This is a genomic window from Xylanibacter ruminicola, assembly GCF_900142525.1.
Taxonomy (GTDB): domain Bacteria; phylum Bacteroidota; class Bacteroidia; order Bacteroidales; family Bacteroidaceae; genus Prevotella; species Prevotella ruminicola_A.
Genome location: NZ_FRBD01000015.1, coordinates 1 through 115343, shown reverse-complemented (window position 1 = coordinate 115343; position 115343 = coordinate 1). Strand labels below are relative to the sequence as shown.

Sequence of the window (115343 nt, the reverse complement as noted above, 5' to 3'; positions counted from 1 at the left end):
GGAAACTTTTAATAAGAGCAATGTAGATAGTGTGAGCATAGCCACCAATGAGGACTTTGTGAAATCGCTGCTACTGCTATTTAAAAAGCGTAACTAATGAAAAGAATATTTCTTCTTATATCGCTCATAACCAGCACTTTGATCTCTTCGGCACAAGTATCTGTCGAGGCTGAGATTGATTCGATTCAGATCTTTGTCGGCCAGCAGACACATCTCCGATTGACTACTACTGTGAAGCCTTCGGCTAAGGTCGAGCTTCCCCAGTTTCAGCCCACTCAGATGATGACGCCTGGTGTTGAGGTGTTAGCTTGTCAGGAGGAGAAAAAGGAGGCTGCCGATGGCTTTGAAGCTCGTTCGATGGTCTACACGCTGACCTCGTTCGATGATACGCTCTACTATCTCCCTCCTATGACGGTAAAGGTTGATGGCAAGCAGTATAAGAGTAAGAGTCTGGCACTCAAGGTGCTCACTATCGATGTTGATACTACCAAGATCGATCAGTTCTTCGGTCCTAAGGATGTGCAGGACAATCCGTTCCTCTGGAGTGAGTGGAGTTTGCCTTTCTGGCTCAGCGTGCTGATGCTGGTACTCGTGGCTTTGTGCTATTACCTCTACTTGCGCCTGCGCGACAACAAGCCCATCATCACTCATATCCGTATTGTTAAGCGCCTGTTGCCTCATCAGAAGGCTATGCAGGAGATTGAGCAGATTAAGGCCGATAAGATGGTATCGTCCGAGAACTCGAAGGAGTACTACACCAAGCTTACAGATACCTTGCGTAAGTATATCGAGGAGCGCTACGGATTCAGCGCTATGGAGATGACCAGTAGCGAGATTATTGAGCGACTCACCGCCTCACAGGATCAGAAGGCTCTCGACGAGTTGCGCGAGCTGTTTATGACAGCCGATCTGGTTAAGTTTGCTAAGTACTCTACGCTGATTAACGAGAACGATAAGAACTTGGTAAGTGCTATCGACTTTATCAATCAGACCAAGCTGGAGAACCAGCCTGTTGAAGAAACGGTTAAACCGCAACTCTCTGAAGAGGATCAGCGTACACAGAAGTCACGTCGATTGCTCAAGTCGTTCATCACCATTATCTCTGTGGTATGTGCAGGTCTGTTCGGCTATGTGGTCTACACCCTTTATCAGTTATTGAATTAAATAAGAACAAATGGAATTTGCCAATAAAGAATATCTGCTGTTGCTTCTGCTCATCATACCTTATTTAATATGGTATGTGATGTACAGAAAGAAAACCGAGCCCACGCTGCGGATGAGCGATACCTTCGCCTTCCGTTATGCGCCTCGAAGCTGGAAGGTAGCGCTCATGCCGCTTTCCATGCTACTCCGACTGCTGGTATTTGTCATGATTGTGTTGGTGCTGGCGCGCCCTCAGACCCAGAACTCTTGGGATAGCAAGACCGTCGAGGGTATTGATATCATGCTGGCTATGGACGTATCAACCAGTATGCTGGCCGAAGATCTCAAGCCTAACCGTATCGAGGCTGCCAAGCAGGTTGCCGCTGAGTTTGTAGCTGGTCGCCCCAATGATAATATCGGACTGGTGATTTTTGCCGGCGAATCGTTCACCCAGTGCCCAATGACTACCGATCATGGCTCGTTGCTTAATCTCTTGCAGAATGTGCGTACCGATATCGCAGCCCGCGGACTCATTGAGGATGGTACTGCTATCGGTATGGGTCTTGCCAATGCCGTGAGCCGTCTCAAGGATTCCAAGGCTAAGAGCAAGGTGGTCATCCTGCTTACCGATGGTAGTAACAACCGTGGCGACATCTCGCCATCTACTGCTGCCGAGATTGCCAAGAGTTTGGGCATCCGTGTCTACACCATTGGTGTTGGTACCAATAAGATTGCACCTTACCCCATGCCTGTGGCAGGCGGTGTGCAGTACGTCAACATTCCTGTTGAGATTGACACCAAGACGTTGAGCGAGATTGCCAGCGCTACCGAGGGCGATTTCTATCGCGCCACTAATACCAAGGAACTTCGTAACATCTATAAGGAAATCGACCAGTTGGAAAAGAGCAAACTCAATGTCAAGACCTTCTCTAAGCGCTACGAGGCCTATCAGCCTTTTGCACTTATTGCCGTTCTGGCGTTGCTGCTCGAAATTCTGCTGCGTGTAACTATATTTAGGAGGATACCGTAATTATGTTCAGATTTGCAGACCCTATATATCTCTATCTCTTGGCGCTGATACCTGTATTGGCGCTCATCCGTTTCCTGACGTATCGCAATCAGAAGAAGCGTCTGCGCAAGTTTGGCGACCCCAAGCTGCTGCGCCAGCTGATGCCCGATGTGTCGCGTTTCCGCCCATCGGTCAAGTTCTGGATTCTTCAGGGTGCTTTGGCGTTGTTGATTGTCATGTTGGCTCGTCCACAGTTCGGCACAAAGATCAATAACGAGAAGCGTGTGGGTATTGAGACCATTATTGCTATGGATATCAGTAACTCTATGCTGGCCGAAGATATTACGCCAAGTCGTCTGGATCGCAGTAAGATGATGGTTGAGAATCTGGTCGACCATTTTACCAACGATAAGATAGGTCTTATTGTGTTTGCCGGCGATGCCTTTGTGCAGTTGCCTATCACCAGCGATTACGTGTCGGCTAAGATGTTCCTCTCTAGTATCGATCCCTCGATGATGGCAACCCAGGGCACTGATATAGCTCGTGCCATCGATATGGCAACACATAGTTTTACCCAGGAGGAAGGCATAGGCAAGGCTATCATCGTGATTACCGATGGTGAGGACCACGAGGGTGGGGCACTCGAGGCTGCCAAGGCAGCTAAGGATGCTGGTATGCGTGTCTATGTGCTTGGTGTAGGTTCGCCTAATGGTGCGCCAATCCCCATTCCTGGCACAGGCGATTATATGAAGGATAATACTGGCAATACTGTTATGTCGGCACTCAATGAGGATATGTGTCGTCAGGTGGCTCAGGCCGGTGGTGGTGCCTATATCCATGTCGAGAACAACAGCGCAGCTCAGGATCAACTTGATAACGAACTCGATAAGTTAGCAAAGAAAGAGACTACCAGCACCGTCTATAGCGAGTTCGACGAGCAGTTCCAGGCAGTAGCCATCCTGGCTCTGTTGATGCTGATACTCGAGATATGTATCTTTGATCGCCGCAACCCTCTGCTCAAGCGCCTCTCGCTGTTTGGCTCCAAGAAGAAGGCTGCTGCTACTGTAGCGCTGCTGTTGGTAGCGCTGACAGCCAGCGCTCAGACCGATCGTCAGTATATCCGCGAGGGTAACAAGCAGTTCCGTGTGGGCGATTTTGCCAAAGCCGAGGTATCCTATCGCAAGGCTGTCGAGAAGAACCCCAAGAACCCTCAGGCATCATTCAATCTGGGTAATGCGCTGATGGCTCAGAAGAAGGATTCGGCTGCCGTCCAGCAGTTTGAGCAGTCGGCACGTATGGAGACCAATCCTCTGCGCAAGTCGGCAGCTTATCATAACATGGGTGTCATCTGTCAGACACATAAGATGTACGATGAGGCTATCGAGGCCTATAAGAATTCGCTTCGACTTAATCCTAACGACGATGAGACTCGTTATAATCTGGTACTCTGCAAACACCTGAAGAAGAAGCAGGACGACAAGAACAAGCAGAACCAGCAGAATAAGGACGACAAGCAGAACAAGGACGATAAGAAAGATCAGAATAAGGATCAGAATAAAGATAAAGACAAGAAAGACGACAAGCAGCAGGAGCAGCAGAAACCTCAGATGAGTAAGGATAATGCTGAGCAGCTGTTGAATGCAGCCATCCAGAATGAGAAGATGACGCAGGACAAGATGAAGAAACAGCCGCAACAGCCGCAACGTCGTAATGTATTAAAGAATTGGTAATGAAACGAATAGCGATACTAATAACAATGGTCATGACCACGGCTTTTGCTGTGGCTCAAACGCTTACAACATCTGCACCATCGCATGTTGCTGTGGGCGAGCAGTTTCGACTATCATATACCGTGAACACGCAGAATGTAACCGACTTCCGTGCAGGCAATATCCCATCTGAGCTTGAAGTGCTGATAGGTCCAAACCGTTCTATGCAGTCAAGCTATCAGATGATTAACGGCCACACCAGTCAGTCGTCGTCTATTACCTATACTTATATAGTAGCGGCAACCAAGGGAGGCACGTTTACTATTCCTGCCGCCCACGTCGTTGTCGATGGCAAGAAGATTGCCTCTAACTCGCTCACTATCAAGGTGTCGGGCTCTGCCGGCTCTGGTTCCCGCTCAAGCGGTGGTGGCGAGGCCGAGGAGATGCGCGAGATGGGTAGTCGCATATCTGGTAGCGACCTCTTTATCAAGGTGAGTGCCAACAAGAAGCGTGTTTACGAGCAGGAGCCTATTCTTCTTACCTATAAGGTTTACACGCTGGTTCAGCTGTCGCAGCTTCGTGGCGATATGCCCGATCTGAAGAGCTTCTACACACAGGAGGTCGATTTGCCGCAGCAGAAGTCGTTCTCTATCGAAACGGTTAACGGACGTCCATACCGCACTTGTACATGGAGTCAGTATGTCATGTTCCCGCAGACTACAGGTAAACTGCAGATTCCTGCCATTACCTTTGAAGGAATCGTCATCCAGCAAAATCGTAGCGTCGATCCTTTCGAGGCATTCTTTAATGGTGGATCCGGTTATGTTGAGGTCAAGAAGAAGATCGAGGCTCCAGGCATTGAGATTCAGGTCGATCCGCTGCCACAGCGCCCAGCCTCATTCTCGGGTGGAGTAGGTAAGTTCAATATCTCAGGTCAGATTGACAAGACCGAGACAAAGGCCAACGATCCCATTACCCTGCGTATCATCGTGAGTGGTACTGGCAACCTGAAACTCATCAAGCAGCCTGTGGTTACGCTGCCTAAGGACTTTGATAAGTACGAGCCTAAGGTAACCGATCAAACCAAGCTGACTACTGCTGGCATCGAGGGCTCTAAGATTTACGATATGCTGATTGTGCCCCGTCATCAGGGTCAGTACGATATTCCTCCTGTAGAGTTCACCTATTTTGATACCACCACCAAGCGCTATGAGACGGTGAAGACCGAGGCCTTCCATCTTGATGTTGCTAAGGGCTCAGGTGCTTCGTCGGTTAGTGATTTCTCAAACCAGGAGGAGTTGGAGGAACTGAATAAGGATATCCGATACATCAAGACAGGCGATGTCGATCAGCATCTCACGGGCGATTTCTTCTTCGCTTCGTCGGCATACTGGATTACCATTGCAGCTCTGGTACTGGTGTTCATCACGCTGTTTGTTATCTTCCGTCAGCGTGCCATCGACAATGCCAACGTTACCGCCATGCGTGGTAAGAAGGCCAATAAGGTCGCTACCAAGCGCCTTAAGAAGGCTGCTCGTCTGATGACAGAGAACAAGCCTGGTGAGTTCTACGATGAGGTGTTGCGTGCCCTGTGGGGTTATGTGGGCGATAAGCTCAACATCCCTGTAGCTCAGCTGTCGCACGATAACATCAGCTCTAAGCTGGCCGAACGTGGCGTGCATCAGTCTATCATCGATAAGTTCATTGGCGCACTCGATGAGTGCGAGTTCGAGCGCTACGCACCAGGCGATCCAAAGGGAAATATGAATAAGGTTTACGATAAGGCCATGCTGGCCATCGAGAAGATTGAAGAGGCGATGAAGAAATCTAGTCGCGCCAGCAAGGCTGGCAATGCTAGATATGCTAGCTTACTCTTGCTCTTCCTGCTGCCTTTGGCAGCTCATGCCGCCACTAAGGCTGCTGCAGATAGCGCCTATGTTAACGGCAACTATCAGGAGGCTATCAAGGGCTATGAGGCTCTGCTCAAGCAGGGTGTTTCAGCCGAGATCTATTATAATCTGGGTAACGCTTACTACCGCACGGAGAATATCACTCGTGCCGTACTCAATTACGAACGTGCCTTGCTGCTCTCACCTGGTGATGGCGATATCCGCTTCAACCTGCAGATAGCCCGCAGTAAGACTATTGATAAGATTGTGCCCGAAAGCGAGATGTTCTTCGTTACCTGGTATCGCTCTTTGGTTAACATCAAGAGTGTCGACGGGTGGGGACGTACTGCTCTCATTTCGCTGGCGCTGGTCATTGTGCTGTTCCTAGTCTACCTCTTCTCAGCCCGTGTATGGATGCAGAAGGTGGGCTTCTTTGGTGGTGCCGCTTTGTTGCTGCTCTTTGTGCTCAGCAATTTCTTTGCCTGGCAACAGCGCCAGCAGCTGCTCTATCGCCAGGGGGCTATTGTGGTGGCTCCATCTGTAACCGTTAAGAGTACGCCTGCCCAGAACGGCACCGACCTCTTTATTCTTCACGAGGGAACCAAGGTGGTCATCACCGATGGCTCGATGAAGAATTGGCGCGAGATCCGACTGGCCGATGGCAAGAAAGGATGGATTGAAAGTAAGAAGATAGAGTTGATATGATATTAGAGGTATTACAGGATGTTGATCGCCAGCTGTTGTTGGCTGTTAATGGCAGCGATTCGCTGTTCCTCGACCGTCTGGCCAGCTCGCTCACCCATGGTGCCACATGGATTCCGCTCTATCTGGCCCTGTTCTATATGGTTATGAAGAACAACGATAACTTCCGCCGCCTGCTCTATGTGCTGTGTGGAGTAGCCCTGTGTTATCTGCTGGCCGGGGCTGTCGACGATGGTATCATCAAACCTTTGGTGGCTCGTTGGCGTCCTACTCATGATCCTGAGATTGGCACACTGGTCGACATTGTTGATGGTTATCGCGGTGGCAAATATGGTTTCTTCTCAGCCCATGCCAGCAACACCATGAGCATTGCCACCTTCTTCTGTTGGCTGGCACGCAGTCGGCGACTTTCTGTTATGCTGGTTTGTTGGTCACTAGTCAATTGTTGGACCCGATTGTATCTTGGTGTCCACTTCCCTGGCGACATCCTTGTAGGCCTTATCTGGGGTTTCACCGTTGCCACGGGTGTCTATTTCCTTTATCGCCGATTAACCCGCGGCATGTATACGCCTCGTAATCTAAACCCCGCACAGTACACCAGTACATGCTACCGCCGTCAGGATTGTAACTGGCCTGTAGCTATTTTTGTATTCACATTAACATTTGTTTTTATTAAAGTTTGTATTTTATGATTTCCGATCCACGACATATCCGTATCAGCGATTATAACTATCCGCTGCCTGATGAGCGTATTGCTAAGTTTCCTATCGCCCAGCGCGATCATTCTAAGCTCCTTGTCTATCGCAAGGGGCAGGTAAGCCATGATGTGTTCTATAATCTGCCTGAGTACCTGCCCAAGGAGGCTCTCATGGTGTTTAACAACACCAAGGTCATTCAGGCTCGTATGCATTTCCGCAAGGATACAGGTGCCCTCATCGAGGTGTTCCTGCTGGAGCCAGCTATTCCTTCCGATTATGAACTGATGTTCCAGACCTCTGAGAAGTGCTCGTGGTACTGTCTGGTGGGTAATCTGAAGAAGTGGAAGGAAGGCACCTTGCGTCGCGAAATCGAGATTAAGGGCCAGCAGGTAGTTGTTTCGGCTACTCGCGGACCTATCCACGGCACCAGCCATCAGATTGATTTCGAGTGGACTGGTGGTTTCTCTTTTGCCGAGATTATCGATGCTATGGGCGAGCTGCCCATCCCGCCATACCTGAACCGCGAAACTCAGGAGAGCGATAAAACCACCTATCAAACTGTTTACAGTAAGATCAAGGGTAGTGTAGCCGCTCCTACGGCAGGTCTGCATTTCACACCTGAGGTTCTTGCTGCTGTCGATGCTCATGGCATTGAGCGCGAAGAGCTTACCCTGCATGTAGGTGCCGGTACTTTTAAACCTGTTAAGAGTGAGGAGATTCAGGGCCACGAGATGCATACTGAGTATATTTCCGTTCGCCGCGATACTATCCGCAAGCTCATTTCTCACGATGGTTGCGCTATTGCTGTAGGTACCACTAGCGTTCGCACTCTTGAGAGTCTTTACTATATGGGCTTAAAGGTGATGAATAACCCCGATGCTTCCGAAGACGAACTTCATGTAAACCAGTGGGAGCCGTATTCAGAGGTGAGAGATGAGAGGGGAGAGGTGAGAGATATCTCTACTGTTGAATCATTAACAGCACTGGGTAACTGGATGGATAAACATGGAATAGAGGTGCTGCACTCAAGCACCCAGATTATCATTGCGCCGGGCTATCAGTATCACATTGTAAAAATGCTGGTAACCAACTTCCACCAGCCACAGTCCACGTTGCTGCTTCTGGTAAGCGCCTTTGTCAAAGGCGACTGGCACAAAATCTATGATTACGCCCTTGCCAACGATTTCCGCTTCTTGAGCTATGGCGATTCTTCACTACTTATTCCATAGCAGTCGACAGAATCTTACCAACCATAGCTAGCCCAATCTACAGCCTGATACCACTGTAGATTGTGGATGCGTTGGTTGTAGCGATAGCGGCTATAGTTGTTGTATCTGGCTTGTGGGAAGAACATGCTTGAGCAGCCCCATTGGTCTTCATCTTTGGGGAAATAGCTGAATCCATTATAAATCGCATTGTAGCCAGTCATCCATTGTTTGGATACTATCTGGAAGGGCACTGCAGCATTATAGGTTTGCAGCCATTCACGATAATCGGCTTCTGCAGCGTACTGGCTGAATACGCTTTTGACATCATACATCACAGGGGTGTCAAAAGCAAAGTAGAATGGATGGCCATTCAGGTTTAGCTCTTCTGGATATTGTGGCATAAACGTTGCCATCAGCTTTTTAGTAGCTGCTGCCAGGTTATCCATCTTACTGAGGTCGAACACTGCCATTGGTACACTATAGCCTTTAAGATAGGGCCATTCTGAGTAATCGGGCTGTTGGTAGGCCTCTATCAGATAGTCATAGTAGCATTGCGCTATTTCCTTATAGTAATTGCTGCTGGTAGAGAATAGCTTGGGCACTATCAGTTGATAGGGTGCTCCCTCACCTGGAATCTCTGCAGGTGATGCTATATAATAGTCGGCCGAATTGCGCAACTCGTAGGCGCACTCCACGCACCCCATGCAGCAGCAGTCGGCAAAGATAAATTTAAACTTGTTGGGCAGTTGTTCGAGTGCGCTAGCCATTTGGGTGATGTTCATCCACTTCTCTACATTTTTATCGTCTCCTGTCAAATCCCAACCTCTATCCTGTCCGTAGGCACGTGTAGCTTGGCGGGTTTTAGCCGTAGCTGCCACGGTATCGGCTTCTACTGCCCATCCTGTGGCGTGCCCCCATAGCACTAAACCATATTCTTTGGCTGGATACTTGTTCATGACCCACGTTATAACCTCTTTCATACGGTCGGGATCGCTAGCGTAAAACTCGGTATCGTATCGATATACCACCTCGGTCTTGCCGTTGGATATCTCAACAATATGTGGGTAGTTGGTAGTACCCACACTGTCGATAAAGCATATCAGGTGCTGTTTGCTGTTTAGCTGATTCGAGCCCTCAAGTATCTCATCAAGATCGTCTTCCAGATATGAACCTGCATCGCTAGAGTCGTAAGTAAGGTTGTTCTCGCCCGACATATACACCAAAACGGTACGCTCCGCTATGGTTACAGGTGGTTCTGGATCGTCTTTCTCGTGACATGCTACAAGTAGTAGTAGTGATATGGATAATATAATGAATCTGTACATATTAGTCGAAATTTGCGGCAAAGGTAAGAAATAAATCATAATTCGTGGTTCTTTTTCTAAAAAAAAGCGGCAAGCCAAGCGCATAATTCATATTTTTTTGTAATTTTGCACCCTATAATTAAGGAAAATAAATGAAACGACTATATTTCTTGCTGGCATTAGTGATGATTTTTGCTGGTGCAACAGATATAAATGCACAACGTAGAAAGTATAACAAATCGCACTCGAAACACCGTGTTGAAAGGACTAGAAAGGGAGTGAAAGGTAAGTCGAAGGGGCGTAAAGGGAAGAAGATCAGTACCTACAAACCTACGATACACGACTTTGCCTACAAACTGTCTGACCCGCGATTCCTTAACGATCCTACGTACGACCCCTTCCTTCAGTGTGAAGATACCTGCGACCATGTGCACGGTATCGACCTGAGTCACTATCAGGGCGAGGTGTTCTGGGAAACAGTAGGCGAGAATACGAAGATGGCCTATGTGTATCTGAAGGCTACTGAGGGTGGTGATCGTATCGATGCCCAGTACGAGCGAAACATTGAGATGGCACATCGTCATGGACTAAAGGTTGGCTCATATCATTATTTTCGCCCCAAAACACCTGCAATCACCCAACTGGAGAACTTTATGATGCAGTGCCGACCAGGCGAGCAGGACTTGATACCAATGATTGATGTAGAGACCACTGGCGGCTTGTCTAATGAGGAATTCTGTGACTCACTCAAGTCTTTTCTCGACTTGGTTGAAGAGGCATATCATCAGCGCCCGCTCATCTACACCTTCCGCAATTTCTATAACCGCCACCTGATAGGGCAGATAGACGACTATAAACTCATGATTGCTATGTACACCGACGAAGAGCCTGAGCTGGCTGATGGACGCGACATCACCATGTGGCAGTACACCAGTCATGGACGCATTACTGGAGTGCGTGGCAATGTAGACAAGAGCCGGTTTATGAACAATCACGGGTTACGGGATATCAGGTTCAATCACGTACGCCGATTGGAGAAACAGGTGTCATTCTTCGATGTGCGTAAGCGAATGGGCAAATGAAGCAAAGAAATTAGTGAATGCTTCGCTCGGAATAAAGCGCATGTAGCGTGCTGATCGGCGTATGTGGCTGATAAGTGCGCTGCCTCCACTGGCATGTACAAAGATACTGTCGGGCGATTGCGAGAAGTAGAAGTCCTGATGTTGGCTGGTATATTCGGCTAGCTCTCGAGCCACTATGTTTGCCTTCTTGTCGGTATCGGTACCTGCAAATGGAATATCTTCAAACTTAAAACCAAACAACTCTACCAGCAAGGCACCCTCTAACTGCGCCATCTGGGTGAATCTAAGGCGTTCTAACCAATTGATAAGAACGTCGTAGTTTACTTTCTCCGTATTGTCGCGCAGATTTACGCCAAGATCTATCAGCAGGCGTAAGGGGAGTCCCCAGTTCAGTATGTGGCGGGCTATGCGGATAATCTGGATGAGCATACGACGCGTATTGATGTCGCTCTGTTCATCGTCGAGTATAGCCTGTAGCTGTCGATTGATAATAGGATTGGTTAGCTTATAGGGGCGCAATAGTTCTTCGTCGTCGGCATCCTGTTGCTGCAGGAAGTGGGCCTGTTCCCATTGCTTCCATTGTTGTGGCAGCAGGTGGAGGTTGAACTGCTCACGGCATTTCAACAATCCCTGATAAACAAAGGGATTCACGTTGTGCAGTTGGCCCATCTGGTACAGCTTGTTCCACTTGTGTACACTCATGGGCTCAAGTTCCTCGGCAGTGCCATACACGCCGCATTTTATGAGTTTAAAGAAGTTGCGCTGTATAATGTTCATTGTCTGTCTTTAAGAGTAGCGTTTGGGGTAACGGAATAGAATGGCCAGCAGAGCCGCCAATCCCAGTGCATACGCATAATATATGTATGGTAGCATTGATACGGGGCTGATAGCTGCCAATCCTGCTGCAATCAGTAACTGTGCACCGTAGGGGATGATGCCCTGAACAAAGCATGAGAAGGTGTCGAGAATAGACGCACACTTCTTATTATCAACGCCGTATCGGTCGCCTATCTGTTTTGATATGTCGCCTACGGTAAGTATAGCCACCGTGTTATTGGCGGTACACATATCTACCAGCGATACCAGGGCGGCTATGCTGAGTTCGGCACCACGCTTGCTGCTGACACGGCGTGTTAGCTGACGAATAATGAAGTCGATGCCGCCTTGTTGCTTGATGAGTTCTAGCATGCCGCCAGCCATCATTGTCACAATGATTAGCTCACCCATACTCATGATACCGTCGCCCATAGCACCAAACCACTGATACACATCCTGGAAACTGCCTGTGCTAAGTCCGATAATACCGCAGAGTATGATGCCCAGCGTGAGCACTGCCATCACGTTCATGCCACAGATGGCTGTAACAAGTACGGTGATATAGGGCACTACCTTAATCCATTCTACAGGGCCTATCTGCTGAGGAGCATGTGTGCCCTGACCAAGGAATACGTAAACCACTAGGATTACGATGGCAGCAGGGAATACTAAAAAGCTGTTCACCCTGAATTTATCACTTAGTCGGCATCCTTGAGTCTGAGTTGCCATAATGGTGGTATCGGATATAAACGATAGGTTATCGCCAAACAGTGATCCTCCTACGATGATAGCTGTCATCATGGCCAAGTCGGTACCGGTTTCTTGAGCCAATCCCACTGCTATAGGTGTAAGCGCAGCAATAGTACCCACGCTGGTACCTATGCTCAGTGAGATGAAACATGCTGCAAGAAACATACCTGCAAAAATCATCTGTGCAGGCAGAAAACTGAGTGCTAGATTAACGGTGGCGTCGATGCTGCCCATGCTCTTTGCTGAGTGAGCAAAAGCGCCTGCAAGCACAAATATCCATATCATCAGCATCATCTGTTCGGTAGCCGCACCACGGCTGTAGCTGTTGATACGCTGCATCAAGGGCCTGTCTCTGAATATGATAATGGCGTAGATGCTTGATACCATAAAAGCCACCGTGATGGGGATTTTATAAAAGTCACCGGCGATAATGCTGGTGACTAAATAGAATAGTACAAAGACTATGATGGGTGATAATGCTGTGATACCTTTCTTCATTTATAGCGTTACTCCGTTTTTGAATATTGATATTTCGCGATAGTCGTTAACCTCGTTCTTGGCGGGTTCGCCGCTAGCTACAGCCAATACCTTGTCGATGAATTCTGGAACCAGCTCCTGCATGGTGCGACCCTCGATGAGTTGACCTGCCGAGAAATCAATCCAGTTTGACTTGCGACGTGCCAAATCGGGATTCGTAGCAATCTTCATGGTTGGAACGAATGTGCCGAAAGGTGTACCACGTCCTGTGGTGAACAGCACCAGATGGCATCCGCAAGAGGCTAGGGCAGTAGAAGCCACAAGATCATTGCCAGGAGCCGAAAGCAGATTCAAGCCTGAATTCTGCAGGCGGTCGCCATATTCCATTACGCCGCTAACAGGAGCCTTACCGCACTTCTGGGTGCAGCCCAGCGCCTTATCCTCAAGTGTAGAGATTCCACCGGCCTTGTTACCTGGACTTGGGTTCTCGCCCACGGGCTCGCCGTGACTCAGGAAATAGTTCTTGAAGTTGTTTACCATCGAAACAGTCTGGTTAAACAGCTCTTCGCTGGTACAACGGTTCATCAGAATGGTCTCTGCACCAAACATCTCAGGAACCTCTGTTAGTACCGATGTGCCGCCCTGAGCCACCAGCCAGTCGCTGAATTCGCCCACAAGCGGATTAGCGGTGATACCACTAAATCCATCGCTACCGCCGCACTTCAATCCCACACGCAGCTTGCTAACGGGCACTTCGGTGCGTTCGTCTTTCGATGCTATATCGTATAGCTGGCGCAGCATCTGCATGCCTGCCTCCATCTCGTCGTCTACACGCTGGGTAACAAGCAGTTTAATACGGTCCTTGTCATAGTCGCCCAGCATAGCCATAAAGTCCTCTGGCTGGTTGTTCTCGCATCCCAGACTGAGTACCAGTACGGCACCAGCATTGGGGTGCAGACAGATGTCGCGAAGCACCTTACGGGTGTTCTCGTGATCCTCACTGAGCTGTGAGCATCCGTAATTGTGATGCCAGGCGTAGATGTTGTCTACTCCTTCGCAATTGGTTTCTTTTTGCAGTTGCTTAACCAGGCGCTCGGCGATGCCGTTCACACAGCCCACGGTAGGCACAATCCAAACCTCGTTGCGAATGCCTACGTCGCCATTCTTACGAATATATCCCTTAAAGGTACGGTTCTCTTTACCTATCTTAAGTGGCTCAGACACAGGATTATATGTGTACTCGAGTGTGCCCGACAGATTGGTCTTCAGATTATTCTCGTTTACCCAATCACCGGCTTTGAGAGCTGTCATAGCATGTCCGATAGGGTAGCCGTATTTAATAATGTTCTCACCCTCGGCCACGTCCTTAATAAGTACCTTGTGGCCTGCTGGAGTATCCTGATTCACTGTGATGGTTTTGCCATCAATTTCAATAACATCGCCCTTCTTCTTGGGCTCAAGGCAGACTACAACCGAGTCAGCCGGATTAATCTTTAAAAAAGTAGCTTGCATTTTTCCTTTTATATTATTTAATGTTTAATCTAAAATCTAAATCGCTGTTCTGCGATAGAAATCTACGTTCTCCTTTGTCAGTATCTCGATAGGCATGTAGTTAACGGGGTTAACGGCACGCTTCATCACGATGGCGTTAAACAGCGCGTCAACACTGGCATAACCCTGTTGGTAAGCATGCTGCGCAATAAGGAACGATATGCTGCCATTACGCACGCAAGCCTCGTTCTTAGCCACCATATCGTAACCCATGATCTGCACGTTACGACGATTGCTGCGGAACAGGAAATCGCCTACAATGTGAGCTTTTGAATTGAATGTGATGCAATGATGCACCTGAGGATGACTTGTGAAGAATTTCTCCAGAATACCGTCGTAATCCTTGTGATCCTCGTCCAGAGGCAGGTCTACCTCGGTAATCTTGATTTGTGGAAAGTGGTCTACCATATAATGACGGAAACCTGTTTCACGGTTAGCCTGCTGCTTTGATCCCACGATACCGTCGCGCGTCTGCTTCATCAGGGCAATCTCTTTTTCTTTGTTAGCAATCAGCATGAGCATCTTTGCTGCAAAATAGCCGCTGGCAAAAGAGTCCTGTCCGAAGAACGATAGTGGTTTCAGGTCAGGCATATACGAGTCGAGTAATACGTATGGGATATTACGTTCTGTCAGTTTCGCTGTGAAAAGCTGTGTCTGTTCCAGTGTCGATGGCACCATGATCACACCATCTATCTTGGCCGAGAACAGTTCACGCGCCATCTTGGTGAATGCGGGAGGATTAAATCGCTCATAATAAATGAATTTGAGCTTGATGCCGAAATCACGACGGAACTCCGTACAAGCCAAAGCACCCTCTTCAATCTCGTCCCAGTATGCCTCCTGCTCGTGCTTGGGCAGTACCAGATAGAACTGATATTCTTTATTATACGCTAGCGCGCTCGCGTACATGTTAGGGCGATAATCCATTTCCTCGAGGGCCTTGTTAACCTTCTCGAGAGCAGCTTTCGACACATTAGGGCGGTTATGCAGAACACGGTCTACAGTACCAGTCGACACTCCAGCACGTGCCGCAATATCCTTAATAGTAATATTCTCCTTGGCCATAATTCTAACAAATTTTTGGCAAAGGTACACTTTTTTTTTGATTCACCAAACATCTTATGTAAATAATTGCTTCGAAATCGTTTCCGTAAGATTTATCTGAGAAAATTGCGTAAAAATTTGCTCGGCTCGAAAAATCTACGTATCTTTGCCACACAAACGAACAAAAGGAAAAAGAAATAATTCAAAAAAATCAAACAAAGCAATGGCAAAAATTGTAACTTTGGGCGAGATTATGCTTCGCCTGTCGCCTCAGGGCAACGACCGTTTCATTCAGAGTGAATCTTTCCGCATCATCCCTGGTGGTGGTGAGGCTAATGTAGCAATCAGCGTGGCTAACTACGGACATCAGGCTTACTTTGTTTCAAAGCTGCCTAAGCACGAAATCGGACAGATTGCTGTTAACGCTCTGCGCCGTTATGGTGTTAACACAGAGTTTGTGGCTCGTGGTGGCGATCGTGTAGGTCTGTACTATGCTGAGACAGGCGCTTCAATGCGTCCTTCAAAGGTTATCTACGACCGTGCACACTCATCAATTGCCGAGGCTAATCCTGAGGATTTCGACTTCGATAAGATTATGGAAGGTGCTGCCTGGTTCCACTGGAGTGGCATTACACCAGCTATCAGCGACAAGGCTGCCGAGCTCACCAAGTTGGCTTGCGAGGCTGCTAAGCGTCATGGTGTAACCGTATCTGTCGACCTGAACTTCCGCAAGAAGCTTTGGACCAGCGAGAAGGCTATCAGCATTATGCGCCCATTGATGAAATACGTTGACGTTTGTATCGGAAATGAGGAGGATGCAGAACTCTGTCTTGGTTTCAAACCCGATGCTGATGTAGAGGGTGGACAGACTGATGCTGCCGGTTACGAGGGTATTTTCAAGCAGATGATGCAGGAGTTTGGCTTCAAGTATGTGGTTTCTACACTGCGTGAGAGCTACAGCGCTACCTTCAACGGCTGGAAGGCTCTTATCTACGATGGTAAGGAGTTCTACCAGAGCAAGCGCTACGAGATTAATCCTATCATCGACCGTGTTGGTGGTGGCGACTCATTCTCAGGTGGTTTGATTCACGGTCTGCTCACAAAGGCTACTCAGGGCGAGGCTCTGGAGTTTGCTGTTGCAGCTTCTGCACTCAAGCACACTATCAATGGCGACTTCAACCTGGTATCTGTCGAAGAGGTTGAGGCTCTTGCCGGTGGTAATGCTAATGGTCGCGTTCAGCGCTAATAAATAAGGATTATGGCAAAATTTGATAAATTAGCAGTTATGAAGAAGATCGGTGATACCGGTATGGTGCCCGTCTTCTATAATAAGGATCTTGAGACATGTAAGAATGTGGTAAAGGCTTGCTACGAGGGTGGTGTGCGCGCATTCGAGTTCACTAACCGTGGCGACTTTGCTCAGGAGGTATTTGGTGAGTTGGTAAAGTGGGCCGATAAGGAGTGCCCCGAGCTGGCTCTTGGTATCGGATCAGTAGTCGATGCTCCTACAGCAGCTATGTATCTGCAGTTGGGTGCCTGCTTTGTGGTTGGTCCTCTGTTCAACCCTGAGATTGCTCCTGTATGCAACCGCCGATTGGTTCCATACTGCCCAGGTTGTATGACTGTTAGCGAGATTGGTAAGGCTCAGGAGTTGGGCTGCGACCTCACTAAGGTGTTCCCTGGCGATGTAGTTGGTCCAAACATGGTGAAGGGCCTGAAGGCTCCAATGCCTTGGTCAAAGATCATGGTTACTGGCGGTGTAGCTCCCGAGGAGGAGAACCTCACTAAGTGGTTCAAGGCTGGTGTTTACTGCGTAGGTATGGGCTCTAAGCTCTTCCCTGGCGATAAGGTAAAGGCTGGCGACTGGCAGTACGTTACCGATAAGTGCAAAGAAGCACTCGGTTATATAGCTACCGCCAGAAGTTAAAGGGATTTTAAAGGAAGTGAAAGGGAAGTGAAAGGGAAGTGAAAGGGAAGTGAAAGGGACATTACCCCAACCCTTGATGAAGTCGCAGAACATACGTCCCTTTAACTTCCTTTTTATTCCCTTTTATTCCTTTCCATTCCTTTACATTACTCAATTTATGAAATATCAACTACTCATCCTCATAACCATACTTTTCTCAGCCTGTTCGCACCCTGATAGGCAAACGGTGGACAAGCTGAACTCTCAATCCTATGCCTATCACTATCGCAACATCGATTCTACCGAAAACATTGCCAAACGGGCTTACCAGTTGGCCGAGAATTATCCGGCAGGTAAGGCTGAGGCACTCAACAATATGGCCTTCGTCAACATCGTCAGGATGCGCTATATCGACGCTGAGAAACAGTTGAACGAAGCCGTAGAAACCACTGATAATCAGATACAACAGCTGATAAGCTATGTACAGCAGATGCGCTTGTGCCAGCGACGTTCAAGGAATCGCGAATTCCACGAATATCGTGAGATGGCCAATCGCACATTGAGCAGAATAAACGAAGAGCGAGAGCAGCTAAACGAGCGCGATTTGCGCCAGTTGCTCTACGCCGAAACAGAATATGCCATCGTCAACTCCACCTATTACTATTATGTGGGTCTTGAGCAGCAATCCATCAAGGCGCTTTCAGCCATCAACGAGAGCGAGGTTCAGAAGGATAGCGCACAATATCTTAACTACCTGTATAACATAGGTGCTGGCGGCATCATTACCCATGGCTCCCAGCAGGAGATAAACCAGCAGGAGTTCGACAAGTTGATGCGCTGTTTCCTCACGGCCCGTAAAGGCGGATACGCCTTCTTTGCCGGTCAGGCCCTTGAGGCCCTGTCAGAGCATCTGATGGATCCTGAATACCGTCAGCAATTGGTTGACGATAATCTGCCTGCCATGAAGTTCATCAATCCCGTGGGGGTAGACGAGGAGATGCTGCCTGGATTCCTGGCCGAGAACGCTTTGGAGATATTTGAGCGTTATGGCGATGTGTATCAGATAGCTGGTGCCTACCGTACGTTGGCGTCGTGCTATCGTCAGATAGGCGATTACCAGTCGGCACTCTATAATCTGGAGCAGGCTTTGTCTGATAGCATCATCAATCAGGCCCCCGATCTGGTGGCATCCATCCGCGAGCAGCTCAGCGTGGCCTATGCCGCTATGGATAATAAGGTGCAGAGCGATCAGAACCGCAATATGTATCTCGACCTGCAGGAGACAACCCGTCAGGACCGTCAGCTTGAGGCGCGTGCCTATCAGTACGAGAAGCAGCTTAATCAGCTCAACCTCATGCTTATAGCCGTGGTTCTGGCCATTGTACTGCTGCTGTTCTCGCTGTGGCTGTTCAACCACCTGAACAAGAAACAGTCGAAAACCGAGGAACCCGACAACCTCTATGAGCAGAAGAGCGAGCAACTGGCTGTCAAGCTGCTGCAGGTAGAGAATAATGAGCGCAAGAATCTGGAGCAGCGAGCCAAAGTCTCGCTCGTGTGCAACATCACGCCATTCATCGACCGTATGATTCACGAGGTCGACCGACTTGACGATCATAACCGTGAGGAGCGAATGACTTATATCCGTGAGCTCATCGACCAGATCAACGAGTATAACGATGTGCTTACCTACTGGATTCAGCTGCGTCAGGGCGAGCTCAGTCTGCATATCGAGAGCTTCCAGCTGCAGCCTCTGTTCGATGTGCTGGCCAAAGGCAAGAAGTCGTTCCAGATGAAGGGCGTTGAGCTGCATGTAGAGCCTACCGATGCCGTAGTGAAAGCCGACAAGGTGCTGACGCTGTTTATGCTCAATACGCTGGCCGATAACGCACGTAAGTTTACCGAAAAAGACGGTAGGGTAGATGTATCGGCTCAGGTATGCAAAGACTATGTAGAGATTTCTGTCGAGGATACCGGACGTGGCATGACCAGCAATCAGTTAGAGCATCTGTTCGACCACAAGATAGAAGGCGGTCATGGCTTCGGCCTGCTTAACTGCAAAGGCATTATCGAGAAGTATCGCAAAATCAGTCAGATATTCGGTGTTTGCCATATCGGTGCCACCAGCACCCTGAACAAGGGCTCTAAGCTGTTTTTCAGGCTGCCTAAAGGCATCGCCCGCACCATCGTCCTGTTATTCACTATTCACTGTTCACTATTCACTGCCTCGGCTCAGCCCGATAAGATCGACGCTCTTGGCATGGCCAGCATCTACTCCGATAGCGCCTACTTCTGCAATATCAATGGCGAGTACGAGAAGACGCTGCAGTTTGCCGATTTGTGCCGTTATTACCTGAATAAGCACTATCTGGAGCAAGAGCCACATGGCCGATATCTGATGCGTCAGCTGGGCAATCCATCGCTGATGCCACCCGAAATCAAGTGGTTCCACGATAGTATCAAGACCAATTATCACATCGTTCTCGACATTCGTAACGAGAGTGCTGTAGCCGCTCTGGCCTTGCACCAGTGGCAGCTATATAGCTACAACAACAAGATATACACGCAGCTCTTTAAGGAGATGTCGGCCGATAATACACTGGGCGAATACTGCGCCACCATGCAGCAGTCGCAAACCAACACCACGATAGCCATTATTCTCTGCGTACTGCTGTTTATCTCCATCATTCCGGCCTATTACCTGCTGTATTATCGCCACCGCCTGTACGAGCGGTTTATGCGCGAACAGCAACGAATCACCGACTTGGAACTGCTCGACGACGACTTGCGCCGTGCCGAACTCGACGATAGCAACCTGCATGTGTCGAATGCCGTGCTCGACAACTGTCTGTCGGCACTCAAGCACGAGACGATGTATTACCCCTCGCGCATCCAGCAGCTGCTTGATAGCGGCGATATGGAGTCGCTTAGCGAGGTAACCACCTACTATCGCGAACTCTATGGCGTGCTGAGCGAGCAGGCTCTGAAGCAGACAGAGCGCACCCGCCTGCATCTCAAGCCGCTGCACCATGATATCCTGGGCGATGAAACGCTGGTGCGCTATCTGTTCGACATACTCCGAAAGATGGCCGGTCAGAAGCTGCAGCCCGAATATACCAAGCGCGATGGCGGATATATCGAGGTACGCGTGCCTATGCCTGAGCTGAAACTTACAGATACGCAGGCTGCCGAGCTGTTCACCCCGTCGAAGGATCATCTGCCTTACCTGCTCTGTCGCCAGATAGTACGCGACCTGGGCGAGGCTACCAACCGTCGCGGATGCGGCATATATGCCACGATTCAAGATAACACAACATTTATGATTATAACACTACCAAGCGTATGGAAAATTTCAAAGTAATAATAGTAGAAGATGTGCCCCTGGAGCTTAAAGGCACACTGGGCATTGTAAAGAATGATATCCCCGAGGCTGAGGTCATCGGTACTGCCGAGAACGAGCAAGCCTACTGGAAACTGATTAAGCAGCAGATACCCGATCTGGTGCTGCTCGATTTGGGTCTGGGCGGCTCTACCACCGTGGGTGTAGAGATTTGTCGCCACACCAAGGAGCTGCATCCCGACGTGAAAGTGCTGATTTTTACAGGCGAGATCCTGAACGAGAAGTTGTGGGTCGACGTGCTCGATGCAGGTGCCGACGGTATCATCCTGAAGACCGGTGAGTTGCTCACACGCCGCGATGTGTCGGCTGTGATGGACGGCAAGCAGCTGGTGTTCAACGAGCCTATCCTCGAGAAGATTGTTGAGCGCTTCAAACGTGCCGTGAGTGGCGAACTGGTGAAACAGGAGGCCGTGGTTAACTACGAGATCGACGAGTACGACGAGCGTTTCCTGCGCCATCTGGCTCTTGGCTATACCAAGGAGCAGATTACAGGTCTGCGCGGCATGCCGTTCGGCGTAAAAAGTCTGGAGAAGCGCCAGAACGAGCTCATCCAGAAGCTCTTCCCCGAGGGCACCAGCGGTGTCAATGCCACTCGTCTGGTGGTTCGCGCCTTAGAGCTCAGAGTATTGGATATCGATAATTTGGAAGCCGATGAAGAGTAGCCGGTTGTGCGTGGGACTTCTGGTGGCTCAGAGTGTGCTGGTCATCGTGTCGTGGCTGTTGTCGGCCATGCGCCTTGATGGTGTGCGCTCTATGCTGTCGTCCGAGGGAATCCGCTGGTTTGTAGGCGGGTTCTCCAACATCGTAGCAAGTCCCTTGCTGGCATGGCTGTTGCTGTTGCTCATAGCTGGTGGAAGCTTGCAGCAGAGTGGGGTAGTGAGCCTGTTCAGAAGCCGAGGCGACACCTCTTATCGCAACCGTTTGGCATTACGTGTGGCTGGCTTTTTCCTGGTTCTGTATGCCATCGTTATCTGTCTGCTCACACTCACGCCTCACGCCATACTGCTGTCTGTTAAGGGCAGTCTGTTCCCGTCAGCCTTCAGTCGTAGTATCCTGCCAATCGTATGCTTTGGCGTTACCCTGTTCTCGGTAGTCTACGGCATGATGTCTGGTCATAAAAAAACAGGAGAGGATATCCTTAGTATCCTCTCCTACGGCATCCGCCAGGGCGCCTCGCTCATCGTGGTCTACATCCTGGCCATCCAGTTCTACGCCTCCCTCCGTTTTGTGTTTATGTTCTAACCTTAAAAAAAGGCCTGTCATTACGACAGACCTTGATTTGTGTTCGCAGAGTTCTTGGACGAGCCAAGCGGCTTTCAGCCGAGTTGTACTCCGCAGGCAGTTGCTCCTGCCGCGCCTAACAAGGCCGAGAGCACCGCCACTACGATCTTAACGATCGTCCTCCAGTTCTTCATCATCTTCTTTTCCTCCTTTCTTTAATTAATTTACTTGTTTTTAATTACTTAATCCCCGGGGTTAGGGGTGTAGCCTCCAGTTGGGCCGTCGTCCTCAGCATCCTCAGCGGGCTTCGTGGTGTCCACGTTGTTCTTAGGTGCCTCCTGAACGGTACAACCGCTGATGAAGGCCTTTCGACGCTGACCGGTAGAGTCGGTCTTCACCTCGGGCTGAAACAGCACGTGCAAGCCTTTGATGTTCTTGCTGGCGCTGAACTCGGCTGCCGTCTGTGCACCGCCTTTAGCGTTTTCGATGCCGATCTTAAAGGCTCCGAATCCGTTCAGTTTCACTCGTTTTGAGTTCTGCAGCTGATCCTGCATCGTTTCGATCAGTTCGCTGATAACCGCCAGAATATCGCTCTTCTTCACGGTACAGTTTCGCTGCATGATCTCAGCCAGAGCGTCGGTGTCCACGGTGCCAGTCATTGCTGCCTGTGCGAACCACTTGCCATGAGCCGATGAGTCCTTCATCTTGTTCTGAGATAATCGGTACAATACTGCCATAATCTCCTCCTTTCTTTTACTCGGGATTTGCATCCCTACTGCGTTAATAACTACTTAGGGCAGGCGTTTCCTGCTTGCAGCATCATTTCTCAAATGCACTGCAAAGGTACAAAAAAATAAGGCGGATTCCAAGAAAATCCGCCTCTAGCAGTTAGCCAAATTACTTCTTCAGCACTTTCTGCCCGTTGACAATGTAAATACCATTAGGCAGGCCATCGAGTGAGGTTACTTGATGACGAACCTTGCGGCCACTCAGATCATAGACGTCAAACGGCTCTGGGGTATCAGACTGCGTATCCATATCCTCTAAGCCTGTCATCTCGTCTTCATCTCCAAACATTGAGCGCGTAGCGGCTACGCGGGCTGTTACGGTCAATGTACAAGTGGCACTCAGACCTGTAGCATTAGAAGTACAAGTGATGATGGCAGTGCCTGCACCGACGGCAGTCACCTTGCCCTTACTTGTCACCGTGGCAACCTTCTTATTCGAGCTCTTCCAGGTTACGCTCTTGTCTTCCAATGTCTCAGGATAGACCGTAGCCTTCAAAGTACCGGACTTACCTACCGAAACAGTAGCTTTCGTCTTGCTGAGGACTACCTTTCCGACGGTCAATGTGCAGGTGGCACTCAGACCTGTAGCCTTAGAAGTACAAGTGATGATGGCAGTACCTACACCAACGGCCTTCACTTTGCCCTTACTTGTCACCGTGGCAACCTCTGTATCAGAACTCTTCCAGGTCACGCTCTTGTCTGCCAATGTCTCGGGATAGACAGTAGCCTTCAAAGTACCAGACTTGCCTACCGCAACTGTTGCTTCCGTCTTGCTGAGGTCAACCTTTCCTACCGTCAATGTGCAAGTGGCACTCAGGCCTGTAGCATTAGAAGTACAAGTGATGATGGCCGTGCCTACACCAACGGCCTTCACCTTGCCTTTACTTGTCACCGTTGCAACTTCTGTATCGGAACTCTTCCAGATCACGCTCTTGTCTTCCAATGTTGTAGGATAAACCGTAGCCTTCAAGGTGCCAGACTTGCCTACTGGAACTGTTGCTTCTGACTTGCTGAGGTCAACCTTTCCGACAGTCACCTTACAGGTAGCCTTTGCACCCGTCGCCACAGAGGTACAGGTGATCTTGGCTGTGCCAACACCGACGGCAGTCACCTTGCCCGTACTTGTCACCGTAGCAACCTTCTTATTCGAACTCTTCCAAGTCACGCTCTTATCTTCCAATGTCGTAGGATAGACCGTAGCCCTCAAAGTTCCTGTCTTACCTACCGGCATAATAGCTTTCGTCCTGCTAAGTTTAACCTTGCTTGCTTCTTTCTCTATTATCTTAAACTCATTCCAATATTCAGCAGCCTCGTATGCAGCCTTGCAGCCAGAAGGGACGTAGAGCGTCACCTTACTGGGGTCGTCAACAAGGTAGCTACCCTGAAGGTCGTAAGGTGTTACGTCATTTACCGTGATGGTAGTCAAATTGGTACAGCCACCGAAGATAGCTCCATTTGCCCATAGTTGCACATTCTTTGGAAGTTCAATAGACGTAAGAGCCGTACAATTCTGGAATGTGCCATTATTCAGTATAACACCTTCAGGCAACGTTACCGAAGCCAGATTCTGACAATCCTTGAAAGCATATACCTCGATATCCCATACAGTAGCAGGGATGGTGACAGATGTCAGTTTTGCGTTCGTAAAGGCAGAGGGAGCAATGGCCTGAATAGGGAATCCTTCCGCTGTCGCGGGTATCGTGACAACTCCAGCATAATTGGCATCAATACAACAGGGAGGATTTGTATATGTCTCTGGCCTATTAGCCGCAGCATAGCCTACAGAGCATCCTGTCTCACTTGTCTTACTCATGGACTTACCTGATTCATCAACTACGAAGAACATCTCTACGTCCTCCGATGTCTTGGTCACAAAGAGGTCACCAACCTCAAGAGCCGTTCCAACCGTCTTGCCATTGATGGACATAAGGCGACATTCCTCATTTACAGTTTCTGGCGTATTACCCTCATAATTGATGAGTTTGCCACAGAGCACTACTTCGTCGCCAAGATTTGGCACACGACCGCCATTATAATTCTGCTTATCGAAGTACAAGGTATGATATACGTAGAACTCGCCGTTCTTTGTCCCGTCATCCGAAATATAGAACGTGGCATTGCCGCACTGATAGCCGAAGTTATCTTGCATCCTGCTTACCTTACCTTTGACGTAGAACTCTGTTTCCGTCGGAGTGTCTGCCGTCAGGCCAGCAACAAAAGCATTAGCCTCAGCACAGGTGAAGGGTCTTTTCTCTGTTCCTGGATCCGGAAGAATCATCGCTGCACAATTATCTGCGACATCCTTAGGAATACTATTAGTGCTATCCCATGTTCCACGAGGAGTTGTGCCATCATAAGTCTGGTTTCCTACAATAAGTACGACATCATGAGAATAGAAATTATTCGAGCATGTACTTGATCCGATATACGGGCCAATAACACCTGCTCTATTATCTGAACCCGAATCTCTTGTACCTTTTATGGTGCAACCAGAAACCATGTTGTCACATATCATCGTAGACGACATGTATGAAACAGAGCCGAAAATACCGCCTACGTCGTATCGACCTGTGACATCGCCCTGATTCTGACAATTCTTAACAGAGCATGGCTGTCCTGTTATCAGTCCTACAATGCCTCCTATCCAGAAACCGTCAGAAACAACGTTACCATAGTTTTCACAATTCAGTATTTTACCAGCATCAAGATCACCAGCAATACCACCTGCCATACCATTCTCAGAATTGCAAGTAATTGCACCATAATTCTTGCAATTACTAATAGTACCCATGTTATCACCACAAATACCTGCAACATGATAACTCGTAGATGAAACAGGAGTCTTATTGATACAATTATCAATAGTTCCCTTATTTGAACCAGCAATACCTGCAACATTACTCGTGTTACCATTAATCTTGCAACTCTCATCAATAATAATATTAGCAACTATACCATTCTTGCCAATATAGCCAAACAGAGCCTTGTTTGTCGACAAATTCATGATAGTAACGCCATTACCGTCAAAATTGCCAGAGAAGGCTATGGGCGCCTCATTACCATATGAGTCGTATCCTGCCTTTCCTATGGCCGTATAAGAAACGCCACTGAAGTCTATTTCTTTCTTGGCAACCTTAAAGAAATTGCCACCATACGAGGTTCCTGCATTAACGTCAGTAGCCAGGTTTTTGAAATCAGAAGGATCAAACAGCAGATACGGACTTTCCTCTGTGCCAGCACCCTCTTTGAACATCATCACGGCAATATTGCTAAAGTTATTCCAAACGCTTGCATTGCCATAAACATCCTTACAGTTGCGGCATACATATAGTGTTGCCGTAGCATAATTGGCAAAGGTCGATTCTGCTATAGCTGGCGGAGTTTGCATATATGCATAAACTCTCTTAATCTTGTTGCAAGCAGAGAAGGCTTTATCACCTATGGTTGCTATATTCTCGGGAATAGAAACAGACTCAAGATTTGAACATCCCAAGAAGGCATTCTCGTCAATGGTTGTCAATCCAACAAAGTGCTTCAACTCATAGAAAGAGGTGATTTCTGTATTACCCATAAACAATGTGCCGATAGTTGCCACCTTAGCCGCTTCCCACATACTTAGTTCACCATCGCCATTGACATCCCAATTGGTTAGGCAGATTGCTTTCGCTTTCTCATCTTGGAAAGCAATAGCAGGCGTAATATCAACTATCTGAATATCAAAAGCTGCATCAGCCAGTATCAGACGTTCGGAATTGTCGGTCACTATTCTGATATTCTTGATGTTAACTGTACCACCATCCGACAACTCGGTTGCTTTCAGAGTGATATTGATCAGTTCATCATCATTTTCCGTAAACGACTGTAATGCAAGCGAAGTTGCCGTCAGGCGGAAAGTGTTGTCACTGAGTTTTCCAATCTGTAGCTTTTGTTCTGTATCAGCTACGCGATTACTCAACCTACAATCTTTCTCAATAATGCTGACACCATCCGGTAATGTGATATCCATCTGGAAACCAACCAAACCGTCAGTCGTGTTTTGTAGCTTAATACTTGCAGTATTGGTCTCTCCTGTACGAATCTTGATGTTACCAGCAGAAACACAATCAGTAACTCCTACGGTAGCAGGCAACTCGCTGAATCTTTGTGTAGTAGGAATTGCTTTGGCAACCCTTTCAACATCAGTTTTGGTAATTTTCTTATCATTATCAAAATCTGCCAGGAAGTGAACAAACATGTCAGAAGTAACCAGACCTTTGGTATAGTTTACAATGTCAACTACGTCTAAGACATCGACTTCTCCATCTTCATTGACATCCAAATCAGGATAAGACTTGACAGTCTTGAAATCCTGCCATACAGGAGCCTGTTGAAACTGCTCTAAGCTCCATTGGGAAGTATAAAGCGAAACATTAGCCTTTGTGGGGAAGGCAGAAGTAGATAATGTAAATGGCTCACCTTCTGTTTTAACAGACTTCAACCCTGTGCAATTATAGAAAGCATTATTACCAATAGAAGTAATATTCTTACCAATAGAAACAGTCTTAATACTTTGGCAGCCATAGAATACAAGAGGTTTTATGGTTTCCCAATCATAATTAGCATATGACCATTTGTTATAATATGTATCATAATAAGGCAACAAACAATATGAATCGGTCTCAAAATCCACCACTTCTTTTCCATCCAAATACAAATGGTGGGCAAATGTCAACGGATTGGCTCTATAATCCGCAAAGTCAACATTACACCAACCGCTTAAATTTGATATATCTACACGTTGCAATTGATAACAATCACGAAAAGCATCTGAAGCAACACTCATCAGATAAGAGGGCATCGTTACCTGCTGGAGTTTTGAACAGGAGCGGAACGTGTTCTTACCGATGGTTCTTACCTTATCAGGAATAACAACAGACTCCAATGAAGTACATGAACGGAACGAACTGTTACCTATTGATTCCAGTCCTTCCGGGAGTTCCACAGTCTTTAGGCCACTGCCTCGGAAAGTATATCTGATAATATCCTTCACACCAGCAGGAATCTTAATAGTTGTCAGTCCCGTACAATTGTTGAATACATAGCCGTACTCATCTAAACTTGTATCTTCTGTGCCTATATACAAAAGGCTATTAGGAAGTTCTATTTCTATCAGGTTTGTCTGATTAGAAAAAGCATAGTTGCAAATACAAGTCGTTCCATCCTTAACAACGATCTTTGTGTTCGCAGGCATTGTTCCTTTATAAGTATAAAGCACATTGCCAATATATACCAATCCGTCTGACTGAGCATTAAGCCATGCTGTGTTCAGGAAAGCATTCTGCCCAATCTTTGTAAGGCTGGCAGGAACCTTAAACGATGTCAGATTCGTACAGCCGGAAAAAGCTGTAGTACCAATCGTCTTTAAATTTGTAAAATACTGAAGTTCATTAAACGATTTAATATTGGTGTTACCTTGGAATTGCGTTCCAATCTCCCTAATTTCCTGGGCTTCCTCTTCGCTCAACTCTCCATCACCGTCATAGTCCCAATTGGCAACACAGATACTCTTCACGTTTGCATCGGCGAACTGAATAGTGGGAGAAGGAGAATAATCAACTATATTCGAGGCATTCTTCCAATTGTTGGCCGACTCGTATGCCTCTTTACTACCTTGAGGAACATATAGTGTTATTGTATTTGTACTACTAAAAATAGAACTAGTTAAAGAAATTGGTGTCGGGTTTGCCACTTTAACACTTGTCAAAGAATTGCAGTAGTAAAAGGCATCATACAATATTGTTGATACACTTTGAGGTATATATACAGATTGGATCTTTGAGCCTATAAATGCATAACGACCTATTGTTCCAACTCCGTTAGAAAGTACAACAGATTTTAAGTAGTTATTGTAATAAAACGCATTTTCTCCAATTGTTCTTACTGTAGATGGAACCACGTATGCCGTATCTTTTCTACTGGAAAGATATGCACAAATAGTTGTTTTGTTCTTGTTATATAATATTTGATTCTCAGCACTGAAATAATAGTTATTCGGATTTACTGATAAGCTGGTTAAATTAGTACAACCAACAAAAGCAGCACCATCAATACTTGTAACACTCGCAGGAATTGTGTATGACTTCAAAGACGTACAATGTCCAAACGATGATGCTTCAATTGTCTGCAAATTAGGGAAGTCAATGCTTATTAGCGATGAACAATAATCAAATGCCTGATTCTTCAGCGTCCTGACTGATGTACCTTTTACAGCTGTCAAGCCAGAGAAACCAAAGAAAGCACCAGAACCAATTTCTGAGAAGGTTTTCTTTGTCCCGCTTCCCCCGTACTCAGTATAAATCTCATCCAGATCTAGAGTTCCTTCTATTTTTGAAGAGCCAACAGCACTCCAAGTATCATAGCGACTCCATCTACTATCCCACTCTGTTTCTATTTTCAACCACTGGACTGTACCATCACTCGCAGTCACTTTTGCATAATAGTACTTCTTCTCAGCATACACACTGCCTATCGACAGAAGAAAGCACACATTCAACAATACAAATAACCTTTTCATATCAAATTCCTTTATTATTTCAAGTTAGAATACGCGAAGCGTATGGTTTATCGCAGACAATATATTAAAAATCTTTGCAAAGTTAACAATTTTATCCGTAAGTTCCAAATAATTAACTATAATTCTTTCGTAAAAAGATACATTTCTTTACGTGCGCGCATAGAAACAACAAAATTACAGGGCCAATTGCGTTAGGCTAGTAGAAAAAATAAAAGCATAGCTTTCGCAGGATGAAAGCTATGCTTTCGGGGGGCGAAAGCTATGCTTTTGTTGGTGAGCCACGGCTATTTTGCATCCCTACTGCGTTAATAACTACTTAGGGCAGGCGTTTCCTGCTTGCAGTCATCATCTCTGATTGACATGTGCAAGTGAAGTGCAAGGCGAATGCAGAGCCGAGCTCGCTCGAGCTATGCTGAGCCGCAGCCTTCACTCGCTGATGCAACTTGTTTGCATCGGCAAAGGTACAAAAAAATAAGGCCGATTCCAAGGAAATCAGCCTTATCGAGTTAGCCAAAATGTATGTTCATTTCTTCTGACGCAACAAAAATTTGTTTTTTTTTCTTGCTTATTTCGAAAATAATATGTACTTTTGCAACATCGCTTGTTTGTCATCATAGTTGTGGTAACATGCGTTTTGTTTTATATATTAAAAATATTTCATTAACCGATGAAACGTAAATTACTATTAGGCTTATTGATAGTCTTACTTGGCTCAATTTCAGCAGGGGCTCAACAAAAGCTAAAGTTCTCTGTTTCAAGTTTTGAACTTGATCCTTTTGATACAACCCCTCAGAACAAAGTGTATGAAAAGATTGATGGAAGCGGATTTAGATATGCCATAATCAAGGTTAGTTCTACTAACCCAGATGACAATCTAATGGAGTATAACTTCAATTTCGGGAATCTGAAAAGTATTGTTGAGCAGCACGATAATGAATTATGGGTTTATGTTCAGAAAAACGCTAAACTTGTAACCATTAGCCGAAATGGTTATACAACTTTGAATAAGTACGATCTAAAGACTACTATACAAGATGGAAAAGTGTATGTTATGTTGCTAAATGCAGCAAAACCTGTTGTATATACTCAGATGGTTCAGTTTAATGTAACTCCAGCCAATGCCGGAGCTGTTGTTACTATCAAAAGTAACAATGCTAATTCTCAGGAGGAGATGTTCGGCACTACTGATGTAACAGGTTCAGTGGCAAAGGCATTGCCATTGGGAACGTATACTTATAAGATTATCGCAAACAATTATCATACGTCGGAAGGACGGCTCACGCTGACAGATCGTAATAAGACGCAAAAAGAAATAGTAAATCTAAAATCAAATGCAGCAGAGATGACTTTTAACGTTGATACAGATGCAGATATCTATATTAATGGAGAGTATAAAGGAAAGCGCACTTGGGTTGGTATTCTCAAATCTGGCAACTACCAGGTGGAATGCCGACTGCCTAATCACCATACAACTATTCAGTATGTCACTGTTACGGATGGTAATAATCAAACCGTTATGTTGAGTGCACCTGCACCTATGACAGGAACCTTGGCTATTACTTCGACCCCTCTTGGTGGTAATATCATTATTGACGGTAAAGACTATGGTGTTACTCCCCGGAACATCAACGATCAGATGATAGGCAACCACATTGTAACGATATCTATGGATGGCTATAAGTCAAAGAGCCAGTACTTCAATATCAAGGAAAACGAAACAACAACGGTAGATGTTGTATTGGAATCCATATTAAAGAGGAAACAAAATGCAAGATCCAAAGAGAAGGCTACTAAAGTAGCCAACCAAACAAATGCTTCATCAACAAGTTGTGGATATATACAAGCTTCAGCTCAAGTAGGAACAATGATGGGATATGGTGCCAACGCAGGTGCTTATATCTCTGGTTTTAATATCGAAGCATATGCCACAATGACAATGGCAAAGGAAACAGTACCCATGTACAACACAAGTACTCTTGCTACTTCAGAAGCCAGTATTTCCGGCATGATGTTTGGAGGTAAACTGGGATGGGGAATCAAGGCTGGAGAGTCTGTCAGGATAACACCTCAGATAGGTGCTGGTGTTTTGAATGTGAGTGGAGATGGTGTAGGTAGTAATGCAACTTGTGCTACTGCAGGAGTAAGGGTGGAAATAGATTTCACTAATAATGTAGGTCTAAGTCTTGCTCCTGAAGGTCAGTTTGCAGTAAGTAAAAAAGAGGTATTTAAAAAGTTGGAAGAGGTTTCCAGCAAGATTAAAGGCTGGGGAACTGGTGCCAATCTCCGAATAGGGTTATATGTAAGATTCTAGAAACAAGACTGTTATGAGAAAGATATTTTATTTATTTGCTGTTTGCATTTTGTTTATATCATGTACTGAAGACAATCTTCCGGGTAATATGGCATTTGGAACTCCTCCATCAAATACGCCTCCCCCAGCAGTAACACCAGAGATAACTTCAAGTGAAACAACTCTCAGCTTCAGTGCAAGTGGAGAAACTATATATATTAATGTTAACGCTAATTTTGCCTGGGAGATAATTTCAGTCCCCTCATGGATAAGCATATCCCCCTCTAATGCAGCTAGTGGCAGCAGCACTATAGCTATTGCTGCCGAAAGAAACATTACCCCTAACACTCGTACAGAAACAATTATATTAGGAGACAAAAAATATGCTACAGTTTCTATCACAGTAAACCAGGCAGCTGCAGCAGAAATCTCTAATAATTATTATATAGTAGGTATTAAGGATTGGGTTTTAACGGCTACTGAAAAAACGCTTAAGTTTAACCATAGCAATAAGGATGTTTACGAAGATCCTGTATTCTTTATTGTTGTAGATGCAGCTGAAGAGGATACGTGGTTTGCTATTGGTGATGATAAGGCCTGCGATGCGATTATTCAGAATAACGACTGGTCTCTGCTTTTGGCTCCGAAACCGGGCACTGGTAATAATGGTACATCGGGCTCTCTTGATAGTCGTAGCAACCTCTCTGACAATGATGCCGCTTTCTTTATCCCTGCAGGCCATAAGAAAATCCGTGTGATTATAAATATGCGGGATTACACTTATGAGGTCACGTCATTTGATTTTGCACCATATTTTTATGTAGTTGATGAAAATGGTGGGTGGAGCAATAATAATCGCCTCTTTGATTCTACTGGTAATGGTAAGTATATAGGCTACTACTATTTGAATGGCAATTTTAAGTTCAAACCAAATGCTGAGGATTGGGTGGATGACCTTGAGTATATTGAAGGCAACACGCTTGGCGGTACACTTACATATTTTGGAGAAAAAGACTGTCCAAATCCAGGTGAAGGATTCTATCAGATAAATCTGGATGCTCAAGCCATGAATTATACCTTGACAAAGGTAGATGCCATAAGTGTTGTTGGCGAATTCAGTGGTTGGGATAATGACGTTGACATGACCTATAACAAAGAAGCCGGTTGTTGGGAGACCACACTTAATTTAGATGCAACCAAGTTAAAGTTCCGTATGAATCATGACTGGCTTTTCAATTGGGGCTGTGCAAATGAGGATGGACATCATTTTGATGATTTAGTCCAGAATGGTGAAAACCTCATTATTGATGAGGCGGGCAGCTATAAATTCCAACTTTATATTAGTTACGAAGGCAATAATAGAGTGGTTGTAACTAAGCTTTAAGGTTATAGATTATGAGAAAACTATTATTTGCAATTCTGCTGATATTTCCAGTTATTGTGATGGCTCAGAATTGGGACTATATACGCGAGTCGGGCGAATACTATTATGGAGTAGGGTATGGATCTAATGAGGAAGAAGCCTCTGAACGCGCTATAGCCGATTTGGTAAGCATGATAGCGACTAACGTATCAACAGAATTCCAGTACCTGATGGATGAGCAGAATACTAATGGTCAATTGGAACACAAGTCAAGAGTGCATAATTGCATCAATACATATTCTAACTCTACATTGATGAACGTGGAAAAATGGGTTGTTGGCAAGGAGCCAAACATACAGGTGCGTCGTTATATCAAACGTTCGGAGATGGCAAAGATTTATGAAGATCGTGAAACGAAGGCTCGCGATATGGTTAAGATTGCCGATGAAGCTTTGAGGAAGAGTAAAATCGACATGGCCCTGCAGTATTATTACTGGGCTTACTCGCTTGTTCGCTCAGTACAACGTCCAACGATGGTTAGAGATGCTGAAGGAAATGTGCTTGTTAATTGGATTCCATTAAAGATTGAAAGTATTTTGAGTGATATAAGTGTGAAGTTTGACAAGCGTGATGGCGATTGTGTTGACCTATTATTCTATTATAACGATAGTCCCGTTTCAAGTCTTGAATTTACATATTCTGATGGCAGGACTGATTGCTTAGGGTCGGCCAAAGATGGACGCGGCATGATAGAAATGATACCAGGTTACAAGACAGACACTTATCATATTAATATTGAATACGAATATAAAGGCCAGGCTCGTGGCGATGCTGAGATGCAGAGTGTTTTAGGAGTTATCTCAAAAAAAATCTTCAAGAATGCAGAAATTCTGGTAAAAGAAGATGCCAAGGCAGAAACAACACAAGCAACGCCGGTAATGACGGGTGTAAATCTAATGCCATCTGAGCAGCAGGTTGTTCAAAAGAAAGACGACTATGTAGATATAATTGCAAAGGTAGCCGAAACAATTAGAACAAAGAACTATTCGGGCGCATATAAATACTTTACCCTTGATGGGTTAGAGATGTATAATAAACTCATTACTTATGGTACAGGACGTATTGTGGGTACCCCCAATATAAAGTATTTTAAAGGTGCTAATGGCAATGTTGTGGCTCGAGGATTGCAGATGTCATTCTCGTTTAAGTCGGGTACAAAAAAGACTTTCGTTGAGGATGTCGTTTTTACCTTTGATAAGGATAAGAAAATAAAAAATGTTGCTTTCGGGTTAGGGGATATAGCCGAAAACGATATTCTATGCAAATATGCCCCAGGTTGGAAAGACGAGACGCGAGAACTGATTATGGAGTTTATGGAGAGCTACAAAACTGCATATTGCCTTAAGCGACTTGATTATATCAGGAGTATTTTTGCAGATGATGCAATTATAATCATTGGCAATGTGGCAAGGCCGCGATCTAAACAAGCATCTAATCAGGAACGTCCTGTGTCACTTGAGGGGCAAAATGTAATCCGTTATAACAGATACTCCAAAGACGAGTATCTTAGAAACCTGGAGCGTTGTTTCAAACGTAATGAGTTTATCAATATTCGTTTCTCTAATAATGAAGTACAGTGGTTAGAGAAATACGATAAGGAAGAATTATTTGCTATCCAGATAGGGCAGGAATACAATTCAACAACTTATGGCGACAAAGGTTATTTGTTTCTACTTGTAGATATGACAGATCACGATTCGCCCCAGATTAAAATCCGCACTTGGCAACCCAATGAGGTGGCGATGGATAAATTGTACAACGCAGGTAATTTCTACAGAGAATAGTTTCATGATATCAGATATTGACTTTGAAAGATTGACATTAGACGTTTGCCAGGTGGCACGCCAGGCTGGTGAATATATTAAGAACGAGCGCGCTAACTTCTCGGTAGACAGGGTTGAGCGCAAACATGCCCACGACTATGTGTCGTATGTCGACAAGGGCTCGGAACAGATGATTGTCAAGGCACTACGGGAGTTGTTGCCCCAGGCAGGGTTCATCACCGAAGAGGGTACTACTAAGGACGATGCCGTGGCTAATACTGATGCTGTCGCCAATCAGTTGCCGACATATACCTGGGTAGTAGATCCGCTTGACGGCACCACCAATTTTATTCATGGCTTTGCACCTTACGCCGTAAGCATCGCACTCTGCCGAGGTCGCGAGATTGTTGTGGGTGTTGTCTACGAGATTGTAAGCAACGAGTGCTTCTATGCCTGGCAGGGCGGAGGAGCGTTTGTAAACGCCAAGCCTATTCACGTGGGCAATAGTCCTATCGGCGATGCCCTGTTGTGCCTGCAACTGCCTTACAACAGCGATGCCTATAAGCCCGTCATAAAGCGTTTGATTGATTATTTCTACGGCAACGTGGGCAGCATACGTATGTTGGGCTCTGCCGCCATAGCGCTATGCTATGTTGCTGCCGGCCGACTGGATGCCTATGCCGAGCGATATATCGGGCAGTGGGACTATATGGCTGGAGCGCTGATTGTCAAGGAGGCAGGCGGCCGCGTTACCAACTACGATGGCGATGACTATTTTATGGAGGGCGACAGTGTTGTAGCCACCAACGCCATAGTTCACCAAGACATACTTAAAGCAATAAAATAGTTCCCTGTTGGCGCGATGCCAGCAGGGAACTCTGCATTTTGGTTGGTGCTCCTTAGATTTGAACACCTGAGGCAGAAAGAAAATGAATGGCAGATTCCCGCAAAAATATTTTGATAATTCAAAATTTGTTCGTATATTTGCAGCAGATATATTAACTCTTTTGACACTATTGAACATGAAAAAAAGTATTTTAAATTATCTTTCACTCGCCCTGACTATAGCTGCAGGCGTGAGTGTTTCATCGTGTGTAGAGAGCGATAATTCTGTTTATCCAGACTCATCAAGCATTACTGAAACCATCACTCACACTGAGCCCACTACCGACCAGATGAGCGTTACGGTGACAGCAAATCTGCCCACTGCCGTTCTTGGCACAATCGAAGAGGGAACCACTGCGGCAGCACTCGTAAAGCGCCTGCCCAAGACCACTGCCAGCGTTGATGCCGACACGCGAATGATGGTTATTCCAGGCAGCTTGTTCGACAATTTTGAAGAACAGAATGGCCTTGAGGTTATGAAAGATGCAGCCCGACTCGCCATGAAAGGCGGCTACGTTTGCTTAACAACTCCAAATACCGAACAGGTCGGCGCATTTGCACTTACTTATTTATATGCACTGCTTACACTTGAAGAGGAATTCTTTGAGCAAATGTTCGATGTGTCAAGCGACGAGGCCGCTGCTTCCGCACGCAGTTCGCAACAAGTTGAACGTTTGAAGACACGTATGGCCACCATGAAGAATGTAGCCAGAACCAGGGGCGAAAGCGATGATGATGACGCCCCCTTTGCTGAGATGATTATCCTTGGTCCGAACGACTACTTTATGCAGGCCCCGTTTGAGGAGGAGTTCACATCTTATGTAAGCGAGAGCGATGAAGAAGGCAACACTACCGAGGAACAGGCTGTGACCGGTAAATCCGAGCGTACACCCGCCATTAGCGGTATGATGGCCGATGCAGCTGCAGAGTGGCTCAACGACACCGAGAAGACTCAGGAGGCTGCCGCTGCCCGCGCCATGACTCGCGGCACAGGCACTACAAACATCAACGAGCTGATGGATGCCAGCGAGACATTCACCTTTACCGGCAATATTAACTTTCTTGCCTGGGACAACCGCTCTAGGATACGCTACAACCGCGTAAAAATGAAGGTAAGTTCGTGGGGAGTACACAACATGGAAACCAATAAGGATTACTACTATCTTAAGCAGAACGTCACCCTCTGCATGGGTGAACAGGATGGTTGGAAGATTTTCTACCCAGTTAGCAAGTCAAACACATGGTACGAGGCCACCAACTTCGGCGAATACAACAACTGGTTTGGTGCATTCCTCTCGAAGTACGAAACCTCGATGAATCTTTCGGGCGACGGCAGCATACACCTGGAAGCATCGGCACCTAATACCGACAATAACGCGTCGAACACCACCGTCACTACGGGCTCGTCGTACTCTCAGAGTGAAACTGTCGGCATCTCATGGGGTGCCAGTGGCGGAGCCAATATGAGCGGACCTATGGGCAGTATAAGCGTTGGTGGTAGCTATTCGGTGGGTACCACTACTGGTAATTCGTTCTCTATTGGCATGCAGCAATCCAACAAGGAGCTGGGTGTGAAGAAGAATACATCGGGTACTAAAGTTACGTGGACTTATACCGGCGCTCTGCCTAAGTATTACGAGAATGTGGGCAGCACCATCTACTACTGCCACCAGAATCCTGCCGCAATCTTGGTGAACGATGCCGACGTGACTCAGGAGATATGCTGGTCGGTTGATTATCCATCAGGACAGTACGCCGTTAACATTACGTCGTCTCCACAAACTGCAGCTTTATTGTTTGTACATAAGGTTCAGAATGGCTATAAGAATGCCCCTAACAAATACGTTTACGACAACACTGGCGGAACCACCTACTCACACGATCTTATAGAGCCTAACCGAGCTATGCAGTCGTGGCGCATGTATGTAACCATCGATGAGTGGGCAGCATCGCCAGTTGTAGGTGCTCAGGGCGAGCTTGAGTCGAACATCCGCAATGCATTCCCCGACCTCTATGCCAGCAACTTCAAGATTGCCGACAAGACTGCCACCAGTCTTAACACCATTGGTTTTATTGTCAAGAAGTCGAAGGACATCATGAGCAATAACGTTGACATCTTGCAGAGTTATGCCAAGTCGTGGGGCATCAAGAAGTTCACCATCCACTGGCGCTGTGACGATCGCAACGTCACCACCCGCGAAGGCTTCACCGTCACCGCCGAGTGATCAAAAATAAAAGCATAGCTTTCGCAGGATGAAAGCTATGCTTTTACAGTTCAAAAGCTATGCTTTCGGGGGGCGAAAGCTATGCTTTTGTGGGGCGGCTTGGATGCCGTTGTTCCAACTCACGTAGCCAGGCGCGCTCGCGGCTGGGCTTGACGTAGTACAGCCACTTGCAGTGGTTGCACACGCGGCGCCTTGTGCCCGTCTTCATGAGTTCTAATTTCGATCGCGGCAGCCATGCGCCGCACTTCATGCATTGCATTGTTTCTTCCATTTACATTAAAAAATATCCAATTGTTCAATCTGGTCGAGCCAGCAGCTTGAGCTTATTTCCAGCATGTTGAGCTTAACGACGCTGCCGTTATAATACTCGGGCTGAACGATGCCATGGCGGTAGTTGCTGGGGTCGAACGACAGGTAGCACACGCCCTTATGCCCCATGGCATCATCGCGCACCTTATCCACGATGATCTTCAGCATGTGCAGCGTGTTCGACGGACTGTGCTCATCATCGTTAAGCAGCACCAGACCGTAATCGGCGCGGTTGCGGAACTCTGCCGAGCCACTGGCGTTGTATAGCGATTCTATTTTCTCACCCCTCTGTAGCTTGGCAGGGTGCACTATCACGAATATCAGCAGTCCTGTGCGATGCGCGCAAAGCTCTATTTCGGCCAGTATGTCGCCTATCTTCATGGTGTCGCTCTTGGCCCCTTCAGGCAGCTGGATGTAGTTAAACGGGTCGAGCAGCAGTTGGGTGATGCCGTAGCGCATCTGCAGCTGTTCGGCGCGATGCAACAGCTTGTGGATGGTGCGCCCCGATGTCTCGTTGATAAAGAAGATGTTGTCGCACATCCAGTCGAGTATGCGGTCGGCCATGCGCTCTGGTATCTGCAACTTGCGATAGTCTACTCCACGCTCGGTAATTACCTGTTCCTTGCGAAACTTACGGCCTGCGATGGTAGTGGCCAATCGTTCAATGTGGCGCTCGGGTGGAAACATCTCGGGCGAGTAGAGGGCCGCCTTCCAGCCATGCTGCAGAGCCAAGTTCAGTATCAGGTCGTCGGCAAAGGTACTCTTACCAGTGTTTGGCTCGCCCACGATGATCACCGTGCGACCAGGCTCAAACTGCACGTGACTGTCAAACTCGCCCCAGCCAACGGTTTTGCCTGGCGTTACGCCATGCTCCCATATCTGCTTGGTGCGCTGGCGATAGTCGTTAACGGTTTCAACGCCGATGATAGGGCAGGGCTGGGCGTGGTTGATGCACTGCAGCACTGCATCTACGCCGTGCTCTATAAGCATCTCGTTGGCATCCTTAGTGGTTAGGACTGTGCTGAATCCCTCTACCCCTGGCCCCTCCTCCCCGGAGGAGGGGAGTTCGAGGCGCCACTCAACAATCCTGCACCTAGCCTCGCCGAAGTATGCAGCCAACTTGTCCCGCAGCTCTTCGCCCGGCTCGTCCATATCGCCCGCCAGATAGAACGTGCGTATCTGGTTGAGATGGCTGTAGCGAAAGCGGTCGAAGGTATGCATATCGGTTTTGGCTCCGTTCGCCACCGAGATCACGTTATCTATCCCGCACTCCATCAGAGCCAGTGCGTCCATCATGCCTTCGGTGACGAACAGTGTTTCTTGTCCGATGGCGGCATCGATGTTCCAAGGAATCAACTCGCAGTCAGGCTCAATAGAAAACTCTTTGGAGGTTGTCTTATACTGGATGTTAACTACCTTCGAGCCCTCGCGATAGGTGAATGCCAGGCACTCGCGTTCTAGGGTGCAGCCTTTGAACACGCGTTTGGCCGAGTATACACCAGCCTTTCGGGCCGTCTGAGGTTGAATCTTACGTTTCAGCAATTCGTCGATAGATACACCACTTAGCGGCATCAGCTTTGATATATTGGGTTGCTTAAACTTCTTTTTCTGAAACCCGCGTTTCTTGTTGTAGTCGGCCACCTTGGTGCTGACGATGAACTGGAATCCGCAGTTGTAACACTTTCCCAGTCCCGTGCTCATGTCGAGTCGCACGCACGTCTCATCCTTGTGCTTGCGACTGTCGGAGCAGTCGGGACAGGTGCAGCGCACGATGGTCTTGCCCAGCGCTTTCAGATTGGGTACGCCTTTGTCGTCTTTTTGGGCTCCTTTCACGTCGAGCTTTTTGATGGGAACGATGTAGTAGCCCGTACTGGTTTGTTGCCACTCCTTCTGTGGCTTAAAGTCTCCTTGCATCATCTTGTATTCTGTTATGTTCTGATTCTTCGAGTTTCTCCCAGGCCGTCTTCATCATGAAGTCCTCGGGCTGCATGTTGCTGCGCTGAAGGCATTCGGCCTTGGTGCTGTAGTGGCTTAATGGCACCCATCGTTCTTCTATCACGCTCCACATGGCGTACACATCGGTCTGCGGCGGTGCCCACCATGGCACCAACTCATTGTGCCCGCCATGCCGCTTGCCGTCGCGGTCGACCGATTCGTAAGCCGAGGGACCGATATGAGGCTGCGTGTCTTTAAGACACACGCAAGCCGACGCTGTATCTTTATTCTCTCTATTTTTACTATCTTTACTATCTTCACTATAGGGCGCGCGCCTACGCCTATGCGTACGCAAGGACTTGTCATCAGGGTGGGCTGTCATTCCAAGTGTTTGTCGCTGATATGGGCTATAGAACGATCCGTCTTCCGACATGACGAAGAGTCCGTAGTCGGTTATAATCCGCCACAGCCATTCTTCGTCGCATTTACACTCGCTTACAACCTTGCTCAAAGAATCCTTGTTGCCTATAGCGTTATGCTGGCGACGCAAATAGGCAAACACACGCACAAGGGCTCCCAATCCCCTGAGCGGCTCATCTTTTTCAAGACGGCACAGCTCAGCGGAGTCGAGAAACCAGAGCTCTAACTTTATACTCGCTATCATCGCTTAATTCTCAATTATTAATTATCATAGTTTTGCCGTTTTCAATCTTCAGTTTCTGATGGCGGTTGCGGCGGTAGTCAACCTTACACGAGATGTGCAGCCACCAACTGGTGCCGCTGTGCTCGATGATAAGCTGGTCGTAGTCGGCATACTGCTTGGCATAGCTGTAGAGCAGCAGCACAGCCTGCTTATCGCTGGCGTGGGCAAAGGGGCGTTTCGACTCTGGTATGGTGATGTCGGCCGCCTCACCCTTCAGGTGCTGCGAGGTATTGACACCGCCCACCATACTGTTTACCAGCTGACAGCGGTAGCCGCTGTTAACCTTGATGGGCAGCCCCAGTGCTTGGCGTATGGGCTCGAGCGAACGGACAACCAGATTCTGCAGCGCCGTGATGTGGCACTTCAGCGGCGTGTTAGGGATATGATGCTTCTTGGCGGTAGCCGAAGCGAGCATCTCGCTCAGTTTAAAGTGTTCCGACAGTTGCATGCCGGGATCAAATAGTTGTTTCATTGATTATTGTTGTTTTTTAGATTTTAATACCTACGGATTTTAAAACTTTAGAAGGGCGCCACTTTTTCAGTGACGCCCAATGGTAATAATTTAGAATAAATAGTTTTCTGTTGCATAGTTACAAGAGTTTAAAATGTTATTGCTAATGTGTTATGAAACACGCTGCAAAGATATAACATTTTGAAGCCCTTGTCAAGGGAGCTAATGGGAGTAAATTTCTTGACTCCCATAGCAAAATACAAATCTTAAAACAAATGATACAATTTCTTAAGCACCTTGTACAGAATGCTTAATTCTTTTGGATCATGACGCTTCTTAAGATTGTCTACAACCTTAGTTGGAGTTGCCGGAACCTTCTTGTTCATCAACGTAAATATAGCTTCTGCAAGCTCATTGATGGTTGCATGGCGACCCTTTTCGTTGAAAACTTTCTCGGTCATGTATATCATATACACAATCTCCATCAGGTCTATCTGAGAACCAGTCCAAATCACCTTCTTCTTGTTGTTAACTGTCTTTACTTTCTTAATTACAAAATTAATAATTACTTGTATTAAATTTTTAATTCTTATCATATTATTATCTTTAAAATTATATTTACTGTTTTATTTAAACACATAACTGTCTGGAGTCCACAAAATGCAGTCTCTTTAGATGAAATCTGGAAAAATAAGAAAATAGGCCCTGCCTAGAGATGCAGAGCCTATATACGATTTAGTTGGGCGGTTTTTCGAGTAACGCGCCCGCCTTTAAGAATGCAGCCCAACAACGTGAACCTGGGCCTTGATAGTTCATTGTTTCAGCTTTAGTTTTCACAAAGTTTACTTTTGTTATAATTTTGAGTTGCAAATTTACTTAAAAAAATCGTCATATTAAAAAAATCCTTTGGATTTTTCACATGATTACTAATATTTTCTACATTTCTGCTAGTAAAACTGCATTAATATAAACTTTTCCGCCCGAAAATTTGCAGAATTCGATAAAACGCCGTACCTCTGACTACGTCGAAGGTACTCTCGTTCGACAATAAAAACAAAAAAAACGTTTTTTGTTTGGTATTGTGCTCACTTATTCGTACCTTTGCAATCGATCACTGGCTGATGGTACTAAGGTACATCCACCGCTCCTAACCTGAGCATGGAAGCCCAAGGGTGGGCGCCGGTGTGATTTTTGAGGGTAAATATAACAAGCGTTTGCTGTTATTCGGAATGCCTTACGAATCTACCACATTCGAAAAGAAAACAAAATCCGAAGAGTAAGTTGCAAGCGTCTGTGCGTTTAGCATGGACGTGACTTATCTGGATTTTGTAGGCTTGTGGTAGAGCCTGTAGGGTATGGATGAGAGATCGTTCATGCTTTATTTGTGCTCTTAGCTATGCCTACACCTCCGAAGATAAGCATACGCCTTAATGCATAACGTATGGCAAATACAAATCTTGCTAATGCAAAAACTGCGAAGAACGACGAGTTCTACACGCAGTATGCTGACATACAGAAAGAGATAAACGCTTATCTGGATTACAACCCGGATGTGTTTCGTGACAAGACTGTGCTCTTGCCTTGTGATGATCCTGAGTGGAGTAACTTTACAAAGTTCTTCGCCCAGAACTTTCAGTTGTTTGGACTGAAGAAGTTGATATCTACCAGTTATGCTCCCGAGAGCAAGAAATATAAGATGCCTTATCAGCCAACATTGTTCGAAACGCAACAGCCTTACTTCAATCCAGATAAGGCCAAGACAAACGGAAAGATATTTGTGTTGGAGCGTGACATTACAGGTGATAACCGCATAGACATAAACGACCTGGAATGGCAATACTTAGAGGGTGATGGTGACTTCCGCAGTAAAGAAGTAACCAAACTACGAGACGAAGCTGATATTATCGTTACTAATCCGCCGTTCTCGTTGTTCAGAGAGTTTATCACGTGGCTGATAAAATCTGAGAAACTGTTCGTGATTATCGGCAATATGAATGCTATAACCTATAAAGAAGTTTTTCCGTTAATTCAGGGGAATAGGGTTTGGCTAGGCGCTACAGGGTTCGTAACCGATATGGTTTTTGGAGTACCTGAAGGAACTGTTGTCAAAGAGAGTGATAAGAAGAAAGCTGAGCGTCTTGGTTATGTTGGAAACTACACAAGGCTTGGTAATTCATGTTGGTATACAAATATCGAGCACGGCAGACGTCATAAGCCACTTCAATTAATGACTATGGCCGATAACTTCAAGCATAGTAAACATAAGGAATTACGTGGTCGTAAGGAGTATATTCATTACGAAAATTATAATGCAATAGAAGTTCCATATACTGATGCAATTCCTTCTGATTATGAAGGAATAATGGGGGTGCCAACTTCTTTCTTGGATAAGTATTGTCCTGAACAATTCGAGATATTAGGTATAACCGATAGAGGTAATGCTTATGGCATAAAGACCAAAGAGTTTACTTCTGATGAAACCCCGTTATATGGCGATTTAAACCGAAGGGGAGCAATTATGGTTGATGGAAAACTAAAGTCAACGTTCGCAAGATTACTAATCCGCAAAAAGCAATAGTCTATGAAAACTGAGTTTAAAATTTATACCGTTGAAGAAATCTGTGACGGCTTTGAGTATAACGAACTGGAGGGCAAAGGCCTGTACGGCTTGGCTGGTCAGCTGACAATTCAGCCAGAGTATCAGCGTAACTATATCTACGCTGATGGAAAGCGCGACGTTGCGGTTATCGACTCGGTACTGAAAGGCTATCCATTGGGCCTTATATATTTTAATAAGGTAGAAGGAGGCAGGTTGGAGGTTCTCGATGGTCAGCAGCGCATCACATCGTTAGGCCGCTTCCTGAAGAATAAGTTTGCTGTGAAGATAAACGATCTCGAACAGATATTCGACGGACTGAATGATGGTATGCAGCAGAAGATTCTGCAGACTAAACTGCTGGTCTATATCTGCGAGGGTGAGGGAGATCATGCTGAAGAGGAAATTAAGGAATGGTTTAAGACTATCAACATCGCGGGCATCCCGTTGAACCATCAAGAAGAGCTTAATGCGGTGTTCTCAGGCCCATTCGTTACAGCATGTAAGGCAGAGTTCTCTAACTCGCAGAATGCTAACATACAGCGCTGGGAATCGTATGTAAAAGGTCCAGCAAACCGTCAGCAGTTCCTGGCTACAGCCCTGGAGTGGGTGAGTAAGGGTAATGTAGATGGCTATATGAGTGCACATCGACGTGATGAAAATATCAACGAGATTAAGACCTACTTCAACACCGTGATTGATTGGGTTGACTCTAAGTTTGATGATGTATACGACGAGATGCAGGGCTTGAACTGGGGCGAACTATACGAGCGCTATCATAACTTGCCTTTGAATCATTCAGAGCTGTCGGCTAAGGTATATCAGCTGATGCACGATGACTTTGTAACTAATCGTCGTGGCATATTTGAGTATGTTCTTGGTGGATGTCAGGATACGAAGTTGCTGAATGTTCGTCTATTCGACAAACCCACTATGCGCAAGGTTTATCAGCAGCAGACCGACAAAGCCAAAGCAGAGAAAGTTTCAAACTGTCCATACTGCGCCATCGGTCATGATGCTAATCGCCAGCGCATCTGGAAACTGGAAGAGATGGATGCCGACCATGTAACAGCATGGAGTAAAGGCGGAAATACCGACATAGCAAACTGTCAGATGCTCTGCAAAACTCACAATCGAGCTAAAGGTAATAGATAACTAAAACCAATAAAATATGAAAGCAAAATCGAAATCATATGTAACGTCGGCCAAGACGATGTACGCTGCAATGACTATTCTGAAGAAGAATGGAGGCTCTATGCCTATCCGTATACTGATGCAGGAAGTTGAAAAGAATATTGAATTATCTGCATGGGAAAAAAGTATTTTAGAGAGTACCGGCAATATACGTTGGCAAAGCATTATGCACTTTACATCTGTTGACTACGTGCGTGCAGGATTCCTAATTAAGAAAAAAGGAAATTGGACCATCACTCCTGAAGGAGAGGATGCACTGAAGATGGGAGCTGAAAAGTTGCGTGACGAAGCAGGGGAACGATATAAGGTTTGGTATCGTGGTAAGGAACAGGCACCAGGCGAAAAACCGATAGTTCAACCTGAAGAAGAGAACGATCCAGCCAAGGAAACAATGATTGAGCTTGAAACGCTGGAGGAACGAGCTGCAAATGGAATACGTGAATACTTGAAGAGTAAGAATCCATATGAATTTCAGGATCTTGTGGCATCGCTACTAAAGGCAATGGGCTACTATATTCAGGCGGTAGCACCTCGTGGCAAAGATGGTGGTATAGACATCGTGGCATATACGGACCCATTGGGTGCTAAGACTCCACGAATAAAGGTGCAAGTAAAACATAAGCCTGATACTGCAACAGGTGCAGCTGATGTTCGTGCTCTATTAGGTATTCTTAAAGCTGGCGACATCGCTCTATTTGTAACCTCTGGCACTTATTCTACTGACGCTAAACATGCTGCAACAAGTGGCGACAAGTTTATCCGCCTGATAGATGGTGATGAGTTTATCCAAATGTGGCAAGAGTACTACGACAAGATGAGCGATGAGGATAAAAACATGCTCCCGCTGAAGCGAATCGCATTCTTAGGGAATAATGAATAGAAAGAAGATGCAGGACTGAATGATCAGTAGAACCGACCCTCCGATCAGATGCGTAGCCGAGCTGTTCAAACGCTATCAACAACTCACGAAATAAAAGAATCGATGATCAAACCAATGGAATGAAACAATTTTGATACTTTTTTGCCAAAAGATTTGGAAGATTCAGAAAGTGTTCGTATCTTTCTTCGACAAGCGAAGCGGCAAAGCCGAGCGGCAACGTGAAAGGTGGAACCAAGTAGAGCCACGATGTGCGGAACGGTGGCATCTGTGTGATGATGAGCAATTCGACCTTGCCGCTTGGTTTCATAATTTATATCGACCATCACTCAATAGAGTGGTGGTCGTTTTCTATTTTTACATATATTATTAGTGATCTAAATTAAACTGCCTATCTGGAATACGGCCATGCTGGCCACCCAGGCTACTGCGGTGGTGTAGAAGGCGGCGAAGAGGGCCCAGTGCCAAGAGCCCGTCTCGTTTTTGATGGCGGCTATAGTGGCGATACAGGGGAAGTAGAGCAGAATGAAGATGAGATAGGCATAGGCCGACAACGGGGTGATGCCTTCCTGCATCATCATCTGGCGCAGGCGGGTGTACTTCTCGTTATCATCGCTGAACTCCTCGTCATCGCCAAACGAATCGTCGCCGCTATACAGCACGCCGATAGACGAGGCCACAATCTCCTTAGCACCTACACCGCAGATAAGCGATACGTCGAGCTTCCAGTTGAAGCCCTGTGGGGCAAACACTGGCTCGATGGTCTTACCCATACGGCCGATGTAGCTCTGCTCCTGTTGCTGCTCGCGTGGCAGCTCGTCGTTATGCGGGAAGTAGCCCAGGGCCCAAACAATGATGCTGGCTACCAGGATGATGCCTCCCATCTTCTTGAGATACTCCTTACCTTTCTCCCACGTGTGGCGCCAGATGGCCTTAGGGGTGGGCCAGCGGTAAGGTGGCAGCTCCATGACAAACGGCGTGTCCTCGCCCTTGATAACGAACGATGAGAACACCTTGCTGACAACTACCGACACCAGGATGCCGATGGCATAGAGTGACAGCAATACCCACGAACGGTACTGCAGCGAGAAGAAGGTACCGGCTATCATGATATAGATGGGCAGGCGGGCTGAGCACGACATGAACGGCAGAATCATCATGGTGATGATGCGCGAACGGCGGCTCTCGATGGTACGAGTGGCCATGATGGCTGGCACATTGCAGCCGAAGCCCATGATGAGCGGAATGAACGACTTGCCGTGCAGACCCATCTTGTGCATCAGCTTGTCCATAATGAAAGCGGCACGGGCCATATAGCCTGAATCCTCCATCAGCGAGATGAAGAAATAGAGTATCAGTATCTGAGGCAGGAACACGATGACGCTGCCTACACCGCCGATGACACCATCGACCAGCATGGCCTTGAGCGGACCATCGTTCATGCCCTCGCTGATCTTGTCGCCCAGCCAGGCTATGCCTTCCTCAATCCAGTCCATAGGATACTGTCCGAGCGTAAACGTGGTCTCGAACATGACATACAGGATGAGGAAGAAGATGGGGAATCCCAGGTACTTGTGCGACAGGATATGATCGATCAGGTGGGTTACCTTATAGGTATCCTTCTTGCTGCCAGTGCGATATTCAGCCTCCTTGAGCGCACCATTGATAAAACCGTATTTGGCATCCATGATGGCGGTCTCAGAGTCGCTGCCTGTCTCCTCCTTGACACGGGCTGAGGCCTTATCGCGCTCGTTGGCCAGCTTGTGGAAGTCGTCCATACGCTGCTCGCCAGCCATGTGCTTACCCAGATAGTCGAGCACCTGACTGTCGTGCTCCAGGAGCTTCAGCGACAGGTATCGGGTAGAGTAGTGCTGGGTGATATGTTCATCGGCCTTGAGGTACTTCTGAATGTGCGAGATGCCGTCCTCGATCTCGTGACCGTAGTTGATGTGCAGGTGGCGCGAGAACTTGCTGGTGCCCTCGTAAACCTGAATAACTGCACGGAACAGCTCCTTGACGCCCATACCGCTCTTGAACGATGTGGGTATCATAGGCATACCAAACAGGGTGCTGAGAGTATCGAGGTTTACAGAGTCGCCACGACGCTCAAACTCGTCGTGCATGTTCAGCGCACATACCATACGGATGTTCATGTCGACCAGCTGGGTGGTGAGATAAAGGTTGCGCTCAAGGTTCGACGAGTCGATGACGTTGATGACCACATCGGGCATCTTCTCTGTAAGATGTTCGCGCACGTAAAGCTCCTCGGGCGAATAGCACGACAGCGAATAGGTGCCTGGCAGGTCGGTGAGCTTAAACTCGTAGCCGAACATGGAGGCTGTGGCTTCGGTGGCATCGACGGTAACGCCTGAGTAGTTGCCCACATGGCCGTGAGCACCCGAAGCAAAATTGAACAGCGACGTCTTGCCGCAGTTAGGGTTGCCCACCAGCGCTACGTTGATGGTGCGGCGCTCCTTCATGGCAGCATGGCGGATGTAATCGTCCTCGTGGCGATTGGCTTCGCTAGCCAGATTAAAAGTAGTATCTTCGAGTGGTGTGTCGGCTGACACAACCTCGATATTATCGGCTTCATGATGGCGAAGCGACACTTCATAGCCCATCAGTTTATATTTCACAGGATCGTGGAGTGGGGCATTGAGCAAAACCTCTACCTCCTGACCACGAATAAAGCCCATCTCGATGATGCGCTTACGGAAACCTCCGTGTCCTAATACCTTTACTATGACGCCTTTTTCGCCTGTTTTTAACTCTGATAGTTTCATAACTCATTGATTTCGAGTGCAAAGATACATAAAAAAACTTGCAACCCGTTTGCAAAGGCCGCAAGTTTTTGTAAAATACCTAAAAATAATGATAGGTTACTCGGTTTCGAAGTAATTTTCGAGTTCAGCTTTAGCGCTTCCGCCCTCGTTAGCCAGGTCGCGTACGATGTGTCCCTTCTCCAGCAATGCGATGCGGTTAGAGATGTCGATCGTGTGTGCGAGGTTATGGCTTGAAACCAGAATGGTAGCGCCCGTATCCTTATTATAATCGGTGAGCACGTGCTTCAGTACGTTCTGGCTTGAAGGATCGAGGAAGTTGAACGGTTCGTCGAGAATCACCAACTTGGGACGATTGAACAGGGCCGAGATGATGCCCACCTTCTGCTTGTTACCGGCAGAGAGGTTGCGAATCAGCTTCTTCTGACCGAAGATCTCGCCTGCAGCCAGACGCTCAAAGTCCTTCAGGCGCTCGTCGACCTGAGCCTGAGTCATATCGGTAATCTTGCCGATGAAGGCAAAATACTCCTCAGGGGTGAGGAAATCGATCAAGAAACCCTCGTCGATATATGAGCCGGTAGAAGCTTTCCACTCCTCGCTGGCAGCGGGATTGATGCCATCGAGCGCTACCTCGCCCTCATCGGGCTTCAGCAGGTCGAGAAGCATGCGGAAGAGCGTAGTCTTACCAGCACCGTTATTACCTACAAGACCTAAGATATCGCCATCGTTAACTGTGAAGTTCTCAATGTCGCAGGCAACGGTCTTGCCAAACGCCTTTTTCAAATTGGTTATGGTTATCATAATTCTTAACTCTTAACTCTTAATTCTTAATTCTTAACTCTTAACTCCTCACACGATTCCCTTTCCGTGGCAGTTCTTGAACTTCTTGCCTGAGCCGCAAGGACATGGATCATTACGTCCGGGCAGCTTGTCCTTTACTACTGGCTGACGGTTCTGCTGGGCACGAGTGTCGTGCTGGGCAGCAGCCTGCTGATTGCGATCAACCAACTGCTCATCGCCGATGTTCTGCTTGCTCTCAACATACTGCTGGCGCTGAGTGCGCTGCTCAGGAGCGGCCTCCTGAACCTGCTGTTGCATCTCAGGAATCTGGCTGCGAGTCAGGATAGAGCAGATGCGGTTATACATCTCGTTGATCATATCGTCCCAAACCTTGGCACTCTCCAGCTTGAAGATGAGCAGAGGATCCTTCTGCTCGTAAGAGGCATTCTGTACAGAGTGCTTCAGTTCGTCGAGCTGGCGCAGATTCTCCTTCCAAGAGTCGTCGATGATATGGAGCAGGATGCTCTTCTCAAACTCCTTGACAATGCTCTTGCAGTCGCTCTCGTAAGCCTCCTTCAGGTTACAAGGAATGTTGAACATCTTGCGACCATCGGTGATGGGCACCATGATGCGCTCGTAGATAGAACCCTGATTCTCGTAAACCTGCTTGATGATAGGCTGGGCAACAGTCTGAATGCGCTCAGTCTTGCGGTTGAAGTTGCCGATAGCTGCCTGGAAAGCGTTCTCGTAAAGCAGTTCGCGCTGCATGTTGATATACTCATCGCTGCTGAATGGAACCTCCATCGACAGAACGTGCAGGAATTCCTCCTTACAGCCCTGATAGTCGGCAGAGTTCTCGATGATGTTTACTACGCGGTCCCAGATGATGTTGGCGATATCCATACCGATACGCTCACCCATCAGGGCATGGCGGCGCTTCTCGTAGATCACGGTACGCTGCTTGTTCATCACATCATCGTACTCGATCAGGCGCTTACGGATACCGAAGTTGTTCTCCTCAACTTTCTTCTGTGCGCGCTCAATGCTCTTAGAGATCATGGGGCTCTCGATCATCTCGCCATCCTTGAATCCCAGACGGTCCATAACCGATGCTATACGCTCTGAAGCGAACAGACGCATCAGCTTATCCTCGAGTGATACATAGAATACAGAAGAACCTGGGTCACCCTGACGTCCGGCACGACCACGAAGCTGACGGTCGACACGGCGGCTCTCGTGGCGCTCGGTACCGATGATGGCCAGACCGCCTGCAGCCTTAACCTCAGGCGACAGCTTGATATCGGTACCACGACCAGCCATGTTGGTGGCAATGGTAACGGCACCCTTACCGTTGGTGCTCTGTCCGGCCAGTGCTACGATGTCGGCCTCCTTCTGGTGCAGCTTAGCATTCAGCACCTGGTGGGGGATACCCTCGCGCTTACCGGTCTCAGGATTAACATACATATCGAGCATACGGCTCAGCAACTCAGATATCTCGACCGATGTGGTACCAATCAGAGTTGGGCGGCCTGCATTACGCATCTTTACAACCTCGTCGATCACAGCCTTATACTTCTCACGGGCTGTCTTATATACGCGGTCGTCTTGGTCGTTACGGATAACAGGACGGTTGGTTGGAATCTCAACTACATCGAGCTTGTAGATATCCCAGAACTCACCTGCCTCGGTAGAAGCTGTACCGGTCATACCTGAGAGCTTGTGATACATACGGAAGTAGTTCTGCAGGGTGATGGTAGCAAAGGTCTGGGTAGCAGCCTCGACCTTAACGTGCTCCTTAGCCTCGACAGCCTGGTGCAAGCCATCGCTCCAACGGCGACCTTCCATGATACGACCTGTCTGCTCGTCAACAATCTTCACCTCGCCATCAATCACTACATACTCATCGTCCTTATTGAACATGCAGTAAGCCTTGAGCAGCTGCTGCAGGGTGTGAACACGCTCGCTCTGAACGGCGTAGTGGCTCATCAGCTCGTCTTTCTTGTCGAGACGCTCCTGATCGCTCAGACCAGTCTCGGCCTCGAGGGCAGAAAGCTCGGTAGTGATATCGGGCAATACGAACAGTTCGTTATCGTTTACCTGCTTAGCCAGCCAAGCGGTACCCTTATCGGTAAGGTCGCATGAGTTCATCTTCTCATCAACCACGAAGTACAGAGGCTCAACGCACTCTGGCATACGGCGGTTGTTGTTCTCCATGTAGATGTTCTCGGTGTTCTGCATACCGCTCTTGATACCCTCCTCAGAGAGGAACTTGATGAGCGGTTTGTTCTTTGGCATAGCCTTGTGAGAACGGTAGAGTGACAGGAAACCTGCATCGAGCTTTTCCTGACCTTCCTTCTTGTTGCCTGCCTCAACCAGCTTGTTACCCTCGGCAATCAAGGTCTTGGCCTCGGCCAGATACTGAGTAGCCAGCTGGCGCTGAACGCCTACCAGCTTCTCAACCAGTGGCTGATACTCCTCGAACATCTGGTCGTCGCCCTTGGGGATAGGACCAGAGATGATGAGAGGTGTACGGGCATCGTCGATCAATACTGAGTCGACCTCATCGACGATAGCGTAGTTGTGTGCACGTTGTACCAGGTCGGATGGCGAGATAGCCATGTTATCACGCAGATAGTCGAAACCAAACTCGTTGTTGGTACCGAAGGTGATATCGGCCTGATAAGCCTTACGACGAGCCTCAGAGTTAGGCTGGTGCTTGTCGATACAATCTACTGACAGACCATGGAACATATAAAGAGGACCCATCCACTCTGAGTCACGCTTTGCCAGATAATCGTTCACAGTTACTACATGAACACCGTTGCCGGTAAGGGCATTCAGGAATACAGGCAGGGTAGCCACAAGGGTCTTACCCTCACCAGTAGCCATCTCGGCAATCTTACCCTGATGCAGTACTACACCACCAAACAGCTGTACGTCGTAGTGAACCATTTCCCACTTCAGGTCGTTACCTCCTGCAGTCCAGTGGTTGTGGTAGATAGCCTTATCGCCATCGATGGTGATGAAGTCCTTCTTAGGATCACCAGCCAACTCACGGTCGAAGTCGGTAGCTGTAACGATGGTCTCCTCGTTCTCAGCAAAACGACGGGCAGTTTCCTTAACGATGGCGAAAACCTCAGGCATCACCTCGTTCAGAGCCCCCTCGTAGATCTCCAGCACTTCCTTCTCGATCTTATCGATCTGTGCAAAGATGTCGGCACGCTCATCGATAGGAGTATTCTCGATAGTTGCCTTTAACTCCTCGATACGCTTTTTCTGCTCGTTGGCAGAGTTCTGTACCTGCTGCTGCAATGTTTTGGTTCGCTGACGCAGTGCGTCGTTATCCAGCTTCTGTACCTCGGGATACACGGCCTTAACCTGCTCTACGAGGGGCTGGATGAGTTTCATGTCGCGTGAGGACTTATCACCAAACAGCGACTTTAAGATTTTGTTGAAATTCATATTTAATGTTACTTTTTTACTAATGTTTGGGTATGACTTATGTTAAAACGGCGGCAAAAATACAAAAAATAATTGTAATCACCAAGCCTTTTTATTAAAAAAGAGGTGTGGTCATACACGCATTAGGCGCACGGATGCGAATTGACTTGGCAATAGTGGGGGCAATCCGCTCTATGCTTACTGGTGTCGTTACCTTTTGGGCAGGGATGTTGGCACCATAGAAAATAATGGGGAAATATGCTAATGATTTGTTTACTTTTATCTCTTCGTGGGTGTCGTCGTTCTGCATCTGCCAACCTGGGTTGATCTCAACCACAAGGTCGCCGATATGCTGTTCGTACAGATGTGTATGAACGCTCTTGATGCCTGACATCTGCAGTAGGAACTCCTTGGCCTTGAGGGTGGCATCGGTCAGCGTGATGCGTTTTGACTCAAGAATCTGGTGATTCAGGTAGAGCTGATTACGATAGGCGCCCTCTACGTACTTGCCGTGACCCCACAGTGCACCGAAGTACATGTTGAGAAGATTGGCAGTACGATTGGTGTAATAGATGCCAGTAGGGATGTTGTATCTGGCATAATCGTCGAAATTCTCCTGGGTATATCCCGTAGAGGTTACAACAAACAGCGTTTGCTCTTTGCCTATGAGATGCTCGATGCCGCGAACCAGTTTCAGGAGGGCATCGTTGAGCGTGATATCGTCAGTATTATTCCCGTCTTTTCTGTCGTATGAAACGAATAGCAAATCGGGGATGGAATCTTTTCCAAGTCTTTCTTCAATAAGAAGTTGTAATGCTTTGTCGGTCAGACTTATAGCGTTATACTTCTTTTTCTTTTCTTCGCTCCAAGCTATGCGGTCGGCCTGATGGCCTGCTGCCAGTTCGGCTGTCTCCTTTTTTACGGCTATCGCACACACCTTTCCTTCACCCTTAGTGGCAAGTTTGAGCTCGTCGCCAAGTGTGGATACAGCGATGTCGTTGGGCGTGGGAGTAACAGTCTGCAGCGATTGACGGTCGAGCCATTTGTCGGCCGTGATGGTGTGATAGAAGGGCGTTGTGCCTGTGACAACTGACGAAATGGCAGACGACAGGTCGACATCCTTATAAGGATAGAATCCTTGCTCATAGATTAATCCATCGTCGAACAGAGTAGGGTAGTCATTCATCAACTGATCGATAGTGATATTCACTACCAATCGGGGGCTGACTCCCTTCTGTGCCTGGGCTTGCGAGCTGAGTGCCAGCATCGTAAGCAGGGTGACGTATAGATATCTATTCTTCATTTCTTAATACGTATCAGCAAACATAGTGCCACAATCCAAATTCCTTCGGCATAGCTCTGGAATATGCCACCGATGGCAAACAGTAGCAGCATGGCCAGCTGTAGTCGTCGCCATGTGTGGCGCTTGCCTTTTATGATGGCTGGTATGAACAGCAGCGGTAGCGGGTTGAACAGCAGCAGGTTGAGATTGAGCGATGTAGTAGGGTGCTGCGAGAAGATCATCACTGTAAGCACAATGCCTAATAATCCCTGTACCGTCATCAGCAGCACATCCCACCATTTGCATATCTTCTTGCGCTTCCACTCGTAAAGTGCGATAACTACAGATATCAGCAACAGTATGACAGCCACTTCGGTGGGCGTCAGGATAAAATCGGGCTCTATCTGCTGTACGCCAGGAGGCACAATCATGCGCTGTGCCTTGACCAGAGGGCGGTATTGACCATCCTTGTATATCTGAGCACGGGCAAAGTCCTGCATCAGGTTCATAGGCAGGAACTCCTGTTCAGAGCGGTTGGTCTTCAGGTCGGCCTTCAGTCCTAGCAGCATATCGTTGCCCCACTTGGACCACAGATGGTTGCGAGTGCACTCACGCATCATCTCGCGGAATGATGGCTCGTAGTCCTCGCGTTCATTATAAATTACTTGGCCGTCGATGCTCTGTTCCACTATATCGCGTGGCTTGGTTGAACAGTTGTTGTAGAAGTAATTATAGCGGTAAACGCGGTTCTCGGGCTTCAGGTTGTCGGATAGAGCCTGCTGCAGCTTGCGTTTCTCGTCGTTGGTCAGGTTCAGTACCTGCTCTGTGATGCTGCTTCCCCATTGCTTGTAATAAGGCCAGAATCGGTCGAATGGGTAGCCTGCCAGCTCATAGTCAGTCAGTCCGAATACGAACCTAAGTACAAAGTAAGGTTTGCTGAAACTGAACATGCCCCAGTTGAACACCAGGTCAAGGTCGCCGCTATGCCATCTGAGTGCTGAGTGACCATACAGACTATATACCTCTTCATGAGGCGAACAGGTTAATAAACTCACCTCGACCGAGTCCATTGGATCGAATTGGCGATTAATGGAGTCGGAACCGTAATAAACCTGTTTTGCATCATTTTGTGCGAATATGGGGGTTATACTGCTGATAGTCAGCAAGATAACCGCTGTAAAGAGCCTCTTAATTTTCTTTTCTAAATGTTTCACGATGCAAAAATAACTTATATTTTCGAAGAAAAAGCCATTACTTCGGTTTTTTTTTGATAATTTTGCACGCTGAAATGTTTTTCAATAGAAATAAAGAATATCATATGAATAAATTTCTCGCCAGTTTCGTTTTGGCAACCTTAACGACATCGGCTTTTGCTCAGAGCAGCACAAACTCTCCCTACAGCCAGTTTGGCTTAGGCGATCTTACTGACCAGAGTGTGGGTTTTAATAAAGGTATGAACGGCGTGGGCCTTGCCATGCGTCGTGGTAACGAGGTAAACCCCATGAACCCTGCTTCGTATTCGTCTATCGATTCTCTGACGATGCTTTTTGATGCAGGTTTCTCAGGTCAGATAACCTATTATAATGAAAATGGTGTCAAAGCAAGCGGCAAGAGTGGCGGTTTTGACTATGTGGTTGCATTGTTCCGTGCATTTAAGAATGTAGGCGTATCATTTGGTGTACTGCCTTACTCGAATATTGGCTATAATTATTCTTCGACCGAAGTACTGAATGATGGTAATCAAACCTATGTTCAGTCACAATATGAAGGTGACGGTGGTCTGCATCAATTGTACATTGGTACAGGTATACGTCCCATCAAACAACTGTCAATCGGTTTCAATCTTGCTTACTTGTGGGGTGACTATAATCGTTCAATAGGCTCTATAGAATCTTCGCAACTCAGTATTCTTACAAAGGAATATAGGGCTGATATAAGCAGCTACAAATTTGATCTGGGTGTACAGTTCGAACTACCATTAAATAAGCATGACAATATAACACTGGCTGCAACATGGACACCTGGTCATTCGCTTAAGTCTGATCCTGAGTGTTTGATTACAAATATCAAAACCTCCATCAGCAAAGCCGATACAACAACATTCAAAATCGACAATGGATTGAAGATTCCAACCACTTTTGGCTTCGGTGTTACATATAATCGTGAGCAGAATCTGCGTGTAGGTGCTGACTTGCACATACAAAAGTGGGGTGGTGTGGATTTCCCTACGTTGACAAAGAATCAGCAGACAGGAGTAACATCGTATGCTTTGAAATCTGGTTTGCTCAAGGATAGCTATCGCCTTAATATCGGTGCTGAGTGGACGCCACGTCCATTGGGTCGTAAGTTCCTGCAGCGCGTGCGTTATCGTGCCGGTGTAGGCATGGCAACACCTTATTATTATATTAATGGTAAGGAAGGTCCAAAGGAGCTGTCGGCCAGCATTGGTTTTGGTATCCCCATCATGAATGGTTATAACAATCGTTCTATACTTAATATAAGTGGTCAGATCGTACATCGTTCGGCAGACAATATGATTAAAGAGAATATGCTCCGCCTGAATATTGGACTGACATTCAATGAGAGATGGTTCGCAAAGTGGAAAGTAGAATAATAACCATTGCTTTCATGGGGTTGTTGTTACTGAGCTGTAACGAGGTTCAGGAACATACTGCACCAGCCATACGTGACCGAGATTCTGCATCGGTCATGACCTCTTATGGTGTCAACACACTGATTAGCGACAGCGGCGTTATCAAATACAAGATTGTTACTGAGCGCTGGGATGTGAACATGGTGAAGAATCCATCGCGCTGGACATTTGAGAAGGGCGTGTTCTTCGAACAGTTTGACGAGAAATTCCATGTAGAGGCGTATATCCAGGCTGACACAGCGTGGTATTACGACCAGAAGAAACTGTGGCATCTGCGTGGGCGCGTAAAGATACGCAACATTAACGGACTGTTATACGAGAGCGAAGAACTGTTTTGGGATGGTTTACGCCACGAGCTCTATTCTAATGTCTATTCAAAGGTTACTACGCCTGAGCGTAGCATGGAAGGAACTTATTTCCTTTCAGACGAACGAATGACTCACTATACCGTGTCGAACTCAAAGGGGTCGTTTACCCGCGAGGATATGACGGGCGAGAGCAAGGATGAGGAGAAGGATAAGCAGGAGGCCAAGAAGGATACAGTACAGGCACCTCAGCCCATGCGTCAGCAATTACAGAAACACAGGAGGACCGGACAATGACAACACTGATTATCTGGCTATTGGTTTCAATGCTCTTTTCTGCATTTTTCTCAGGAATGGAGATTGCTTTTGTGTCGTCAAACCGCCTGCGTGCAGAGATGGATCGCGAAAAGAACCGATTCTCGCAGAAAATCATCAAGACCTTCTACCAGCATCCTAACAACTTTGTTTCAACCATGCTGGTTGGCAACAACATATCGCTGGTTATTTACGGTATCCTGTTTGCCAAGCTCTTTGATTCTACGCTGTTTGCATCGTTGAGCGATGGTGTAAGGGTTACTGCCGATACTTTGCTCTCAACATTCATCGTGCTGTTTACAGGCGAATTCCTGCCTAAATCCATATTCAAGAACAATCCTAACACGCTTCTTACCGTGTTTGCCGTTCCTGCATGGATATGCTATGTGATTCTGTATCCGATATCGCGGTTTGCCACATTGCTGTCGAAAGGACTTTTGCGACTAGTAGGCATCCGTATGGACAAAGGGGGGGCGGAGAAGGAATTTACCAAGGTTGATCTTGATTATCTGGTACAGACCAGTATTGATAATGCTGATAACGAAGACGAGATTGAGGACGAGGTGAAGATATTCCAGAACGCACTGGATTTCTCGGAGACCAAGATACGCGACTGTATGGTGCCACGTACTGAGATAGATGCCGTTGAGGATACTTCGACGATAGAGCAACTAAAGCAGGTGTTTATCGAAAGCGGCCACTCTAAAATCCTGGTTTATCATGAGGATATCGACCATGTCATCGGTTACATTCACTCTTCTGATTTGTTCCGTAACCCCACTGAACTTAAAGGGATAATACGCGAGATCTCGTTTGTGCCCGAGACTATGCTGGCATCAAAGCTGATGAAACAGCTGATGCAGCAGAAACGCTCGCTAGCAGTGGTTGTTGACGAGTTTGGCGGTACTAGCGGTCTGGTGTCGCTCGAAGACATTATGGAAGAGATTACCGGTGAGATTGAGGATGAACACGACAATACGAATCTCGTGGCCAAACAACTGTCGGATAAGGAGTATATGCTTTCAGCCAGACTTGAGATTACAAAGATCAACGAAATGTTTGACCTTGACCTGCCTGAGAGCGATGAGTATATGACTCTTGGAGGACTGATTCTGCATGAATACCAGTCGTTCCCAAAACTCAACGAAGTGGTGAAAATAGACAGATACGAGTTTAAAATAGTTAAGAATACGGCAACAAAAATAGAATTGGTACGATTAAACATCAACGAATAGCCAATTTTCTACGAAAAAATTTCGTTGTTTCGAACAAATTTATTAATTTTGCATCCGTTTTATGAATAATAATTAAAAATTTAAATACATTATGGCAGCATTAGGAAAAATCCGTAAAAGAGGCGTAGCCCTCGTTTGCATTATCGGCTTAGGCCTTTTCGCCTTCATTGCTGAAGAAGCTTTCCGTTCTTGCGAAGCAACCAAGAACCAGCAGCGTCAGCAGATTGGCGAAGTGTTAGGAAACAAAATCAACGTACAGGAGTTTCAGGCTCTTGTTGATGAGTATCAGGACGTATTGAAGATCACTCAGAGCCGCGACAACTTCACAGAGGATGAGCTCAACCAGATCAAGGATCAGGTATGGAGTCAGTATGTGAACGAGCAGATCATCAGCAATGAGGCTGAGAAGCTCGGTCTTACTGTTACCGACGAGGAGCTTCAGAACATCATGAAGGAGGGTACTAACCCCATGTTGATGCAGTCTCCATTCGTTAACCAGCAGACTGGTCGTTTCGACGTAACCATGCTCACCAAGTTCTTGGATGATTACAAGAAGGCTGGTTCTAACCCACAGCTTGCAGAGCAGTATCAGACTATCTACAAGTACTGGCAGTTTATCGAGAAGCAGCTCCGTACTCAGACTCTGGCTCAGAAGTACCAGGCTCTGCTCAGCAACTGTCTTATCTCTAACCCCATCTCTGCTAAGATGGCTTTCGAGGGACAGAACACTGAGAGCGATATCCAGCTGGCTTCAATCGCTTACTCTTCAATCAACGACAACGATGTAAAGGTTGACGATAAGGATATCAAGGCTAAGTATGATGAGCACAAGGAGATGTTCAAGCAGGACGTTGAGAGCCGCGACATCAAGTATGTTGACTTCCAGGTTGTAGCTTCAGCTGCTGACCGTAAGGCTCTTCAGAAGACTATGAACGAGGCTGCACAGAAGCTGCAGAGCGGTGCTAACCCAGCTGAGGTGGTTCGTAAGGCCCAGTCACAGTTCGCTTACACTGGTCTTGCTGCTACCAAGCGTGCTTACCCATCTGACATCGCTGCTAAGCTCGACTCAATGGCTGTTGGTCAGACTTCAGCTGTATTCGAGACTGCATTCGATAACACTCTGAACGTGATTAAGCTTATCTCTAAGACTCAGATGCCTGACTCTATCGAGTATCGTCAGATTCAGGTTGGTGGTGCTACTGTAGAGGCAGCTAAGAAGACTGCCGACAGCATCTACACCGCTATTAAGGGTGGTGCAGATTTCGAGGCTCTTGCTCAGAAGTACGGTCAGACCGGTACTAAGCAGTGGCTCACATCTGCTATGTATGAGAACAGCAACTCAATGGACGAGGAGTCAAAGAACTACCTCAATGCTATCAACACTCTTGGTGTTAACGAGGTTAAGAACCTTGAGTTTACCCAGGGTAACATCATCCTGCAGGTAACTGCACGTAAGGCTATGGTTGACAAGTACGATGCTGCTGTGGTTAAGCACACTATCGACTTCTCAAAGACTACCTATTCTGAGGCATATAACAAGTTCAGCCAGTTTGTTAGCGAGAATAAGACTATCGAGGATATTGAGAAGAACGCTGCTAAGTTCGGTTTCAAGGTTACTCCACGTCAGGATCTGTTCAACTACGAGCACAACGTAGCTGGTCTGCGTTCAACTCGTGAGACTATGAAGTGGATCTTCGATGCTAAGGCTGGTCAGGTTAGTCCTCTGTACGAGTGCGGAAACAACGACCACCTGTTGGTAGTAGCCCTCACCAAGATCAATCCTGTAGGCTATCGCGACATCAACAGTGTTAAGGATATGTTGAAGGCTGAGGTTATCCGTGACAAGAAGTTTGAGCAGATCAAGGCTAAGTTGGCAGGTGTAGCTGATCTTGCAGCTGCTAAGGCTAAGGGTGCTCGCATCGACTCTGTTAACCAGATTACTTTCGGTGCTCCTGTATTCGTTCAGGCCACAGCTAGTTCAGAGCCTGCACTTGCAGGTGCTGTAGCTGCTACCAAGGCTGGCGCATTCAGCAAGGCTGTTGTAAAGGGTAACGGTGGTGCTTACCTCTTCAAGGTGCTCAAGAAGAGCAACCGCGAGGGTGCTAAGTTCGATGCAGCTCAGACCGAGCAGCAACTCCAGATGCAGGCTACTCAGGCAGCTCGCATGTTCATGCAGGAACTCTATCAGAAGGCAGGCGTGGTTGATAACCGTTATCTGTTCTTCTAAAAAGAATAATTAGTTTATATGTTTTAATCCCCTGTTGGTAATGGCCGGCGGGGGATTAAATTTTGTTAAAACGCAACGTGTTGCTTTGTTTTTATCGGGAAATTTTATATTTTTGCAGAAATATTATATCTAACAATAGGAACATGAAAAAACGAGCTTGGCCATTGGTGTTGTCGCTTGCTACGGTTATACTGCTTGTTGCCGTATTGTCGTACTTGGCATTTTTCGCAGCCATGAAGGCAGAAACTAACGTTCGTTATTATGGACTACAGAACTCAGTAGCAACGCAGTTGTATAAAACCATTGCCGGCATGGAAATGAGTGCCACCAATGTGTTTAATGAGGTAGAGAAGAATCTTACTTCGCCCGAAGCAGCTATTAGTGCCCTTGAGAGAGAGTCGAACCTGAATCCTGATGTGCAAGGTTATTTTGCTGCTTTTGAACCAAATTACTTTAAGGAAAAGGGAACCTGGTTTGAACCTTATGTACACCATAATGACAGTTCAAAGTTCGAGATGACTCAGGTGGGATCTGCACGTCATGACTACACCAAGTCGCCTTGGTATGTGCGTGCCAAGAATATCAAGATGCCATTCTGGTGCGATCCATATTACTATTACGATGGTACAAATATTAGCGGACACTATACCACCTTTGTTAAACCCGTATATGATGCCAATGACAACCTGGCATGTGTATGTGGAGCCGACATTACCTTTGAGTGGTTGGGCAAAGAACTTGAGCGCATTGAAAACGGATGCCGCAACGCAGCCCAAATCAACAAGTTCTTACTGATGCGCGACTTTGACTTCTTCTCAGTTTTACTTGATAAAGACGGTACATGCCTCATTCATCCTGAAGATAAGAATGTGCCGATAAAAGACAAGCAAATCATTAAGGATCTTGAATCTGGAGAGAGTGGTGTAGTAGAGATGGATGTGAATGGTGTTCCTTCGGTGCTGTTCTATGGTCCGATAGAAGGCATAGACTGGAGTGTAGCAGTTGTAACTCCTAAGAGCGACCTACAGAAACCATTCATCTATGTGGCAGCCTTGTTGGGATTGCTGTCTGTTATGGCAATCATTGTGGTGTTCATTATATGTAGACGTATTAAATATGCAGAGACGGTATAAGATAAACTTACAGGTTATGGCCGAGGTGTTGTTGCTGTTGGTACTCACGCTCGGAGTGCTCGTCTACTTCTCGCATAAGGTGTTGCGCCAAGAGGCTATGCGCGATGCTGGTTTGATGCTTGATGCTACAGTTCAGGATATTGATAATGTTCTGCTAAGTGTTGAGCAGAGTACTGGAAACATATACTATGACCTGATTGAACATCTGGACGATAAACAGCGCATGTTTACTTATAGCCGTGAGCTGGTGTTGAGTAATCCGAATATCGTGGGATGTGCCATCGCATTTAAACCTGGTTATTATCCCGGTACCGACCTGTTTATGGCTTATGTACATCGTAGGGCATTTGCAAACGATATAAAGTCAGATCTTGTTACCACCGAGACATTTGCCAACCGTGCCTATACCGAACAGGTTTGGTATTCAGAACCGATGAAATCGGGATGGATAGGCTGGACAGACCCTCTGAAGGGTGATGACACCGAAAACGAACCTCTGGTAAACTTCTGTCTGCCGTTTTCTGATAAGAATGGCGAGCGTGTAGGCGTTATCGCAGTTGATGTTTCTATCGCCCAGTTGTCGAAGATTATACTGGCTGCTAAGCCGTCTGAGCATGGCTACAGCGTGCTGTTGGCCCGCAACGGTTCATTCATTGTACATCCGGACGAGAAAAAGTTAGAGAGCCAGACGGTGTTCAGTCAGATGGATAATGGTGCCGACGCCAGTGTGCTTGAGGCAGCCGAAGCGATGGTGGCCGGTAAAGTAGGCGAGAAAGACTTTACGATGGATGGCAAGCGCTGGAGTGTATTCTTCAAACCATTTGTACGTGGCGAGTTGGAAAGTCGCTATAATGGTGAAGGAACATTAGGCTGGAGTGTGGGTGTGGTTTATCCTTACGAGGACATCTTCGACATGCACAACAAGCTTGTTTATCTGGTTATAGTGATTGCCATTTTAGGACTGCTGGCATTCTTTGCCATGACAACAATCATTATTAAAAGACTGTTGAAACCGCTTAAGTGTCTTACGCAGTCAGCACAGCGTATAGCTGATGGCGATTTGAATGAGTACCTGCAGGATACCGATCGTGAAGATGAGATAGGACAACTACAGAACAGGTTTCATAAAATGCAACATTCTCTGCAGAAACAAGTCAACGATCAGGAACATGAGATAGTGCGACTGCAACAGCGTAGCGATGTGCTAAGGACCGCCTATGGAAAGACTGAGGAAGCTGATAGGATGAAGACTTCGTTCCTGCATTATATGACTAATCAGATGGCCGTGCCATCCGAGAGTATAGAGAGAAGTGTTACCACGTTGTGTAACAACTACCATGACATGAGTAAAGAGGAGATTGACCAGCAGGTTGACAATATACAGCGTAAGAGCGATGCGCTGGTTGAGTTGCTAAATCACATGACTCATTTTACCGAAACAGAAGCAGGAAAGGAGGGGCACTATGAGTAAACATCAGCTGAAACTGCCAAGGAAGATGAGTCTGGGCATCATATTATTGGCTACACCTTTGTTCATTGCATCCGTAGGCATCTTATATATACAGTCTCGTTACCTGATACATCAAGAGGCATTAGAGGGAGGCTCAAGTCTGCTAAATGCCACATTGTGTCGTGTACATCGTTATATGAGCACCCTGGAGACTGCAGCAAACTCTAATGCATGGATGATGGAAGAGCATCTGCAGCCAGACTCCTTGAAATCGGTATCAAACCGCATTGTGCGTTTGAATGATCCGGTTGTCAGTAGTTCGGTTTATATGATACCCGATCTGTTTAAGGAGTATGGTCATGGCTTCTCCATCTACACCGTTCAACATGGTGATAGCGTTACATCGTACATAGAGCCCGAATACAACTATTTTCATAAGGCCTGCTATACCGAACCTGTAAAAACAGGTAAGACCTGTTGGGTTGATCCGTTTGTTGAATATACTGAGGGCGAGGTAGACCATCATGTAGCTATAGCCACCTATTGTAGGCCACTGAAACGTAAAAACGGTCGTATAGTTGGTGTGCTTACCACTGAGATGTCGTTAAGTAAGCTTTCAGATATGATTAACAAGCAGGAGCATCCATATCCCACAGCCTATTTTATGCTGCTTGGTGCTGATGGACGCTATCTGATACATCCAGACACAACTCTGCTGTTCAGGAAGACCATTTTCACTGATGCCGATCCTAGTCAGAACTCTGATATGATTACGCTTGGGCATGAGATGATAGCAGGCAAACGTGGTTCTATGCATGTTCACATCAACGGCGAGCTTTTACATGTAATATATCGACCTGTACCAGATACCGATTGGAGTCTTGCTGTGGTATGTCCCGATTCAGATGCCATGAAGAGTTTCTACGAGTTAGGGTATGTCATCATCATTATCATGATCATTGGCCTACTCCTGATTGTATGGTTCAGTAGCCAGATGGTTAAGCAAACCATCAGTCCTCTCAACAGTCTGCTTGAATCTACACAACAGTTTGCTGTAGGTAACTTCGATAAGCTTGTTCCTACTACGCGTCACAAGGGTGTTATAGGACGACTACAGAACAGTTTTGCCAAGATGCAGATATCACTCAGCACCCGTATGGGAAGCCTGCGTGCTAAAGCCCATGAGATTCGTGAGCACAATAAAGAGCTGGAACAAGTTCAAAAGCAGACTGATGATATGGTTCGCCGCAAAAACCAGTTTATTCAGAATGTGGCTCAACACATGCGCATGCCACTGAATGTGATTCTGGGCTTTGCCGATGTGCTACGCGAAAGTAGCAGCAATAAGACGGCGATGAGCGAAGAAGAGCTAACCAACATCTCGACCATGATGAAGAATAATGCTGTGAGCATGAACCGTATGGTGCTGATGTTGTTTGATGCATCTGAAACAAGTTCTAATGAGGTTATGCTCAGCAACCGTCAGGAAGAAATATCGGTTAACGAGATGGCGCAATTATGTATCAAATATACGTATAGCCACTTCCCCCATGCTAAAATCCATTTGGATACAAAACTGCCTGATACGGTGCATATCGTATCAAACCGTATGTACTTGATGCGTACGCTAGGTGAGTTGCTGTATAATGCAGCCAAATACACCGATGGTCAGCACATCGATATCATCATATCGCAAACGGCCACTACGATACGCTATACTATACAAGATATTGGTCCTGGTTTGCCTGAAGGTTCTATGGATCAGATATTCAAGCCCTTTACCAAGGTTGATAATCTGGCAGAGGGACTGGGCTTAGGCCTACCTCTAGCCAAGCGTCATGCCCTGAGTCTTGGTGGAGATCTGATATTCGATACTGATTATCATGCAGGATGCAGAGTCATACTCGAGTTGCCTAAATAACAATCATATATGGGTAAGTATCTCATCGCCATTCTCACCTTTCTGGTGGCTACACCGGCAATCGCTCAGATTCCCTATTATGCAGGAACTGCTGGTGAGGGCAAGATGTATGGCTATTCATCATTGAAAGTCCGTCCAGGTATCAATAGTCAGGAAACCTATACCACATTCCAATATGGAGTTACCGATCATCTGGACACTGGTATCGACCTTTATACTGGGCCGGATTGTTCCTATTGGGGTGGACTGTTGCGTTATGGTCACAAAATCAGCAAATGGTATAATATCGGCGGCGAGGTGATGTCGTCGTTCGATCTTAATAAAAGCTTCAAGTTCTCATATCTTACCACGGGACTCTATATGAATGGTGCAATTACTAGCGATAGCCGTCTGTTCTGGTGTTCCAATACATGGTGGATTGTTAATCATGATGCTCCTTTTGGATTTTCCAATTACGAGTATTTAGGCTACAATATCCCGTTAAAGCGTAAGCGTTCTATCACACCTCTGGTTGGTGCCATCCACTCCTGGAAATTCGATAAGGATATTGATTTGGCCTTCGGTGTCTATTACACTTTCAACAACTGGAACCTCTACCTTTGGAGCAATGACATACTTACCTCCAATCCGCGTGTAGTTATAGGTTTAGACTTTTTGTTATAGACTTGATTTCATAAATACATTTAAATGAATAAAAATAAGGATGTCGCATTAGTGTTATCGAGTGGGGGAGCACGAGGCCTTGCTCATATCGGAGCGATAGAAGAACTTGAATCACAAGGCTATCACATCACTTCTATAGCGGGGTGCTCTATGGGTGCCCTCATCGGAGGTGTATATGCAGCCGGGAAACTCAAGGAGTTCCGTGAGTGGATGAAGTCTGTTGACCGTAAGAAGATGCTGGAACTGACTGACTTCTCGCTAAGTCTTAACCATATTGTAAAGGGAGCGCGTATTATCGAGGCTATCATGGAGTTTGTGCCTGACATGCCTATCGAAGATCTGCCGATACCTTATTGCGCTGTAGCAACCGATTTGAAGGCGGGGTGCGAGGTGGTGTTCAGTAAAGGCAGTCTCTTCGACGCTATACGTGCTTCGATATCTCTGCCGTCGTTTTATGAGCCTGTGCACCGAGATGGCATGATACTTATCGACGGTGGCGTTACAAATCCCATCCCTATGAATCGTGTGGCGCGTCATCAAGGCGATATATTAGTAGGAGTTGATGTGAGCGGACATGACTATCAAACACAATGGGAGATACAACATGAACTGGCTGAAAAACGCAAGCGAAGCACATCGTTAACCCAACAAATACTTAACAAGCTGATACCCGATAATCTCGAATTCAACTACTACACCATGCTTTCACGAGTCAGCTCTGTGATGATTCGTCAGAACTCGATTCTTATGGCCCAGTTAATGAAACCTGATGTGCTTGTTGATATTCAGATGAGCCGATATGGTGGCTTTGATTACGATAAATCAGAAAAGTTGACTGCTATCGGGCGCCAAAAGATGCAGCAAGCTCTATGTAAATTGAATGAAGGGATACATCAATAGGGGGATATGTTATTTAATTCTCCGATTTTGCCTTCTACAACATCGGTAGTCATCAGCTTTCGGAAATCTTCTAGGCTGATGCTGGTTGTGGGGGCAAAATCCTTTGATGTCATATATTCAAGAACACTACGATAGAACTGGCGCCCTTCAGGATAGGCCGAGGCATTTTCCAGATCGGCCATGCAGACCAGCAGTTTGCCTTTGCCTATAGCAAATTCAAATACCAATCCCAGCTTGTGGTTGCGCTCTATGTTGTCGATGACCTGCACAATGGGGCGATAGTCTTTACCGGTATTATCCAGAATAAACGGGTGGCTAGACTTGATAATGGGGAACCACTGCCAGTTTGTGTGCATCTCGGTTGGGAAGCTCTTAAAGATAGGATGCTTAGGATCGGTTAGAATTCCAAGTGTTCCTGGCGATACCGTCTTCTTGTTGTTCTCTGAGATGGTCTTGAACATGCGATAGTTCCAATAGTCAGTCTGGAACAATCCACCCACGCAGAGATTCGACGAATCGGGCATCAGCAGCACGCTCTTACCTTTCTCCAGTTGCTGAGCTATCCTGTCGGTCAGCTCGTTGGTGACAATCACCTTCTGTTCCAACTTACTCAGATCTACGCCGAAAGGATATACCCACAGATCGTAGGTGTTTTTTAATTCAGTTCCTTCAACCTGAAGTTCAAGTTTTATCTGTGTAGCTTGTTTGTAGGCACTCAGATCAATATCTAGAACACCAACATTCATGAGCCCTTCGCCACTTGGCAGAGTCATAGAGCCATGCTGATTGTCGAGATTCCATGTAAGTTTTTTGCCTTTTAATGATTTTCCGCTGTAGTTGGCCAATTGTATAGTAGCATGAATGCCCTCATCGTTAGTATAGCAGAACTTAGGTGCGTGGAGCAGAGGTACAATCTCGCTGCACCATCCACGCCATTCGCGTTCGTTACATAGTCCCTTACTCTGCATAAAAGCATCAAGGATACCAACGTAGGCCGATCCCTGACCAGGGTAGTCCTGTAAGTCAAGCAGTTGGAACCCTGCCATATTTGGGGTGCGTAGATCCATCTCGATGTCTTGTTTGTAAAGCTGGAGCGCCCATAGTCCGCTGGCTTGATGGAAATCTTTGGCCTGATCAAGCATACCTGCCTTTTCAAGGCGCGAGCGGAACACCTCTAAGTTATAAGGATAGAGCACGCCTGTGTATTTCTTGATTTCATCGTAATCAGGATAGATTTGGAACTGTCCCGTCTCGTGCGAGATGATGGGTACATTCGTCAGGCTGCATCCCTCTTCAAAGTTCATCTGTGTGTTGGGGTAGTAGTGGTTGATCATTCCGCCATCGGCAGCATCGGCAAACGAGAACGATCCGCGTGTGTGAGTGTTATAGTTGCCCCAGCCTTCACCGCCAACACGACAAGTGGTAAAATAGTCCATTCCAGATTTTACACCCTGATACCCCAGATAGTAGTTGCTGCCAAAGGTGTAAACCTTGTCAGGTGCCATTTTTCGGAAATCGGCTATAAACTCAGCCATCTTATCAATGCTGCCCCATAGTTCATTACCCAATGCAAACATGCGGAACGAGGGATGATGACCATACCATCGGATGATGTTCTCGCCCTCTTTGTGTAGAAAAGTCATCAACGTCGAGTCTTTGTCGTCGAAACTGCCCCAGAAGGGTAGCTCGGGTTGCAGGACGATACCCAACTCGTCAGCAGCCGCAAAGGCAGCCTCGGGTGGACACCAAGAATGGAATCGTATGTGGTTCAAGCCGTAGGTGGCACAATTGCCAAGGTAATCTTTCCATGCCTTTACATCCATAGCCACATGTCCTGTATGAGGCCATACACAGGCATCGTGCTTGCCGCGTAGAAATATTTTGTGTCCATCCGCATAGAAATGTTGCCCCTCTATATGGAAATTGCGAAAGTTGGGATGTATCTGCTTGGGCGATATGGATGCTTGCGGCTGCGTTGTTGCAAGATATATCTCGCCTATGATACCATTCCAGTTGGTCTGCGTATCTTCAGTATAGGCATGACTGCTGGCATAGAGTTGTTCAGGAACGCCGTTGCTATTATCTATCATAATCGCTAGCTTATGACTGCCAGGCTTAAGAAATGCCGTGAGATTAAAAACCTGTGGCGTAGAGATGTCATTACTACTACCCACAAGTATACCATCAACATACACCTCTGATGGTTTGGTGCGCTCCAAGAATAGATAAATACTCTTATTTTTCCAGGTAGTAGGTATCGTCACATTGCGCTGATACCAAGCACGCCCCTTATAAGTGTAATGACGCGTAAGATGGGTGGTTTCGTCGTACTTGTTAGTAATATCTCCTTTCTTGTTTGTGTCTGTTGTTCCTGGTAGTTCGATGGTCTCTGCCAGCACATCAACAGGTTGTACTGTGTGCTGGCGGTCGATGGCAAATTGCCATGTGCCACTCAGATCGATATACTTATCGTTCATGTCTTTCTGTGGTCTCTGGGCGTTTGTTGTCACTGTTCCCATAATAAGCAGGGCAAGCAATAGTGTAATAGTTGCGAATGATGATTGATTCTTCATAAAAAACTAAAATTTAGCTACAAAAATAGCAAATTTCCCACGAATATAATTATATTTGCATCCATTATTCAGATTATTTATGAATATTCAAGTAACATATAGATTGACTCGCAGACTCTCAATGCGTATTGTAAAAAATGGCGATTTGCATGTTTCGGTGCCAATAGGGCTTTCGAAAAAGAAAGTCATGCAGTTCATTGAAGAACATCACGACTGGATCATAGAAGCCAGGAAGAAAACACTGGAAAAAGTACAGGCACGACATGATTTCTTCGACCAGTTGCCATTGTCTACCTGTAAACAGATAGAAGAGGCAAAAGGCAGACTGAAAACGATTATAGAACCGATGGTGGAATATCATTCGAAAGAAATGGGAGTAAAGCCAACTGCAATTACCTATAAGAAAATGATTTCGCGATGGGGACAATGCAATGTCAAGACACGTACCATCTGCTTCTCTATGTATTTACTTTTGCTTCCGGAATGGTGTCAGGAGCATGTGGTTGTTCATGAACTATGCCATCTGTTGGAGCCTAGTCATAACGCTCGTTTCCATGCACTGATGGACAAGTATTACCCCAAGTGGCGCGAAGCCCGAAAGGAAACTAAATCATATGGGAAATAATGAAATCGTTGTATTTGGAGAAGAATGCTGAATACAAGAAAGAGGAAACCCACTTGGGATTTCCTCTCTCTTTGGTAGTCGATAGGGGAATCGAACCCCTATGCCAAGATTGAGAATCTTGTATCCTAACCATTAGATGAATCGACCAAGTAGCGAGTGCAATCAAACTTATTTGAATTGCCGAGTCGCAAGGGAGATAGAGTCAAAGACTCAATCGGCCAAATATTTGTTATGTAGTCGATAGGGGAATCGAACCCCTATGCCAAGATTGAGAATCTTGTATCCTAACCATTAGATGAATCGACCAACATTTCAAATATCGCTTCTCTCAGAGACCCCCTTGGTGCGGAAGGAGGGGGATTCGAACCCCCGGTACGGGAACCCGTACGGCAGTTTAGCAAACTGCTGGTTTCAGCCACTCACCCATCCTTCCAAAAGGACCCTAGAGCTGTAAACCTTGGGGCATCTCCTCGATTGCGGGTGCAAAGGTACTACTAATTTTTGAATCCTGCAAATTTTTATGCTACTTTTTTTCGAAAAAGTTATTTGAATGCTATAACCTCTTTGAGCTCTGAGTCGAGGTAGAAGGTGTTTTGCAGGGTGTCGCCTTGATGTAAGTATTTCATTCTCAGGTAGTAAACCTCACCAGTGGGAACTTGACCATAAGCAATGCCGCTTTTATAGAGTTCTGCACCGTTTTTGCGCATTTTAGTCACTAGGCTGTCGTTGATGTGACGTGTAGTGCCTAGATCGCCAAAACCGATGCGCTGGGTTTCTATGCCATCCTTCATGTTCTGGGCAACAAAATCCTTCACCGTCTGCTCGGCAGTGTGCTGCTTGCCGCACGAAGCAACAAACAGCACACTCAAGCATAACAGTATATTAATAATGTACGCGCGCGAATTCATCATTTCTGTGGAATGTTTTTAAGAACATCAAGCAGATGGTCCCATACCATCTGAACGGTTGGTATGAGCAGGCGCTCATCAGGAGTGTGAACAAATCGCAGGGTGGGTCCGAAGCTTACCATGTCTAGTTGTGGGTAACGCTCAGAGAACAAACCACACTCCAATCCGGCATGGATGCCACGAACTACGGGCTCCTTACCAAACAGTTTGACGTAGCTCTCGCGAACAATCTTCTGCAACTCGCTATTGGCCTTCATCTTCCATGCGGGATAGCCGTCGCCTGACTCGGTCTGTGCACCTGCCAGCTCGAATGTGGCACGGATGGTGGCGCACATGTTGTCGAGGTTTGACATAACGTTAGAGCGCTGGCTGCTGAGAATCTCTATCTCAGTATCGCTGCTATGGATGCTGGCGATGTTGCTCGAGGTCTCGACCATGCCGCCTAGAGCCTCGTCCTGACAGATGGCGTAGATGCCATTGTCGACAGCCTGGATAGCCCAGACAAACTTCTTGGCAACCTCGGGGGCAATCACCTTCTGTGCATCAGTGCTCTCCATGGTCCAAACCATCTGGGTATCGGTTACGTGGAATTCATCCTCAACCTCGGCTGCAAATACGTTCCAATCGGCCTTAACGTTCTCCTTTATATCGTGAGGCACAGCGATAACAAATTGTCCATCACGTGGAATAGCATTGTGCAACTTGCCACTGTGGAACTCGGCTAGCTGGATGCCCTCATAACGGTTCATCTCCTGATAGAGGAAACGGCCCAAAATCTTGATGGCGTTGGCGCGTTTCTTATTGATGTCGTCGCCAGAGTGTCCGCCTACCAATCCCTTCAGTTGGGCTTTCATAAAGAAGCTGCCAGCGGCTGCCTCCTGGCGCAGGAAGGTGAACTTGGCTGTGGTGTTACGTCCGCCTGCGCAAGAAACAAATATCTCGCCCTCGTCCTCAGAGTCGAGGTTAATCAGGTAGTCGCCTGTCATAAATCCGGCTTTCATGCCTTCGGCTCCGCTCAATCCAGTCTCCTCATCGCGTGTGAATACGCACTCAATAGGGCCGTGCTCGATGTCATCGCTTGCCAGGATGGCTAGCTCTATGGCACAACCGATACCGTCGTCAGCACCTAGAGTGGTTCCCTCTGCTGTCAGCCACTCACCCTCAACGTAGGTCTTGATGGCGTCTTTATCAAAGTCGAACTCAACATCTACCAGCTTGTCGCATACCATATCCATGTGGCTCTGCAGGATTACCGTCTTGCGGTTCTCCATACCCCTGGTGGCGGGCTTGCGTATGATGACATTACCGGTCTCGTCAACTTTTGTCTCTAGATTATGACTTTCGCCCCACTTCTGGAGGTACTCAATCATCTTCTCTTCGCGCTTTGAAGGACGCGGAATTTCGTTAATCTTCGCAAATTCTGCGAACACAACTGCAGGTTTTAAATCGTTTTTATTCATTATTAATGCTTTTTTTATTTGATTTTGCTATAAATTGTTTAACTTTGCAGCCGCAAAGATATAAAAAATGATTGAGACTCTACTCATAACCACGTTAATAATTGCTATAGGCATGGCATTTTTGCTCGTTAAGGTGCTTTTTAAGCGTAATGGCGAGTTCTCATCGCAGCATATTCATGATTCGCAAGCGATGAAAGACCGAGGTATACATTGTGTGATGGATCAGGATCGCGAACTCCGTACCAAGAGTCGATATGCTGTGAGCGAAAAATGAAACAAGTAAATAATTTAGAATTAAACAATTAAAATATTACAATAATTAAAAATGAAAAAGTACATTTTCTCAGCACTTGCCATCGCAGCTATGATGGTATCGTGCAACAACCAGAGTCCAAAGATGGACGACCAGCCTGCTGCCACTAGTGGCGATGGCCTTAAAATCGCTTATGTTGAGGTTGATTCGCTGATGACTCAGTACACCTTTGCAAAGGATTACAGCGTAACCCTGCAGAAGAAGAGCAACAACGCCCGCAACACCCTGAACCAAAAGGGTAACGCCTTGCAGGCAGCTGCAGCTAACTTCCAGCAGAAGTTGAATAACAACGGTTTCCAGAGCCGCGAGCAGGCTGCTAGCCAGCAGGCCGCTATCGAGCGCCAGCAGCGCGATCTGCAGGAGCTTCAGGCTCGTCTTGAGAACGAGTTGGCAAGCGAGACAGCTAAGTTCAATGAGGCTCTGCGCGACTCACTGCAGAACTTCCTTAAGGTTTATAACCAGGATAAGAAGTATGATTTGATACTTGCTAAGTCGGGCGATAATATTCTTCTGGGTGCTAAGAAACTTGACGTTACTCAGGATGTTATTAACGGTCTGAACAAGCGCTATAAGCCATCTGCAAAGCCTGCTGCCGACGCTAAGAAGGACGAGGCTAAGGCTGAGGAGAAGAAGTAATTCTGATAAATTCTGTATTTTAAACCATAACATTACGCACGGGCTCTGACCTTATCCATAGGCCATAGTCCGTGTGTCTTTTAAAAATCGCCAACCCCGCTGTATGAAGAAATCTATTATCCTCATTGCTCTCTTATGTAGTATCCATGCATCAGCCCAGCCCGTTATCGTCAAGAAGGTGATGCAGTTTCTCGATACCATGTGTGTCAACGGCCTCGACCATCGCTATATCGATGCCCCCCAGAAACCTTGGCAGATTATGGTTCAGGGCAATGTTAACCAGACCGACCTCAAGATGGAGTCTACGATTGATGGTGGCTACCTGTTCGGCGATGTAAAGGGCAACATGCAGTGGGAGCCTCGCGTGCGTACCGCCGTGTCGAGCTACGTAGGTCTGTGGGCCGGCTATCGCGGCTACGGTCTGGGCTACAGCGTCAATGTGGGCGGCGACAAGGGTAGTATCTTCAAGATTGGAGCCACGGGTGGCGCTTACGGCGTAAACCTGCGCATACACAAGTTTAAGACCGACGAGCCATCGGTCAAGTACCGCTATACCGATGTGTCGGGCCAGCAGATGGATGGTGGAGGCACTTTCGACCTGCTAGATGCCATGGACGTTAAGACCGTTACGCTCGATGCCTATTACCTGTTCAACCGCAAGCGATTCTCTTATTGTGCCGCTTACGATCAGAGTGTGTTCCAGAAGCGCTCGGCAGGTTCGTTTATGGTTGGCGCCATGTATTACAATTCGCGCATCAGCTACGACGAGGGTATGAATGCCGACTTCATCCTCATGATGGGCGACATCGGCAAGATTAAGCAGACACAGTTCTCTATCGGCCCCGGCTATGCTTATAACTTTGTGCCCTGCAAGGGCCTTCTCATCAGTGCTCTGGCCATGCCTATGGTTACGCTCTACAATCGCCTCGATGTGTGGTATTACAACTCAAATCTTCGCGAGGCCATCGTTGACGATATTGACAATCCCGAGCCCACAGAGCCTGATTTCGACTATACCGACTACAGGATTTATCCATCCGAGGGCCCCCAGAAAATTACCCGTCCCGAGACAAAGGATTACAAGGATACCACTCATGGTAAAATATCGCTCACGTTCGATGCCCGCCTGTCGCTCACTTACAACTTCGGCGATTGGTTCATCAACGCCTATGCCCAACTGTACCGTTTCCCCTTCAAATACGACAGCACTACCGGCAACCTCAACGATTGGTTCGTCAATGCATGTTTTGGCATCAGGTTATAAATCACGTTAAAGTCCTCTGCGGCGGAATTCAGAACAGGTTATGGCAGTGGCGATAGCTACATTCAGGCTATCGGCAGTGTTGCCATTATGAAAATCAGGAATTAGTATTTTTTGGGTAACGCGGGCGCGTACAGCATCCGAAATACCGTTACCCTCATTGCCCATAACGATAAGTCCGTATGGGGTTAGATTCTGTGTGTAAATATTCTCACCGTCAAGGAATGTGCCATAAATGGGGTAATCTGTAGGAAGGGTGTCGAATAACTCGATAGGATCAACATATACAATGCGTACACGAGCAATAGACCCCATCGTAGCCTGGATTACTTTTGGATTCCAGGCATCAACAGTGCCAGTAGAACAATAAATGGTGTCGATACCAAACCAATCGGCTATACGGATGATGGTGCCTAGATTGCCGGGATCTTGGACGTTGTCCAAAAGAATTGAGAGGCTTTTAGCGTTAGCGATCGGCTTGGCTGCTTGGCTTGTACAAGAAATGCCATTATTTGCTTTCGACGGCATTACTAATGCTGTCGAATAATCTGGGATCGGGAATAGGGCGAGTACCTGTTGGGGATGCTGCTGGAGTGAAAGGCGGGCCAGCTCATCATCGGTAACCTCTATGTAAGCAGCATCAGAGGGGTGCTGGCATAACCATTCTTTGGTGGCGAAGAGTTGGGTGGGGCGATAGCCTGCTGAAATCAGGTCGCCTACCACTTTATGCCCCTCTGCTATGAAGAGGTTTTCGGCCTTGCGGAACTTCTTTTGCTCCAGTTGGCGCACGTATTTAATCTGATTCTTACTTATCATTATCTGGAAAAATGCGTTAATTGAGTGCAAAGATACAAATAAATTGAGAATTTTGATGTGAGAATTGCGAGATTTTTTTTAATTTTGCAAGCAAAATGAAGCGAAGTATAATAAACAGATATATTATTTTATCGGCAGTAGCCCTAATACTGGGAAGCTGTTCGGCTACTCGTGACATACCAGCAGGCAATTATCTACTAGATGATGTGAAGGTGGTGGTAGATGGTAAATATCGAGATATAAACACTAGCCAGCTAAAGAACTATGTGCGACAGAAGGGCAATTCGCGATGGTTTTCGGCTGTAAAACTTCCACTTGGTGTGTACGCATTAGCAGGTCGCGATAGCAGTTGGTTGAACCGCACGCTACGACAGATGGGTGAGGCGCCTGTGATATACGATACCCTACAAGCTGAGATGACATGTAGAGACCTGCAACAGGCGTTACAGAATAAAGGATATCTTGATGCCCAGGTGGAACTGTTTGTTGACTGTAAGAAGAAAAAAATAGATGCTGTTTACGTGTTACATCCAGGAAAGCCTTATTATGTTTGCGATCTTGATTTTGAAATAGAAGATACTGCCGTGGCTCGAACATTGAAGAAACGTCAGAGCATACTTCATCAGGGAATGCAATTCAATGTAGAAGCATTGCAACAAGAACGTAACCAAATTACACAATGGCTGCAAAACAGTGGCTACTATCGATTTCATAAGGAATTTATAACTTATGCAGCAAGTAAAGACGAGACTCAGCATGGAGTGAACCTGAAATTGCAATTGACTCAACAACACAAGACGTATACAATCAGTCAGATTAACTGCGAAGGCGTTGATGATGACGGACAAATGCATCTGAGGCAAAAGGTGCTTGACGAGAATACATTTATTGAGGCAGGCGGATTGTATAGTGCTGCCGACTTGCAGAACACTTACAATCATTTTGGAAGACTAGGGGCTGTGAGATATACTAATATCGCTTTTGAACAGCATCCAGATACAACTTTGTTGGATGCAAAAATACAAATCATTACAAACAAACCATCGACAATTAGTTTCCAGCCTGAAGGAACTAACACTGCAGGAGATTTTGGCGCTGCTGCATCGCTAACATACCAAAATCGAAATCTGTTTCGCGGTTCTGAGACATTTAGCTTGCAACTGCGTGGTGCCTACGAGGCAATTAAGGGCTTGGAAGGTTACAGCAACCAAAACTTTACGGAGTATAGCGTGGAATCGCGACTCAGTTTTCCTCGTTTTATTATGCCTTTCTTGAGCAGGGATTTTAGACGACGTACATTGGCAACCAGTGATGTTAGTTTGATTTACGACACACAAGATCGTCCGGAATTTCATCGTCGAGTATTAACAGCAGGCTGGAGCTATCAGTGGCGACCACAGAATCATCATGATAGCTATCGCTTTGATCTTGTGAATCTGAACTATGTTTTCATGCCATGGATAAGCGATACATTCAAGAAAGAATATCTGGATAATGAATCGAATCAGAATGTAATTCTGAGATATAACTACGAAGACCTGTTCATTATGCGTATGGGATTCGGATATTCATATAACAATGGTCATGTGGCATTGCGAACTAATGTAGAAACGGCAGGAAATTTACTTGGGGTCTGCTCTAAACTGTTTGGTGGAGCCAAGAATGATCTGGGTCAGTATAAGTTATTTAACATTGCATATGCTCAATATGTGAAGGGTGATTTTGACTATACTCAGGAGCTGATGAAAGGTGTTAAAGATCAGCTGGTGTTCCATATAGGCCTGGGCTTGGCATATCCTTATGGCAATTCGCAGGTGTTGCCCTTTGAGAAACGTTACTTCAGCGGCGGCGCAAATAGCGTTAGAGGATGGACGGTACGTAGTCTGGGACCAGGTAGATATAAAGATAAGGATGGTCGTATAAACTTTATTACACAAACAGGTGATATAAAGCTTGATCTTAATGTGGAATATCGTTCGCATCTATTCTGGAAATTTAATGGTGCTGCATTTGTTGATGCTGGTAATATATGGACGTTTAGAGAGTATGAAGGTCAAGAAGGAGGGCAATTTAAGTTCAGTAGACTGTTAAATGATATGGCAGTAAGTTATGGACTTGGTTTGAGATTAAATTTTGACTATTTTATTCTACGTTTTGATCTTGGTATGAAGGCGGTTAATCCAGCCTATGAGATAGACTCGGATGCCCACTATCCTCTAATACATCCAAAACTAAGTCGAGACCTTGCTTTCCACTTTGCGGTAGGAATGCCATTCTAAAATAAAAAAAATGTGAAATGCTTACGGCGTTTCACATTATTTTTGTACCTTTGCACGAAAATTAATTATTTAAGATGTTGAAATTTATTTCGTTTGGAAGCGGTAGCAGCGGTAATTGCTATTATCTGGGTACTGCGACAGACGGGCTGATAATAGATATAGGAATCGGAATACGCACACTCAAGAAATATTGTAGAGAATATGGTGTTCAGCTGAATTCCGTTAAGCGTGTCCTGATAACTCACGATCACGCTGATCATATAAAATCTGTAGGGGCCCTGAGTCATGATATGAATCTGCCTGTTTATGCCACGCACAAAGTGCACGAAGGTATAGACAATAATTATTGCGTTGCTCGTAAAGTGTCGGTCGACCATAAGAAAGAGATAGAATTGGATACTGAAGTGCAACTAGGCGACTTTAAGGTGCGCCCATTTGCTGTTCCGCATGATGCAAGCGAAAACGTTGGTTACGAGATTGAGGTTGAAGGCATTATTTTTGTGATGCTTACCGATGTTGGCCATATCACTGATGAAATAAAACACGTAATAGGCCGTGCAAACTATTTGGTGATAGAAGCTAATCACGATGTTGAGATGCTGAAGAACGGACCGTATCCGAAGTATCTGCAGGATCGTATACTTAGCGAGAGTGGTCATTTAAGTAATACTTCATGTGGTGAGGCGCTGGTAGATAATATGACCGAAGAACTGAAGCATGTTTGGCTTTGTCATCTGAGTGAGGAAAATAATCACCCAGAGCTGGCTCGCAAAACGGTAGAACAAATTCTGCGCAGTCACGGAGTCATCCCTGGTAAGGATGTGGAGCTTGAAGTTCTTAAGCGCAAAACACCAACGGGCGTGTATGAGCTTACATAAATTTAAACCAAAGGCAAAATAATAATTCGTATAATCCGTAGGAGATAAAAAATGAAAGAAGTAATCGTTAGAGACCAAGACCTGCAGAAAGCTGCGATGGAGGGAATGGACGAATTTATCGACGTCTTTGTGAAAGCAATCTACGATTCAATCGATGGAGAACTTACTGCTGAGAGTATGCAGGAATTAAACGCTGACCAACTGACACTGTTGGCCTGGAAGATTCTGCATGACGAGGTGATGGATGGCGGATTCGTACAGCTTATTTACAATGGCTACGGCCCATTCATATTTAAAAATCCTTTGGCAAAAGTTCTTCGCCTATGGGATATGCGTGCACCATCTAAACTGATTTACGATGCTCACACCCTGTGGCTGAAATATCGTGATGAGATTGAAACAGAAAAGAGTGATGAGGACTTTATGGCTATGTTCGAGCAGTATCCGGAGTTTGAAGATCTCGACGACCAGTTCATAGAGAACGAGGAGGAATGGACAGACGATATTGCTCATTATATCGATGACAACATCGAAAAATTCGCAACTATTAAATGAATAAGAACGAGGAACAGATAAGAAAAAAGAGTCCGATACAGATAAAGAATAAGAAGGCTTCATTTGAGTACTTCTTTATTGAAACTTATACAGCTGGTATCGTGCTGACGGGTACTGAAATTAAAAGTATCCGTATGGGTAAGGCAAGTTTGGTCGACACATACTGCGTTGTGATAAACGGTGAACTGTGGGTAAAGGGCATGAACATTAGTCCTTATTTCTATGGATCGTATAATAACCACGAGCAGAAACGCGACCGCAAATTATTGCTTACTAAAAAAGAAATACGTGCTTTAGAAAGTGCCACAAAACAAACAGGATATACTATAGTTCCTATTCTTGTCTTTATCGACGAAAAAGGACGTGCTAAGGTTGATGTGGCTCTATGTAAGGGTAAGAAAGAGTTTGATAAACGTCAAACTCTGAAAGAGAAAGAGGATCGTCGCGAAATGGATCGCGCAATGAAGGTTTGGAAGTGAATTCACAATTGAGAATTGACAGTTAAAATAAACGAGGTGAAGAAGCTAGACGAAATCATAAACGACCGTGTCCTTGTTCTTGATGGAGCAATGGGAACGATGATTGGAGCTGTATTGGGAAAGGTGGGAAACAGTGACGAGCTGAACCTGACTCGTCCAGAGATAGTGAGCGAGATTCATCGCAAATATCTGGCAGCTGGTGCCGACATCATATCAACCAATACGTTCAGCAGCCAGCGTATTTCCCAAGCTGATTATAATCTACAGGACAAAGCATGGGAGATGGCTTGTCGTGGAGCAAAATTGGCTCGCGAGGAGGCAGATAAATTCAGCAAAGAAGAAAAGCCAAGATTTGTGGCAGGATCTATAGGACCTACCAATAAAACACTTTCAATGAGTCCTGATGTCAGCAATCCTGCTATGCGCGATATTACCTATGATGAGCTGCTGGAGGCTTATATGGAACAGGCTGATGGGCTGATGGAGGGTGGAGTAGATGCTCTGCTGATTGAAACTATCTTTGATACTCTGAATGCAAAATGCGCCATAGATGCCTGTAATCGTGTGATGTTGAAACGTAATCAGGAACTCCCTATTATGTTGTCGGTAACGGTGAGCGATTTGGCAGGACGCACGCTATCTGGACAAACACTCGATGCCTTTTTGGCCAGTGTTAGTACATACAAGATATTCTCTATAGGACTGAACTGCTCGTTTGGTGCTACACAAATGAAACCATTTATCCGTGAGTTGGCTCAAAAAGCACCTTATTACATCAGTTGCTACCCCAATGCCGGACTACCTAATGCTCTAGGTCTGTATGATGAGACAGCCGAGAGTATGGCTCCCAAGATGGGTGAATTGGTAGACGAAGGAATAGTAAATATCATTGGTGGTTGTTGTGGTACTACCGATGAGTTTATACGTCTCTATCAACCACTGGTTGAAGGCAAAAAGCCTCATCAGATTGCTGAAAAGCCAAAAACCATGTGGCTTTCGGGCTTGGAACTTCTTGCTCCTTTAGAAAACACATTCACTAATGTAGGAGAAAGATGTAACGTTGCTGGTTCTCGAAAATTCCTGCGACTGATAAAGGAGAAGAAATACAACGAAGCTCTGAGCATTGCTCGTAAACAGGTGAGTGATGGTGCATTGGTTATCGATGTAAACATGGATGATGGACTGCTTGATGCGAAGCAGGAGATGGCAACATTCCTGAATATGATTGCTGCTGAGCCTGATATAGCCAAGGTGCCAGTGATGATTGATTCATCTAACTGGGATGTGATACAAGCAGGTCTTAAATGTGTTCAAGGCAAGAGCATTGTCAACTCAATATCGCTGAAAGAGGGTGAGCAGAAGTTTGTTGAGCATGCTGAAGATGTGATGCGATACGGTGCAGCTGTAGTGGTGATGTGTTTTGATGAAGAAGGTCAGGCCACAACCTATGAGCGACGCATTGAGATAGCCCAACGTGCCTATAAGATACTGACTGAAAAGGTGGGCATGAATCCACGCGACATCATTTTCGATCCCAATGTACTTGCTATAGCAACAGGTATGGAGGAGCATGATGCTTATGCGCTTGACTTTATACGCGCTACAGAATGGATACATCATAACCTGCCAGGAGCACATGTTAGTGGAGGTGTGAGTAACCTGAGTTTCTCGTTCCGTGGTAATAACTATATCCGTGAGGCGATGCATGCCGTATTCCTCTATCACGCTATTCAGGTTGGTATGGATTTCGGTATTGTAAATCCTTCTACCAAAGTTACTTATGCTGATATTCCTGCAGAAGAACTTAAGGTGATAGAAGACGTTGTCCTGAATCGTCGCAAAGGAGCATCAGAAGATTTAATAGAACTGGCAGGAAAGATTCTTGCTGAGGAATTGGCCAAGAAGGAAGCTGGTGCAGTATCTGGTTCTACTACATCAGAAACGGATGATAGAAGTAAATCGCCTGTGGAAGAGAGATTGGCTCAGGCATTGATTAAGGGTGATAGTACCTTTCTTGAAGATGACTTAAAAGAGGCTTTGGGAAATTTTCCACATGCGGTAGACATCATCGAGGGGCCTCTGATGGCAGGAATGAATAAGGTTGGTACCTTGTTTGGCGAAGGAAAGATGTTTCTACCGCAAGTCGTTAAAACGGCCCGCACCATGAAACAGGCTGTAGATATTCTTCAGCCATATATCGAAGCGGAGAAAACAGAGAGTACCACATCTGCAGGAAAAGTGCTGCTAGCTACCGTAAAAGGCGATGTGCACGATATCGGGAAAAACATCGTCAGCGTTGTAATGGCATGTAACGGCTATGATGTAATAGATATGGGAGTAATGGTGCCTGCTGATCAGATTGTACGTAAAGCCAAAGAGGAGAACGTAGATATGATAGGTCTGAGTGGACTGATAACACCCAGTCTTGAGGAGATGGTAAATGTGGCCGAAGAGTTGAAAAAGGCTGGTATGGATTTGCCCATCATGATAGGTGGTGCTACAACTAGTGAGTTGCATGTGGCATTGAAGATTGCTCCTGTATATGGCGGTCCGGTGGTGTGGATGAAGGATGCGTCCCAGAATGCACTTGTAGCTCAGAAGTTAATGGCCGACAAGGAGGCTGTGGAGCACGAATTAGATGAGAAATATGACATTCTGCGCGAGGAATATAAGCAGGAACAGACTAAGATAGTATCGTTGGAAGAAGCAAGAAAGAATAAACCAAAATATGAAGAATAAACTGATTTTAATGGCTGTCGCCCTGATGATGGCGACGACAATGAATGCTCAGAAGCGAGAGATGCGTGGAGCATGGATACAATGTGTTAATGGACAGTTCCAGAACCTGGGTACAAAGAAGATGCAGGAGACGCTGACCTACCAGCTTAACGAACTGCAGAAGGACGGCGTGAACGTCATTATGTTTCAGGTGCGTCCAGAGTGTGATGCGCTCTATGAGAGTAAGATAGAGCCTTGGAGCCGATTCCTGACAGGCGTACAGGGTAAGGCTCCCTCCCCATATTGGGATCCCTTGCAGTGGATGATCGATGAGTGCCATAAGCGAGGTATGGAGCTTCACGCATGGATTAACCCATTCCGTGCTAAGACCAAGGGTACTACAGTACTATCAAATAGTCATATAGCCATCCGTAAGCCATCAAGTTGTTTTGCTTATGACGAATTGTTTATTCTGAATCCGGGAATGCAGGAAAATCGCGACTATATCTGTCAGGTAGCTCAGGACATTGTGAGCCGCTATGATGTAGACGGCATACACATGGACGATTATTTCTATCCATATCCTGTTAAGGGACAGACCATTCCTGACGATGAGTTGTTTCACGATCATTCCAATGGTATTAAGGACCAGAACGATTGGCGCCGATATAACGTAAACCTGTTTATCGAGCAGTTTTATAAAGCAATCCATGATGTCAAGCCTTGGGTAAAAGTCGGCATCTCGCCATTTGGTATCTATCGTAATAAAAAGAGTTCGCCTGCAGGTAGTGATACCAACGGCACTCAGAACTATGACGATCTCTATGCCGACATTCTGCTGTGGGTTAACAATGGATGGTTAGATTACTGCGTGCCTCAGCTGTATTGGGAGATTGGTAATAAAGCTGCTGATTACGCTACACTGATTAAGTGGTGGAGCCAGCATGCTTCAGCCCGTCCGCTGGTAATAGGTGAGGATGTTGAGCGCACTGTGAAGTATGCTGATCCGCAGAATGCGAATCGCCATCAGTTGGCTGCAAAGATGAATTTACATCGCACTTATCCTACTGTTAAGGGAACCGTATTATGGTATGCAAAGGCTGCAGTTGACAATGTGGGCAACTATGGTACATCGCTGCGTGAGGTTTACTGGAAGAACAAAACACTGCAGCCCGATATGAGCTTTATCAGCAACAAGGCTCCTAAGAAGGTGAAGAAGCTGGCTCCCGTCTGGACAGAGGATGGATACATTCTGTTCTGGACGCCATCAAACGGCAAGCATTGGGATACACAGTCGGTGAAATATGTGATTTACCGCTTTGCTAAGGGTGAGAAGGTGAATCTCGATGATGCTTCGAAGATTGTGACCATCACAGACCAGTTCTTCTACAAACTGCCTTATGAGCGAGGCACTGAGAAATTTACCTATGTGGTAACTGCCTTGAACCGCATTCAGAACGAGAGCAAGCCTGTTTCGAAGAAGATTAAGTTATAATCCTTAGGAGGAATATCAAGATGAAAGGAGTTTTTGGTGTGATAGTGGCAATGATGCTGTTGGCTGCTTGTGGTGGCAGGAGCATGAGTGCTGAGGAGATGCAGCGAAAGCTGGACAGTATCCAAAAGATAGAGGTTGCTGAGCGATTGGCGGCTCAAGGTATTAATCTTGAGAAATCCGACAATCCCTTGAAGCTGTTCTACGACAGTTTGGCATTATTGCCACTACCAATTGCTTATTCCGATGAGTTTGTAAGATATCTGCCAAACTTTAAACCTGTGCCTCAGGATATTGCCAAGGCGTTGGAATTGGAAGGTAATGGAAAACAGAAAGCCATATCATTATCTGAGTCGCTAGGTGCACGATTGATGATTCTTGCTGCTGATGAAGGAGTGGCAGATGATGACGAAGATGGAACAGAAAGATATTCATTATGGCTTTATTCGCTCGATAATGATTATCTTCCTGTAGATAAAATCTGTCTATATGCGATAGAAGATGAGGAAGATTATGACTTATTCGATGAGGAAGAGTTACTTCAATACTTCACCATTACTAGCGACTACGAAATACACTTGATGGATTATTCGAAGGAAAAGCACAAAACGCGCACAGATGAGGTTTACACGCTTGATGCATCGCGTAATTTCCTATTGCAGAAAAGTGAAGAGTTGGATGATTAATCCTCAAGAAGTTTTTTAAGGAAATCATTAAGATCCTCATCAAGTCCTTGCATCAAATCTGGGTCGATAATCACAGTCTCGTCATCAACCAGATAAAGCTCGGCAATAGATTCTTTCTCGTCATTCTCAAGAACGAACGAGAATGGCTTGAGAATTGACATGTTTTCTATAGTGTCCTTCATCTTGTCAAGACACTTGCGGAAAATACTAGGGATCTCATCGAAGAAGTTATCGTCCGTATTATCAATCCATTCCTCAATAATGCAACGGTTTATCTCCTCATCATTATCATCGAAAGCCATTAGTTCACCAGTATCCTGAGTAACTCGGAAATGGATGTCGGTCATAACGTTAGCCTCCTCTGATGGAGGGAATTTGTCGGCTATCTTGCGGATAGCACGTTCGATTTGCTGGAATGTCAGTTCGGTTGTCTTCATCTTCTTTTTATTCTTAATCCGGCGCAAAAGTATAAAAAAACTTTTGTAATTGCAAACGATTACGATTATTTTTACGAAAAAACCGCTATTTCGCTTGTTTTATTAGTTTGTTTTTCGTACCTTTGCAAAATGTAAAGTCTACTTGACAAATTGATGAGTAATAAGATATCACATTCAGGAGTAATACATAGTATTAAGGATGGTTGCATCAAAGTGCAAATCGTTCAGACCTCGGCTTGTGCGGCATGCAAGGTGGCTAACCACTGTCGCTCGACTTTGTCGCTTGGCTCGTCCAAGAATGCAGCCGAATCAAAGGTAAAAATGGTAGATGTCTTTGGTGCTGATACAAAAAGATATAAGGTAGGGCAGCAGGTAACAGTTTGGGCATCGAAAGATGTTGCTAATCAAGCACTGTTATTAGGCTTTGGTGTTCCTTTCCTTATATTAATATGTGTACTGATGGTAGCCTTAAAACTGACAGATAGCGAGGGCGTGGCAGCCCTTACAGCGTTAGGTTCGCTGGTACCATATTATTCGGCGCTGTGGCTGATGCGTGATAAGATTCAACAACGTATATCATTTAACTTAGATAATTAATAAAAAGTAGTAACTAAAACAAATAGAGGAAATTATGAATTTTATCTTGATTGCTGTAATTGTACTTGGAACTATCGGATTGATAGCTGCCATTGTGCTTTTTGCTGCCTCCAAGAAGTTCGCTGTTTATGAGGATCCTCGTATTGCCCAGGTTGGCGAATTACTTCCTGGAGCCAATTGTGGAGGATGTGGTTTCCCTGGTTGTAGCGGTATGGCTGATGCACTTGTAAAAGGTGCTGATGCTGGTAGCCTTGACGGACTGATGTGTCCTGTAGGTGGAGCTGAGACTATGGGAAAGGTGGCCGACTTGTTGGGAATGGCTATTGCTAATACTGAGCCCATGGTGGCTGTAGTAAGATGTAACGGAACATGTGAGCATCGAGCCAAGATTGCTGAATATGCCGGATTGCGCACCTGTGCAGCGATGCATGCTTGTGGTGCCGGTGAGACAGCTTGTGGTTTTGGCTGTCTTGGATGTGGCGATTGCGTAGCTGCATGTCAGTTTGGTGCTATCAGTATTAATCCAGCAACAGGTATTCCTGAAGTCGACGATGAGAAGTGTACCTCATGCGGCGCTTGTGTCAAGGCTTGTCCACGAAACATCATCGAACTCCGTAAGAAGGGACCGAAGAACAGACGTGTGTTTGTATCGTGTGTAAATAAGGACAAGGGGCCTGCAGCTATGAAGGCTTGTGCAGTCAGCTGTATCGGATGTGGAAAGTGTGAGAAGGAATGTCCTTTCGGTGCTATCACCGTTGAGAACAACCTGGCTTACATCGACCATCAGAAGTGCCGCTTGTGTCGCAAGTGTGTAGCCGTTTGCCCTAAGAAGGCTATTGTTGCAGTTAATTTCCCGGTAAGTAAAGCTAGTACAACTAGTATGTCTAGTACAACTAGTTCATCTAGTGAGACTAGTGAAACTAGTGAAAGAAAGGAGGAACAGGCATGAAGATAAAGACATTTAGTATGGGTGGTATTCACCCTGAAGAGAATAAGCTGACTCACGAGGTGCCTACGATTGTGGCCGAGTTGCCCAAGCAGGCTATCTTCCCATTGAGTCAGCATATCGGTGCGCCTGCTAAGCCTGTAGTTGCCAAGGGCGACAAGGTAAAGGTAGGCACTCTGATTGCCGAGGCTGGCGGATTTGTTTCTGCACCAATCTTCTCGTCAGTGAGCGGAACGGTGTTCAAGATTGATACCGCTATCGATGCCACAGGCTATCGTAAGCCCGTTATTATCATTAATGTAGAGGGCGATGAGTGGGAAGAGAGTATCGACCGCTCTAACAAACTTGAGTTGGTTGAAAATCATCCCGATCTGACACCAGAGGAGATTGTGAACCGTATCAAGAATGCCGGTGTAGTAGGTATGGGTGGTGCTTGTTTCCCCACATTCATCAAACTGACACCTCCTCCTACAGCTAAGGCCGAGTGTGTGATTATTAACGCTGTAGAGTGTGAGCCATATATCACAGCCGACTATCGCCTGATGATGGAACGTTCCGATGAGATTCTGGTTGGTCTCGAGCTGCTGATGATGGGCGCTAAGGTAACCAAGGGTTATATAGGTATTGAGACCAACAAACCCGCTGCTATCGAGCTGCTCACAGAAAAATGTGCCAAGAAGTTTAGCGGTACTAAGTATCAGGTAGAGGTTGTACCTTTGAAGCAGCGTTATCCACAGGGAGGTGAGAAACAGTTGGTTGATGCTGTCATTCAGCGTCAGGTTCCAGCGCCTCCTGCTATTCCTGTTAATGTGGGCGCTATTGTTCAGAACGTAGGAACGGCCTTTGCCGTTTACGAGGCTGTGATGAAGAATAAGCCGCTGTTTGAGCGCTATACCACTGTTACAGGTAAGAAGCTGACTAACCCTGGCAACTTCCAGGTGCGCATGGGTACACCGATGAAGAATCTGATTGATGCCTGTGGTGGTATGCCTGAGGGCGACAATAAGCTGTTGGCTGGCGGACCTATGATGGGTAAGGCACTTACCAGTACAGAGGTGCCCATCTGTAAGGGAACTAACTCTGTTACCATCATCAGCGATGACGAGGCTCGCCGCAAGGAACCACAGCCTTGTATCCGTTGCGCTAAGTGTGTAGGCGTTTGTCCTATGGGATTGGAGCCTTACCTGTTGGCTAAACTCTCAGAGGTTAAGAACTGGGAGCGTGCTGAGAGCGAGGATATCACCAGCTGTATCGAGTGTGGCTCTTGTCACTATACTTGTCCGGCATATCGTCCGCTTCTGGATAACATCCGCTTGGGAAAAGCCACAGTGATGGGAATCATCCGCAGTCGTGCTGCCAAAAAATAGTCAAATTGTGAAATATTCAAATTGTAAAATAGTACAATGGGAAAGTTAATTGTTTCATTATCGCCACATGCCCACAGCCGCGATTCTATCGAACGCAACATGTATGGTGTCATCATCGCATTGATGCCTGCGCTGCTTGCTTCCTTCTATTTCTTTGGCTTGGGTTCGGTTATTGTTACTGTAACGAGTGTTGCAGCCTGCTGCTTCTTTGAGTGGGCTATCTGTAAATACATTCTGAAGAAGGAGAGCACCTTGCGCGATGGATCGGCTATTATCACTGGTCTGCTCCTGGCGTTCAACCTGCCTTCAAACCTGCCTATCTGGATTATCCTGATTGGTGCGCTGTTTGCTATCGGCGTTGCTAAGATGACGTTTGGTGGTCTGGGTAATAACATCTTCAACCCTGCGTTGGTGGGTCGTGCTGCTTTGTTGGTGGCATTCCCTGCACAGATGACTACATGGCCAAAGATTGGTCAGTGGGATACTTATCTCGACGCAGAGACTGGAGCTACTCCGCTTTCTATTGTTAGCTCAGCTATCAGAACCGGCGATGTTTCGGTTCTCGACCAGTTGCCTTCATCATTCGAGCTTTTCTTAGGTTCAAGTTCTGGTGGCGCTGGCGCTATGGGAGAGATTTGTGGATTAGCCCTGCTGTTTGGTTTGGCATTCATGCTTTATAACCGTATCATCACCTGGCATATTCCTGTATCAATTATGGGTACAGCGTTCGTATTCTCAGGTTTGTTGCATCTGGCTAATCCTGTTTATCCCGATCCTGTCTCGGTATTACTTACTGGAGGTTTGTTGCTGGGTGCCATTTTTATGGCTACCGACTATGTAACCAGTCCTATGACTCCAAAGGGACAGCTCATCTATGGTGTTGCTATCGGATTCCTCACTGTAGTTATCCGTAACTGGGGCGCTTATCCTGAGGGCATGTCGTTCGCTATTCTCATCATGAATGCGTTCACGCCACTCATCAACAATTATGTTAAACCAAAGAGATTCGGGGAGGTTGCAAAATGAAGAAGTTAGAATCATCATTACTGAATATGGTGCTGGTACTTACATCGGTAGCAGTCATCATGGGTGGTATCCTGGCCTTCGTCAATCATCTTACCGAGGGTCCTATCAGCGAACAGAAGGCTAAGGCTCTGGCCGATGGTATCAAAGAGGTTTTGGTGTGCGATGACCTGACGGTAACAGCCACCGATACCGTTAAGCAGACCGATGCCAAGGGTAAGGAACTCGTTTACATTATCTATCAGACCAAGGATGCCAAAGGCAACGAGCTTGGTGCTGCCGTAGAGAGCACCACTGGTGGCTTTGGTGGCGATCTGAAAGTGTTGGTAGGTTTCGATCCCGAAGGAAAGATTCTAGGTTACACGCTGCTGGAACATGCAGAGACACCAGGACTTGGTGCTAAGGCCGACAAGTGGTTCCAAAAGGGCGAGAAGGGCGATATTATCGGCAAGTCGCCAGCTGAACCTCTCACTGTATCAAAGGATGGCGGAAAGGTTGATGCAATCACCGCTTCGACTATTACCAGTCGCGCCTTCCTGTTAGCTGTCAACAATGCTTATAACGCTTTCAAGGCCGCTTCATCAACAGATGGTGAGACTGGCGCTACACAAAAAGTGAAAAGTGAATAGTGAAAAGTGAATAGTTTTATGAACGCAATACAGATTATTAAGAATGGCATCATTAAGGAGAACCCCACGTTCGTCCTGATGCTGGGTATGTGTCCTACGTTGGCCACAACCACCTCTGCCATGAATGGTATGTCTATGGGACTTGCCACTATGGCGGTACTTATTTGCACAAACTTTGTTATCAGCTGCCTCAAGTCAGTCACTCCCGATAAGGTTCGCATTCCAGTATTCATCGTGGTGATTGCTGCCTTTGTAACAATCCTCCAGATGGTTATCAAGGCGTATCTGCCCGATGTCGATAAATCGCTTGGATTGTTTATCCCGCTGATTGTGGTAAACTGTGTTATCTTGGGTCGTGCTGAGGCTTTTGCTGCTAAGAACTCACCCGTTGCCTCTTTGTTCGATGGTATCGGTATCGGACTTGGTTTTACCGTAGGCCTTACGCTTCTGGGCATCTGCCGTGAGTTGCTTGGTGCAGGCTCTATCTTTGGTCTAACCCTTCTGCCTGAGACTTACAACATTCTGTTGTTTGTTCTCCCTCCAGGAGCATTCATCACTTTGGGATTCCTTATTGCAATTGTAAACAAAATCAAATAGTGGGAATGAAAAGGAAGTTAAAAAGGAAGTTATCGCTTCTCTTTATATTCCCTTTAACTTCAAGAATTTATGGAATACATTTTGATTTTCATCAGTGCCATTTTTGTGAACAACATCGTGTTGTCGCAGTTCTTAGGCATTTGTCCTTTCCTTGGCGTATCTAAGAAGATTGATACCTCGCTGGGTATGTCGGCAGCTGTAGCTTTTGTGTTGACACTTGCCACCATCGTTACCTGGCTAGTTCAGAAATATGTGCTCGATGCCTTTGGCTTGCAGTATCTGCAGACCATCGCCTTCATTCTGGTCATCGCATCGCTGGTGCAGTTGGTCGAGATTGTTTTGAAGAAGGTTTCTCCCGCGCTTTATCAGGCTCTGGGAATCTTCCTGCCACTTATCACCACTAACTGTGCTGTGCTCGGTGTAGCTATCTTGGTTATCCAGAAAGATTACAACCTGTTGCAGAGTGTGGTTTACGCCTTTTCTACTGCCATCGGTTTCGGTTTGGCTCTGACTGTGTTTGCAGGCATGCGTGAACAGCTCGAGCTGGTAAAGATTCCTAAGGGCATGCAGGGAATGGCTATCGTGATGCTCTCGGCTGGTCTGCTCAGTCTGGCATTCATGGGCTTCTCGGGTGTCGATGGAGGCTTGAAGCTCCTCTTCGGATTGGATTAAATAACTACTGAATACTAAAAAGAGTCCGAACTATTTTGTAGTTCGGGCTTTTTTGTTTATCTTTGTGCCCAAATTAAATCTTATTATTAAAATGAAGATTGGAGATAAAGTGAGATTCTTGAGCGAGGTTGGCGGCGGAAAAGTGGCTGGCTTCCAGGGAAAGAATATTGTATTGGTAGAAGACGAAGACGGCTTCCAGATGCCGATGCTGATAAACGAGGTGGTGGTAGTAGGCGAAGAAAGCTATGAGACCACTCGTATGGTAGAGATTAAGAATCAGGCCCGTCAGGCAGCCGAGGAGGAAGAAGAGCCCGAGATAGAGCCTGCCGATCGTCCGATTACTTTTAAAGCTAAACCTGAGGAACGTAAGGGTGGCGACAAGCTGAGTGCTTTCCTTGCCTTTGTGCCAATGGAAATCAAAGAACTGTCGCAGAGTCGTTTCGAAACCTATCTGGTTAATGATTCCAACTACTATCTGCGCTATGTGTATATGACTGCCGAAGGCAGCGCTTGGAAGCTTCGTGCCGAGGGCGAGATTGAGCCCAACTGTAAGGAGTTTATCGAGGAGTTCGGTCGTGAAGATCTGAATGATCTGGAACATTGCTGCATCCAACTCATGGCCTACAAGCGTGATAAGCATTATCTGCTCAAGTCGCCCGTTAACGCTCAGGTGCGTGTAGATACCGTGAAGTTCTACAAACTGCATGCCTTCCGCGAGAACGATTTCTTTGAGCAGCCAGCTCTTATTTATACTTTGATTGAAAACGATGTTCAAAAAGTAAAACTATGAAATACGGATTTGTAAACGTAGCAGCAGCCGTGCCCACGGTAAAGGTGGCCGATGTGGAGTATAATGTTCAGCAGATTGAGGGTTTGATAGCTCAGGCCGAAGATCGTGGTGTTGAGATTATCGTATTCCCTGAGCTGTGTATTACAGGCTATTCGTGCCAGGATCTGTTTAAGGAGCAGCTGCTTCTCGATCATGCCGAGGAGGGCGTTGTCAAACTGCTCGACTTTACCCGTAAGCTCAATACTATCGTTATTGTGGGTTTGCCTGTAGTGGTCAACGGATTACTGTATAACTGTGCTGCTGTACTGCAGAGCGGCACGTTGCTGGGCATCGTTCCCAAGGTTTATCTGCCCAACTATGGCGAGTTCTACGAGAAGCGTTGGTTTGCATCATCACAAGACCTGAATCCTTGCGATATCTATTTTGCAGGTAGTCCTGTTCATGTTTCTGCCGAGCCCCAGGTGTTTGTTACCCGCGATGGTGTAAAGTTCGGTATCGAGATATGCGAGGATGTCTGGGCGCCAACACCACCAAGCAATAATCTGGCATTGGCTGGTGCCGATATCATCTTCAACCTCTCTGCCAGCGATGAGCTGATAGGTAAGCATGCCTACCTCAAGTCGCTATTGGCTCAGCAGAGTGCCCGTATGATTAGTGGCTACGTCTACTCAAGTTGTGGATTCGGAGAGTCTACACAGGATGTAGTCTATGGTGGCAATGCCATGATATTCGAGAACGGCCGACTGCTGGAAGAGGGTAGCAGATTCTCACTGCAGCCACAGCTCAAGATGTGCCAGATTGATATCGAAGCGCTGCATGTAGAGCGCCGTACCAATACCACATTTATCAATGCTCAGCGTGGTGCTGCTGCCCGTATCATCAACTGCAAGCAGACTGCAACACGCGAGTTCCAGCTCACCCGCCACATCGACCCGTATCCTTTCATTCCTAAGAGTGAGAACATGCAGGAGTCGTGCGAGGAGATTCTGAACATTCAGGTCATGGGATTAGTCAAGCGCTTGTATCATATTAATGGTAAGAAAGCGGTTATCGGCATCAGTGGCGGACTGGATTCTACACTAGCCCTGCTTGTTACCGTTAAGGCATTCGATAAACTTGGACTCGACCGCAAGGGTATCGTCGGTATCACCATGCCAGGATTCGGTACCACCGATCGCACCTATAACAATGCGCTGAAGCTGATGGAGACATTGGGTGTTACCATTCGCGAAATCAGTATTGCCAAAGCCGTTACCCAACACTTTGCCGATATCCAGCACGATGCCAGCATACACGATATTACTTACGAAAACTCGCAGGCTCGCGAGCGCACACAGATTCTGATGGATGTGGCTAACAAGGAGAATGCGATTGTGGTTGGTACTGGCGACCTCTCAGAACTAGCTCTGGGATGGGCCACTTATAATGGCGATCACATGTCAATGTATGGTGTCAACGCAGGTGTACCCAAGACATTGATTCGTTATCTGGTTAGCTTTGTGGCTGGCGAGATGGCCACCGAGACGCTGCTCGACATTGTTGACACACCTATTTCGCCCGAGCTGATTCCAGCCGACGAACAGGGTAATATCAAGCAGAAGACTGAAGACCTCGTGGGGCCTTACGAGTTGCATGATTTCTTTATCTATTATTTCCTGCGCTACGGTTTCAGTCCCAAGAAGATATTCCTGCTGGCCAAGCGTGCTTTCTGCACAGCTACTGAAGATAAGGCTGCACTTTACGATGAAGAAACAGTCAAGAAGTGGCTCACCACCTTCTCTCGTCGATTCTTCAATCAGCAGTTCAAGCGTTCTTGCTTGCCCGACGGTCCTAAGGTAGGAAGTGTCAGTCTCTCACCACGTGGCGACTGGCGTATGCCAAGCGATGCATCGTCAGCACTATGGCTGAAGGAGTGCGAGACGCTGTAAAAAATGAAAAAATGAAAAAGAAAATGAGTTAGCTGAAGGCTAACTCATTTTCTTTTAACTCTATGTGGATGGTGTCGCCTGGTTTCAGGCTGCCGTTCACGATGATGTCGCTGATGCCGTCTTCCAGATAGTTCTGTATGGCTCGTTTCAGCGGACGGGCTCCAAACTGTACGTCGTAACCCTTTGAGGCAACAAACTCCTTGGCCTCGTCGCTCAGGTCTATATGATAACCTATCTGTTCTATGCGACTGTACAGTCCCTTCAACTCTACATCGATAATGCGTTTGATGGCATCCAGATCCAGCTGGTCGAAGGTGATAATCTCATCCAGTCGGTTCAGGAACTCTGGCGAGAACTGCTTCGACAGTGCCTTCTGCACAATATCGCGTGCATTCTGCTTGTCCTTCTCGTTCAGCATCAGACCTGTACCGATACCTGCACTGAAACCTACACCGCGACCAAAGTCCTTCAGCTGGCGTGTTCCTGCGTTCGACGTCATGATGATCACCGTATTTCGGAAGTCAACCAGTCGGCCGTTACCATCCGTCATGCGTCCTTCGTCCAGCACCTGCAACAACAGGTTGAATACATTCGAATGAGCCTTCTCTATCTCGTCGAGCAGTACGATAGAGTAGGGATGGCGGCGCACTCTCTCTGTCAGTTGTCCGCCCTCTCCATAACCTACGTATCCTGGAGGCGCACCAATCAGGCGCGATGTATTGAAGCTCTCTGTATATTCGCTCATGTCGATACGTACCAGTGCATCGGTGCTGCCAAACATAAACTCAGCCAGTTTCTTGGCCAGATAGGTTTTACCCACACCGGTAGGACCAAGGAACATGAATACGCCGATAGGATGATTAGGCTCTTTCAGTCCAACGCGGTTGCGCTGTATGGCTTTCACCATCTTGTCGATGGCAGCATCCTGTGCTATCACGTTGTTCTTCAGCTCTGCGGCCATACCTTTCAGACGGATACCTTCCTGCTCAGCCATTCGCTGTGCTGGCACACCGGTCATCATCGATACCACCTCGGCTACCTGGTCAGCATCTACCACCTGGCGTGTCTCGCCCTCGCCGTTAGTCCATTTCTCGTTCAGCTCCTTCAGGTCTTTCTCTATCTGAACCTGACGGTCGCGATAACCTGCGGCTAGCTCGTAGTTCTGGTTCTTCACAGCCTGACCTTTCTTCTCCTTGACCTCAGCCAGTTCCTGCTCCTTCTCAATAATCTCTGGTGGAATCTGAGCATTACCCAGATGCACCTTCGACCCCGTCTCATCCAGAGCGTCGATAGCCTTATCGGGCATAAAGCGGTCGGTTACGTAGCGGTCTGTCAATTTGACACAAGCCTCCAGCGCCTCGTCGGTATATGTCACGTGGTGGTGCTCCTCGTAGCGATCCTTGATGTTATGCAGAATCTGCAGTGTTTCCTCGTTGGTGGTAGGCTCTACCTGCACCTTCTGGAATCGGCGCTCCAAGGCTCCGTCTTTCTCAATGCTTTCGCGATATTCATCCAGCGTGGTAGCACCAATGCACTGTATCGTGCCGCGTGCCAATGCGGGTTTCATAATGTTGGCAGCATCCATACTGCCAGGCGTAGAACCTGCTCCGATGATGGTGTGAATCTCGTCGATAAACACGATGACATCAGGGTTTGTCTCCAGCTCTTTCATCAGCGCTTTGAGTCGCTCTTCAAACTGTCCGCGATACTTGGTGCCAGCCACAATACCCGTCATGTCGAGGGTATAGATGCGCTTACCAAACAGCATAGGGCTGGTGTGGCGCTTTTCAATGAGCTGTGCCAATCCTTCTACAATGGCACTCTTTCCTACACCTGGTTCACCTATTAATATAGGATTATTCTTCTTTCTGCGCCCCAGAATCTCGATGATGCGCTGAATCTCGCGCTCACGTCCCACACAGGGATCCAGTTTTCCTTCGGCAGCAGCCTTTGTCAGGTCGGTACCGAAGCTGTCGAGTACCGGTGTCTTCGAGGCAGTCTTCTTCTGGGCAGTCGTGGTGTTCTGCTGGTTGTTGCCAGCCGAGTTCTTACCGCTGCCTGTATCCTCGTATTCCTCCTCATAGTCGTCGGGCAGACCGATTCCGTTGCTCACGTTGGTGTTCTTGGGAGCAAACAGCATGGCCATAGCGTCGTCGTATGTCATATTGTTCTGTTCTAATACTTGTTTAGCGCCGTTGTTGGCTATATCGTGCAGTATGGCCAACAGCAGGTGCTGTTCGTCTATTTTTGTAGCTCTCTGTATTCTGGCTTCGAGCACAGCCAACTTCAGCACGTTGTTGGCTTTCTCGTTCAGCACCAAGTCGGTGGTGTGTATAGGTGTACCTATCTCGTCTTCCCTAACTCTCTGCTCCAGTTCGGTCTTTACAGCCTGCAGGTTCAAGTCTAGTCTTTTAAATAGGTCTATCACTGGCCCCTCTTTGGTTCTCAGTATGCCTAACAACAGATGCTCTGGCCCAACCGAACGGCTGGCCAATCTGGCAGCCTCTTCACGCGAGTATGCCAGTATTTCTGATAGTTTGGGCGAAAATTGAGTTGTCATTTATACCTTATTATTATTTATTTAATGCAAAGTTACAACAATTCTTGCAAACATCGTGCCATAAAATCGATATTTTTTCCTCTAAAAAAGCATAAAATCTTTGTTTGGTTGCAATAAAATTACTACCTTTGCACGGTTTAAAACGCGTCAGCGGGCTTAAAAATGGCCTTAAACGCGAAAATCGAAAAATCGTAAATAGTTAAATTGTAAAATAACAAGATGGATCAAACATTCGACAACGACAGAATTATTAAGATCAACATCGAGGAAGAAATGAAATCGAGCTACATCGACTACTCTATGTCAGTCATTGTGGCACGTGCCCTTCCTGATGTTCGTGATGGCTTTAAGCCTGTTCACCGCCGTATTCTCTACGGTATGATGAACATTAACAACGTTTCTACCCAACCTTATAAGAAGTGTGCGCGTGTAGTAGGTGAGGTGCTTGGTAAGTATCACCCACACGGCGACTCTTCAGTATATGGAGCCCTGGTGCGTATGGCTCAGGACTGGAACATGCGTTACACCTTGGTCGATGGTCAGGGTAACTTCGGTTCGGTCGACGGCGACTCGCCTGCAGCCATGCGTTACACTGAGTGCCGCCTCTCAAAGATGGGTGAGCACATCATGGACGACCTCGACAAGGAAACCGTTGACATGGCACCTAACTTCGACGACTCGCTCGAAGAGCCAACCGTTATGCCTACCAAGATTCCTAACCTGCTGGTAAACGGTGGTAATGGTATTGCCGTAGGTATGGCTACCAATATGCCAACCCACAACCTGGGCGAGGTGATTGACGGTTGCTGCGCTTATATCGACAATCCCGATATCGATACCGATGGCCTGATGCAGTACATCCCAGGTCCCGACTTCCCAACAGGTGCTTATATCTATGGTCTGCAGGGTGTGAAGGATGCTTATGAGACTGGTCGTGGCCGTATCGTGATGCGTGCCAAGGCCGAGATTGAGAGCGGTGAGACTCACGACAAGATCGTAGTAACCGAGATTCCTTACGGTGTGAACAAGGCCGACCTCGTGGCTTACATTGCCGATCTGGCTAACCAGCACAAGATTGAGGGTGTAGCTAACGTGAACGATGAGTCAGGTCGTCAGGGTATGCGTATCGTGGTTGACTGCAAGCGCGATGCTAACGCTAACGTACTGCTTAACAAACTGTTTAAGATGACAGCTCTACAGAGCTCATTCTCAGTTAATAACATCGCTCTGGTTAAGGGTCGTCCACGTCTGCTTTCGCTCAAGGAGTGTGTAAAATACTTCGTAGAGCACCGTCACGATGTCACCATTCGTCGCACCAAGTACGACCTGCGCAAGGCTCAGGAGCGTGCCCACATTCTGGAGGGCTTGATCATTGCCGTTAACAATATCGACGAGGTAGTACATATCATCCGCAACTCTAAGACTCCAACCGATGCCCAGCGTAACTTGGAGCAGCGCTTCGAGCTCGACGAGCTCCAGTCAAAGGCTATCGTAGATATGCGTCTGGCTCAGCTCACTGGTCTGCGTGTTGATCAGCTCCACCAGGAGTTCGACGACTTGCAGAAGCTCATCGCCGAGTTGCAGGAGATTCTGGATAACCCAGAGCGTTGTAAGGAAGTGATGAAGGAGGATCTGCTCGAGGTGAAGGAGAAGTATGGCGACGAGCGTCGTACCGAGATTATCCCATTCGACCACGAGTTCAATGCAGAGGATTTCTATCCCGATGATCCTGTTGTCATCACCATCTCTCACATGGGTTACATCAAGCGTACTCCATTGTCTGATTTCCACGAGCAGAGCCGTGGCGGTATGGGCTCTAAGGCTGCCCGTCATCGCGACAACGACTTCACCGAGTATATCTATCCTGCCACTATGCACAACACGCTGCTGTTCTTCACTCAGAAGGGCCGCTGCTACTGGCAGAAGTGTTACGAGATACCTGAGGGCGATAAGAACTCTAAGGGCCGCGCCATCCAGAACATGCTGAACATCGAGCCCGATGACTCTATCAATGCAGTTCTGCGTATCAAGAACTTCAACGACGAGGAGTTCCTCAATTCACACTATGTAGTATTTGCTACCAAGCAGGGTATCATCAAGAAGACCTGTCTGGCTGCTTATAAGAATGTACGTGCTGCAGGTGTGATTGCTATCAACGTGAACGAGGGCGACGAGGTAGTAGGCGTTCGCTTGACCAACGGTCATAACGAGCTGCTGATGGCCAACCGCAATGGTCGTGCCGTACGTTTCGACGAGAATGCTGTTCGCACCATGGGCCGTGTGTCTACCGGTGTTATCGGTATGCGTCTTGATGGCGACGACGACGAGGTTGTAGGACTGGTTTGCGTGAACGATCCTAACACCGAGACTATCATGGTAGTCAGCGAGAACGGTTATGGTAAGCGTTCAGAGGTTGAAGACTATCGCCAGACCAACCGCGGTACCAAGGGTGTTAAGACCCTCGCTATCACCGAGAAGACCGGCCGATTGGTAGCTATCAAGGTGGTAACCGACGAGAACGACCTGATGATTATCAATAAGAGCGGTGTACTCATCCGCCTGAAGGTGGCCGATGTCCGTGTCATGGGTCGTGCTACTCAGGGCGTACGCCTCATCAACCTGGCTAAGAAGAACGATGTGATTGCCTCCGTATGTAAGGTAATGCACTCTCAGGCCGAGGAAGAGGATATCGAGGAAGCCGAGATTGCCGACGAGGCCGTACAGACCGAACCAGAGACCAAGGATTAAACCTTGGCTCTCTGTTCACGTCAAAAGAGAAAAAAGAGAATCAATCAATATTAATGGTATAACCAAATTTTTAAGAGTATGAAAAAGTTATTCATGATGGCAGTGATGATGGTAGCCAGCGCTACCGCATTTGCCGGTGACAGTGACGCCCTGAAGGCTATCCTCAAGGCAAAGACCTATGCAGAAGCAGAAGCTCTTGTTAAGAGCAATCTCGGCTCTCTGGCTTCAGATGCTGAAAAAGCTAAGGCCTACAACAAGCTCGTTGACCTGGCTATGGCTCAGTACGAGGCTCAGAGCACTATTCAGACTGAGAACCAGGTTGCAAAGCAGATGGGTAAGGAAGAGAAGCCTGTTGACGTTAAGCTGATGTCAGATATGGCTTACAATGCCCTCGTAGCTGCACTGGAGTGCGATAAGTACGACCAGAAGCCCAACGAGAAGGGTAAGGTAGCTCCTAAGTTTGATAAGAAGAACGCTCAGCGCCTGTGGCTCTCTCCACGTAACCAGCTGGTTAACGCTGGTCAGGACGCCCTTACCGCTAAGGACAATGCTTCAGCACGTAAGTACTGGCAGCTCTTCGCCGAGAGCGATGCAGCTCCTATGTTCAAGGATCAGAATCGTGACCACCAGAAGCCATTCTTCGGTCAGGTAGCACGTTTCGCTGCTATCTTCGCTTATCAGGACAAGGATATGGCTAAGGCTCTTGAGCTGGCTGATATCGCTATGAAGGATCCTGAGGAGTACGAGAATGCCCTCAACCTGAAGCTCGAGATTCTGGGCGACGGTCTGAAGACAAAGGACGACTCTGTTAAGTATGCCGAGAGCCTGAAGGCTATCTATGCCGAGCACAAGGTAAACGGTGTAATGGAGAAGCTTTATAACACACTGCTTGGTCTTGGTCAGAACGAGGCTGCCGAGAAGATTCTCGACGACGCTCTTGTTGCCGATCCTAACAACTTCGTAGCTCTGGCCGATAAGGGTCTGTCATTGCTTCAGGCTCAGAAGGCTGAGGAGGCTGTAAAGTACCTCAAAAAGGCTTACGAGGTAAAGAGCGACAACGCTGTTATTGCTACCTATGCTGGTACAGCTTACGTTGTTCAGGCTCAGAATACTGAGGATCCCGCTAAGAAGAAGGCTCTCTACAAGGAGGCTATCACTCTGTTCGACAAGGCTAAGGAGCTCGATCCAGATATGCTCCAGGCTAAGTGGGGTTACAACCGCTACAACGCATACTACAACTACTACGGCGAGAATGCTCCTGAGACCAAGAAGGCCGAAGAGGAGTCACGCTAATCTACGTCTATATATACAAAAAATCCAGCCGGGAGTGTTCTATCTCCCGGCTGGTTCTTTGTTACGGCTATTCGTTGTTCAGATCTGCATGCTGAGCGTGGTGCCGTCAATCTTGATGTCGCGGCAGAAGTTGCGCAGTATGGTTATCGCTAAATCGTCACTCTCCAGATTGAATACCTCGCTGTTGATAGCCTTCGGGCTGTTGATGGTGAGCTGCAGTGTGTCGTCTTGTTCTGTATGCGACAGCGTGATGCGCGAGCCTGGCAGGTCGGCCTTTCTTTCCTTCAAAAGGATGCCCAGCGACTCATCCAGCACGTGGAGCACGCTGGCACATTGCTGGCGCGACAGGTTCTGCTGCTGACAGAACTGCTCCATCTGTGCCATCATGGCAAACCAGTCGAACTGCTCTGTCTCAATGTCGAATGTCGTCTCGTGTATCTGCTTGATAAACTGTCGGGTGCGCTCACGTTGCGGATTCTCAAACAGCTGGTCGGGCGTACCGTCTTCATAAACCACACCTTCGGCAAAGAACAACACACGACTGCTTACCTGTCGGGCAAAGCGCATCTCGTGGGTCACCACAATCATCGTCATGCCCTCGCGAGCCAGTCGTGTCATAACGCCCAATACCTCGCTCACCATCGTGGGGTCGAGAGCCGATGTTGGTTCGTCAAACAGCAGAATCTCGGGATCCATGGCCAGTGCACGTGCAATGGCTACGCGCTGTTTCTGTCCGCCCGACAGCTGGTCGGGTAGGGCGTCGGCACGTTCGGCCAGTCCCACCATCTGCAGCAGCTCTCGGGCTCGCTGCTCTGCTTCCTCCCGACTCTTGCCCAGCAGTTGGATAGGTGCCTGGCAGATATTATCGAGCACCGATATGCCGTTAAACAGGTTGAACGACTGGAACACCATACCCATACGTCTGCGCAGCATAGGCACGTCGGCCTGGGCCGACAGGATGTCTTCGCCGTTAATCAGTATGCTGCCGCTGGTGGGGCTCTCCAGCAGGTTCAGGCATCGCAGGAAGGTGCTCTTGCCCGTGCCCGATGGACCGATGATAGAAATCACCTCGCCCTTGTGCACATCAATGTTGATGTCGCGTAGCACATCGAAGGTGCCATAACTCTTCTTCAGACTGGCGATGCGGATGATAGGGGCGTCGGAGCTGAGGGGGTGAGAAGGTGAGGAGGTGCGGGGGCGAGCACTCGGCTTGCGGCGGAGGTACAGCCATGCGCCGGCACCTATTACAATGAGTATAGCTGCTGCCCAGGGCCAAATGGGGGCATCGCCTTCCTCAGCCGCTGGTTGGGCAGGATTGGTCAATATGCTGGCTTCGCCTTTTCGGGTAGCCAGCACAATGTGCGAATCGATGTATCCTTCAGAGAAGAGCACCTGCTTCTGTCGCTCCTCGGTAATGCTGATAGAGCCCATAGCCATGTCTACCTTGTTGGTCTGCACGGCAGGTATCTGCGAGGCAAAGTCCATGCTCAGATACTCTATCTGCCAGTTACGGCGGTTGGCCCACTCCGTTAGTATATCAATCTCCAGGCCTGAGGGTTGTCCTGAACTGATAAAGCTGAATGGCGGCATGCCGGGATAGATGGCCACGTGCAGTGTCTGGCCTGTGCCACGCTGCTGTGGTATGGCTACCGTCGACGGGTTGTCGGTACTGCTCCAGCGGTCGAATATCTGCTGGTATGTGCCATCGTGTTTGATGTCGCTCAGGAAACTGTCGAAGTCCTGCTTCAGCTGGGTATTGTCCAGGCGGAAGCAGGCACCTATAGGCATAGGTGGTATTCCGGCACTCACTGTGTCGATCTTGGCTGCAACTTCCTTGTTGAATGTCACCGAGAGATTCTCTTCGCCGGCCACATCAATCTTACCGTTCTCCAAAGATGCCAGCAGATCGGTTTCGCTGGTCATGCGCAGAATGTTGGCTTCGGGCGCCAATCTGGTTACTGCCATATCCTGAATACTGCCGATGACAACCCCCACTTGCTTGCCGCTGAGTGCCTGGAATACAGATGGCGTAGCGTCATCAGTAGCCTTGGTGTTGGTGGCTGTGTTGCCCTCAGCCAGTGTTGGCACATAGCATATCGTTCCACCTATCGCCAGCATCACCGCCGCTATGAGGGCTTTCATCCGTTGGCGCTGCACCAACGACTGCAACAACAGTCCGATGAGCCATGCCATCAGGAAGTAGATGATGGCTGTTAAGATGAGCGGGAAGAAGGCGTCGAAGGTGCGCGATCGAATCAGGTCGGAAGCGCGTGTCATGTCGGCCACAGCTATGTAGCCCACGATACTCGTGCCCTTCAGCAGACTCACCACTTCGCCCTGATATACCGGCATCACCGTCCTGATCACCTGCGGTAGTATAATCTTCAAGAATGTCTGTCGTTGCGTATAGCCCAAAGCCAGTCCAGCCTCGGTCTGCCCGCGGTCTATGCCCTGAATGGCGGTGCGCAGCATTTCGCTGATGTAGGCAGCCGTGTTCATGGCAAAGGTTACGATAGCCACCACGATGCCCGTAGCATCCAGCGGTGCCATCACCACATAGTACATCAGCATCAGCAGCACCAGTACCGGGGTGCCGCGCATCAGGTCGATATACACCCTGGCCACCTGTTGCAGCCACGGTCGGCGGTTCATGCGCATCCAGCACACCAGTCCGCCTAACAGCGTACCCAGAACCACCGCACAAAGCGTAATAACGAGAGTAACCTGCAGACCGTCGAGTATCATTCTGTATCGATCCTCTGCAATCAGATTGTTATTAAAACTTTCAATTACCTTTTCTATCATATTTATATATTTTCAGTTATTGCTTGCTGCAAAGATAACACATTTTTCGCAAATATTGCCTTGTTTTCATAATTTATTTGTATATTTGCACCATCTATTAACTTAAAACGGGTGCAAAATGAAGAGGCTAACCCTTGCCAATAGATTGAGTCTGAGAATTATGATGGTGCTGATTGTGATGTCGGCTATCATCATGGCGGTAGTGTATTATCTTACCAGAGATTCTATGGCTCGTGAGGCCGAATCGCGCTACGATGGCGTTGTACTGCATGCCAACGAGAAGATTCGCGGTGTACTTTCAGATGTCTACGTGGCCGCCATCAATAACATTTATGATATTGAGTGCGACCTGAACAACCCCGACAAACTTGAGGCTCACCTCGAACGCATGGTTAGCCAGAACATGTACATGTCGAGTTGCCGATTGATATTCGAACCCGATTTCTATCCCGAGCGTGGGCATAACTACGAGATTTATGCCTGGCGCGATTCATCTGGTGTAGTCAAAGGCAAACAGATGAACGAGAAGCACCCCGACTATTTGGTGCACTCATGGTATAAAGCTGCATTCCAGAATAATGAAGGCGATTGGACTCCGCCTTATTTTGACCGCGCAGCGTCGCAACAACTAACTACTACTTACGCAACGCATGTTCGCGATGCCCGTGGCAACAAAGTAGGTGTTCTTGGTGCCGATGTATCGCTCAACTGGTTGCGATTGCGCCATCAGCGTGTTGATGCCGAGAACCACGAACGCTATGAGAAGGGATTCAAGGAGCAGTCGTATAGCTTCATCATCGACCACGATGGCACCTACCTAATTCATCCCGAGGAGAACCGCGTGCTGAAGCGCAAGTTCCAGGATATAGCCGCCCAGAGCCCCGATACGCTCGACGATGCCGTGGGTCGCAAGATGATGGCTGGCGAGAGCGGCATGACTCATATTAATAATGATGGCACCAAGTCGTGGATATTCTACTCGTTTGTAAAGTATGCCGACTGGACCGTAGTAGTCATTGTGCCCGATGCCATTATCTACCACAATGGTAATGTGCTGGCCATGTGGATATTGGCCGTATTATTTGCAGGAGTGGTGCTGATAAACTTTCTCTGCCATCGTTTCCTGGTGTCCAATCTGCGGCCGTTGTCGCGATTCGTTACGGCCGCCAATCAGGTGGCTCAGGGCAACTTCGACATGAAACTGCCCGCGGTTAAGAGCCGCGAGATCGATGCCCTGCGTACGGCCTTTGGCGAAATGCGCGTGTCGCTCACCGGCTATATCGATGAACTTAAGGAGACTACGGCCTCTAAGGTGGCTATGGAGCAGGAGCTGAAGATTGCCAGCGATATCCAGCAGCGCATGCTTCCCAAGCAGTATCCTCCTTATCCCGAGCGTACCGATATCGACATCTATGGCGAGGTGGTTACCGCCAAGGAGGTGGGCGGCGACCTCTTCGACTTCTTTATCCGCGATGAGAAGCTCTTCTTCAGTATCGGCGATGTGGCCGGTAAGGGAGTGCCCGCATCGCTGGTAATGGCCGTAACGCGCTCTATGTTCCGTAGTGCGTCGATGATCAATACATCGCCCAAGTTGATAGTCGAATCGATCAATCGCTCGGTGTGTCAGAGTAACGACTCGTTCATGTTTGTTACGCTGTTTATGGGCGTGATTGATTTGGCCACCGGTAAGTTCCTGTATGCCAATGCGGGCCACGAACCGCCCGTGCTGGTGGGTTCGCACACCCGATTCCTGCGTACTGATAATAACATTCCTTTGGGCTTGCGCCCCGAGTGGGAGTATACCGAGCAGGAAACCGTGATTATGCCGGGCACCACATTGTTCCTTTACACCGATGGATTTACCGAGGCCGAGACAGTAGACCTGAAGCAGTACGGCCGCGACCGTATGTTTAAGGAGGCCATCCGCTTGGCTGCCAAGCGCCTCGACTCGCGCACGTTTGTGAAGGATATCCGTATGACCGAGCGCCAGTTCGTCAACTTCATTCCTCAGAAGGACGATATCTCGCTGCTGGCCATCAAGTATCGTGGTAATGTTGACCCCAAGCTGTATTACCGCAGCATTCTGTTTAATAACGATGTGCAGGAGGTGCCTGTGCTCACGGTGTTTATCGATGGTATCTGCGACGATATGAAGTTCTACGATCTCGACCGCTCGGGCGTGCATCTGGCCATCGAAGAGGCTGTGGTCAATGCCATGGAGTATGCTTATCCTGAGGGCACCCGCGGCCATGTGTATCTGGATGTTACGGCCTATGACGATGAGATACACTTTGTGCTGCGCGACCGCGGTGAGCGTTTCGACCCCACCAAGATGCCCGAGGTTGATGTCGACAAGTATGTAAGAGAACGCTCTGTGGGCGGACTGGGTATTCACCTGATACGCCACTATATGGACGATGTATCGTATGTCTACATCGACGGGCAGAACGTGCTGACAATGATAAAGAAATTAAATAAAAATACTGATCAAGATGGAAGCAACAATCAGAAAGGATGATGATCATCGCGTAACGCTGATTCTCGACGGACGTCTCGACACATCGGTAACACGTCAGACCGAGAAGGAAGTAGAACCTCTGTTCGATTACAAGAACTACGAGGTTGTCATCGATTGCAGTCGCCTGGAGTATATCTCGTCCAGCGGTCTACGCCTGTTGATGGCTATCGACCAGCGCTGCTGCGCCAATCATTGCGACATTTACATCAAGGGACTGAATGCCGAAGTAAAGGATGTGTTCCAGACTACTGGATTTGTCAACCTGTTTAAGTTCAAGTAGTAAGTTTTCGTTTGTCTACGGCTACTATGTAGTTCGATACCTCGCCATCTGCGTTATATAGCGGCTGGCGCAGGTAGGCCGTGTTTTCGTGTCTGGTTCGTTTCATCGTCTCGTTCATCTCCACCAGTCGGCCGTTTTTGTCGTAGAAGGCTATGGCCACAAACGGGTTACACATAATGGCATCATACTTCAGCTTCAGGTCGTGGGCGGCCTTGTCGTCTTGGTATACATAGCTGTTGTGCATGTGCTGTGCCTGGTTTATCATTTCCTTTATTTCGGCCGTGTGCTTGCGCGTCTTGTGTATATGCCACATTCGCATCAGTCCCAGCACTATGAGTATGGCCGATAGTATCAGCAGTGCGTTGGCCAGATGTATCACCGTCTTCGGTGTTTCGGTCTTGGCTTTTTCGGGGTGCAGCCACCGCTGCTGTATCTCTTCTATCTCGCCGTTCTGCTTCATACGCATGTAGGTATCGTCTATCTGCTCCATCAGCTGGCGGTCTTTTCCCGTCAGGTGCATCTCGGTTATCGAGTCGGCACTTACGCGCTGATAGTCTACAATACTCTTCGATGTGGTGTAGCCGCTCCTATCGTATTTCTCGTTGTTAGTCAGTATCAGATCGGCCTCGCCGTTCACAAAGTTGTCCCAACCGGCATCGCCCATTTGGGTTTCAAACTTTAATTTCACGCCTATCTTTTCGGCCATCTTGTTGGCCACATCCAGATAGTAGCCCGCAGGTTTCTTATAGTTGCACACTATGATTACCGGGCGTTCGGTGGGGTATCTCTCGCTCAGCGATTGTGCTGCTGCACTTGTGGCCACGGCCAGCAGCAGTATGATGGCGGTAAGTTGTCGGTGTATCATCTTCATATGCAGAATACGTAAAGTCCTATAAGTTCGTTGTTCTCGTTCATAATGTTTTTCACCTGGTAGTCCACAACTCCGGCACCGCAGCTCATCACGCCCTTCATGCCGTCGGCCTCGCTCAGCTCTTTTATCTGGTGGCTGGCTCCCAGTATGGTGTTTATGTGCACGTGCTTCTCTACTGCCTGGTCTATGTCCCACATCAGCAGTTCGCCTGCCTTCTGGTTGGCATCTTGCAGGTATCCCTTCTGGTCGAATAACAGTATGCCCGATTCGTTGTTGTAGAACAACGACAGGTGGCGTAGCGACAGTTCCTGGTTCTTCTCCTTCTGTGCCATCTCCTTGGTCACGTCTTTCTTGGTTCCTATAATCACGGTAGGCTTGCCGTGGTGGTTGCGACTCAGCACCGATAGGTGTACCACAAATCCGTGCAGCCTCTCGTCGCCCAACTCCTCGTCGCGGGCTTTCAACTCCAGCTCTTCCTCGCTTTCTATGTGGCCGTGGGAGTCCATGTTCTTTCTTATCAGTCGGTCCATGGCCTCTTTCAGCAGGTCGTAGTCTTTCTTGTTGTATCTCTTGGCAAACTCCTCGGGGGTGCATGTAAACAGCTCGTTGCCGTTCTCATCGCGCCATATGTATTTCTGCTCGTCTACGTAGTAAGTCCAGAATCTGTATTTGTTGTGCTCGGCCACCTTAGCCAGATTCTGTGTCATCTGGTGGTAGGTCTGAGTGGCCTTTCGGTTCTGGCGCACCTCTATCAGCAGATATACGATGGCGCCCAGCAACAGCAGCGCACCTAATATGGCTACATACCAGTGCCATTGCGCCTCGGTTTCGGGCTCGGGCTGCTCGTCAAACCACTTATCCTCCAGTGCCTTTATCTTGCCCTCGCTGTACTTGTATTCATAGAATCGCTCTATCATATCCAGTATGTATGGGTCGTTGGATATGAACTTGCACTCGCCGTGAGGCATGTTTACGGGCGAAATCTTCAGATTATTCAGCTGGTAGTGCTTTATCAGCCACTTCAGCGATGGTGTGTTCCACACTATCTGTCCTTCGCCTTTCTCGTTTATCTCGCGTATCTCCTCGCTTATCTCCTTACTTACTATGGCGTTGTCGGCCCATCCGTAGTCCACCATCAGGTGGTGCACCATGCTCGAGTCCTGTACCGTTACCTTCTCGTTTCTTAGGTCGCTAAAGTTCTTCACCTTCACCGCCTTGCCTCGTGGGGTTACGATGCTCTGGGTGAGCAACGTCAGCGTGATGCGGCCGTAGTGGCCAAACTGCTCGTCGTAGATGTCACCCAATCCTATCGCTAGGTCGGCTTTACCCGCCTTCAGGTCTTTCAGCGCTTCTTTTTGCGGTTTCAGCTCTATCACGTAGGGTATTCCCATCTCCTTCATCAGCATGTCGATGATGTCGATAAAGTAGCCTTCGGGCTTGCCCTCGTCGTTAATATACGAGTACGGATACAGATTATACGAGTGTTCAAACACCAGCGGGTTTTCGTCGGTGTAATATCTCTGGCCGCCCGTTTGGGCCTTCGTGGTGGGCAGGTAGAGCGTAAAGCATAGTATGATTATCAAAAGTCGTAACATACAGTGTTAATAGGTAATTAGTTCATTATATTCTGCAAAGTTACGCTATTTTTTGATTAAATGCAAGCAAAAAACCAAATTTTTTTGTATATTTGCCTCCGTAATCACTAATCCATGTATTATGAACCGTTATTTTTATCTATTGCTATTAACCGTTTTTACGCTAGTTAGTCCCGCCGCTAAGGCCGCAGGTGCAGGCGCCGATAAGCTTGACAAGCTTCAGGCAGAGATGTTGAAACTTATCAGTACCCCCGAGCGCGATAAGTTTATCGAGGTTTCAGAGCAAGTCAAGGCCGAGAGTAAGAAGCAGGGCAACGAGCGATTGTTCTATACCGCTTGGGGCCATCAGAGTACCTACGAGGCCACCCATCAGGACTATGGTAAGGCCGAGGAGATAGTAGGCCGTCTGGCCGACTATGCTGTATCGCAGAACAGCCTTTGGGGCAACTATGTAGCCCTGCACATCCGCGCCGTCAATGCGCTGCAGAAACAGGATTACCAGCTGGCCGAGGAAACCTTCCTGAAGGCGGTCGACTTCCGCCACAAGTACTTCCCGGGCGAGAGTGCCGGCGACGATCTGCAGGAGCTGATGAAGATAGCCAACCACCGCAAGGATCAGAAGGCCGGACTGAAGTTTGCCCGCCAGATTCTGGCCGAGCCCAACGTGGCGCCCATCCACAAGGGTAGGGCACTCTATCGCATCAGTCAGTTTGCCTTCAACAAGAATAACAAGGAGCTCTACGATAGCATCTACAATGTGCTGATGGAGCTGAAAAAGACCGACGGCATCGGCACCATCGAACCCGTAGTCGAGGTTAATCATCACATACTGAATGGTAATTACAATGAGGCTTTGCAACTCTGTAAAGACCTCTCGCCAGAGACCCGTGCCGAGCGTATGGCTATTATCTATCACCGCATGGGCGATGATGCCAAGGCCTACGAGTATATGGCTAAGTTCAAGAAGATTAACGACTCTATCGTGCTTGTGTCGCACGGCAATGTGGTTGCCAGCTGCTATGTTCAGATGAACAACGAGCGCATGAAGCTTGAGCAGAATATGCTGGAGGAGGAGAACGCCCAGCTGCGCTACGTTATTACCTTTATTATAATAGGTGTAGTGCTGTTGGTGCTGGCCGCGTTCATCTTTGTCCACAGGGTGCGCATACGCCGCCTGGAGCGCGAGAATGCCAAGCTCGACAAGGCTCGCAAGCAAGCCGAGAAAGCCTTCGACATGAAGAACGAGTTTATCACCAACATCACCAACGAGCTGCGCGCGCCGCTTAATCCTATTCAGGGCTTCAGCGAGATTCTGGGCACCAAGGAGTATGAGCTTCAGGCCGACGAGCGCCAACAGCTTAGCAGTATGATCAAGAACAGTTCTAAGTCCATCACCAAACTCATCGACGAACTGGCTGAGTTGTCGCTCTACGAGAGTAAGAAGTCGCTGCCCGTCAACTACACGCTATCGCCTAATCACATCTGCCGTCACATGGTCGACTCAATGCGTGCGCGCAGTAATCAAGGTGTGCGTATGTTCTTCGAGAGCGATCTGACCGACGATTTCGTGGTAGAGACCAATCAGGAGGCGCTCGAAACGCTGCTTCGCCATCTGTTGGAGAATGCCGTTCAGTACACCGAGAAGGGCGTCATCACCGTGGCTTGTACCGAGTATGGCGGCATGGTTCGCATCAGCGTTACCGATACCGGTCAGGGCATCCCTCCCGAGCGCCGCGAACACATCTTCGACACCTTCCGCGAGATGGGCAACAACGTGAAGCTGGTAGGTCTTGGCCTATCCGTTTGTAAGGTCATCGTAAAACTCTTGGGTGGTGACATCTGGTACGATGCCGACTATCACGAGGGCACCCGCTTCATCTTCGACATTCCCATCAAGAAGAGCAACTCGACGAGGTTGCAGTCGTAGCTGTCAGTCTCTACTCGCTGCCTTCATATACTATCCAATTTTCGCCGTCATCGTAAAAAGCCTCCCATCCCTTGGCCTTGGCGGCTGCTACCTGAGCTTTGGTGCAGACGTTTCCTTCGGATGGTGCAGTCGCGTCGAAAATTACGAAACTATGAGAATCGGATGAAGTATTATGTCATTGTTTTTATGAAAAAGATTAGTAAATTGGAGGATATTATGTCCACCACTCCTTAAAAAATATAAAAGAAAAGCACATTTTTGCTTATCAAAACTCGTTAATAATAAAAATTTTATTATATTTGCACCAAAAAGTATTGACATGACTCTTCAAAAGTGGATAAAGGACAGAGCTATACATGGTTATCCCACGTTCTCCATTGAGGATGTGAGAAATACTGGTATGTATTCTTCTGAGCAGATTCTTCAGAATGAACTTTCAAGGCTTTGCGCTAATAAAACCATTGCTAACGTTTACAGGGGATTCTATGTTATTTTCCCTGTTCATTACATTTTAAGAGGTTCCATTCCTGCAAACTATTATATTGACCAGTTGATGTCCTATCTTGGCAAGCCTTACTATGTCTGTATGCTTAGTGCGGCAGAACATCTTGGTGCAGCTCACCAGCGTCCCCAACAGTTCTCTGTCATGACAACTTTTCCAAAGCGTCGGGTAGTTTCAACTCGTAATGTAACCATTGATTGGTTCTATCGTGACAGATTACCAGAGGAGGCTTTCATTATTAAGAATACCGAAACTGGAACCATCCGCATCTCCAATCCACTCTTGACGGCTGCTGACCTTATCCAATATCAACAGCATGTGGGTGGACTTTCAAGAGTGGCTACCATCCTTGAAGAACTGGCTGAGCAAATAGACATTCGTAACCAGTTTCGGCTGATTATGTCTTATGTCAAAACTGTTACATGGCAACGACTTGGTTATATATTGGAAAAAATCATAGATGAGACTACCTTAGCGGATGAACTCTACGAACAGTTGTATTCTAAGTCTGTCCACATGGTATATAAGCCTTTAAGTACATCAGCAGAAGATAATCCATCAAACAGGGATAGCCGATGGAAGATAAATATAAACGTTCAAATAGAAACAGATGATATATGATTAACAGAACAGCTATGTCAATCATTCGCTGTCAACTCGACATTTGCCTTGACGAAGTTTTTCGAGACGCGGATTGGGCCTCCCCTGATAATAACGGTTCTTGTCGAAGGCAAATGAAATGGAGTCAACATAATCATAGCCACAAATGAAGGAGGCGACATCTACTCCATGCATTAATGAATCACGATAATATACGCGATTTCCGTCATAGGAGTAATCGAAATCTTTATTATTGTTTGACACATAATCCTTTGACACATAGTGTATCGGAAAGACCTTGAATGCCTGGGGGTTGGCTTCAGGTAAAAGACGGTTTTCATAGTAAACCCGGTTTTTGTCTGCATACCAGTCGCGATAACGTTCTACCCTGTGGATAGTCGAAAAGTCTGTGCCAACGGGCATTGCCATCAGCTCAGGATTATATACCGTCTTACCATCGGTATGGAATGTCTCATACAGGCCGTTGCCCATATTCCTGTGCTTCAAAGCATCGAGGTTTCGTATTGTTGTTCCACAATCTTGATAATAGACGCGATTTTTATCTTGTCCATAGTCATTTCCACCATCCAGCACGACAAAAGTCTTTGGGTCAGCCCCTTCTACTACCTTATTCTTGTAATACACATATTTAGCATCAGCTGCATAGAAATCATTCAAGACCCTGAACGTGCGGAAATCTCCTATAGGCACAATGTCTTTTCCTATTTCGGCTTCAAGTCCAATATAATAGACATTCTGACGATCCACAGCCCAACTGCCATCTATCCGCTTGAAACTGCCCATATCTGCAACGTGAAGAGGATTGTTCTGGTTATAATAATCGTGGTCATCATGAGCAAGATCGATAGAAATATCAAGAGAGTTGTTTTTCTCTGGTGCTACAAAAGTCTGTGGATTGGCCCCCTCGATAATATCTTTTCTATACCAGACATGCCGACTATCAGCTGAATAATCTTCGTCTAAAGCGCGGAAAGTTTTTGGATTCGCATCTTCCAGAATCTCATTATAAAAATATACATGATTGATGTCTTTTGCGAATGATTCGTTTAAGCGTTCGAAAGTTGCAGGATCATATCCTTTAGGTTTCTTCGCTGCGTATTCACTTGAAGCTAATTCCACAAACGAGAAGAATATAATAATAGGTATCAGAGGGCATAGATAGAAAAGCCAGGTTGCCCGCAGACATTTTGACAATTGGAACCACGATCTCATTAAGGGCAGCAAATAGAGGGGATAAAGCCAAATGGTCAGCACCATACCCCAACGGCTGATTTCGTCAACAGTCGTACGGATAGGAGCATCGAAGAAGAATAAAGACACGAAGAACAATAACGGCCACAACGTGAGCGATAGGATCATAAGCCAGAAAAATGTTTTCTGAAGACCTGTAGGCTGCTCTCCCAATATGCGAGCAGCTAATCCTTTTGGTTGGGAATTATCTGTCATTTCTCGCTCCATACATTCATTTAATTAGCATTCCTATCATTTCGGCGCTATCATGACTGCTCAGCCCCATGGATACTTAATTTTCATTTCTGCTTCAATTGGAGTTTCGTGTGCAAATGTGTTCTGCCCTGATTTGCGTTACCCTCATTTTCGTACTTCCTCATTTTTCCCCGTTTTACCTTTATTTTAGGCCGAATTCTTGCGTCCCTTTGGTAGCAAGCGAGCAGAGCTCGAGCGGCGTTAATTCTCCAAAATCCGCAACTAATAGTCATGCGGACTAATTTTGCCGTCTTGCCCTCCATCTGCGGAATCTCCAGCCACGACAGGTGCAATTACGTGTTGTCCTCGCCCAGTTTCCCCTTACCCCGTCAAGCATTATAGGGGCTTTATGCTGTCTTTGAGCCGCAAAGTCTGTTTCTCATCCGTCAGCAAGTGCAAAAGGATTCAGATATGATTGGTTGTCCGTGTAGAGACCGGACTTACGATTCCATTTCACTATAAATTGATGAATAATTCGCCATAATAATAACTTTATAGGGTTAGAGAATCTAAGTATAAACTAATATATTCCTTTTTCAGCATCCCCATGTGCGTATCTGGAATGTAGCTTACGGTTAAGGATCCCTTATGATTCTTATGCCACATTCCTTCTACATCTATGGTTCTTGCCATATCATCAGTATCTAAAATTTCTGAAAGAACTGTCCTATTCTCTTCTGTATCCATTTCATTGATATAATTAAAGACATCATCTATACCTGAATGTTTTGTACTCACAAACAGATGAATTGGTAAATCATAACTAGGACATACATTTGAAGTTCTCCTCATCTGAATTACAATATCTTTAATCAGTATAGACATCTCCAAAAGTTCAGCTACTGTTTTAGGTAACGTCAGATGCTTGTCATCAATCCTGTCCTTTAATAACTTCCAGAAATTTTCCATGCTATCAGTCCATGGCACATTGTCAAGAACAACGACTTGTGTCCTCCAATCGGACAGTAGGCTCCATCTGCCTGCAAGCCTGTAAGCCATTTCTCCACCAAAACTGTGTCCAATGAAGGCGTGGACACCTTCTCCATTCAGTTCTTTGTGAAGTATTGACAAGTAGTCATCCATCAACATATCAACATTCTTGTCTGACAGACTTGTATAAATTTCTGTCAGATTTTCGAAAAGTAAGACGCGGTATTTGTCTTGTAATTCCTGCATCAAATGACAGCTTTCCGTCTCTCCAGAGATACCTAGCACATACACCACTATGGGTTTCCCCTTATCCTGCACATTGAGCCAGCGCGACATGGAGATGCCATCTACATGGAGTTGACGGATGGTCTGGTATTTGATCAATTCTGCAACTCGGATGGCATATCCCTTTTGCTGTGCGCGAATAGCAATCCGCATGGCATGAATGGAATTCATTCCCAATAGTTTCAAATTATCTGTTACGCCAAAATCCTCCCGGCCAAGTACGTCGTGAGCAATCTCCAATAGTGTTTCCTCTATTTTGTTACAAGGACTTACTTGTTGCATGTCGGCAGACTGTATTGGATTGTTCTGCTCATTCAGCCTACGTCTGTCTATCTTGCCGTTGGGGGTTAGTGGCAACTCGTCCAAATGGATGTAAGCAGCAGGTACCATATAATCAGGCAGCGATTGTGCAAGGAATTCCTTCAGAGTACCTTCGTCTATATCGCTGTCTGCAGTATAGTACAGGCAAAGCAGCTGTCCATCATAAACCGAAGCCACAGCCTGATGGATGCCGTCATACTTCATCATCCGGCTTTCTATCTCACCTAACTCAATGCGGAAGCCTCTCAGCTTCACCTGATTGTCAATGCGGCCGAGATATTCTAGCTCTCCCTGCTCGTTCCAGCGGCAAAGGTCGCCGGTGCGGTACATCCGCATCTTCCGTCCCCATGCATCTTTCTCTATGAACGGACAGTCGGCAAACACTTTAGCAGTTTGCTCCGGCAACTGCCAGTACCCACGGCCTACCTGTACGGAGGCAAAGCACAGTTCGCCCGCCATGCCGCATGGCAAAAGATGTCCGTATTGATCCGTAATGAAACACCAGCTGTTTGCCATGGGACGTCCAATAGGAATGTTGTCATACACGATGCCTTTCTCCAAACGGAATATCGAGATAAGGTCTGTACATTCCGTCGGCCCATAGCCGTTGAACAGCTGTACATCACCACAAACCAGACCTGCCATCTTCTCACCCGTCAGTGTCATGTAGCGTAGTGGAAGGGGAGTGCCCTCAAGCAGCAGCGCGCCTAAAGAGGTTGTGTAACTACCACCGGTGATTCCATTTTCATGAACAAAGATCTTGATGCCTTCTATGTCACGTCGTATCGTCTCTGGAATAATATGCACACTGGCACCTACGGTCAACGGCGGGAACAAGTCCTGTATGTGTGCGTCGAATGTGAAGGGGCGGTGAAGGCTTATTCTATCTGATCTTGTCAAACTAAGGACATCGGCCATGGATGCACAGTAGGACCTCAGTCCTGCATGATGGAG

At 47.0% G+C, this 115343-nt stretch carries 83 protein-coding genes, 3 tRNA genes and 3 pseudogenes (1 of these 89 running past the window's edge); 56 read left to right on the top strand and 33 right to left on the bottom strand.

Annotated elements, in window-relative coordinates:
* The 7 genes in view from BUB86_RS10695 to BUB86_RS10665 are tightly spaced (at most 10 nt apart) and all read left to right on the top strand, a layout consistent with a single transcriptional unit that may run on beyond the window.
* Positions 1 to 97 carry the 3' portion of a DUF58 domain-containing protein gene (locus BUB86_RS10695; protein ID WP_073209325.1) on the top strand. 773 nt of this gene lie to the left of the window's left edge, so 97 of the gene's 870 nt are visible here — the last part of the coding sequence; the start codon falls outside the window, past its left edge; the stop codon is at positions 95 to 97.
* Positions 97 to 1164, top strand: a complete 1068-nt coding sequence (locus BUB86_RS10690; protein ID WP_073209323.1) for a BatD family protein — start codon at positions 97 to 99, stop codon at positions 1162 to 1164. Before BUB86_RS10695 ends, BUB86_RS10690 begins: the two co-directional genes overlap by 1 nt.
* 10 nt (positions 1165 to 1174) lie before the next feature.
* On the top strand, positions 1175 to 2173 hold the full coding sequence (locus BUB86_RS10685) for a vWA domain-containing protein (protein WP_073209321.1): 999 nt from the start codon (positions 1175 to 1177) through the stop codon (positions 2171 to 2173).
* A gap of 2 nt (positions 2174 to 2175) precedes the next feature.
* Entirely contained in the window at positions 2176 to 3882 is a 1707-nt protein-coding gene (locus BUB86_RS10680; RefSeq protein WP_073209319.1) for a vWA domain-containing protein, read from the top strand.
* Positions 3882 to 6455, top strand: a complete 2574-nt coding sequence (locus tag BUB86_RS10675; RefSeq protein WP_073209317.1) for a BatD family protein — start codon at positions 3882 to 3884, stop codon at positions 6453 to 6455. Before BUB86_RS10680 ends, BUB86_RS10675 begins: the two co-directional genes overlap by 1 nt.
* A complete protein-coding gene (locus BUB86_RS10670; protein ID WP_073209315.1) occupies positions 6452 to 7144 on the top strand; it encodes a phosphatase PAP2 family protein in 693 nt (230 codons plus the stop codon). The genes BUB86_RS10675 and BUB86_RS10670 overlap by 4 nt, the downstream gene beginning before the upstream one ends.
* Entirely contained in the window at positions 7141 to 8379 is a 1239-nt protein-coding gene (locus BUB86_RS10665) for an S-adenosylmethionine:tRNA ribosyltransferase-isomerase (RefSeq protein ID WP_073209313.1), read from the top strand. Before BUB86_RS10670 ends, BUB86_RS10665 begins: the two co-directional genes overlap by 4 nt.
* Positions 8380 to 8393: 14 nt before the next feature.
* Here BUB86_RS10665 and BUB86_RS10660 read toward each other — a convergent pair whose 3' ends face one another.
* Complete coding sequence (locus BUB86_RS10660) at positions 8394 to 9683, bottom strand: clostripain-related cysteine peptidase (RefSeq protein ID WP_073209311.1); 1290 nt, start codon at positions 9681 to 9683, stop codon at positions 8394 to 8396.
* 164 nt (positions 9684 to 9847) lie between these two features.
* Here BUB86_RS10660 and BUB86_RS10655 point away from each other — a divergent pair, with 164 nt between their 5' ends.
* A complete protein-coding gene (locus tag BUB86_RS10655; RefSeq protein ID WP_254795150.1) occupies positions 9848 to 10744 on the top strand; it encodes a glycoside hydrolase family 25 protein in 897 nt (298 codons plus the stop codon).
* Here the strand turns inward: BUB86_RS10655 and BUB86_RS10650 are convergent.
* Genes BUB86_RS10650 through BUB86_RS10635 form a run of 4 tightly spaced genes read right to left on the bottom strand, consistent with a single transcriptional unit; the run spans position 10709 to position 15403 of the window.
* The gene (locus BUB86_RS10650) at positions 10709 to 11521 is read right to left on the bottom strand and encodes a hypothetical protein (RefSeq protein WP_073209309.1); all 813 of its coding nucleotides are present in this window, start codon (positions 11519 to 11521) and stop codon (positions 10709 to 10711) included. The two genes, BUB86_RS10655 and BUB86_RS10650, sit on opposite strands and share 36 nt — an antisense overlap.
* 9 nt (positions 11522 to 11530) lie before the next feature.
* On the bottom strand, positions 11531 to 12808 hold the full coding sequence (locus BUB86_RS10645) for a Na+/H+ antiporter NhaC family protein (RefSeq protein ID WP_073209306.1): 1278 nt from the start codon (positions 12806 to 12808) through the stop codon (positions 11531 to 11533).
* The gene (locus tag BUB86_RS10640; RefSeq protein WP_073209304.1) at positions 12809 to 14299 is read right to left on the bottom strand and encodes a UxaA family hydrolase; all 1491 of its coding nucleotides are present in this window, start codon (positions 14297 to 14299) and stop codon (positions 12809 to 12811) included.
* Between the two features lie 36 nt (positions 14300 to 14335).
* Complete coding sequence (locus BUB86_RS10635) at positions 14336 to 15403, bottom strand: LacI family DNA-binding transcriptional regulator (protein WP_073209303.1); 1068 nt, start codon at positions 15401 to 15403, stop codon at positions 14336 to 14338.
* Positions 15404 to 15605: 202 nt separating this feature from the next.
* Here BUB86_RS10635 and BUB86_RS10630 point away from each other — a divergent pair, with 202 nt between their 5' ends.
* The 5 genes from BUB86_RS10630 (at position 15606) to BUB86_RS10610 (ending at position 21927) form a co-directional block, all read left to right on the top strand.
* Complete coding sequence (locus BUB86_RS10630; protein WP_073209301.1) at positions 15606 to 16628, top strand: sugar kinase; 1023 nt, start codon at positions 15606 to 15608, stop codon at positions 16626 to 16628.
* A gap of 12 nt (positions 16629 to 16640) precedes the next feature.
* On the top strand, positions 16641 to 17309 hold the full coding sequence (locus BUB86_RS10625) for a bifunctional 4-hydroxy-2-oxoglutarate aldolase/2-dehydro-3-deoxy-phosphogluconate aldolase (RefSeq protein WP_073209299.1): 669 nt from the start codon (positions 16641 to 16643) through the stop codon (positions 17307 to 17309).
* 157 nt (positions 17310 to 17466) lie between these two features.
* The gene (locus tag BUB86_RS10620) at positions 17467 to 20646 is read left to right on the top strand and encodes a DUF5112 domain-containing protein (protein ID WP_073209297.1); all 3180 of its coding nucleotides are present in this window, start codon (positions 17467 to 17469) and stop codon (positions 20644 to 20646) included.
* A complete protein-coding gene (locus BUB86_RS10615; protein WP_073209294.1) occupies positions 20628 to 21347 on the top strand; it encodes a DUF5932 domain-containing protein in 720 nt (239 codons plus the stop codon). Before BUB86_RS10620 ends, BUB86_RS10615 begins: the two co-directional genes overlap by 19 nt.
* On the top strand, positions 21337 to 21927 hold the full coding sequence (locus BUB86_RS10610) for an AbgT family transporter (protein WP_073209292.1): 591 nt from the start codon (positions 21337 to 21339) through the stop codon (positions 21925 to 21927). Before BUB86_RS10615 ends, BUB86_RS10610 begins: the two co-directional genes overlap by 11 nt.
* 74 nt (positions 21928 to 22001) lie before the next feature.
* Here BUB86_RS10610 and BUB86_RS17670 read toward each other — a convergent pair whose 3' ends face one another.
* From BUB86_RS17670 to BUB86_RS10600, 3 genes are all read right to left on the bottom strand, one after another.
* A complete protein-coding gene (locus BUB86_RS17670) occupies positions 22002 to 22100 on the bottom strand; it encodes a smalltalk protein (RefSeq protein WP_254795149.1) in 99 nt (32 codons plus the stop codon).
* A 48-nt stretch (positions 22101 to 22148) separates the two neighbouring features.
* Positions 22149 to 22643: an HU family DNA-binding protein gene (locus tag BUB86_RS10605; protein ID WP_073209289.1), complete on the bottom strand. Its 495-nt coding sequence runs from the start codon at positions 22641 to 22643 to the stop codon at positions 22149 to 22151.
* A gap of 160 nt (positions 22644 to 22803) precedes the next feature.
* Positions 22804 to 29247: a leucine-rich repeat protein gene (locus tag BUB86_RS10600; protein ID WP_081373208.1), complete on the bottom strand. Its 6444-nt coding sequence runs from the start codon at positions 29245 to 29247 to the stop codon at positions 22804 to 22806.
* A 667-nt stretch (positions 29248 to 29914) separates the two neighbouring features.
* Between BUB86_RS10600 and BUB86_RS10595 the strand changes: the two genes are divergently transcribed.
* The 5 genes from BUB86_RS10595 (at position 29915) to BUB86_RS10575 (ending at position 37833) form a co-directional block, all read left to right on the top strand.
* Positions 29915 to 31558: a PEGA domain-containing protein gene (locus BUB86_RS10595; protein WP_073209285.1), complete on the top strand. Its 1644-nt coding sequence runs from the start codon at positions 29915 to 29917 to the stop codon at positions 31556 to 31558.
* A gap of 13 nt (positions 31559 to 31571) precedes the next feature.
* On the top strand, positions 31572 to 32921 hold the full coding sequence (locus BUB86_RS10590; RefSeq protein WP_139261563.1) for a BACON domain-containing protein: 1350 nt from the start codon (positions 31572 to 31574) through the stop codon (positions 32919 to 32921).
* A gap of 11 nt (positions 32922 to 32932) precedes the next feature.
* The gene (locus tag BUB86_RS10585; RefSeq protein ID WP_139261561.1) at positions 32933 to 34744 is read left to right on the top strand and encodes a hypothetical protein; all 1812 of its coding nucleotides are present in this window, start codon (positions 32933 to 32935) and stop codon (positions 34742 to 34744) included.
* A 4-nt stretch (positions 34745 to 34748) separates the two neighbouring features.
* Positions 34749 to 35570 carry an inositol monophosphatase family protein gene (locus tag BUB86_RS10580; RefSeq protein WP_073209278.1) on the top strand — a complete coding sequence of 274 codons (822 nt, stop codon included), beginning with the start codon at positions 34749 to 34751 and terminating at the stop codon, positions 35568 to 35570.
* Between the two features lie 175 nt (positions 35571 to 35745).
* Entirely contained in the window at positions 35746 to 37833 is a 2088-nt protein-coding gene (locus tag BUB86_RS10575; RefSeq protein WP_073209276.1) for a hypothetical protein, read from the top strand.
* Positions 37834 to 38109: 276 nt separating this feature from the next.
* Here the strand turns inward: BUB86_RS10575 and BUB86_RS10570 are convergent, their stop codons facing one another.
* The 4 genes from BUB86_RS10570 to BUB86_RS10555 all read right to left on the bottom strand — a co-directional run bounded on the left by BUB86_RS10570 (position 38110) and on the right by BUB86_RS10555 (position 41827).
* The gene (locus BUB86_RS10570) at positions 38110 to 40059 is read right to left on the bottom strand and encodes a bifunctional DNA primase/helicase (RefSeq protein ID WP_073209275.1); all 1950 of its coding nucleotides are present in this window, start codon (positions 40057 to 40059) and stop codon (positions 38110 to 38112) included.
* Complete coding sequence (locus tag BUB86_RS10565) at positions 40040 to 40741, bottom strand: hypothetical protein (protein WP_073209274.1); 702 nt, start codon at positions 40739 to 40741, stop codon at positions 40040 to 40042. The genes BUB86_RS10570 and BUB86_RS10565 overlap by 20 nt, the downstream gene beginning before the upstream one ends.
* Positions 40742 to 40751: 10 nt before the next feature.
* The gene (locus BUB86_RS10560) at positions 40752 to 41252 is read right to left on the bottom strand and encodes a D-Ala-D-Ala carboxypeptidase family metallohydrolase (protein WP_081373207.1); all 501 of its coding nucleotides are present in this window, start codon (positions 41250 to 41252) and stop codon (positions 40752 to 40754) included.
* A gap of 245 nt (positions 41253 to 41497) precedes the next feature.
* A complete protein-coding gene (locus tag BUB86_RS10555) occupies positions 41498 to 41827 on the bottom strand; it encodes an RteC domain-containing protein (protein WP_073209271.1) in 330 nt (109 codons plus the stop codon).
* Positions 41828 to 42672: 845 nt separating this feature from the next.
* Here BUB86_RS10555 and BUB86_RS10550 point away from each other — a divergent pair.
* From BUB86_RS10550 to BUB86_RS10540, 3 genes are read left to right on the top strand one after another with little or no spacing between them, the layout of a single operon-like run.
* Positions 42673 to 43809, top strand: a complete 1137-nt coding sequence (locus tag BUB86_RS10550) for an adenine-specific methyltransferase EcoRI family protein (RefSeq protein WP_073209214.1) — start codon at positions 42673 to 42675, stop codon at positions 43807 to 43809.
* 3 nt (positions 43810 to 43812) lie between these two features.
* Positions 43813 to 44982, top strand: a complete 1170-nt coding sequence (locus tag BUB86_RS10545) for an HNH endonuclease family protein (protein WP_073209211.1) — start codon at positions 43813 to 43815, stop codon at positions 44980 to 44982.
* 16 nt (positions 44983 to 44998) lie between these two features.
* Positions 44999 to 45901 (top strand): restriction endonuclease, encoded by a 903-nt coding sequence (locus tag BUB86_RS10540; protein ID WP_073209208.1) that lies wholly within the window; start codon positions 44999 to 45001, stop codon positions 45899 to 45901.
* A 106-nt stretch (positions 45902 to 46007) separates the two neighbouring features.
* Here the strand turns inward: BUB86_RS10540 and BUB86_RS17245 are convergent, their stop codons facing one another.
* The 6 genes from BUB86_RS17245 to BUB86_RS10515 all read right to left on the bottom strand — a co-directional run bounded on the left by BUB86_RS17245 (position 46008) and on the right by BUB86_RS10515 (position 55395).
* Positions 46008 to 46208: a hypothetical protein gene (locus BUB86_RS17245; RefSeq protein WP_139261559.1), complete on the bottom strand. Its 201-nt coding sequence runs from the start codon at positions 46206 to 46208 to the stop codon at positions 46008 to 46010.
* 67 nt (positions 46209 to 46275) lie between these two features.
* Positions 46276 to 48681: a ferrous iron transport protein B gene (feoB, locus tag BUB86_RS10535; RefSeq protein ID WP_073209205.1), complete on the bottom strand. Its 2406-nt coding sequence runs from the start codon at positions 48679 to 48681 to the stop codon at positions 46276 to 46278.
* A gap of 96 nt (positions 48682 to 48777) precedes the next feature.
* A complete protein-coding gene (locus BUB86_RS10530; protein ID WP_073209202.1) occupies positions 48778 to 49479 on the bottom strand; it encodes an ABC transporter ATP-binding protein in 702 nt (233 codons plus the stop codon).
* 48 nt (positions 49480 to 49527) lie between these two features.
* Positions 49528 to 52920, bottom strand: a complete 3393-nt coding sequence (secA, locus tag BUB86_RS10525) for a preprotein translocase subunit SecA (RefSeq protein ID WP_073209200.1) — start codon at positions 52918 to 52920, stop codon at positions 49528 to 49530.
* Between the two features lie 94 nt (positions 52921 to 53014).
* Positions 53015 to 54202, bottom strand: a complete 1188-nt coding sequence (locus tag BUB86_RS10520; RefSeq protein ID WP_073209198.1) for an alkaline phosphatase family protein — start codon at positions 54200 to 54202, stop codon at positions 53015 to 53017.
* Positions 54199 to 55395, bottom strand: coding sequence for a DUF4105 domain-containing protein (locus BUB86_RS10515; protein WP_073209195.1), 1197 nt, complete (start codon positions 55393 to 55395; stop codon positions 54199 to 54201). Before BUB86_RS10515 ends, BUB86_RS10520 begins: the two co-directional genes overlap by 4 nt.
* Positions 55396 to 55499: 104 nt before the next feature.
* Here BUB86_RS10515 and BUB86_RS10510 point away from each other — a divergent pair, with 104 nt between their 5' ends.
* From BUB86_RS10510 to BUB86_RS10470, 9 genes are all read left to right on the top strand, one after another.
* A complete protein-coding gene (locus BUB86_RS10510; protein WP_073209353.1) occupies positions 55500 to 56795 on the top strand; it encodes a hypothetical protein in 1296 nt (431 codons plus the stop codon).
* A gap of 14 nt (positions 56796 to 56809) precedes the next feature.
* A complete protein-coding gene (locus BUB86_RS10505; RefSeq protein ID WP_254795148.1) occupies positions 56810 to 57436 on the top strand; it encodes an LPS export ABC transporter periplasmic protein LptC in 627 nt (208 codons plus the stop codon).
* Positions 57433 to 58689 carry a hemolysin family protein gene (locus BUB86_RS10500; RefSeq protein ID WP_073209191.1) on the top strand — a complete coding sequence of 419 codons (1257 nt, stop codon included), beginning with the start codon at positions 57433 to 57435 and terminating at the stop codon, positions 58687 to 58689. The genes BUB86_RS10505 and BUB86_RS10500 overlap by 4 nt, the downstream gene beginning before the upstream one ends.
* A 91-nt stretch (positions 58690 to 58780) precedes the next feature.
* Positions 58781 to 60916, top strand: a complete 2136-nt coding sequence (locus BUB86_RS10495) for a SurA N-terminal domain-containing protein (protein ID WP_073209189.1) — start codon at positions 58781 to 58783, stop codon at positions 60914 to 60916.
* A 143-nt stretch (positions 60917 to 61059) separates the two neighbouring features.
* Positions 61060 to 62049 (top strand): hypothetical protein, encoded by a 990-nt coding sequence (locus BUB86_RS10490; RefSeq protein WP_073209187.1) that lies wholly within the window; start codon positions 61060 to 61062, stop codon positions 62047 to 62049.
* Positions 62033 to 63520, top strand: a complete 1488-nt coding sequence (locus tag BUB86_RS10485; RefSeq protein WP_175549481.1) for a cache domain-containing protein — start codon at positions 62033 to 62035, stop codon at positions 63518 to 63520. The genes BUB86_RS10490 and BUB86_RS10485 overlap by 17 nt, the downstream gene beginning before the upstream one ends.
* Positions 63513 to 65420 (top strand): cache domain-containing protein, encoded by a 1908-nt coding sequence (locus BUB86_RS10480; protein WP_073209183.1) that lies wholly within the window; start codon positions 63513 to 63515, stop codon positions 65418 to 65420. The genes BUB86_RS10485 and BUB86_RS10480 overlap by 8 nt, the downstream gene beginning before the upstream one ends.
* A gap of 9 nt (positions 65421 to 65429) precedes the next feature.
* Complete coding sequence (locus BUB86_RS10475; protein ID WP_073209181.1) at positions 65430 to 66083, top strand: hypothetical protein; 654 nt, start codon at positions 65430 to 65432, stop codon at positions 66081 to 66083.
* A 24-nt stretch (positions 66084 to 66107) separates the two neighbouring features.
* Positions 66108 to 66983 (top strand): patatin-like phospholipase family protein, encoded by an 876-nt coding sequence (locus BUB86_RS10470; RefSeq protein WP_073209179.1) that lies wholly within the window; start codon positions 66108 to 66110, stop codon positions 66981 to 66983.
* Here the strand turns inward: BUB86_RS10470 and BUB86_RS10465 are convergent.
* Positions 66977 to 69556 (bottom strand): sugar-binding domain-containing protein, encoded by a 2580-nt coding sequence (locus tag BUB86_RS10465; RefSeq protein ID WP_081373205.1) that lies wholly within the window; start codon positions 69554 to 69556, stop codon positions 66977 to 66979. The two genes, BUB86_RS10470 and BUB86_RS10465, sit on opposite strands and share 7 nt — an antisense overlap.
* Positions 69557 to 69635: 79 nt before the next feature.
* On the opposite strand from BUB86_RS10465, the gene BUB86_RS10460 reads away from it, so the two are divergent.
* Positions 69636 to 70181, top strand: a complete 546-nt coding sequence (locus BUB86_RS10460) for a M48 family metallopeptidase (protein ID WP_073209177.1) — start codon at positions 69636 to 69638, stop codon at positions 70179 to 70181.
* Between the two features lie 72 nt (positions 70182 to 70253).
* On the opposite strand, the gene BUB86_RS10455 is transcribed toward BUB86_RS10460, so the two are convergent.
* From BUB86_RS10455 to BUB86_RS10435, 5 genes are all read right to left on the bottom strand, one after another.
* A tRNA-Glu gene (locus BUB86_RS10455) sits at positions 70254 to 70328 on the bottom strand.
* A gap of 87 nt (positions 70329 to 70415) precedes the next feature.
* Positions 70416 to 70487: transfer RNA gene (locus BUB86_RS10450), tRNA-Glu, on the bottom strand.
* 40 nt (positions 70488 to 70527) lie between these two features.
* A tRNA-Ser gene (locus BUB86_RS10445) sits at positions 70528 to 70614 on the bottom strand.
* 109 nt (positions 70615 to 70723) lie between these two features.
* Entirely contained in the window at positions 70724 to 71092 is a 369-nt protein-coding gene (locus BUB86_RS10440) for a hypothetical protein (RefSeq protein WP_073209175.1), read from the bottom strand.
* Positions 71089 to 72549, bottom strand: a complete 1461-nt coding sequence (locus tag BUB86_RS10435) for an aminoacyl-histidine dipeptidase (protein WP_073209173.1) — start codon at positions 72547 to 72549, stop codon at positions 71089 to 71091. The genes BUB86_RS10440 and BUB86_RS10435 overlap by 4 nt, the downstream gene beginning before the upstream one ends.
* A 67-nt stretch (positions 72550 to 72616) precedes the next feature.
* Here BUB86_RS10435 and BUB86_RS10430 point away from each other — a divergent pair, with 67 nt between their 5' ends.
* The 3 genes from BUB86_RS10430 to BUB86_RS10420 all read left to right on the top strand — a co-directional run bounded on the left by BUB86_RS10430 (position 72617) and on the right by BUB86_RS10420 (position 74762).
* Entirely contained in the window at positions 72617 to 72823 is a 207-nt protein-coding gene (locus tag BUB86_RS10430) for a hypothetical protein (RefSeq protein WP_073209171.1), read from the top strand.
* A 51-nt stretch (positions 72824 to 72874) separates the two neighbouring features.
* Positions 72875 to 73498, top strand: a complete 624-nt coding sequence (locus BUB86_RS10425; protein WP_073209169.1) for an OmpH family outer membrane protein — start codon at positions 72875 to 72877, stop codon at positions 73496 to 73498.
* Between the two features lie 103 nt (positions 73499 to 73601).
* Entirely contained in the window at positions 73602 to 74762 is a 1161-nt protein-coding gene (locus tag BUB86_RS10420) for a DUF4421 family protein (protein ID WP_073209167.1), read from the top strand.
* 6 nt (positions 74763 to 74768) lie between these two features.
* Here the strand turns inward: BUB86_RS10420 and BUB86_RS10415 are convergent, their stop codons facing one another.
* Positions 74769 to 75575, bottom strand: a complete 807-nt coding sequence (locus tag BUB86_RS10415) for a TrmH family RNA methyltransferase (protein WP_073209165.1) — start codon at positions 75573 to 75575, stop codon at positions 74769 to 74771.
* Between the two features lie 95 nt (positions 75576 to 75670).
* Here BUB86_RS10415 and BUB86_RS10410 point away from each other — a divergent pair, with 95 nt between their 5' ends.
* The 7 genes from BUB86_RS10410 to BUB86_RS10380 all read left to right on the top strand — a co-directional run bounded on the left by BUB86_RS10410 (position 75671) and on the right by BUB86_RS10380 (position 84662).
* Entirely contained in the window at positions 75671 to 77854 is a 2184-nt protein-coding gene (locus BUB86_RS10410) for a BamA/TamA family outer membrane protein (protein ID WP_073209163.1), read from the top strand.
* A 74-nt stretch (positions 77855 to 77928) separates the two neighbouring features.
* Positions 77929 to 78732 (top strand): MBL fold metallo-hydrolase, encoded by an 804-nt coding sequence (locus tag BUB86_RS10405; protein WP_073209160.1) that lies wholly within the window; start codon positions 77929 to 77931, stop codon positions 78730 to 78732.
* Between the two features lie 51 nt (positions 78733 to 78783).
* Complete coding sequence (locus BUB86_RS10400; protein ID WP_073209158.1) at positions 78784 to 79287, top strand: DMP19 family protein; 504 nt, start codon at positions 78784 to 78786, stop codon at positions 79285 to 79287.
* Entirely contained in the window at positions 79284 to 79766 is a 483-nt protein-coding gene (gene smpB / locus BUB86_RS10395) for an SsrA-binding protein SmpB (RefSeq protein WP_073209156.1), read from the top strand. Before BUB86_RS10400 ends, smpB begins: the two co-directional genes overlap by 4 nt.
* A gap of 90 nt (positions 79767 to 79856) precedes the next feature.
* Positions 79857 to 82505 (top strand): methionine synthase, encoded by a 2649-nt coding sequence (metH, locus tag BUB86_RS10390; protein ID WP_410543942.1) that lies wholly within the window; start codon positions 79857 to 79859, stop codon positions 82503 to 82505.
* Positions 82495 to 83979, top strand: a complete 1485-nt coding sequence (locus BUB86_RS10385) for a glycoside hydrolase family 10 protein (protein WP_073209153.1) — start codon at positions 82495 to 82497, stop codon at positions 83977 to 83979. Before metH ends, BUB86_RS10385 begins: the two co-directional genes overlap by 11 nt.
* A 20-nt stretch (positions 83980 to 83999) precedes the next feature.
* Entirely contained in the window at positions 84000 to 84662 is a 663-nt protein-coding gene (locus tag BUB86_RS10380; RefSeq protein WP_073209151.1) for a hypothetical protein, read from the top strand.
* Here BUB86_RS10380 and BUB86_RS10375 read toward each other — a convergent pair.
* Entirely contained in the window at positions 84659 to 85099 is a 441-nt protein-coding gene (locus tag BUB86_RS10375) for a hypothetical protein (protein ID WP_073209347.1), read from the bottom strand. The genes BUB86_RS10380 and BUB86_RS10375 overlap by 4 nt on opposite strands.
* 153 nt (positions 85100 to 85252) lie before the next feature.
* Here BUB86_RS10375 and BUB86_RS10370 point away from each other — a divergent pair, with 153 nt between their 5' ends.
* From BUB86_RS10370 to BUB86_RS10330, 9 genes and pseudogenes are all read left to right on the top strand, one after another.
* Positions 85253 to 85696, top strand: a complete 444-nt coding sequence (locus BUB86_RS10370; protein WP_073209149.1) for a SoxR reducing system RseC family protein — start codon at positions 85253 to 85255, stop codon at positions 85694 to 85696.
* A gap of 34 nt (positions 85697 to 85730) precedes the next feature.
* Entirely contained in the window at positions 85731 to 86645 is a 915-nt protein-coding gene (locus BUB86_RS10365; RefSeq protein ID WP_073209147.1) for a Fe-S cluster domain-containing protein, read from the top strand.
* Complete coding sequence (rsxC, locus tag BUB86_RS10360; protein ID WP_073209145.1) at positions 86642 to 88009, top strand: electron transport complex subunit RsxC; 1368 nt, start codon at positions 86642 to 86644, stop codon at positions 88007 to 88009. The genes BUB86_RS10365 and rsxC overlap by 4 nt, the downstream gene beginning before the upstream one ends.
* A 36-nt stretch (positions 88010 to 88045) precedes the next feature.
* Entirely contained in the window at positions 88046 to 89035 is a 990-nt protein-coding gene (locus BUB86_RS10355) for an RnfABCDGE type electron transport complex subunit D (protein ID WP_073209143.1), read from the top strand.
* Complete coding sequence (locus tag BUB86_RS10350; protein ID WP_073209141.1) at positions 89032 to 89661, top strand: RnfABCDGE type electron transport complex subunit G; 630 nt, start codon at positions 89032 to 89034, stop codon at positions 89659 to 89661. The genes BUB86_RS10355 and BUB86_RS10350 overlap by 4 nt, the downstream gene beginning before the upstream one ends.
* 18 nt (positions 89662 to 89679) lie before the next feature.
* Positions 89680 to 90258 carry an electron transport complex subunit RsxE gene (gene rsxE, locus BUB86_RS10345; protein WP_073209139.1) on the top strand — a complete coding sequence of 193 codons (579 nt, stop codon included), beginning with the start codon at positions 89680 to 89682 and terminating at the stop codon, positions 90256 to 90258.
* 69 nt (positions 90259 to 90327) lie between these two features.
* Positions 90328 to 90930, top strand: a complete 603-nt coding sequence (rsxA, locus tag BUB86_RS10340) for an electron transport complex subunit RsxA (RefSeq protein ID WP_073209137.1) — start codon at positions 90328 to 90330, stop codon at positions 90928 to 90930.
* A gap of 91 nt (positions 90931 to 91021) precedes the next feature.
* Positions 91022 to 91699: pseudogene (locus tag BUB86_RS10335) on the top strand (DUF2027 domain-containing protein); the annotation flags it as partial.
* A 17-nt stretch (positions 91700 to 91716) separates the two neighbouring features.
* Positions 91717 to 93648, top strand: a complete 1932-nt coding sequence (locus BUB86_RS10330; RefSeq protein ID WP_073209133.1) for an NAD(+) synthase — start codon at positions 91717 to 91719, stop codon at positions 93646 to 93648.
* Positions 93649 to 93676: 28 nt separating this feature from the next.
* Here the strand turns inward: BUB86_RS10330 and BUB86_RS10325 are convergent, their stop codons facing one another.
* Positions 93677 to 96208, bottom strand: a complete 2532-nt coding sequence (locus BUB86_RS10325; RefSeq protein WP_073209131.1) for an ATP-dependent Clp protease ATP-binding subunit — start codon at positions 96206 to 96208, stop codon at positions 93677 to 93679.
* A 219-nt stretch (positions 96209 to 96427) separates the two neighbouring features.
* Here BUB86_RS10325 and gyrA point away from each other — a divergent pair, with 219 nt between their 5' ends.
* Together gyrA and BUB86_RS10315 are read left to right on the top strand one after the other, a co-directional pair.
* On the top strand, positions 96428 to 98956 hold the full coding sequence (gene gyrA / locus BUB86_RS10320) for a DNA gyrase subunit A (RefSeq protein WP_073209129.1): 2529 nt from the start codon (positions 96428 to 96430) through the stop codon (positions 98954 to 98956).
* Positions 98957 to 99034: 78 nt separating this feature from the next.
* Positions 99035 to 100249 (top strand): hypothetical protein, encoded by a 1215-nt coding sequence (locus tag BUB86_RS10315; protein ID WP_073209126.1) that lies wholly within the window; start codon positions 99035 to 99037, stop codon positions 100247 to 100249.
* A gap of 435 nt (positions 100250 to 100684) precedes the next feature.
* Here the strand turns inward: BUB86_RS10315 and BUB86_RS18300 are convergent.
* Both BUB86_RS18300 and BUB86_RS18295 read right to left on the bottom strand, forming a co-directional pair.
* A pseudogene (locus BUB86_RS18300) lies at positions 100685 to 102037 on the bottom strand (ATP-binding cassette domain-containing protein); the annotation flags it as partial.
* Positions 102038 to 102406: 369 nt separating this feature from the next.
* Positions 102407 to 102994, bottom strand: a pseudogene (locus BUB86_RS18295) (amino acid ABC transporter permease); the annotation flags it as partial.
* A gap of 178 nt (positions 102995 to 103172) precedes the next feature.
* Here BUB86_RS18295 and BUB86_RS10290 point away from each other — a divergent pair.
* A complete protein-coding gene (locus tag BUB86_RS10290; RefSeq protein WP_073209124.1) occupies positions 103173 to 105572 on the top strand; it encodes a SpoIIE family protein phosphatase in 2400 nt (799 codons plus the stop codon).
* The gene (locus tag BUB86_RS10285) at positions 105547 to 105852 is read left to right on the top strand and encodes an STAS domain-containing protein (RefSeq protein ID WP_073209122.1); all 306 of its coding nucleotides are present in this window, start codon (positions 105547 to 105549) and stop codon (positions 105850 to 105852) included. Before BUB86_RS10290 ends, BUB86_RS10285 begins: the two co-directional genes overlap by 26 nt.
* Here BUB86_RS10285 and BUB86_RS10280 read toward each other — a convergent pair.
* Positions 105845 to 106723, bottom strand: coding sequence for a transporter substrate-binding domain-containing protein (locus BUB86_RS10280; RefSeq protein WP_073209120.1), 879 nt, complete (start codon positions 106721 to 106723; stop codon positions 105845 to 105847). The two genes, BUB86_RS10285 and BUB86_RS10280, sit on opposite strands and share 8 nt — an antisense overlap.
* Complete coding sequence (locus BUB86_RS10275; RefSeq protein WP_073209118.1) at positions 106720 to 108318, bottom strand: transporter substrate-binding domain-containing protein; 1599 nt, start codon at positions 108316 to 108318, stop codon at positions 106720 to 106722. The genes BUB86_RS10280 and BUB86_RS10275 overlap by 4 nt, the downstream gene beginning before the upstream one ends.
* A 121-nt stretch (positions 108319 to 108439) precedes the next feature.
* Between BUB86_RS10275 and BUB86_RS10270 the strand changes: the two genes are divergently transcribed.
* Both BUB86_RS10270 and BUB86_RS10260 read left to right on the top strand, forming a co-directional pair.
* The gene (locus BUB86_RS10270) at positions 108440 to 110245 is read left to right on the top strand and encodes a sensor histidine kinase (RefSeq protein WP_073209116.1); all 1806 of its coding nucleotides are present in this window, start codon (positions 108440 to 108442) and stop codon (positions 110243 to 110245) included.
* A gap of 385 nt (positions 110246 to 110630) precedes the next feature.
* Positions 110631 to 111368, top strand: coding sequence for a type IV toxin-antitoxin system AbiEi family antitoxin (locus BUB86_RS10260; protein WP_254795147.1), 738 nt, complete (start codon positions 110631 to 110633; stop codon positions 111366 to 111368).
* A gap of 21 nt (positions 111369 to 111389) precedes the next feature.
* Here the strand turns inward: BUB86_RS10260 and BUB86_RS10255 are convergent, their stop codons facing one another.
* Both BUB86_RS10255 and BUB86_RS10245 read right to left on the bottom strand, forming a co-directional pair.
* Positions 111390 to 112826 carry a DKNYY domain-containing protein gene (locus tag BUB86_RS10255; protein ID WP_073209109.1) on the bottom strand — a complete coding sequence of 479 codons (1437 nt, stop codon included), beginning with the start codon at positions 112824 to 112826 and terminating at the stop codon, positions 111390 to 111392.
* 519 nt (positions 112827 to 113345) lie between these two features.
* Positions 113346 to 115343 (bottom strand): AMP-binding protein (locus BUB86_RS10245; protein ID WP_139261557.1); only part of this gene is annotated, 1998 nt, incomplete at its 5' end.

Coding starts and splice junctions, on each gene's coding strand:
- BUB86_RS10690 (WP_073209323.1), top strand. CDS start 97: ATGAAAAGAATATTTCTTCTTATATCGCTCATAACCAGCACTTTGATC.
- BUB86_RS10685 (WP_073209321.1), top strand. CDS start 1,175: ATGGAATTTGCCAATAAAGAATATCTGCTGTTGCTTCTGCTCATCATA.
- BUB86_RS10680 (WP_073209319.1), top strand. CDS start 2,176: ATGTTCAGATTTGCAGACCCTATATATCTCTATCTCTTGGCGCTGATA.
- BUB86_RS10675 (WP_073209317.1), top strand. CDS start 3,882: ATGAAACGAATAGCGATACTAATAACAATGGTCATGACCACGGCTTTT.
- BUB86_RS10670 (WP_073209315.1), top strand. CDS start 6,452: ATGATATTAGAGGTATTACAGGATGTTGATCGCCAGCTGTTGTTGGCT.
- BUB86_RS10665 (WP_073209313.1), top strand. CDS start 7,141: ATGATTTCCGATCCACGACATATCCGTATCAGCGATTATAACTATCCG.
- BUB86_RS10660 (WP_073209311.1), bottom strand. CDS start 9,683: ATGTACAGATTCATTATATTATCCATATCACTACTACTACTTGTAGCA.
- BUB86_RS10655 (WP_254795150.1), top strand. CDS start 9,848: ATGATTTTTGCTGGTGCAACAGATATAAATGCACAACGTAGAAAGTAT.
- BUB86_RS10650 (WP_073209309.1), bottom strand. CDS start 11,521: ATGAACATTATACAGCGCAACTTCTTTAAACTCATAAAATGCGGCGTG.
- BUB86_RS10645 (WP_073209306.1), bottom strand. CDS start 12,808: ATGAAGAAAGGTATCACAGCATTATCACCCATCATAGTCTTTGTACTA.
- BUB86_RS10640 (WP_073209304.1), bottom strand. CDS start 14,299: ATGCAAGCTACTTTTTTAAAGATTAATCCGGCTGACTCGGTTGTAGTC.
- BUB86_RS10635 (WP_073209303.1), bottom strand. CDS start 15,403: ATGGCCAAGGAGAATATTACTATTAAGGATATTGCGGCACGTGCTGGA.
- BUB86_RS10630 (WP_073209301.1), top strand. CDS start 15,606: ATGGCAAAAATTGTAACTTTGGGCGAGATTATGCTTCGCCTGTCGCCT.
- BUB86_RS10625 (WP_073209299.1), top strand. CDS start 16,641: ATGGCAAAATTTGATAAATTAGCAGTTATGAAGAAGATCGGTGATACC.
- BUB86_RS10620 (WP_073209297.1), top strand. CDS start 17,467: ATGAAATATCAACTACTCATCCTCATAACCATACTTTTCTCAGCCTGT.
- BUB86_RS10615 (WP_073209294.1), top strand. CDS start 20,628: ATGGAAAATTTCAAAGTAATAATAGTAGAAGATGTGCCCCTGGAGCTT.
- BUB86_RS10610 (WP_073209292.1), top strand. CDS start 21,337: ATGAAGAGTAGCCGGTTGTGCGTGGGACTTCTGGTGGCTCAGAGTGTG.
- BUB86_RS17670 (WP_254795149.1), bottom strand. CDS start 22,100: ATGAAGAACTGGAGGACGATCGTTAAGATCGTAGTGGCGGTGCTCTCG.
- BUB86_RS10605 (WP_073209289.1), bottom strand. CDS start 22,643: ATGGCAGTATTGTACCGATTATCTCAGAACAAGATGAAGGACTCATCG.
- BUB86_RS10600 (WP_081373208.1), bottom strand. CDS start 29,247: ATGAAAAGGTTATTTGTATTGTTGAATGTGTGCTTTCTTCTGTCGATA.
- BUB86_RS10595 (WP_073209285.1), top strand. CDS start 29,915: ATGAAACGTAAATTACTATTAGGCTTATTGATAGTCTTACTTGGCTCA.
- BUB86_RS10590 (WP_139261563.1), top strand. CDS start 31,572: ATGAGAAAGATATTTTATTTATTTGCTGTTTGCATTTTGTTTATATCA.
- BUB86_RS10585 (WP_139261561.1), top strand. CDS start 32,933: ATGAGAAAACTATTATTTGCAATTCTGCTGATATTTCCAGTTATTGTG.
- BUB86_RS10580 (WP_073209278.1), top strand. CDS start 34,749: ATGATATCAGATATTGACTTTGAAAGATTGACATTAGACGTTTGCCAG.
- BUB86_RS10575 (WP_073209276.1), top strand. CDS start 35,746: ATGAAAAAAAGTATTTTAAATTATCTTTCACTCGCCCTGACTATAGCT.
- BUB86_RS10570 (WP_073209275.1), bottom strand. CDS start 40,059: ATGATGCAAGGAGACTTTAAGCCACAGAAGGAGTGGCAACAAACCAGT.
- BUB86_RS10565 (WP_073209274.1), bottom strand. CDS start 40,741: ATGATAGCGAGTATAAAGTTAGAGCTCTGGTTTCTCGACTCCGCTGAG.
- BUB86_RS10560 (WP_081373207.1), bottom strand. CDS start 41,252: ATGAAACAACTATTTGATCCCGGCATGCAACTGTCGGAACACTTTAAA.
- BUB86_RS10555 (WP_073209271.1), bottom strand. CDS start 41,827: ATGATAAGAATTAAAAATTTAATACAAGTAATTATTAATTTTGTAATT.
- BUB86_RS10550 (WP_073209214.1), top strand. CDS start 42,673: ATGGCAAATACAAATCTTGCTAATGCAAAAACTGCGAAGAACGACGAG.
- BUB86_RS10545 (WP_073209211.1), top strand. CDS start 43,813: ATGAAAACTGAGTTTAAAATTTATACCGTTGAAGAAATCTGTGACGGC.
- BUB86_RS10540 (WP_073209208.1), top strand. CDS start 44,999: ATGAAAGCAAAATCGAAATCATATGTAACGTCGGCCAAGACGATGTAC.
- BUB86_RS17245 (WP_139261559.1), bottom strand. CDS start 46,208: ATGAAACCAAGCGGCAAGGTCGAATTGCTCATCATCACACAGATGCCA.
- feoB (WP_073209205.1), bottom strand. CDS start 48,681: ATGAAACTATCAGAGTTAAAAACAGGCGAAAAAGGCGTCATAGTAAAG.
- BUB86_RS10530 (WP_073209202.1), bottom strand. CDS start 49,479: ATGATAACCATAACCAATTTGAAAAAGGCGTTTGGCAAGACCGTTGCC.
- secA (WP_073209200.1), bottom strand. CDS start 52,920: ATGAATTTCAACAAAATCTTAAAGTCGCTGTTTGGTGATAAGTCCTCA.
- BUB86_RS10520 (WP_073209198.1), bottom strand. CDS start 54,202: ATGAAGAATAGATATCTATACGTCACCCTGCTTACGATGCTGGCACTC.
- BUB86_RS10510 (WP_073209353.1), top strand. CDS start 55,500: ATGAATAAATTTCTCGCCAGTTTCGTTTTGGCAACCTTAACGACATCG.
- BUB86_RS10505 (WP_254795148.1), top strand. CDS start 56,810: ATGGGGTTGTTGTTACTGAGCTGTAACGAGGTTCAGGAACATACTGCA.
- BUB86_RS10500 (WP_073209191.1), top strand. CDS start 57,433: ATGACAACACTGATTATCTGGCTATTGGTTTCAATGCTCTTTTCTGCA.
- BUB86_RS10495 (WP_073209189.1), top strand. CDS start 58,781: ATGGCAGCATTAGGAAAAATCCGTAAAAGAGGCGTAGCCCTCGTTTGC.
- BUB86_RS10490 (WP_073209187.1), top strand. CDS start 61,060: ATGAAAAAACGAGCTTGGCCATTGGTGTTGTCGCTTGCTACGGTTATA.
- BUB86_RS10485 (WP_175549481.1), top strand. CDS start 62,033: ATGCAGAGACGGTATAAGATAAACTTACAGGTTATGGCCGAGGTGTTG.
- BUB86_RS10480 (WP_073209183.1), top strand. CDS start 63,513: ATGAGTAAACATCAGCTGAAACTGCCAAGGAAGATGAGTCTGGGCATC.
- BUB86_RS10475 (WP_073209181.1), top strand. CDS start 65,430: ATGGGTAAGTATCTCATCGCCATTCTCACCTTTCTGGTGGCTACACCG.
- BUB86_RS10470 (WP_073209179.1), top strand. CDS start 66,108: ATGAATAAAAATAAGGATGTCGCATTAGTGTTATCGAGTGGGGGAGCA.
- BUB86_RS10465 (WP_081373205.1), bottom strand. CDS start 69,556: ATGAAGAATCAATCATCATTCGCAACTATTACACTATTGCTTGCCCTG.
- BUB86_RS10460 (WP_073209177.1), top strand. CDS start 69,636: ATGAATATTCAAGTAACATATAGATTGACTCGCAGACTCTCAATGCGT.
- BUB86_RS10440 (WP_073209175.1), bottom strand. CDS start 71,092: ATGATGAATTCGCGCGCGTACATTATTAATATACTGTTATGCTTGAGT.
- BUB86_RS10435 (WP_073209173.1), bottom strand. CDS start 72,549: ATGAATAAAAACGATTTAAAACCTGCAGTTGTGTTCGCAGAATTTGCG.
- BUB86_RS10430 (WP_073209171.1), top strand. CDS start 72,617: ATGATTGAGACTCTACTCATAACCACGTTAATAATTGCTATAGGCATG.
- BUB86_RS10425 (WP_073209169.1), top strand. CDS start 72,875: ATGAAAAAGTACATTTTCTCAGCACTTGCCATCGCAGCTATGATGGTA.
- BUB86_RS10420 (WP_073209167.1), top strand. CDS start 73,602: ATGAAGAAATCTATTATCCTCATTGCTCTCTTATGTAGTATCCATGCA.
- BUB86_RS10415 (WP_073209165.1), bottom strand. CDS start 75,575: ATGATAAGTAAGAATCAGATTAAATACGTGCGCCAACTGGAGCAAAAG.
- BUB86_RS10410 (WP_073209163.1), top strand. CDS start 75,671: ATGAAGCGAAGTATAATAAACAGATATATTATTTTATCGGCAGTAGCC.
- BUB86_RS10405 (WP_073209160.1), top strand. CDS start 77,929: ATGTTGAAATTTATTTCGTTTGGAAGCGGTAGCAGCGGTAATTGCTAT.
- BUB86_RS10400 (WP_073209158.1), top strand. CDS start 78,784: ATGAAAGAAGTAATCGTTAGAGACCAAGACCTGCAGAAAGCTGCGATG.
- smpB (WP_073209156.1), top strand. CDS start 79,284: ATGAATAAGAACGAGGAACAGATAAGAAAAAAGAGTCCGATACAGATA.
- metH (WP_410543942.1), top strand. CDS start 79,857: ATGGGAACGATGATTGGAGCTGTATTGGGAAAGGTGGGAAACAGTGAC.
- BUB86_RS10385 (WP_073209153.1), top strand. CDS start 82,495: ATGAAGAATAAACTGATTTTAATGGCTGTCGCCCTGATGATGGCGACG.
- BUB86_RS10380 (WP_073209151.1), top strand. CDS start 84,000: ATGAAAGGAGTTTTTGGTGTGATAGTGGCAATGATGCTGTTGGCTGCT.
- BUB86_RS10375 (WP_073209347.1), bottom strand. CDS start 85,099: ATGAAGACAACCGAACTGACATTCCAGCAAATCGAACGTGCTATCCGC.
- BUB86_RS10370 (WP_073209149.1), top strand. CDS start 85,253: ATGAGTAATAAGATATCACATTCAGGAGTAATACATAGTATTAAGGAT.
- BUB86_RS10365 (WP_073209147.1), top strand. CDS start 85,731: ATGAATTTTATCTTGATTGCTGTAATTGTACTTGGAACTATCGGATTG.
- rsxC (WP_073209145.1), top strand. CDS start 86,642: ATGAAGATAAAGACATTTAGTATGGGTGGTATTCACCCTGAAGAGAAT.
- BUB86_RS10355 (WP_073209143.1), top strand. CDS start 88,046: ATGGGAAAGTTAATTGTTTCATTATCGCCACATGCCCACAGCCGCGAT.
- BUB86_RS10350 (WP_073209141.1), top strand. CDS start 89,032: ATGAAGAAGTTAGAATCATCATTACTGAATATGGTGCTGGTACTTACA.
- rsxE (WP_073209139.1), top strand. CDS start 89,680: ATGAACGCAATACAGATTATTAAGAATGGCATCATTAAGGAGAACCCC.
- rsxA (WP_073209137.1), top strand. CDS start 90,328: ATGGAATACATTTTGATTTTCATCAGTGCCATTTTTGTGAACAACATC.
- BUB86_RS10330 (WP_073209133.1), top strand. CDS start 91,717: ATGAAATACGGATTTGTAAACGTAGCAGCAGCCGTGCCCACGGTAAAG.
- BUB86_RS10325 (WP_073209131.1), bottom strand. CDS start 96,208: ATGACAACTCAATTTTCGCCCAAACTATCAGAAATACTGGCATACTCG.
- gyrA (WP_073209129.1), top strand. CDS start 96,428: ATGGATCAAACATTCGACAACGACAGAATTATTAAGATCAACATCGAG.
- BUB86_RS10315 (WP_073209126.1), top strand. CDS start 99,035: ATGAAAAAGTTATTCATGATGGCAGTGATGATGGTAGCCAGCGCTACC.
- BUB86_RS10290 (WP_073209124.1), top strand. CDS start 103,173: ATGAAGAGGCTAACCCTTGCCAATAGATTGAGTCTGAGAATTATGATG.
- BUB86_RS10285 (WP_073209122.1), top strand. CDS start 105,547: ATGGAAGCAACAATCAGAAAGGATGATGATCATCGCGTAACGCTGATT.
- BUB86_RS10280 (WP_073209120.1), bottom strand. CDS start 106,723: ATGAAGATGATACACCGACAACTTACCGCCATCATACTGCTGCTGGCC.
- BUB86_RS10275 (WP_073209118.1), bottom strand. CDS start 108,318: ATGTTACGACTTTTGATAATCATACTATGCTTTACGCTCTACCTGCCC.
- BUB86_RS10270 (WP_073209116.1), top strand. CDS start 108,440: ATGAACCGTTATTTTTATCTATTGCTATTAACCGTTTTTACGCTAGTT.
- BUB86_RS10255 (WP_073209109.1), bottom strand. CDS start 112,826: ATGGAGCGAGAAATGACAGATAATTCCCAACCAAAAGGATTAGCTGCT.